We start from the raw sequence: 96,702 nt of genomic DNA on the forward strand, positions 1-96,702 counted from the left end.
ATGCTTGGGATGGTAAGCTAAACGGCGTACCATTGCCAGTAGGCACGTACTATTACATCATCAACCCAAAAAATGGTCGTGGTATACTGAGTGGTAGTGTCACGATTATTAGGTAACAACAATTAACTTAGCAGTTCATGAAGACTTTTTTATACCAACGATTGATTGTTTTGTTGCTGCTTTTTGCGGTAACAGGAACATTTGCGCAGCAAAGACCTTATTATACACAATATATACTAAACAATTATATTATAAATCCTGCTGTAGCAGGTATTGAAAACTATACCGATATTAAAGTGAGCCACCGAGCGCAGTGGGTGGGCTTGGAAGGTGCGCCAATAACTACCTATTTAACCATTCATGCGCCGTTATCTAAAAGTGCGTATGATGAACGTGAAAATCCAACTAGTTTTCACAGAGAGGGTGGCAACCCAAGAGGACAAGCCTATTGGGAAACCTATCAAAAGCCAGAACCGCATCACGGTGTTGGGTTTACCATTTTAAACGATAAGACGGGGCCTCTAAATCGTTTTGCAGCCTATGGTTCGTACGCTTACCATTTAAGCCTGAGCAGTAAAACGAACTTATCGTTTGGTGTGAGTGCAGGCATTACGCAAATGAGTATTGATAATTCGAAGGTGGATTTTGGAAACACTACGGTAGACCCTGCCGTAAATGTGAGTAGTTCTTTAAATACCATCAAACCGGATATAAGCGCAGGATTGTGGTTGTATAGTAAAAATTATTTTGTAGGTGTATCGGTACAACAAATAGTACCTCAAAATTTGGTATTTTCTGGTACTGCTGTGCAAGTAGATAATGGTAGATTAATACCACATATGTTTTTACAAGCAGGTATGCGTTTGTATTTAAGTGATGATTTAACGTTAGTGCCTAGTGTTATGGCTAGATACATCAATCCTTTACCGCTCGGGGTAGATGTAAATGCCAAATTGCAGTATCAAGATTTACTATGGGTAGGCGGTACTTTTAGATACCAAGACGGTTTTGCTGGAATGCTTGGTGTAAACTTGAGTAATAGTATTAATATTGGTTATTCATATGACATCAATACTTCTAATCTAAGGACGGTAAGTCAGGGTTCTCATGAAATATTAGTAGGATTTTTGATTGGTAATAAATATGGCGATTGGTGTCCTAAGAATTTGTTTTAGTTTTTTAGGATAGGAACGCTGATAACGCAGCGTTGAAGTATGCTAACGAATTTTACATTGTTTAGCATTAAGAAGTTCTCGCCAAATTAGAAAATTTTCAAAAAAACGCATTTACATTGCCAATGTATTTAAATACATTGGGATATTTTTGAACACATTGCCAATGTTAACTATCACAATGGCAATGTAATGTGTCGCAATGGCGATGTAATTATTAACAATGGCGTTGTAACGATTCACACAGCCATTGTTGTAAATAGAAGTAGCAAAAATGCCATTGTAATAGTAACTATTAGCGTTTCAAGGCTAATAGTATGCTTCAGTAATAACAGTTTCAATAAAGCCTATCTCAATTTTTAATTGTTCTACCACATTGTAAATAATAGGGCAGCGGTTATAGTGCATAAACGTGGTAAATATGCGCTTGGTAAAATTGGGTAAATGCAAGGCAGGAAACTCTCTACAACCGGCAAAGCGATAATCATAAACGGTGCATTTTTGGTTGCTTAAAAAATGACAAGGCATGGTATTTATCACCATCATGCTACCGCCTTTTTCTAAACAAGTACTGTCAAATTGAGCTCTCGTTTGTTGTAAATGTGTAGCTAAATTATCAGCCTCCTCTTCAGTAACATTAATCATTAAGGTTTTGCAACAGTTGCCACAAGTGGTACAATCTACTTTTGACGAAATGGTATTATTTAAAGAATAAACCAATGTATCAATTTGTTCAGGATGAGCAACAGATTGTAAAAAACTGCCGAAGGCCTCGTTTTCAGATTGTTTTTCTACAGCTAATACAGCAATAGTAGATAAGTTAGTTTCTATATGTATCACTCAACAATTAATTTATAATGATTGCCTAAAGAAGTAAATAAAATTTGTATAAAACCTATTGAGGCAATAAAGTGTGATACATTTTTTAGATGTGGCAAAAGTAGCAGAATTTATTATTGTGATGAAATGGTGTACAGTAAAAGGTTTATGCACAAAGTTTCGGTAGTTGTTAAAAAAATGATACTGTTGTTGTTAAAGAAATAGTGTTTCTTGCGAGGTTGGTGGTGATAGGAACACCGATGACACGGATTGAACTGATGAGCACAGATTTTTGAATCTAGATAATCAATAAAATCATGTTCCATCATGGTTCAGACAATGCTCAATAAAGTATCAAAGCGTACAAGTGAGCGACGCAACGATGCTTAATAGTAGCACAAAAGCTGGTAACATAATTAAATAAACAATGGTAAGTGGACCATTGACAATGGACTGAATATGGCAGAAATAGTAAAAGCAGCGAATTACGACGAGAGTGACATTAAAAGCCTCGACTGGCGTGAACATATACGTTTAAGGCCGGGTATGTATATTGGTAAATTGGGCGACGGATCGGCGGCTGATGATGGTATTTATGTGTTGATGAAAGAGGTGATGGACAACTGTATAGACGAACACATGATGGGTTTCGGTAGGCACGTAGATATTACTTTAAAGGAAAAAGTGGTGACGATTCGTGACTATGGCCGTGGTATTCCTTTGGGTAAAGTGGTAGATGTAGTGAGCAAAATAAATACTGGGGCCAAATATGACAGTAAGGCCTTCCAAAAAAGTGTGGGCCTGAATGGTGTGGGTACAAAAGCGGTAAATGCCTTGAGTAGTTATTTTAAAGTAACGGCTTACAGAGAAGGTAAGGCAAAAACGGCTGAATTTGAACGTGGCATTTTAACCAAAGAACATAACGAAGTACCTACTACAGAAGAAAATGGTACCGAGGTATTGTTTATTGCTGATGATACGGTTTTTAGAAATTATCACTATTTGCATGAATACATTGATAACCAACTTTGGAACTATTGTTACTTAAATGCTGGCTTGGTAATTACGTTTAACAACAAGCGCTATGTAAGTAAAAATGGCTTGTTAGATTTATTGAAACGCAAAACGCCTGAGGATGAATTGCGTTACCCAATTATTCACTTAAAAGGTGAGGATATTGAAGTAGCGGTGAGCCATAATGGTGACTATGGTGAAGATATATTTTCGTTTGTAAATGGTCAGTATACCACACAAGGTGGTACGCACCAACAAGCGTTTAGAGAGGCTTATGTAAAAACCATACGTGACTTTTTTAAGAAAGATTATGAAGCGGCTGATATAAGGCAAAGTATTGTTGCGGCAATAGCTGTAAGGGTTCAAGAGCCTGTGTTTGAGAGCCAAACCAAAACCAAATTAGGTTCTCAAAATGTGAGTGAAGGTGGTAAAAGCATGAAGAACTTTGTGCAGGAGTTTTTGAGCAAAGAGTTGGATAATTTTTTGCATAAGAATCCAACTACTGCTGATGCCATCAAGAAAAGAATTGAGCAAAGCGAACGGGAACGTAAAGAGTTGAGTGGCATAAGAAAACTAGCCAACGAACGTGCTAAAAAAGCTAATCTGCACAATAAAAAATTGCGTGATTGTCGTATTCATTTTAATGATGAACCGCCAGTAAAAAATAGAGAGGATTTTATTTTAAATCAAAAGAATACCACTGTATTTATTACCGAGGGTGATAGTGCGAGTGGTTCTATTACCAAGGCTAGAAATGTAGATACACAAGCGGTTTTTAGTTTGCGAGGTAAGCCTTTAAACTGCTTTGGATTAACCAAAAAAGTAGTATATGAAAATGAAGAGTTTAACTTGCTACAACATGCTTTAAACATCGAAGATGGTTTGGAAGGCTTGCGTTACAACAATGTTGTTATTGCAACCGATGCCGATGTGGATGGTATGCACATTCGCTTGTTGATTATGACCTTCTTTTTGCAGTTTTTCCCCGATTTAATTAAGCGTGGTCATGTATATATTTTAGAAACGCCGTTGTTTAGAGTACGTAATAAGCAAGAAACTATTTATTGTTATGACGAAGCAGAAAAACAAGCAGCTACTAAAAAGCTTGGCAATAAACCAGAAACCACACGCTTTAAAGGTTTGGGTGAAATTAGTCCTGGTGAATTTGAACGGTTTATTACTAGCGATATGCGATTACAACCAGTGATTCTAGAACAAGGTGACCATATTCAGCATTTGTTAGAATATTATATGGGTAAAAATACACCACAGCGTCAAGATTTTATCATAGATAATTTGAGGGTTGAGATGGATTTGGTGGAGGAAGTAAATTAATTAACAATTAGTAATTGGTAATTAATAATTCATAAACTTTAAAATTCCCCTTTAGGGGCTAGGGGCATGATTCATATAGTTTTTAACGAGGCGGATGTAGCTGTATTACAACAAGCAATTGCGTTAGATGGTAGTTTGGAAGGCGAAGTAGTACAGATAAAAGATGATTTTGCAGTAGGGCCAATTGCCAATATTTACGAGACAGAAGGCTATCAACAACGAAGAGATTGGTGGCAAAATGCATTACAATATTCGCCTTATACTGATCAGATTGATTTGGTAGATGATAAGATGACGGTGTTTAATCTTATCAAGCAATTGAATGAAGACGAAAGCCTTGAGGTATGGATTTGGATGGGGCAAAACCAACATGATGTATGTGGTTATTATTGGTTAATGCCACAGTTGAAAGATTTTCAAGGAAGGATACAAGTGTTGTATTTGAACAATTTGCCCTTTATTAATGAAAAGGGGGGTATTTTTTATCCAAGTTGGTTAAGTGAAATTCAGCCGAAAGAGTTTTTAAAAGCTAAAAAATTGGCAAGACCAATAACGCTGAGCGAATTTGAAATAGACCCCGATGAATGGTTGAAATTATGCAGGGAAAATAGTGGTGTAAGATTGCTTGAAGGTGGTAAAAAAATAGTCAGCAAAGGCTATGACTACTATGATGCTGAAATACTGACCATGATTTCTGCTGAACCGCAGAAGTTGAGCAAAATAATGGGCAATATTGCTAACAAAACGAAGATTAAAACAGGGGATGTATTCTTGGTTTGGCGAATAAGAAAGCTAGCAGAATTTGGTGATTTAGAAATTGGAGGTGATTGGGAAAAAGGATGGAAAGAAATTAGTGTAAAATTGAAACCAGTTATTTTAGAATGAAAATAAATAATATTCATCATATAGCTATTATCGTGGGTAATTATGAGCAAAGCAAACGCTTTTATTCTGAGCTGTTAGGCTTTACAATTATTAGAGAACTGTACAGGGCAGAAAGAGATTCGTACAAGTTGGACTTAGCTGTAAATGGCTTATACCAAATTGAGTTGTTTTCGTTTCCTGAAACTAAATCAAGAGCATCTTTTCCTGAAGCTAAAGGTTTACGGCATCTTGCTTTTGCAGTAGATAATGTGGCTGAATGGATAGATTATTTAAGAGCAAATAAAGTAGACGTACAAGATATAAGAATAGATGAAACAACAGGCAGAAGATTTGCATTTTTCAATGATCCTGATGGGCAGCCATTGGAGTTGTATGAAAACAGTTGATTGGTAAATAAGCAGTTGCAGTGTGCGACGCAACGATGTTTAATTAGAAGACAAAAGCTGGTCACAAAAATAGATTAATAACATAACACAATAATCCCCCTTTAGGGATTATGGACAAATATGGCAAAAGACAAAATTGATAATAAGGTTTACGAGAACGAAAGTGGTGTACAGGGGCAGTATAAAAATTGGTTTTTAGATTACGCATCGTACGTAATTCTAGAACGTGCCGTGCCTGCTATTGAGGATGGTTTAAAACCTGTGCAACGTCGTATTCTGCATGCCATGAAGGAAATGGATGATGGCAGATTTAATAAGGTAGCCAATATTATTGGTCAGGCAATGCAGTACCACCCACACGGTGATGCGAGTATTGGCGATGCTTTGGTAAATATGGGTCAGAAAGACTTGCTAATAGATACGCAAGGTAACTGGGGCGATATTAGAACAGGTGATGTGGCGGCTGCACCTAGGTATATTGAAGCTAGGCTAAGTAAGTTTGCCTTAGACGTGGCTTTTAACGCCAAAACTACCGAATGGCTGTTAAGCTATGATGGTAGAAAGCAAGAACCTGTAACGCTGCCTATGAAGTTTCCGTTGCTATTGGCACAAGGGGCAGATGGTATTGCGGTGGGTTTAAGCACCAAGATTTTACCACACAATTTTTACGAAGTCATTGAAGCTGCTATTAAATATCTAAAAGGCCGCAAGTTTGAACTCTATCCTGATTTTCAAACCGGCGGTATGGTAGATGTGAGCAACTATAACGAGGGCAAACGTGGTGGCAAGGTGAAAGTTCGTTGTATTATTGAAGAGCTAGATAAAAAGAGCTTGATTATCCGCGATGTGCCTTATGGGGTAACGGTTTCGCAATTGTGTGATAGTATTACCAAAGCCAACGATGCGGGTAAAATAAAGATTAAAAAGCTGACTGAGTTTACAGGTAAAAACGTAGAGGTACAGGTAGACCTTGCACCGGGTATTTCATCGGATATTACCATTGATGCCTTATATGCGTTTACCGATTGTGAGGTAAGTATTTCGCCCAATGCGTGTATTATTGAAAACCACAAACCTCGCTTTGTGGGCGTGCAAGAATTGCTAACCGTATCGGTAGATAATACCAAAGAGTTACTAAATCGTGAGCTTGAAATAAAGCTTGGCGAATTAAACGATAAGTGGCACACCACATCGCTTGAAAAAATCTTCTTCGAGCAAAAGATTTATAAAGAACTAGAACAAAAACACGAAAGTTGGGAGAAAGTGATTCAAGCAATTGAAGCGGCTTTTATACCTTTTCTGTCTATCTTAAAAAGACCCGTTACAAGAGAAGATGTGTTAAAGCTGACAGAAAAACCTGTGCGTCGTATTTACCGTTTGGATATTGATGATTTGATTAACCAAATTAAGGGTATTGAAGCTGATATTGCACAAGTTGAGTACGACTTAGCGCATCTAACAGAATTTGCCATTGCTTATTTTGAAAACTTGTTGAAGAAATATGGCAAGGGTAGAGAACGTAAAACTGAAATTAAGTTGTTTGATACCATTAGTGTGCAACAAGTAGCTATTGCTAACACTAAGCTATATGTAAACAGAGAAGACGGCTTTATAGGTACAAGTTTGAAGAAAGAGGAATTTTTGTTTGACTGTAGCGATATAGACGACATTATCATCTTTACCAAACGTGGTATCATGAAGGTGGTAAAAGTGGGCGACAAAGTGTTTGTAGGTAAGGATATTATTCATATTGCCATCTTTAAAAAGAACGATGAACGTACCACATACAACATGATTTACCTTGATGCTGCAAGCGGTGTAAGCTATGCGAAACGCTTTAATGTAACCGGTATTACACGTGATAAGGAGTACGACCTTACCAAGGGCAGCGATAAAAGCAAAGTGCATTATTTTAGTGCCAACCCTAATGGCGAAGCCGAAATAGTAAAAGTGGTACTAAGCCCTAACTGTACAGCAAGAATTAAAGAACTAGACTTTTACTTTGAAGAACTAGAAATTAAAGCAAGAAGTAGTCAGGGTAATATTGTAACTAAATACCCTGTAAAAAATATTAAATTTAAAGAAGCTGGAAGAAGCACTTTGGCTGATAGAAAACTGTGGTTTGATGAGCAGTTTGGCCGCTTGAATACAGATGAAAAAGGTAAATATTTAGGTACGTTTGAAGGTGACGATAAGGTGCTAGTAATGTATCACGATGGGCATTATGAAATTACCGATACAGAACTCACACAGCGCTTTGATGCAGAGAAAATACGACTAATAGAGCGCTTTAACCCCGACAACATATTTACAGCCGTGTACCTTGACAAAGCGAAAGAACAGTTTAACGTGAAACGCTTTAAAATAGAAGCCACTACTTTAAAAAACAAATACCTGTTTATAAAAGAAGGCGACGGCAATATGCTAATGGCAGCCACTTCTATACAAGAACCAATATTGATAGTGCAAACAGGCAAGGGGCAAACGCTAAATAAAGTGAAGTTTAAAATAGCAAGCATGATGGAGGTAACCGGCTGGAAAACAGTAGGTGCCAAATTAATGGGCTATTCTAAAACTGCTGAAATGACCTGGGAAGAATTGCCAAAAGAAGACAATGCGCAGCCTGAATTGTTTGGGTAATCGCTTGTCATTCTGAGGAACGAAGGATCTGATGATATTTTTTTAATACGTCTTGCATTACAAGGCTTATTATTGGATGAAAACTAGAAATTCCCAATTCGGGAACTTTTCTTACTTTTGTCAAAATTTCATAAGTGAGAGTAATTGCTAAGAAAATTTTAAGAGACTTTTGGGAAACGCATGCTGATAGTGAGCAACAACTGAAAGCTTGGTATCAAGAAGCTTCAAACGCTAATTGGAAAAACCCGAATGATATAAAGATAGATTACCCAAGTGCTAGTATTTTACCAGATAGTCGAGTAGTTTTTAACATCAAAGGCAATCATTACCGCTTAATAGTAAAAATTAATTATGATTATGAAATGGTGTGGATACGATTTGTTGGTACACATGCAGAATACGATAAAATAAATGCTAAAATAATTTAAACAATGACTATTAAACCAATAAAAACCGAAGCCGATTATCAAGAAGCATTACTGCGCCTTGAAATAATTTTTGATGCAAAACTTGGTTCTAACGAAGGTGATGAATTAGAAATTTTAGGTATCCTAATTGACACTTACGAAAAAGAACATTTTCCAATTGCCTTGCCTGATCCAGTTGAAGCCATTAAATTTAGGATGGAGCAACTAGATTATTCGCAATCTGACTTAGCCGCAATTTTTGGTGTAAAAAGTAGAGCGAGTGAGATTTTGAATAAAAAAAGAAAACTCTCACTTGAAATGATAAGACAATTACATAGCAAACTAAATATTCCTACAGAAGTTCTTATTCAAGCCTATTAATTTCTACTTCCCATAAAATTGCCAGCTAGTAACAAAGTCTTTGGTCAATGTTTGGTTTGTCAATATCGCTCTAAGCATTTCTATTGGCATGGCGTTTTCGTGTAGTATGGCATCGTGGTATTGCTGGTAGGTCATTTTACCAGTGTCTACCAGTTCTTTTTTCAAGGCCCAAAATTGAAAGGCGCCAATCATGTAACCTATTTGGTACAATGGTGGGTAACCACCTGTAAAAGAACGTCTCACTTCACCTTCTGCATTGGCGCGTTCGTGGCCTACACGGTCTACCAAAAAGTCGATGCATTGCTGCGGTGTCCATTTACCTAAATGATAATTCAGCGAGAAGATAATTCTTGCACAGCGGTGCATACGCCAAAACAACATGCCTATTTTATCTTCAGGCGATTGCGGAAAGTTTAAATCCCACAATAAAAATTCCCAATACACAGCATTACCTTCTGTCCAAAATGGTGTATCGAAGTTGCGGTAAGCTTTGTAGCGGTTGTTCATATAATACTGCAAGTGATGGCCTGCTACTAGCTCGTGGTGTACAGTTGCTCTAGAAAAATGTGGGTTGTTACCACGCATCGCCATAAGTCTATCTGCCTCTTTCATGGTATTAGTGGGGTAAGCCACTAGCAAGCTTTCGCCGCCTAGAAAGAAAGGTGCAAACTGCTGCCGTTCTGGCGACAGCATATTCATTGGCCAATCTTCTTCTGCTAATGGTGGAATGGTTACTAAATGGTGGTCTTTTAAAAAAGCTACCGATTCATTGTATAGCTTCATCACCGCTTGCGGTTGTTCGCCAGCAGGTACGTAGGTATTTTTTACTTTTTCTTGTGCGGCATGCCAATCGTTGCCATAGCCCATGGCTTGGCTAGCTTTTAATAGTTCTTTTTCACACCAAGCAAATTCTTTATTGGCAATTTCAATTAATTCCTCAGGTGTGTAAGGTATCATTTCGTAATGCAGTTGTTGCAATATTTCATCTCTACCTATTGGGTTGCCCACAATACCGCTACCATCATCTTTTTGTGCACTATTGGCTTTGCCTTTGATGGCTAGCATATTAGCGTAAATGTTTAGCAGGCTATCAGTGGCCTTGTAAGGCATCGGTATCCACCAAGTAAATTGAGGATCATAGCCATTGTAAAAGTCGAACACACTTTTTAAAGCACCTTGCAAAGCCCTTACGGTAGTACTAGCGCGGTTGCTTAAAGCGATGGTCATTGCTGTATCTTTTGATAGCTGTTTTAGCAGGGTATTTGTTTGCTGCTGAATATTTGAAAGGGTAAGTGCGAGTTGTTGAGCATTTACGGCAGCGCCGCGTCTGCGTGGCTTTTCTATGGCATAAATGGTATCTGCAAAAGGTATCCATTGGGCAATTTGCTGGTATTCTTTCGCCTCAATATCTAGTAGTCTAAGCTCGTTTCGTAGGTTTCTTTTAAAAAGAATATAATCTACGCGGCTGCCTACGGGTAATTTATCAAAATTAAGTTTGGCTAGTTCTGATAAATATTCGTTATGTAGTTGTTGTAAGCGTGTGCGCCTTTCAGGCGAATTTTTAATGGTGTAAAAGCGTGTAATGCTGTTCTTATCTGCATCATACTGTACCATTAAATTATTTACCTCACTTGTTTGCAGGTATAAAACCGATTCATTGTTTTGTGCATGGGCTTGTTGTATAAGTAATGCAAGGCATGCGACTATCGCAAGCAGTAAAAGAGTTGGTTTCATAAAAAACAGTGTTAGTATTGGTAAAGTAATCTAATTGAATGTGCACATAAATTCGCAATCAGGTGCTTATAATTTTATAAAAGGAAAAAAAAATTGGCGTTATGGCTTTTTCTTTCTTCTCAGTTTGATGGTAGCATTTCTATTAAGATCGCTCGTCATCATTATCTCGTGTCTTATTTTACCATCGTATAAAATTAAGGCGGCTGTATTCGGTGGTATTAAACCAAGATTATCGGCAAACATGCTTAGCTCGTTGTATTCTAGGCTGTCGCTAAGTGGCAAAGTAATGGTAATAGCACTGTGTTTAAGCATAGTAGAACCAAGTACCAATTTATCGTTAAGGTAAAGCGATACAGAATCGTAGTCTATTTCTCCATTATCATACAATTCTATACGAACACTACTGCTTTCAATATCAAGTTCTTGTGTATACACTTTTTGTCGATTGCTATATAATAGTTGTTTTGGATCAATTGCAGCTGGTGCTTTTTTTGTAACTACGGCAGTATCTGATTTTATTGCTATCGATGATGGGCGAGGAAGTATTACAGTTGCTTCTTTATTTTTTTTAGGTAATATAGTATAAGATTGTTTTTTTGGAGTAGGTGGTGGCGGTGCTATATCTTTAATTCGCTTAAAATTAAAGTTAATAACTGGGCAAGTAAATTGATGCTCATTATCGGCATATAACATGCCTTTTAGTACGCTTTCAACTCTTGAATTGCGTAAAGTCATTTGTGCATACATGGGACAATCTACACCAGTTTTAGTATCGTAAGAGCGATGAAAAATGATATTTTGTTTTGTTAGCAATAGTTGATTGCTCACCTTATCAAACTTTCCTTCTACTTTATTGGTAAATAAACTATCCCTAAAATAGTAGTTAAAAATACCAGTGACCTTACCATTTTTTTCATTCAAAATTAGTTCGCCAAGGTAATTATTTGTCTCGTTGGGCACTTCTGCAACGCCAATGCCATACCAGCTATCTTTAACAGATTGTGCGTTTAACGTTGCCGTAATACTTCCAACCATTATAATTGCTGTTAGCAATAATAAGTGCTTTTTCATAGAAGGTTTGTGTCTTTGCTATTATAGAATAAGTTATTGACTCAGCAATAGTTGTGCCCAAAAACAAGACATTCACATAAGGATGTAATATAACGCTCCGTTCATAATAAAAAAGCATTCTTTGCGAGCATTCGTTTATTTTTTAGATATTTTAGCCAAAACTTAATTGACGCTTATGAAGAAGATCTACGTATTGTTTTTGATAATGCTTGTTGCAAAAGGGCTTTTAGCACAAAAGAAACCTCTCGACCATTCAGTATATGATGGATGGCAAACCTTGGCAGAGAAATTAATTAGCAACGATGGTAAGTTGGTGGTGTACACAGTTACCCCGCAAGAAGGCGATGCCACTTTGGTGATTCAACTTACAAACGGTAAAAAACTATTTGAAGTAGAACGTGGCTATAATGCACGAATTACAGAAGATAATAAGTATGTAATATTTAAAATAAAGCCAACATTTACTCAAACTCGCGCAGCAAAAATTGCTAAAAAAGTGGCTGCTGATACGCCAAAAGATAGTTTGGCTATTGTAGACCTTACAACTTCTACAATAGAGAAAATACCAGCTGTAAAAAGCTATAAACTACCAGAAAAAGCCAGTAATGTATTGCTATATTTATTAGAAAAACCAACCGCTGATACGACTAAGCCAAAATTTACCGATAGTGTAAAAACTGAAGCGACGGCCGCTGCACCTAACCCTACTAGAAGAGGTGGAGCAAGAAGCGGTGCAGGCGCTAGTAACGATGGTGAAGAAGGAACGGAACTAGTGGTAAAATATTTAGCCGAAGGCCAAAAAACATCTTTGATGTTGGTAAATGATTATGTGATCAGCAAAACAGGTAATGTCGCAGTCATAAAAACGACCAAGAAAAATAGCGATGTCAACAATAAAGCATTTGTGTTGCAATTAAGTACCAATACTAAACAAATTGATACGGTATTAAAAGCTTTTAACGATGCCAAATCTTTTACGTTTGATGATGCAGGTAAGCAGCTTGCCTTTGTGGCAGAAAGAGATAGTGCTAAAAAAGAATCGCAGAAATTTTATAAATTATATTACTACAAAGCAGGTTTAGATAGTGCCAAATTATTAGCCGATAGAAGTACCAAAGGTGTGCCAGCAAAGCATACCATTAGCGAGTTTGCATCAATAGACTTTAGTAAAAGCGGTAAACGTTTGTTCATTGGTACATCGGTAATATTACCATCAAAAGATACAACATTGCCAGAATTTGAAAGGGCAGGGGTAGACGTATGGAATTATCATGATGATGATTTAATGACGGTGCAACTAAAAAATGTAGAAGCAGACACTCGAAAAAGCTATTTGGCCCGCTACGATTTTGAAAGTAATAGTATTGTGCCTTTGGCAGATGACAAGTTTCCGCGAGTACAACAAACTTTAGATGGCGACGGTGAGGTATTTTACACTAGCACAGATTTTGGTAGGCGAATTGCTCGCCAATGGCAGGGCAGCACGTTTAGCGATTTGTATAATGTTAACCCCATTACAGGAGAACGTAAATTGATTTTAGCCAATTTTAAAGGCAATGTGTATCCATCGTATACTGGTAAATTTCTATTGATATACGAGGATAAAAAGAAAGCATATACCATGTACAATAGCGCTACTCAAAAGTTATATGCAGTAGCTACCGATATAAAATATCCATTGTATGATGAGGAGAATGATGTACCAGATGATCCAAATCCTTATGGTATAGCCAAATGGATGGAAGGGGATAAATATGTATTGATTAACGACCATTACGATGTATGGAAAGTAGCTACAGAAGGTACTGAAAGAAGTATTCCTTTTACCTTCGGACGATATAATAAAATTGTACATCGCCATGCAAGTGTTGATGCAGATGAAAAGTTTATTAAAAACGATGGTTTGCTGCTGTTTAGATTATTTGATGAAAAAGATAAAAGTGCAGGCTTGGCACAGTTGAACCTAAAAAATAAAATTAGCCCAACCACTATTTTTAAAGAACCTGTAGCGCTTGGTACTGCTGGTTTTGGCGGTAACAGCGGCATTTTAAAAGCAAAAGATGCTAACCTTCTAGCTTTTACCAAAGAAACATTTGAAACTTCACCTAATTTGTATGTGCGTAAAATAAACGGTGCAGATGAAGTGAAATTATCTAATACCAATCCGCAGCAAGCCAATTACAATTGGGGTACATCAGAACTGTTTAAATGGAAAGCTTATACTGGCAAAGAAACTGAAGGTGTATTGTACAAACCAGAAGATTTTGACCCTAAGAAAAAGTACCCAATGATTGTGTACTTCTATGAGCGTAATAATGAAACCTTACACAATTACCGTTCGCCAGCACCTACTGCGTCTGCATTAAATATTCCATTTTTTGTAAGCCGTGGCTACATTGTTTTGGTGCCAGATATTTGGTACAAAATAGGCCATCCTGGTAAAAGCGCTTTTGACTATATCGTAAGTGGTACAAGAGCGGTAGTAAAAGCAGGCTTTGTAGATAGCACTAAAATTGGTATTCAAGGGCAAAGCTGGGGTGGCTATCAAACTGCTTATGTGATTACACAAACTAACTTATATGCAGCAGCTTGGGCAGGTGCACCAGTGGTAAATATGTTTAGTGCTTACGGTGGTATTAGATGGGAAAGCGGCGTTACACGTCAATTTCAATACGAGAAAACACAAAGCCGTATAGGTGCTACCATTTGGGAAAAACCAGAACTGTACATAGAAAACTCACCATTGTTCCATTTACCAAAAGTAAAAACACCTTTGGTAATTATGAGCAACGATGCAGATGGTGCAGTGCCTTGGTATCAAGGTATTGAGTACTTTACAGCTATGCGTAGATTGAACAAACCTGTATGGTTACTAGTGTATAATGGCGAAGCGCACAACCTAGTAGAAAGACGCAATCGTAAAGACTTGCAAATACGTGAACAGCAGTACTTTGATTGGCTATTAAAAGGCGAGAAACCTACCAAATGGCTAACAGAAGGCGTTCCTGCAGTGATGAAAGGTAGAGATTGGGGGCTAGGAAATTAATTTGATATTTACAATTTAAATTAAACAAATCGGACGTAGCAATTGCTACGTCCGATTTGTTTAACCAATATATTTTATCAACTAGATTAATGGTCGTAACTTACCACTTTGGTAATCTGCCATTGCCATTGGTTTCTTTCCAGATCATCAGAAATTTAAACGTGCCTATTTCAAGTTTGCCGTTTTCTATGTGTTCAAATTGGTGCGTACCTATTTCTATAGCGCCATAATCTTTAATAGGATGCACTTCTAAACTGCCTTCGATTAAAGTGCGTGTAAGCTTGTACGGCCTTGTATACATTTGGGCGAAATTTATGAATACGGTATCATAATTAATCAATCCGCCATTATCTTGAAACCATTCTAATGATGGGGAGAAAAAGGTTTTCATTAAAGCTAGGTGTTGTGCATTAAAAGCGGCAAAAAATAGGCTGTCTTGTGTACGAATGGTGTTGTACAATTGATTTGATGTAGGTGCTACTTTTTTTTCTTGTGCTTGTGTAGAAGCAGCTAAAAGTAATGTAAGTGATAATACGAATAGTTTCATAATAAGTTAGAAATTGGTTGCATGGCAAATAGTTAAAGCAATGAAAATAAGCAATATCAAATTGTTGACAGCATTTACACAATCACAATATCATAACTACTCAATAAGCCTGCAAGGCTAGCCGTAGCAAATTTTGCTTTTTTAATGCGATTGTTTGCAGGATTAATAGTAAAATTATAAGCGGTGGTGAAATCTGCTTTCTCAAGTATGGTATTACCAAATATGGCGCTGCTTAAATCGCAATTGTCAAATACTGCTTGGGTTAAATCTGCTTCTACAAAATCTACTTCTTGAAGGCTACAATTTCTGAATATAGTTTTTTTCATTTTGCATTTGTAGAATGAAGTAAGATTTAGTAAACAATTAGTAAACCCAACCGAGAAAATAAAATGATTGCAAGTATCAAAGCGTAAGCCTAAAAGCTTACAGTCATTAAGCCTTACAGCTCTAAATGCAGCTTGTTCTATTGATGCATTACTAAGGTTGCAATTCGTAAAAATACATTCAGAAAATTGTCGGTTATTTAAATTTATGCTTTCTAAATTGCAGTTTTCAAAGGTGCAATTATTGTATTCACCTTCAGGTAAGCCATTCTTCGTAAAGTCAATATTGGTATAGGTTTGGTCGTCAAAAGAACTATGTGACATGTGTTGGTTTCTGGTATTTATTTACATAGTAAAACTAGCTTTTATTTACAATAGTTCTAAACGTTAAGTTTACTCTTGGGGTTTGTATTTTGGTAGTTGGTGGTAAGCGGTGCAACCAATGTGTTTGTGTAGTGCCAGCCATTAACAATAAGCTACCGTGCTGGAGCATTATCGAAACCGTTTCCTGTGTTTGTTTATGTTTAAAGGCAAATTTTCTTTCGGCACCAAAACTTAACGATGCAATAGCTCCGTCTTTTTTTAAATCCGTTTCAGCATCACTGTGCCAAGCCATACCTTCCTCACCTGTATGATATAAATTTAATAGGCAAGAGTTATAAGTCTCACCAGTACTGAGCTCTGATAGTTGTTTAAGCGCTTTAAGTTCATCAGTCCAAGGCAATGCTTGCTTGGTCACATTTGAGTATTTATATTCAAAATCAGTATCGCCATACCAAGCCACTTTTCGTTTAGTGATAATACGTTTCCCAAACATGATAGCTTCATCATTGCGCCATTCAATAGTTGTTAATAATGCTTCTAAATAATCATTGGCTTCGTTTAGTGGCAGCAATTTGCCAAAATACTTTACAATGCCATCATAAGGTAAAAGGTTAGTATCTTGTTGTGGTAGTTGATTAAATAAATCCATTTTTCCAAAGTTGATAAGCTGCTTTAAGGCAATGACCGCAAGGTTTATAACCATTTTGTATTGCAGGATGTTCTGATACAAAAAATACACGATTGTTTCTTTTTAAACGCTTTCCCGATTTGCAATTTAGCTTGCCATATATTTTAAGTTGTTTATTACCGCCAAAGCAAATTTTTCTGCGCCTTATAAGTTGCCTTATAGTTACATCTGTTTGGTTACAATGTTCTACCATTACTGAAAAATTGTTGCTGCTTCCCAGCCAATGATGGCAGTTTTACGCGTTGTTCCCCACATATAACCACCAATATTACCAGTTGCTTGTATCACTCTATGGCAAGGAATTAAAAACGCTACAGGATTACTACCAATAGCCGTACCTACAGCTCTTGAAGCTTTTGGACTATTAATAGTATTGGCAATATCACCATACGTTATTAGCTGCCCCATCGGAATTTTAAGAAGGGCTTCCCAAACTTTAATTTGGAAATCGGTCCCTTTAAGATGTAATTTTATCTCTTGCAAATCGGTCCAATTTCGTGAAAAAATATGCAATGCTTGTTCTTGTAATTCGTTTTTTTGTTCTATAAAATTGGCTTTTGGAAAATGTGATTGCAAGTCAGTAAAACCAACAGCGTTATCTTCAATAAAAGCAATATAGCAAACACCTTTTTCTGTTGCGGCTATTATGATATCACCAAACATTGTGTTTGCAAAGCTGTATTTTATTTGCAAATGTTCGCCACCATTCTTGTATTCGCCGGGTGTCATGCCTTCTATATTCACAAATAAATCGTGCAATCTGCTACTGCTTGAAAAACCAGTCTCAGCAGCGGTGTCAAATAGGGTAGCAGTTGGCTTCTGTAATAAACTTTTGGCGTGTTGTATACTAATATATTGCAAAAACTTTTTGGGGCTTACACCTGCCCATTCAGTAAATAATCGTTGAAAATGAAAGGGACTTAAATGTACACTTGCCGCTATATCATCAAGGCTTGGTTGCGTTTGAAAATTTGTTTTGATATAATTAATAGCGTCTGCTATTTTGCTATATTGTAATGTCTTCGATTCTGTCATGAAAATTATTTATAGCACAAATGTAACTAGCCTATAAGCACCATAAAATCCGATTCTTGCGCATTTTATCCTAAACAAAACAGCCTCGCAATATTGCAAGGCTGTTTATAAAATACTAGACTTTTTAATGCTGTTGTTTCTTTAATTCGTCTACCATTTTCTTTGTGTCGTCTAGTTGTTTTTTTAAGTCAATCATATATAAAGTTAACTCTTCTACTTTTTTTAATAACAAACCATTCATTTTGCCTAAGTCAAGACCACTGGTTGTTACATCCTCTGTGGTAGGCATATCTGGTAAATGTTTGTATTTTTTAATGAAACCATCTAAGTCGTAAATATTCATGAGCTTATAGTTTGATTCAAATACGTTATCAAACCAATCTTCAGAATTTTTAATGGCAACTTTTACTTTTTCAGTTAAAATACCTTCTTCAACAAATAATTTATAACCATCATAATTGGTATTTACATCACCAATTTTTACTTTGCCATGATAACTGTCTATTGAAAATACTTCTTGATCCAAATCTATACCTGGGGCTTTATAACAAATTTTAAATGTTTGTGGCGATTTAATCGTGTTGTCGCCGGAAACTCTAGCGCCTACTGTCCAATAGCTTACATTTTTGGGATCGCTTAAGTCGCCATTAGAAAACATAACAGTAGGTTCGTTTTGACCATTTGGCGACCAACTGTTGCTTAATTGTAATAATATGTTTTTACGTCTCGTATCACCAGCATTGCGTTTAATTTCTAGTGCAGCTTGTGGTGTTTTTGTTCCAATACCAATATTGCCTACCATCGGAAATTGATTTTCACTATTGGGAAAAGCCGTATCAATGTACTGATACACCACATTTTTAGGCTCAGGATTAGTATTTGGAAATGTGGAAGGTGAAGTGACTGAATTACCAGTTGCTGGTGTTTTATAAGTTCTTGGTTTATAAGTTGTTAATACCTTTTTGGTTTTAGGTGCGGGCTTTTTTACCTGTGCGCTAGCAGCAAATGCTGATGCAATGAAGACTGTGAGGATTGCTATTTTTTTCATGAGTACAAAAAATTTTTTGGTTCAACTAAACCAACGGTTGAAATTACTTAAACATCTAACGAAATAAAGCCGCAAAAATTATTCTACTTGGTATTTATAACCAATTATTTATTCATGATATTTAATTTTCGTGCTATTGCAAATAAAAAGGCAGTCCTACAACTGCCTTTTTATAAAAAAATGTGATTGCTTTAACGGTGATAACCACTTCTGTCATCATTGTCTTGGTCTTTATCGTAAGCTTTGATAATAGCTTTAACCAATCTGTGTCTTACAACATCTTCACCATCTAATTCAATGTGTGCAATACCTTCAATATTTCGTAATATGCGAGAGGCTTTTTCCAAACCGCTTCGCTGGTTACGAGGTAAATCAATTTGCGTAGGATCCCCAGTAATAATGGCTTTCGCGTTAGGACCAATACGCGTTAAGAACATTTTTATTTGCAAATCATTGGTGTTCTGCGATTCATCAAGGATAATAAACGCATTATCCAAAGTTCTACCACGCATGTAGGCCAAAGGCGCAATTTCAATGGTTCTAGTACTCATATAATAACCCAACTTATCTGCAGGAATCATGTCGTCTAAGGCATCGTACAAAGGGCGTAAATACGGATCAATTTTTTCTTTCAAATCACCAGGTAAAAAGCCCAAACTTTCGCCTGCTTCCACAGCCGGCCTTGTAAGAATAATCTTTTTTACCACTTTATTTTTCAATGCTCTTACCGCTAATGCAACAGCAGTATAAGTTTTACCTGTACCGGCTGGGCCAATCGCAAAAACAATATCGTTGGTATCGCAAGCCTGAACCATTTTCTTTTGGTTAGCTGTTCTGGCTCTTACCGTTTTGCCATTAGGCCCAAAAACTAAGATATCGTTAGGATTACGTTCTACAAAATTGTCAATGGTTTCCACATCATCACCACCAAGAATTTGTTCGAAGTAATTCTCGCTTAAATGGCCGTTACGTTCAAGGTATTGAATAATTAAATCTATCTTTTCTTTGGCAGTATCTATCTGTTCTGGTGCGCCGCTAATTTTTATTTGCGTACCTCGCGATAAGATTTTGAGCAAAGGAAATTTCTTTTTTAGTTTGTCCAATTTGCCATTGTTCACACCAAAAAATTCTATCGGATTTACCGAATTAAGACTAATGATTGTTTCTGTCAATGCGCTAAATTTTAATGGTTACGAATTGTTGTTACAAGCTGCTTTTGCTTTTTATCAAATTTAATTTAATTCAATAGATACAAAAGTTTTTGATATGCACAGATTGTGGGTAATATTTTTAAACAGTGACCTTCTTGATCTATGCTTTCGTAAAATAATATTTCTACTGATTAATTTACAGAAAAAAATAAAGTCAATATAACAAATGGACTATTGACCAAAATCTAAACGATTTGTTATAACATAAAAACATATCTAATATATAAAAGTGCTTAAAGAAAAAAAGTAAGCAGGTTTATAGAAACAAAACAAAATAACTGCATTTGCTTATCGAGGAATAAATCATGGAAATCCTGATAAATCGTACGGGAATTCTGAAAAAAAATGTAAAAATTATACTAGGTAAGGTTACCTTTTTTATTATGCAGCATTAAATACAATTACTTGTCTATATTGCAACTATAATGGCACAAATGCACAAACAAATATTCTTGCTGGTACTTACACTAACGATTGCTAGTGTTATAAGCAAATCATTTGCGCAACGTAGCGTTTACGACACCATTAAATCTTATGCCGAAATTACACCTGAAGGGGATACTATCCCAATTGCTTGGTTGCCAACGGTTCAGGTAAACACTAAAATGCCTGAAAAATGGAAAAAATATTGGGCAGAATGGACGAGGTTAAGAAATGCGGTTTATATTACTTATCCTTATGCAAAAAGGGCGGGTAAAATAATGAATGAGATAAATGCAAAACTTGTAAATGTAACCGACAGAAAGCAGCGTAAAGCGATTATTAGAGAACGCGAAGCAGAACTGCGTAGAGAATTTACAAGTAAATTATCGCAGTTATCTGTATACCAAGGCAAGGTTCTAATGAAGCTCATTTTTAGAGAAACTGGCAGTAATTGTTACGAAATTGTGGATGAATACAAAGGTGGTTTTACGGCGATTGCTTATCAATCTGTTATGTTCTTTTTTGGAACAAGTCTTAAGCAAAATTACGACCCCAATGATAAGGATAAAGCGATGGAAGCCATTGTAAAAGATGTAGAAAAAATGTATGGCTACAAGAGTTAAATCAACTGTTCTAGCAGATGTACAAATTGCTGACGTAGTATCATTTTAGCGCCAAGGCTTTCTAAATGTTCTGTATATACTTGGCAGTCGATAAGCACAATACCTTCTCTTTTAAGTTGGTCTACAAAACTTATAAAAGCATACTTACTAGCGTTGCTTACCTTGCTAAACATGCTTTCGCCAAAAAATACTTTTCCAAGTTTAATACCATACAAACCACCCACTAATTGGTTATTTTGCCACGCTTCTACACTGTGTGCCATGCCTAGTTTATGTAAATGCGTATAAGCTTCTACTACTTCATTTTTTATCCAAGTCCCGTCTTGGCCTTTGCGTTCTGTGGCTTTGCAGGCATTTATTACTGCTTCAAAATTTGTATTAATCGTTATATCAAAAGCTTGTTTTTTAAACAAGGCTTTCATACTCTTACTTATTTTTAATTCCTCTGGAATTAATATAAAGCGAGGGTTAGGACACCACCATAAAGGTAAGTCACCATCATACCAAGGGAAAATGCCCTTTTTATAGGCGAGTAAAATGCGTTCAGGATGTAAATCACCTCCAATAGCAAGTAGGCCGTCTTCTAATGCCTCTTCAACATTGGGAAACCAAAATTTGTGGTCTAGAACTGCAAGTGGCATTACATTGAAATGTAAATAAAGGTGAGGGAAAGTAATATTGTATTAATGTTCTATAACCATTTCAATAGTTGCATTAATGCCTCTTTCGGTAATAGCTTCTTTCATCGGTTTTAAACTATCATAATGGCCATCTTTTACTGCATACTTACCTTTAAAGTGAATAATCATGGCACACTGCTCTGCTTGTTCAGCCGAATGACCACAGACTTCCATCAGCGTTTCAATAACCCATTCAAAACTATTTACATCGTCATTCCACACGATTAACTGATACGAGCTTGTTGTAGCCGTCAATACATCCGTATCAAATTCTTCCCAAGTTTTTGTAGCTGTATTTATAGTCACAATCATGATTACAAAAATAAAGCGTTCTAGTTAAAAATAGGTAGTTAGTAGTGTGCTAATTTTTTGTAGAATAATTGCAATAAAAAATATTTAGTGCTTTTTTTTGAATTTTATTTGGCAGTAACATAAAGGGTTCTATATTTGCAATCCAAAATCGGAAGGAAGAAAGAAAAAAAGGGAGTTTAGCTCAGTTGGTTTAGAGCATCTGCCTTACAAGCAGAGGGTCGGCGGTTCGACCCCGTCAACTCCCACGAAGCCTCGCATATGCGGGGTTTTTTTGTTGCCAATGCTTATCTATGTTGACTTCTATAAAATTTAATTCCTTTCTTCTTTCGCAATTGAACAAGTACTGATAAGCTTATTTTTGCAATCTTTAGATTGAGATTTGTACTCTAAAATTTATCTACAAAACACTATGGCGAAGATTTCTATAAATATTGCAACAGGTAGTTTACAACAAGAAGAAATGATTGTTGGTATCGATTTGGGTACAACCAATAGTTTGGTGGCTATCATTCATCCCGAAACTAAACAACCAGTAGCACTAAAGGAATTTAATACGAGTAGTTTAGTACCAAGCATTATTCACTTCGATGCTTTAGGAAATCCAACTGTTGGCGAACAAGCCAAATTATTTTTAGAAACAGAGCCTCAAAATACCATTTTCAGTGCTAAGCGTTTAATGGGCAAAAGTTTTAATGATGTAAAAAATAATGCTGATTTTTTTACCTATAAAATAATAGATGATAATACTGAGAGCTTGGTGAAAGTGCAAGTAGGTAATACATTTTATTCACCAATAGAATTGTCGTCATTTATTTTAAAAGAACTTAAACAAAGGGCTGAACATATTCTTAAGACACCGGTAACTAAAGCGGTTATTACGGTACCTGCTTATTTTAATGATGCACAACGTCAAGCTACAAGAGATGCGGGTAAGTTGGCAGGTTTGGATGTATTGAGAATTGTAAATGAACCAACCGCAGCCAGTTTAGCGTATGGTTTAGGATTAGCAAAAGACGAAGAGAAAACCATTGCAGTGTATGACTTAGGCGGTGGGACTTTTGACGTGTCTATACTAAGAATTACTAATGGTATTTTTGAAGTTTTAAGTACTAATGGCGATACCTATTTAGGTGGTGATGATTTTGATAGAATACTTGTACAGCATTGGTTACAGCAATTTGGTATTGCACAGGAAGCGTTACAACAAAACAAACAATTGGCCCAAACCCTTCGCTTAAAAGCAGAGGAAGCGAAAAAGCATTTAAGTAGTAATGATAGCTATACTGCTGAACTAAATGGAGATGTATTACATATTTCTAGATCTGAATTTGAAGCTTTAATTCAGCCATTAATAAATAAAACAATAGATAGTTGCAAAGGCGCTTTGAAAGATGCAGAACTAACCATCCAAGATATTGATACTATTGTAATGGTAGGTGGTAGTACCAGAGTACCTGTTGTAAAAAATGCGGTTGCAACGTTTTTTGGTAAGCCCGTAAATGATACGGTGAACCCTGATGAAGTTGTGGCTCTAGGTGCAGCCATTCAGGCTGATATTTTGGCAGGCAATAACAAAGATTTTCTGTTGTTGGATATAACGCCACTTAGCCTTGGCATTGAAACAATGGGTGGCTTAATGGATGTTTTAATACCCAGAAATTCTAAAATTCCCACAAAAGTTGGAAGGCAATATACCACCCATAAAGATGGTCAAAGTGGCATGCGTATTTCAGTATTCCAAGGCGAGAGAGATTTAGTAAAAGATAATCGATTGCTAGCTGAATTTAACTTAACAGGTATTCCAGGCATGCCAGCAGGTATGCCTAAAGTAGAAGTGAGTTTTTTAATCAATGCGGACGGTATTTTGGTTGTAAAAGCAAAAGAATTGAGAAGTGGGGTAGAGCAAAGTATTGAGGTAAAGTCTCAGTTTGGTATTGCCGATGAAGAGGTTGAAAAAATGTTACTAGATAGTATTACCAATGCAAAGGCGGATATTAAAATTCGTGCACTCGTAGAAGCTAGAACTGAAGGCGAACAAATATTGGAAGTAACTGAGAAGTTCTTAACTAAAAACGCTACTCTAATAAGTAAAGATGAAATAACCAATACTGCGCAAGCTATGCAAGCTTTGCAGTTGGCTTTAACGATGGACGATAAAAACTTAATTCAATCTAAAATTGAAGCACTGAATGAGATTACCAAACCGTTCGCTGAACGTGTTATGGATCAAGCTGTAAGTTTGGCTATGAAAGGGCGGAAGATTTAATGATAGTTATTATTAATCTTCATCATTATTGGCTTTCACCAAAATCTTATCTATGCGATGGCTATCCATATCCACAATTTCAAAGTCAAAGCCGCGCCAGCTAAGCGTATCACCCGTTTTGGGTATTTCTTTTAATTGGTCTAAAATAAAACCTGCAAGGGTATCAAATTCTTGATCACCATCATCTAACCATTCAGTTTTATCAAAATGTTTGAGGAAATCGTAAAACGAAATTTGCGCATCAATTAAAAAGCTGCCATCGGCGCGTTCTGTCATCTCATAAGGTTCTTCGTCTGGCTGACTCATATCACCAACAATGGCTTCTAAAATATCATTTAAGGTAATCAAACCTTCAATACTTCCATATTCGTTTACAATAAAACTATGGTGAATTTTAGAAGCCTTAAACTTTTCTAGAACTTGGTAGGCAGTATTGTTTTCAGGAACATACATTGGTTGTTTAATAATACTGCCAATAGCCACAGACTCATCTGCAGTAAATAATTCTTTAATAGAAACAAAGCCTTTTATTTTATCAATATTACCATCGCATACTGGGTAGATGGAGTGCATCGCTTCTTGTAACGACCTTTTAATGTCACCCACCGTTTTACTAGCATCTAACCACACAATATCCTTTCTATGTGTCATTAAGCTTGTAATATTTCTATCGCTTAAATGAAATACGCGTTCTATAATTTCTTGTTCGGCTTCTTCTATCGTACCTTGCTCTGTTCCCTCTGTGATAATGGCTTTAATTTCTTCTTCTGTGACCGCATTATCATTGCGTTGAATACCAAATAATTTTACTAAAAAATTGCTTGACATACTTAGCAGCCACACAAATGGGAAGGTAATGGTAGAAATTACTTTCATTGGGGAAGCTACAAATTTTGCGATGGCTTCTGGATTGCTCATACCAATTCTTTTTGGTATTAACTCACCCAAAACCAATGATATATAGGTGATTGTTATAAGCATTAGCATTTTAGACACAGTGTCTATATATGGCTTTACGAAAGCTACATTTTCTAGAAGGCTTTTGATGTGGTGTGTAATGCCCTCTTCGCCATAAATACCTAATAAAATACTTATTAATGTAATGCCTAGTTGAACTGTAGAAATAAATGTATCTGGATTGTTAGATAAGAGTAATGCTGCTTTGGCTTTTTTATCCCCTCTGCTGGCTTGTCCTTCTAATCTTGGTTTTCTTGCGGAAATTAAGGCAATTTCTGCCATTACAAAAAGGCCGTTGATAATTACCAAGCCTAAAATAATAAAAAGTTCAGTCATGAATTTATTCGATTATACAATATCGCATCTCTAGATCAATTAGCAATGATGTTACCATTGATTTTTTTTGAAGCAAATGTCAATAGCAACAAATCTAATGTTTAAGGGTATACGCTGTTCATTATTTATCAACCAACTTTCAATAATTTCGTTTTTAGTGTACGAAACTGGTAGACTTTTATTATTCTTGTGGTTTAACATATTTATATGAAGGAAAAATCCATTTTTATTATTATTTCTTTAATGATTAAGATTGTTACATTTAGTCAAATGATGCCGCAGCAAGGTATTTGGCAGGCAAAATTGTTACGAAAAGATAGCAACGCCATTGTTTTTAATTTTCAATGGCAGCAAATAAATGATAAACCTGTTTTATACGTTATTAATGGCGCAGAACGTATCAAGGTTGATAAAATTACTATCACAAAAGAGGATTCAATTATTTTTCAAATGCCTGTTTTTGAATCGCAGTTTAGAGCAAAAATGATAAGTAAAGCTAAACTTGAAGGTGTTTGGATAAAAAGTGGCGCCAAACAAAATCAAATAATGCCTTTTACTGCCGTAGCTAATACATCTGCAAGATTTGCTATACAATCTAAACCTAAAGCCAATATTTCTGGCAAATGGGCTATGATATTTGGCGAAAAAAATAATCCTGCAATCGGCATTTTTCAGCAAAATGGTGCCCTTGTAAATGGTTCAATTGTAACACCAACAGGTGATTATAGATATCTAAGTGGTGTGGTTAATGGCGATACTTTACGGTTATCTACATTTGATGGCAGCCATGCATTTAGTTTCTCCGCTATTATTCGAAATCCTACAACTATTTCTGATGGTATATTTTATGCAGGTGCTTTGGGTAAAGAAATGTTTACTGCTATGAAAAATGATACGGCAACTTTGCCAAATACCACGGCCATGTATTTAAATGACGAAGCAGATAGTAAGCTGCATTTCGCATTTAAAAACTTAGATGGGAAATTGGTTTCAATAGAAGATGAGCAATTTAAAAATAAGGTGGTGATTGTTCAATTAATGGGTTCTTGGTGTCCTAATTGTATGGATGAAACAGCTTTTTTGTCAGACTTTTACAATAAAAACAAAGAGCGTGGTATTGAAGTAATTGGTTTGGCTTATGAATTAACAGACAATTTTGAACGCAGTAAGAATAGCATATTAAAGTTTAAAGAACGCTTTGGTGTTCAATATCCATTATTGGTTACTGGTGTTACTGTAAGTGATGAAAAGCGAACCGAAAAAACGCTACCACAATTAACACCAATTAAAGTATTCCCATCCACAATAATTGTCGATAAAACGGGACGAGTGCACAGTATAGATACTGGCTTTTATGGCCCTGGCACAGGCGACTATTATAAAACTTTTAAGCATCGGTTTTATAGCATCATTGATGAATTGGTTAACCAATGATTATGCTTTGAAAGCAAAAAAGCCATCGATTTCGATGGCTTTTTTGATAACGCTTATAAAATTATTTTTTTGCTGCAATCACTTCACCATCAATTTTAAGAACTGTTGGCTCGGCTACGTTGGCAAATTTTACGGTAACATCTTTTACAAATGCGCCAAGATTAGCAGCATTGTATGTGACCTTGATCTTCTCTGTTTTACCAGCCGCAATCGGTTGTTTGGTATATTCTGGGGTAGTACAACCGCAACCTGCAGTTGCAGTTTCAATTACCAAAGGTTTAGTACCAGTGTTGGTAAATGAAAACTCGTAACTAACGGGTTTATTTTGTACAATTTTACCAAAAGCGTGTGTGGCAGTGGTAAATTTTACACTTGATTGTGCACTAACACTTGCGCCAACAAATAGGGCAAAAGCAAATAATAATTGTTTCATAATGTATGTAAGATTTATGGTTTTATCACTTGAGTACCAGTATTAGCAGGAGCTGGTGTAGCAGGTACTTGGTACGCATCGCCCTTAAAAGTTACTTGTTTTTGCATATCGCCGCTAAAATAAAGCGTTGCATATTTGCTAAAAGGACCATTTGCATTACCACTAAAACCAAGTGTGACTTTAATAGTTTCACCAGGACCGAAAGATTTGTCTTTTTCATATTCTGGCGTTGTGCAACCACAACCTACCTGAACATTTTTTAATGTTACAGCTTCTTTACTAATATTTTTAATGGTTAGTTCGTATTTGGTGGGTTTACCAGCAGGTATTTTACCAAAATCGAATGCATCATTTGTAAATTCTAAAGTTTTAGTTATGTCTTTAGGTACCGTAGGCGGTGCTGTAACGGTTGTTGATGTTGTTGTAGAGGTTGTTTGCGCTTGTGCAAAACCAATTGCCATTAATGCAATAGCTAATACAAAGGTTTTTTTCATAACTGAAGTTTATTTTTTGTAGGGTAAAGATATTTATAACGACGACATTTTAGCGAATATTATACCAAATTTTAAAAACACAATTTTTTACAAGAAAAGCAGGTTATTTTTTATCTCATATTCGTATATGAACAATGAATTTTGTTTATACAAGTGCCAAATGTTGATATTTTTTAGAGTGATAAAATTAGCTTCTTTAAGCATTTTATTTATCTTTCCGCACTGGTCTCAATTCATTGTTTTTTTGTGTGAAGATTAAATTATTTTTGAGGTATGGAACAAACTGTAAACATGGCTTACAAAGAGGATATGCTATCGTACGATGGTTTTAGAAACGAGGTTTTGAACGATTATCGTATTGCCTTAATTAGCCGCGAAGCTAGCTTGCTTGGCCGCCGTGAAGTACTTACTGGTAAAGCTAAATTTGGCATTTTCGGGGATGGTAAAGAGCTTGCACAAGTTGCAATGGCCAAGTTTTTTAAAGCAGGTGATTTTAGAGCTGGCTATTATCGCGACCAAACTTTCATGTTTGCAAGTGGTCTTGCTAGTGTTGAACAATTTTTCTCACAATTATACTCTGATCCAGATGTTAAAAATGATCCCTTCAGCGCTGGCAGGCAAATGGTATCGCATTTTTCAACAAAAAATGTAGATGAAAATGGCAATTGGCTCGACTTAGCCAATCGTAAAAATGTTACCAGCGATATGGCGCCAACGGCCTCGCAAATGCCACGAGCATTGGGCTTAGCATTTGCGTCTAAATGTTTTAGAAACTCGCCACATTTACACCGTTACGATAATTTAAGTCACAATGGTAACGAAGTGTGCTTTTGTACAATAGGCGATGCTAGTACAAGTGAAGGTCATTTTTGGGAAACAGTAAATGCTGCTGGTGTGCTACAAGTGCCATTGGCTATTTTTGTGTGGGATGATGGTTACGGCATTTCTGTTCCAAAATCTCATCAAACTACAAAAGGCTCTATTTCAACTGCGTTAAAAGGGTTTCAAAAAATAGACGGTACTAATGGCATTAATATTTACAAGGTAAAAGCTTGGGATTATGCTGGTCTTTGCGAAGTATTTGAAGAAGGATTAACCAAAACGCGTGAAACACACGTGCCGTGTGTATTTCACGTAGAAGATGTTACTCAACCACAAGGCCATAGCACAAGCGGTAGCCATGAGCGTTACAAGTCGCCGGAGCGTTTGCAGTGGGAGCGAGAATGGGATTGTATTAAAAAGATGAAAGAGTGGATGATTGAAAATGGAATTGCAAGTGAAGAGGAATTAAATGTGATTGCACATGAAGCAAAAGCTTCGGTAAGAGAAAGTAAAACAAACGCTTGGGAAAAATATTTAGCGCCAATTAAAGCGCAAGTAGCGCAAGTAATTGAGTTAGTAAAAAGTATGACCATTAATGATATGCAGGTTTATACTTATTTGCAAGAATTAATTACCAACTTGCAAAACAATCCTGAACATTTACGTAAAGATGTGATGAAAACTTTGGTGCTGGCAATGGATGCAGCCCCTAGTAGCCCTAATATTCCAGCATTAAAAGCTTATTATGACCAGCTTTTAACGATTAATAAAAAACTATACAATACATTCTTATATAATGAAGGCATAAAAAGTGCGTTGCGTGTAAGTGAAACGAAGCCTTTAACTGCTTTTGACGCACCTTCTGTAAATGGCTATGAAATTCTTAATAAATATTTTGACACGCTATTTTCTCACAATCCATTCGTTTTTGCTTTTGGGGAAGATGTGGGGATGATTGGTGATGTAAACCAAGGTTTTGCGGGCTTACAAGCTAAGCATGGTGAAAATAGAATTTTTGATACTGGTATTAGAGAATTAACCATCATGGGGCAAGCAATTGGTATGGCTTTAAGGGGATTGCGTCCAATTGCTGAGATTCAATATTTAGATTATCTTGTTTATGGTTTGCAGCCTTTAACAGACGACGTTGCAACATTACATTTTCGAACCGTTGGTCAGCAAAGTTGCCCAGTTATAATTCGTACACGAGGACATCGTTTAGAAGGCATCTGGCATAGTGGAAGCCCTATGGGGATGATTATCAATGCTTTGCGTGGTATGTATGTCTGTGTACCTCGGAATATGGTACAAGCGGTTGGTATGTACAATACTTTGTTGAAGAGCAATGATCCTGCTATCGTAATTGAATGTTTAAATGGCTATCGCTTAAAAGAAAAAATGCCATCTAATTTGTTAGACATTACAATACCATTAGGCGTACCAGAAATTATTAATGAAGGTGATGATATTACGATCGTATCTTATGGCTCAACTTTAAGAATTATTGAAGAAGCATCTTTGCGTCTAGAAAATGAAGGGATTAGTTGCGAAATTATTGATGTTCAGACCTTATTACCTTTTGATATTCATCATATTATATTAAAGTCGCTTAAAAAAACCAACCGAATTGTGTTTATAGATGAAGATGTACCAGGTGGCGCCGCTGCATTTATGTATAATAAAGTAATGGAGGAACAGGGTGGTTATCAATGGCTTGACGTACCTGCAAGAACCATCACAGGTATGGAACACAGACCAGGATATGGCAGTGATGGTGATTATTTTAGCAAGCCAAACGCTGAAATAATTACTGCTACTATTAGAGAAATGATTAATCAGTAACGTTTAACTGCCAATCAATTTTATTACTTCTTCAATCTTATCATTAATGATGGGTAATTGTGTGGCTTCATCGAATACTGCATAAAACCCATCGTTTTTTATAATCCGTGTAATGAAGTTGATATTTACTAGGTAGCTTCGGTGTATTCTCACAAAAGATTTATTTGTTTCAAACACACTTTCAAAGTACTTCAAGTTTTTACTCATTGTATACGAGATATTATTACTTAAGTAGATTTTAGTGTAACTTCCTTCTGCTTTTATATAAATAATATCTTTTACATTAAGTATTTCAAAACCTGTAGATACTGGGATAACAATCTTTTTAATGTTGGGGGTTTGGATATTTTGCGTAAGCGCACTCAAATTCTCATAAGATTTAACAATAGCTTGTTCCTTGTATTTATTAATGGCTTGTTTTAGCTTGTCTGGTTGGATTGGCTTTAAAACATAATCAATAGCACTCATTTCAAAAGCCTGTATTGCATGTTGATTGGAGGCCGTCGTAAAGATTATTTTAAAATTAATATCATCTTCATTAAAAAAATCTAATAGTTGTAAACCACTATAAACGGGCAATTCTACGTCTAAAAAAATCAATTCTGGCTCATATTTTTTAATACTTTTAACCCCTGATGATAAATCGTAACATTTATCCACAATCTCAATGCTAGCATCAATTTCTAGCAACATCTGTTGTAATAAATCAGATGCAATTTTTTCGTCTTCTATAATAATAACTTTCATGAAATATTGATTTTTAGATGCTATTTATAGGTATTGAAATTGTTACGTTGGTACCTGCTGCATTTTGTGAATTATCAACTTTATCGATAATGTCGATTTCTATTTTTCGATTAAGGTTTTGGTTAAGTAAATGAATGCGCCTCTCTATAGCAGAAATGGCGAAGCTTTCATGCTTTCTTCTTTGGGAATTTAATTGCTGACTCATTGCCCTTCCTATGCCATTGTCGTCTATGGTAATTTCTAAATAATTATCTCTCTGAGATTTCATAAATTTTATGACTAAATTTTTTTCTCCTTTTTTGTGAAAAAGACCATGAAAAATGGCATTTTCTATATATGGTTGAACTAATATTGGTGGAAGCATGATATTGGTTTTGTCTAACGACTCGTCAACAGTTAATGTGATATGCAAATCATCTTCAAAACGCATTTTTTCTAGTTCTAAATAAGTACTTAAATGGCTAATCTCTTCTTCTAAAGAAATGACTTCTTGGTTGCTATTTTTTAATATATCTCGTACTAATTCACTAAATTTTCCAATATACCTAGTAGAACTATTTTTATCATTTTTATAAATTAGCCCTTGAATGGTATTTAATGTATTGAATATAAAATGTGGATTCATTTGAGCAACTATAGTAGAAAGCTGGCTTTTTCTTAATTCGCTTGTAAGCGCAATTTTTTCTAAAACCGCACTATTTTTTCTATCGATCGCTTTAAGTCTTAGTGTAATAATATAGTAAAGCCCTGAAATGATACTTAAAAAAATGACTGTAATAAACCACCACTGCTGCCACCAAGGTTTTAAAATTGTAAACTGATAGCGTAAAGTTTTGCCACTTGTATTCTGAAAATTTACTGCGTATGCCTCAAAAGTATAATCACCTGGCTTTAAAGCAGCAAAGGAAATATTACTTTCATTGGAAGTAGTTTGCTGCCAAGTTGTGTCATTATTACCAAGTATTCTATATTTAAAGTAGGTATATTCTGGATAGATAAATGATGGGGATACCACCTTAAATTGAATATTATTTTGCGAATATGGTAGTTGTATTGGTTGTGTGGGTGAAAAAACTGAAGTATCGCTAGTTATAGTAAGTATGTAATTATCAGGAATTATTACATCATTTACATTTTTTATATTCAATTTATAAAGCCCTTTGTTAGAACTTAAATATATTAAACTATCCTCTTGCCACAGATCATAAATGACACTGGATTTTTCGGTTGGTAAAGCAATTGTTTTAATAATTTTTTCTGAATGAATATCAAATATTTGAATATTTTTTTGTTCAAGAATAAATAGTTGATTATTAATTTGTTTAATTTTTAAAATTTTATTAGACAATAAGCCATCTTCCATTGATTTTCTTCTAATTCCATTTTTATCAATAATAAAAAGGCCATTATTAAAAGTAGTCGCATATGTTTTATTGTAAATATATAAAAGTGAAGATGCTGTAATTACTTCTTTGTTGTACAAAACTGGTGTGAAAATAGAATCTTTAGTTAGTTCGTGAAGTCCGTTACTAAACGCCACAAATATTTGATTCGTGGCACTGTTTAGAGATAGTGAATAAGAACGTTTTATATTTAACACCTTTAATGAGCCACTCTCATTGATAAATGAATCTTTTGTGCCATAACGTATAATACAGTTAGTCTGTGCTATAAATATTTTTTATTTTTAATAATTATCCCCTTGATCGTTAAGAAATCTGAATTGATGGTAACAATTTTATTTTCTTCGGGTTTCAATAAATAACAACCTGTTGATGGCGCAATAATGATCTCATTTTCATTTAAGGTATAAATCTTTTCCACACTACCTGCTATAGAAGGTAGCTGGTAATTTTTATAAGTATTATTCTTTTTATTTTTAACGTATATACCGCCCTTTTGGGTACCATAAATTTTATATTCTTTGGTATTTGAACTTGAAACTATGTAATCGTTTTTTAGAATTTTTTTTGAATCATCTTTCGCCCAAAAATTATTGTTGTAAATGACTGAAAGACCATTTTCTAGACTACTAAACCACTGATTATTATTCTTATCTCTTATGATATCTGATAAATTTTTTTCGTAAATTATCTTTCTGCCATTTGTTGTGTGGCTTTCCTTTTTTGTATTAATCCATATCTCGTCATCACACTTTATAATCGTATTTAATTTATTTTTTTCTTGTTGTATTTGAAACATGTACAATGTGTCATTTTTTAAATACAACTTGCATATTTTATTATATTCGTATGTTGCGAATAATGTATCTGATTGCAAAGGCAAAATCTTAAGCGTTTTTATTCTTATATCTTGATCTTTTGTCTCGTTTTTGAACGGTAATGCTCTTAAACCTCTTGTAGTTGAGAAAAGATAAAATGTGTCCGAGTTGAACAAAATTTCATTATTACTGGTCAGAGTCAGTGAATTTTGTTTTTTTGAAAATCCATTAATTTTTAAATATTCACCAATAAGCGTTGTAGTGTTAAGTATAAATAAACCTTTATCTGATGTTATGAATAATTGATCACTCGATATTAACATTCTAGGATAGTAATATTCTTCTTTATACTTATAAGCTTCTAAAAGATGCATTTGCTCATTTTCAATATAAAATACTTGCCCATTAAAATTGTGGCACCAAATTCGTCCTTGTTTGTCTTCAACAATATCTGTAATACCAGCTCCTGTGGCTTGTGGATGGTTAAAATCTTTAAAGTTCATACCATCGTATCTGCTAATGCCTAGTGAATGTGCCGCCCAAATAAAACCTTTACTATCGGCTAATAAATCATAAACTTCGTCAGACGGTAATCCTTTAATCGATTGTAGGTTATTGAATTGAGCAGCAGACGGATAGCTTATTAGTAAAATTCCTATGCGCCAAAACCATATTCTCATGTAATAAAAATAATTATAAATTTAATTCCTTGGCTTTTTTCTACAAAGTCAATAGGCTGTTTTACAAAGTGATGCCTAGTACTTCACAAAATGAATTCTTACGGCGTAAAACGTTGTTGGTAAATTAGTGTTACAATCAATTTTAGAGAGATTTTATTGAAACTTATCAATATAAACTAGTTACTAAAGTGTTCTTACTTTTTTTGCAAAAATAATTGAAAGAGCATTTATTAGGGGGTAACATACAGGTTGTTGATTTCAATCTTTAACCGCTTTACAACCGTTGACGTTAGGTCAACGGTTTTTTTATGGCGTATCATTACATTTAGCATTATCATTTATCTCATCTATTTGATTTATGGGTTTAATATAATTATTACAATTTTTATTTATTATGTGATACCTCTTTTATAAATATACATAATTTAATATTTTAAAATATATTATGACTTCAAAAGATGTAATAAAAAAGCGAGACCAAGAAGGGCCTCGCTTTTTTATAGTTTATATTTATTTCATACTATTGAACCAAACTAATTAATTCAGTGATATTAGCCCCTTGTTTATATGCTTTTACAAAATTTCCTTGAGGCGTATAAACTGCAACAAAAGGTGTAAATTCTACTCTAAAAAACGACGGAATATAATATTTAGGATCTCTTCCCATTACAATGTTTGTGTATTTACCTAAATCATATTTATCGTAAAAGGCTTTAATTTTTTCCATAGGATGGTAGCTAACAAATACAAATGTTGCATTGTGTAAGCTGTCCATGTGCTTCTTAATTTCCTCCGTTTCATATTCACAGTGGCTACATTCTGGACTAAAATAAACAAATACTATTGGCTTATCTTTTGGCAGCGATTTATTATTTATCCAAACACTATCAGATTTATTGCTATTACAGTCTAATATCGCGAACTCTGGAATTTTTTTTGTTCTTAAATAAGGTGCCAATGTATCGTAATTGTTGCTTTGGCAAATACTTAGGAATGGAATGGCGATAAAAAGAATGGTGACTAGATGTTTCATGAGATAAAATTAAGTGAGATGAACGGCTTTTGCAAACCAATGCTGTTAAATTTATGACCGATTTAGTACTTCAACAATTTTTCAGCTTTTTTCCAATATGCAAAAAAACTCGGAAAATAGCCAGTTATGGTTGGACAAAGCCAATCTCTACTTTCTTTAAACCCTTGATAATGTTGCGTGGTTGGATGTTCTTTGTAATAAATGCCCACAACCTCTTGTAAAGATTCATATTCCGATTTGAGTGCTTCAAATTCGCCTACAAAAACTTGCAGGTTAGTAATATTTTCTTTCGCTAATTGCAACACAAAATCTAGTACTTTATTGCTTATAGGATATGCTTTAAAATGTGATGGTTCTAATAAAAGCACTTTATTGGTAGCTTCATCTTTATGCCAATTCGGATCTAAATTATAAGTATTATAAATCAGCAATGGTAATGCTGCATCCAACTGTATTGGTGTTGGTTCTGGTAAATTTGTTTGTAAATTTAAATCTGCAATAGGCTCTAATACAGTAGGTATAGGCATTGTAGCTATTTCTTCGTAACTAGTGGCTAGGTAACCGTTTTTCTGGTTGCTGTTGGTGTATTTGCTAATGTTTTCTTGATTGGCAAAGTATTTTTTACTACTGAAACTGCCAGCTACCCATTGCCAACTAAAATGATTGCTTGCTAAATCGCCATCCAATAAGTGATAGTACAACCATTTTGCAGGCTGCAACCAATGTGCTTGCGCAACATTGCAAGTAAGCATGGCTGTGTACATTCTGCAATGATTGTGCATGTAGCCAGTTTCGTACAATGTTTCAATGGCTGTGTCTAACCCATCAATTCGTGTTTTGGCTTCTAAAATGGCAGTGGGTACTTTATGGTGCGCTACATTTTGCTGTGCTTGTTTTACATCGGTAAATAATTTATCTCCATGAAACTGCCATTGCCTTTGAAAATATTCTCGCCAAGCTAATTCTTGCAGTAGTTTTTCACTTTCGTAGTATTTAAATTTATTGGCAATAATGTCTTTCACCTGCGGTAAACTAATAACGCCACGTGAAATGTATGGCGATAAATATGTGACTGCACCAGTTATAAAGTTCCTCGATTTTGCATATTTATTTGGGTTAATTTGATGTATCCTCTCTACAATCGCATCATAATCTGTTGGAAAATTAATGGTGCTAGTTGCTATATTTTCGGCTTCAAAAGAGCTACCCTGTTCAGGATGTTGGTGTGGTTTTAATTTGCTCATTGCTAGTGTAATGTGTTTAAAAATGTTGCTGCTTTTTGTAAATGTTGTTGTTGCTTTTCTGTACTCATTTTGTCAAATGTGCCTACTAGCATACCAAGCCTAGGGTTTTGTAAAAAAAAGCTGCGGTGCACATGCATAAACCGCCAAAAAAGTCCGTCCCATATTTCTTGCCAACTACCTTTTTCGTAGTCACTCATTTTCATCAAATAGTTGCTACCACTGATGTAGGGCTTAGTTGTCATTAGCCCGCCATCGGCAAATTGTGTCATACCATACACATTTGGCACCATTACCCAATCGTAAGCATCTACATACATTTCCATAAACCATCGGTGTACTTCATTCGGGTCAAATTCGCAGAGTAACATAAAATTCCCAAGTACCATCAAGCGTTCAATGTGATGATTGTAGCCAGATTGTAGCACTTTCTTTATCACATTATCTATTGGTACAATACCAGTAGTGCCAGTATAAAAACTTGCAGGAATTTTGCGTGTAAAGCCCCAATAGTTACGTGTACGTTGCTTGCTACCTTCACGTTCGTACACAATGCGTATAAATTCTCGCCAGCCCATTATTTGCCGTATAAAACCTTCGAGTGAATTAAGTGGCACATCATTTTTTGTTGCAAAATCTAGTGCTGCATCAATAATCTGTTGGGGTTGCAGCAAACCAATATTAAGCATTGGGGTTAAAACGCTATGATACAAAACAGGTGCGGCTGCAACCATAGCATCTTCATAAATACCAAACTTGCTAAAGCGCTCTTGTAAAAATTGATTCAGCCATTTTTCAGCTTCGCTAAAAGTGGTTGGGTAAAAGGCTATTGAACTGCTAAGTGTTGCATTGCAAGTACCGTAGTTGTCGGGAAAATATGTTGCAACATACACTTTTGCTTCCTGCACAAATGCGTTATCAACTGGCAAATCGTAGCTAGGTACAACTTCACCTTTAGGAAACTTACTTCTGTTATCTGCATCAAAAGTCCATTTACCACCCAAGGGCTTACCATTTGGTTCTAACAATATTTGCTGCTGCTTACGCTGATGTATGTAAAAATCTGTTTGAAAATAAGTACGCTTTTGGTCGAAGAAATCGCTTGTACCTTCAAGCGTATTGATAAAATTTGGCGATACATATTGCACCAATTCTATTTGATGTTTCTGCGCTGCTGATTGCAAACGCTTATGCAGCCAATTATCTATAACCTCTACAAAATGTATGGTTGAAATACCAGCCTTTGCTAAGTGTTCAATACATTTTCTAATATCGCAGTTGGTATCTATAGTTTCAATATAATGTACTTCAAACCCTTGCTGAATAAGGTATTGCTTATAAAACTGCATACTCGCTCTGTGCAATACAAGTTTCTGTTTATGAAAGCGATACTGCTTAAAATACAACCATTCTTCAATTAGATAAACTGACCTCTTTTTATCTAAAGCAGGATGCTGATGGTATAATTGATGCGGAAAAACAATACTTACTTCCATGAACGATAATTTGAAAAACAAAAGCTTGTAGCTTTTTTATGTGTCGTGCGATTAGAACAATTTCGTACTGTAAATGTTGTAATCAAGTAATCATTTTAATTTATAAAATATAGATATGGAAACCTTAAAGGGTAAAAATGTTTTGGTGGTTGGGGCATCAGGCGGTATTGGTGGCAAGCTTACCAAGCTATTAAATGGTAGTGGTGCAAATATGTACATTACTGGTAGAAGTGCTGAAAAATTAGCAGTTGTGGCACAAGAAAATAGCATTGGCTACGATAGGTTGTTTGTGATGGATATTGCTAATGAAGCAGCTGTAAATGAAACCGTAGCGGCTGTTCAAGCAGCTTGCGGCACTATTGATATTGTAGTAAATTCAGCAGGTATCGGTATTATCAAACCAATGGATACTTTATCAACAGCAGATTTTTTAGCAACTTTAAATACCAATTTAATAGGCTCTTTTTATTTGGTAAAAGCCATTTTGCCTAAAATGAAAGAAGTGAAAAAAGGGCTAATTATCAACATTCCTGGTGTGTTGGGTAAAGTGCCTATGGCTGGCGCTGCGGCTTACAGTGCTAGTAAGTATGGCTTAGTAGGTATGATGCAAAGCATTAGAGAAGAAATTAAACGCACCGATATACGCATCACCAATTTATTTTTAGGTGGTGTTGATAGTCCTTTTTGGGACACAATTGACTTGCGTGTACAACGTGATAAAATGGTAGTAGCCGAAGAAGCAGCCAAAGCTATTTGGTTTTTATGTCAGCAGCCTGTAAGTGGTGTTGTGAGCGAAATGGTTTTACAGCCGTTTAATCATCAAGCGATTTAAGAATTTGAGTAACCATATTTAATCAAAAGCGAGGCGTCATGTCTCGCTATTTTTATTGATTTTATTTTAAAGTTAGATTAGTATTTTTCTAACTGAAATGAATATTTTTTAAGATAATATCAAATGAGAATTTTAATATTGGCTAAAAAAAATGAAAAAATAAAACATAAGAATAGCAAGCCTTTCAGCGTTTTTTTGGTAACAAAAAAATAATATTTTAGAGTTTTATTTGGCCATTCAATGCCAGCACTATTATTTTGCACGCGGAGAGCTGGCAGAGTGGTCGATTGCGGCAGTCTTGAAAACTGTTGACTGTAACAGGTCCGGGGGTTCGAATCCCTCGCTCTCCGCTGAAAATCAGAACCCTTACAGTGTAAGGGTTTTATTATTTTAAACAGGTCTATAACTAAAAAATTGTAGACTAATTCATTTCTATCAACTGCATTCCTACAAAAGTTGAATGGATATGAATAAAAAAAATTTTGCCCCAACTTTATTCCCTCTCAATAGGGATATGCAAAAGACCTGGTTCGTCACTTACTACGATAAGGCAGGGCGAAAACTTAAAAAGTATGGAAGGCTCAACCATTTACAAACTTTAGAGGAACGATTAATTGAAGCTGAGCGACTAATTCAAGAAATTACTGCACCTGATAGGATAGAGAAGGAGCGCAAAATTGGACTTGCAGGGCAAATGAGTGACCTGTTAGAATACAAACGCCCTTTCATGCGTAAAAAAGGCTATCAAAGCTATAGCAGTGTGCTAAAAGGTTTTGCAAGATGGTATATATCTGAAGCATCGCTAAAAAAAGAGGTGGCACAAGGTGATTATATTAGGTATTTACACGAAATAGGATTGCACAAGAACACCATTAGAGGTAAAACGATGGTATTAAAGGGCCTGGTAAATCAATTGATTAAGAAGGGACTGCAAACTACAAACCCATTTGAAGAAGAACCGCTCCAAAAGAAGGTAAAAGCACAAAGCAAGTTGCCATTTACAGCTAATCAAGTGACCAGACTAAAAAGCTACATGCTTGAACACGATAGCCAACTATGGGATGCTGTAGAATTTTTGTATTACCTGTACCTAAGACCTAATGAACTAAGGCAGCTTAAAATTGAAGATATTATGTTTGAAGAGTGGAAAGTTTACTTGAATGGCAGTGTAGCTAAAGATGCTGACGTTATTTATAAAGCCATTCCAGTACCTATGCGAAGCCATATTTTAAAATATGCAAGCTATCCTGCCAATTATTACATTTTTAGTGAGGGTGGAAAGCCTGGTGCTACAATGCTCAGTCGAGACCATATTAGTAAACGCCATAAAAAAATAATGACGGCTTTAAATTTTGGTAGCCGATACAGCTTTTACAGTTGGGTACATACTGGAGTAAAAAATGCTGCTATGAGCAACATACCGATAAAGCAATTACAGCTACAGAAAGGGCATAGCGACCTTAAAATGTTCAACGAATACCTTAAAGATTTGCGTGTAGATGATTGCGAACAACTGATTGCTGACTTTCCTAGTATTTAAAGTATCGCATAAAATTTAGGTGTTGGCCAGTAACGAACTAAAAAGCGGTGTGAGATCAACAGAACAAAAAAGCCACTCAATTTGAGTGGCTTTTTTGTTCTAATAATATGAGTTTATTCTCCAAGAGGTACCTGTAGCATGAAGCGTTACGGAATGACCTGGTGTTAATGTAAATGAAGTGTTACTTCCACTATTACCAATTATTTGAGATGAAAGCGAATTGATTGTTATTGTACCGCTACCACTATTGGTAATTACATAGATATTTTTAAAAGTTGGGAAATATAAGTTGACTATAAATGTGCCATTGCAGTCTACTTCATAATCGTTATAGCCTAAATTAGTAGTAGATGTTACGTATCTGTAATTTAGTCCTAAACCTTTGCCTGTAAAAGAACCTCCTATATTTAAGTCGTATGGAACATATAGTTGTGAAGTGTTAGCCGTTAAAATTGGCACTCCACTGGCACTATCAGTTACTGCAAATGAGCCGTTTCCATAGGTTGAAACAATAGTTGCATAATTGCCTGTTGGCGCTGTTAGTTTTAAACTATCGCCCCTTTGAATAGGTGTTACTTTATTACTACTTCTTTGAAAATAGTTCGTACTATTCCCCGAAAATCTACTGTTTAACAACTGCTTTACCGCCGATTCCGTCATTACTTTAGAAGTGCTTTGGTTTGAAAGTGTGGTATCATTACTGACACCATTTACCTTGTAGCCATTAATAGTAATGCTGTTTACTAGTATGCTTTGTGCGTGTGCTGCCATTATTGAAAAAATGGCAAATAGTAAAATGACAAAAGTTTTTTTCATTGTATGATTATTTTTATAGTTACATGATTGTTTGCAGCTTCAACATTTTTAGTTTGCGTTCTACTTGCTGCATGTGTTGAACGTTTTTCTTACTGGTGCTTAAAAGATGTGTGTATCGGTGTTGGTACTTTGGCGAAGTATCTTCATTTAGTAAAAAATCTACCTTCTTGGCTTTACAGAAAAATGCAATAAACCATTGTTCAAATAGTAGCGGTTGACCATTTTTTAAATCATAATCAATTCCATCCCAGTTATATTGTTGATTTTTTAAAACATAATTCTTTGCAGTTTTATAGTATGTATCAATAATGCTTAAATCATTAAATCCAACTACTCCACAATTGTAAGCATAAGGTAAATTTTCAATAAGGATACTTTTGGGCAAAACATCACTATTTGTTTTTATTCTTTCTAGGTAATGTTTGTACATATCAAAATGCTCAACACCTTGGAAAAATGCATCTACTTTTTTAGGGTTAAAAAAATGTTTTGGTAGTCCATCCCATAAAAAAACGTCATTATCTATATGTACAAATGGCTCTTTGATTTTTGTAAAAACGTACAACTTGGAAAATGCCCAATTGTGAGGTTGTACCCAATTTAAACAATCTAAATCCACTACTATATCCTCATATAAATGAGCAAAGTCTTGAACCAATTTTGAACCTTCATTATCAGTATATAAGACTATCCTGCCAGTAGATTTTTTGAGTAAAATAGCTGACAATTGTATGCAGTTTTTTAAATCTTTAATAGAATTATAGCCGCAACAATTTGTATTTAACGTGGTAGTTGAAAGTGAATGAACGCCTAACATTTATTGGAATATTGCTTTAAAGAATAAAAATGATGGAGCGCCGTTACTAAAGTTTTCACGATAAACACGTATGGACATATCAGTATAATACACCTTATTTACTGTGTATGGGTTTTCGTTATTTCTTCCATTTGAAACATTAAATACATCAAGAATTACCTCGTTATAACTACTGTTCGTTTCAAATGCGATTACAGTTATCCTATCTAAGGGTTGATTTTTTGGAAACAAAATAATTGTAGAAAGTAATGTATATTGTGGTAATATAAACTCTTCCGTTGTTACGGCACCACCTGCGGGGGCTTGTAATGTATTTGAATAAAATCCTAATGAACTTAATTTTGAAGCTATTGTATCAATTTCAGACTGTAAACTTTCTAAACTAGGGTACAAAAAGCCGCTGCCAATACCATCGCCATAAGAGCCATAACCATAACCACTGCTTGCCTCTGTAACAAGCCAAACGCTGCCATCGGGTTTGTAATACAATTGCCCTACTGTTAACCCGCCTGCTATTGCTGAGATGTTATCGTTGTATGGTGGAATGTTTAATACCCCGTTTGCTTTTGTGGCTTGCCATATAGCGTGTAAATAGTCAATCTGTCTGCTATTATCGCCAAGACTAGGTGCTAATGCTGTTGTGTCTAAGCTTGGTAGTAATGCGTGAAGGATGGCATTAAAATAATCAAGCTGAATGCTGTTATAACCAATACTAGGCGGTGTTTCTACATCCATACTAATAAATTTTTTAAGAAAGGAACAATGCTTTTTCTTGTGAACGGCGCTTTACTAATCCTGGTATTTTCTTGCCATTACTATAAGCCCATTTATCAAATTCGTTCGCTACAATTTGCTTTGATATGCCTTGGTTTAGTAATCTCAATAAGGTACTCCCCTGTAATGCACCAGTACCAAGATTATAGGCAAAAGATGATAGTGCTAGTAATTGATTGTCGTTAATTGGTACTTTCACTAGACTTTGTACAGCACTTACTTTTTGGTTTGCCTCAATAAAAAACCACCTTACAGCAGTGTCTTTATTGATAACATCTCTTTGTTGTACTGCTCTATTTTCATCCCAATTGTAGATACTGCCAAAACCAATTGTATAAACACCAGGTGGGTCAATTTTGTCATGGTAAGCATGCGATGCGTACCCTTCAAAACCACTAATCAAGTTGAATATTTTTGCTTTAAAATTATCAGTCAGCATATCTACTTCATCATTAAAAGTTTTTGGAAAAAGTTGCCTTCTAAACATCACTACAATAGCAACAATTGTTACTATAATAGCCATGTAAATGAGGTATGTTTTGGTTTTTACTGTCATTATTCCATATTGAAATCAAAAGGGTCTGTATAGCCGCTATTGTATACATCGCTAGGGCTTATTACCGTTGCTTCTTCGTCTGCTTGCGCCTTTGTTTTAATGGTAGGTAAAATGGTGTTATCATTAAACAAATCAATAGTAAACGATGGGCTTTTAATATCCTTAATTGCTTGGTTTAATGGCTTCGGCACATTATTAAGTTGGTAAGACACGTACAGTATAATGCCTATGTAAATAGCAATCGGTATTAACACAATAGCTATTATTATGAGTGCTTTTTTCATGGGTTATACAATTTTGCCTGTTGTAGGGTACATTTTTTTCACCTTTTGCATAATCGGATTAATGGCATTAAAATAGTCTTGTGGGTCTTTAGGGGCTTCACAGTAGCCGCCGTTTGCAATAGCCATTAGTTGGGCTTCGGGTGTTGTTGCAGTGAATAGCCCTTTTTCTTTGTACCTATCGGCTGTAACAACTGCTACATGTCCTTTAAAATAGGCTTGTGGACTTGGATAGATGGCATATTTATTACTGTCAGCACTTGCACCAATTGCAAAAGGTACTCTGCCACTAAGATTTCTAATACCGCTAAAATTGTTATACTTTCTGGCTACGGGTGTTTCACCATAGCCGCTTTCTAAGCACATTTGTGCAACTACGACAGGAAAATAAAGCTGAGAACCTTTTATAGCAGTCAGCAAGTCTTCACCATACTTATCTACAAAGGCTTTTATTTTTTCTACACCAGTCATAAAAATTAGATTTTATTTAGCCTTACCAGTGAATTTTGCGACAGCCCAAATAACACCTGCCAATACAATGACACCACCCACAATACCTATAATAAGCCATGTTTTATTTTTTTGACTTGTTAACGTGGTAGACCCTAATACGGTATCGGTGCTAGCTGTACCAGTTTGTAATATTTGCGAGCCAGTTGGGCTAGGCATTTGTGTATAAACAGTGCTTTGCGCTATTGGTGTCGCTGCACCTGGTTGGTTTAACGGCGGTGGTGTGGTAGCGGTTGTTGTGATATTACCATAGTAAGCAGCAAATTGCGCCGCTTCATTTGGATAGCCTGCACGTCTAAATTTATCTACCAATTTGGCAGTAAACTGTGCTGCATTTAAGCCATATTGCTGTGAAGCTGCATCGTACACCTTTTGCACACCTTGCATTTTGGTACGCATATAACTGATGGCGTTCAATGCTTCATTTTGTACGTTGTCTCCATCGTGAATAACCCACCATGCAACACTTGTACCAGGTGGGCGATTGTTTTGGCTATCTTGAGCATCCCATCCTTGCCAGTCGTTAGGATTTGGTTTGCTCGCAAATAAACTGCCTAAGACACCTAAAATAGCACCACTGCCTGGTAGTGCGCTATTGGCAGCGGTTTGAACGGCACTATTTCCAGCCGAATCACTAATCCAATCCCTTTGAAATTTATTGATAAAACTTTTCATACTACTGCTTAATTGTTGTGTTTGATGAATTTGCGGCTTTAGCTTTTTCTATTTCTGCTAGTGACTTTATAGCACGGTATCTTAGAAAAAACCCTAGAATCATGGATAGAATAATTACAACACCTACCCACTGCCAAAATGATAATTTCATATTGCTACTTTTTATGTGCGTACTTAGAGATAACAATTAGGATTAACCCGATTAAGAAAGTTGCACCTGCAAGCTTTAAAATGCTATTGTTATCAACTTCAACTTGCACATTTACAGTTGGTAATTGCCCATTGTTAGTTACGCCCAATGCGTCTAAAATATTTGCCATAATTGATAAGTTTTACATCGCTGCGCTTGACAAGTCGAAGTATGCGTTTTGTTGTTTAGCTGCTTTAATTTTATTCACCAATGCATCCCTAGCTGCCTCATTGTATATGGCAAACTTGGTAGTAACGCCTACCCAATATTTACCTAGTTCATTCAATGATTTTGGGCCGAGATAACCATCTTGTGTAACACCCAAAGCCTCTTGAATAGGTTTTGCAGCTTCACTATATGTGTTATAAATAATTGGGTAATCTGAATTGCTAACAGGTGTAGTTGGCGTTACTGCAGCACCACTATTATTTGCGGTATTAGATCCTGTAGTGGCACCTGGTTGTAATACAGCTTTTTTAGCATCTGCATTCTTTTTAATAAAATACAGAATAATCCCACTTATTGCAAGTGCCACTAGCAACACGATTAAAATTACTTTTGGTTTCATCTATGTAAGTGCGTTTAAGATGGTTGATTTTATGTATTGGCTACGTGTAAATGTGAACGTATCTGTAGCGATTGATTTTAAACTAGTACCTGCTAACTGCCTAAAATATTCACTGGTAAGTACCGCCTCTGCAGGTGTAACTAAACGGTTCAATGCGTCTGAAAAATCTTGGCTACTTACCCAAAACAAAGCTTTGGTTAGCGGCCAAAAAGTAACGGCGGCACGGCAATCTGTTGCCACTTGCTTACATACTTTTTGTCTATTTACATCTACACCAGTTTCGGCGGCTGTTATAGCACCACTTGCAAGTTCACCCGCAGCATTACCCGCAGTTTGAGCAGCTTTGTAAACGCTGTACACCACATAAATCACTACAGTTGCTACTATTGCAATTAATATCCATTGTAATGTGCTTTTGTTACCATCTGCAGTTGCACTTTTAAATACACTTGCTGCCATTAGTTATGAGGTTTTAAAGCAAAAAATAATAATGTTGCTACCACTACCACACCGCCCACAATCCATAAGATTGTGGCGGTTTTTTTACCATTGTCGGCTGTTGGTGATGGTGTATTTGTAGCTAAACTGGAAGTATTAGCTGTAACTTGTTGATTGCTTTTGGTAGCCTGTATTACCGCATTCGCTACTGTGCCTATAGCCGTAACTATATCGTTTGTTTTAGAATTTGATGAAACCTGGTCGGTTACTTGGGGTATACTAGGATACATTTGCGGTGTATCTAAAGTTTTAGAAATTGGTTCAAAAACTGTTGTTTCAGGCACCAACTGAATACCCCAATAACCAGATACAGGCTGCACAAATTCCTTATCTAAACCATCCATAGGAATAATTTAAAATGAAAGAATTTGGTTACTGCACAACAGGTGTTTCAACAACTGGTACAGGTGGTACAACAGGTGTTTCTGCAACTGGTATAGTTGATACAACAGGTGTTTCAACAACTGGTATAGTTGATACAACAGGTGTTTCAACAACTGGTACAGGTGGTACAACAGGTGTTTCTGCAACTGGTATAGTTGGTACAACTGGTGTTTCTGCAACTGGTATAGTTGGTACAACAGGTGTTTCAACAACTGGTACAGGTGCTTCGGCTACAGGTGTGGGCTGCAATTCGCCATTAACGATAGTTTCATTAGGTAGTTTGTCTAAGACTTCTAAACTAGTACGTAGTTGAATTAATTTGGTTTCAATTAAGCCATTAATAATACTATCTTTTGGCATACTATCACCATTGGCAAGTACACTTTGTTTTACGAGGTTTCTAGCAATACCACGCAGCACATCCTGTCGCATTTCGGGTGAAAGGCTTTCAATGTATTTAATCGTTTTATAAACTTTTAACGTCCAATTTGGTTCGTTAGTAATATCAGCAGCGATATTCATTGCATCTATTGCTTTATGTAAAAAAGTCAATAAAAATTCTTTCAACTTGTCGTCAGCTTCACCTGGTATCAACGCTGTGATAATATTGGCTATAGGGCTTTCTAAAATTGCAATTAAACGCTTAGTTAGTTCAATTGATGGTACAACGTGGGTAGCTACAAATGCGTCAAAATTGTCAAAAATTGACTTGAAAAAAGCTACTATTCTGTTCAAAAATTTTTTCATTATTGGTTGTTTTTGTGCCATTCGTTTTTAATACGTATTACATTGTATAGTATCGTACTAAAGCCAACGGCGGTAAGTGTAATAAATGTAATGTCTGATTTGAAGGCTTCATTTAGCGTAAATGCTAATACAGTTGTTATACAGCCTCCAACGCTTTTACTATCGACCATTTGCTTAACGCTTTTTGGTGGTTCTTCTTTTTGTACCAGTTGCTTTCTTTGCAGGTTTACGCTTTGCGGCTGCCTTCTTTTTTGGTGCAGCTTTTTTTCGAGGTGCAGCCTTCTTTTTAGCGGCTTTGCGTTTCATGCTAGCACTACAAACATTACCTGCTTTGTCAATGAAATAAAGCTTGCCAGCTTCACGTTTGATGACATTTTTCTTTACAATTGTTGACATACTTTAAGAATTAAAAAAGGCAACAACAGCTAAATGTTGTTGCCTTTCAATTTTGAAATAGTTGTTTATAAATTAAAGTGCAATACCTGCTGCTTGAGCCAACAATAATTTTTGTTGCATGAAGTAGCTATCACGCATTGCAGCACCCATAAAGAATGAGAATGTAGTAGTACACTGTGCAGGAATTGTGATACTTAACTCAGTATCTTCAGTAGTCACCAATTTGTCAAACTTAATTGTTACAGCTTTGCCATCTTGCTGCGTACGTAACTCAGGTCTGTTAAGGCTAATGGTAGTTTTGGTACTGATTTGGTTATAAAAATCCCAACGTGAAATTTTCATATCTTGACGTACCTGCAACTGGTTAGTAGCAGTAATATCAACTTGCAAAACTACTTGCGGACTTTGTGCTAAATCGTACAACCAGTCTTCAATTAAAAAATCTTTTGGCGTACATACTAAATCAGTAGCACCCGCAGTGTACACAATTGCACCAGTGGCAATTAAGTTTGCTAGATTCGATTTTCTGTTAGCAAAAAACAAAATTTGTCTACTGGCAGTAGCATGGTTATTAGTAACATCAAAAGTTACTTTGCGACCTAGGGACAATTGAGACGCAAACGATAAGTCATACGCCTTGTTAGGCATATCCAAATTAATATCGTTTTTGCCTGTATAAACTTGATCCATTTTATTAAATTTAAAAGTTGGTTAATTTATTGAGGTGTATGGTACTATTTAACAGGCGCTACTGCTGTTGGGTCTGTAATGGTTGTGGTCTTCTTTTTGTGCTTATCAATAGCTTCCTTTATCACTAATGCAAGCAAAATCGAACCTGCAATAGCTACGCTGCCTATTACTAGGTTTACCCATTTGTTAGTTACTACGTTCATGTGGTTTTTGTTTTTTGTGAATGTTTTCGACTGTAAATCTGCATCACGTAAAAGTGGCTCAATTCCAATACCAGCTTATACTACAGTATACTTTTTACTAGCGAATAATACCCTCAAAAAGCGCCTTGTACATTGACATTTTTTCAAAAAAGAAGCCTTTGCAGAAATGCAAAGGCTATCATTAACTTAACCAATAAATTTTTAACTTTCTAGGGTTCGCCTAGCTTATCTTTAATAGCATCAATAATGCTAGATGGATAGATTTTCTTTTTGCCGTCTCTAAATGGCTGTACCATTGTTTTTAAATCCTCGTACTGGTCTATCATGGCATTAAGTACATCTAGTGAGAAGCCATACAGCTTTGCCAATTCTCCTAAAGTATTTGGTAGCCTATATTTTGCCATATATCGTGTTATTCATGTACAAAAATGGTTTCGCAATAGTGAGGGTCTTTATGCCTTTTAATCCGTTCGCCACACTTAATAATAGTTTCAGTATTTGCAAACTTTTTTAGGTCACTTTTAGTAAAATAATCTGTGGTTTTAAATAGCACAAGCATGTTGTACATATCCGCAATAAAAGGCGGTACATGCTTCAAACAATGGTATTGAAAAAATACATCACAACTACATTTTCTAAGGTCACTTATCAAGTCATTTAAACCACCTTTACCAATACTTTGAGGTATATAGCGTTTTGCATCTTCAAACACCACACTACTACCTTTTTTGTAGTGCATAATTGTCTCACAAACTTCATTCACTTGGTCTATATCAATTTGCACCACAACGTTATCGCCCTTAAAGGTTTTGAGTTGCTCAACTGTCACCTTTTGCCAGTTATCAAATCGTGGTGATAATTCGCCCTTATTTACTACAATAGTTCGTCTACCAATTAACTCGGTTTGCTGAAAGGTAAAAGTAGACTTGCCAACGTTTCTACCACCTGCTATTATTGCCAAAATGTATTCTCTTTCATCCATATTATAACATTTTAAACATAGCTAATCTAGTAACCGCTATTGAAGCCAATCCTGCAAAGAATAATTGCTCAGGACTTAGTTTTTTCTTTCGCTTTTTCACAATTAAAACCAATGGTTTCATTAACTTTCTTTTCTCTGCATCACTTAAATCAGTCTCATCCAAGAAATTTTCTACATCACTATGCAATTCAGACAGTAGTTTTTCTTCTTCTGTTAATTGGTCAATATTTATGACACCACCATTTTTCTTAGCCCGCTCGTTTGATTTCAACTTCTTAACAACGGCTTTCATTTTTTCAACGCCGTTTTCACCTGCTATTTCAACAGCTTTGTTATTGCGTTTGTACTTAGCTGCCACTGAAAATATTAGGTTTAAAACCATTTCAAGTAATACTAGATAGGTTTCAGCCTGGTCTTCTAAATCTTCATCGCTCAGAGGCTCTTCATATTCCGCTTCTTCTTTGTCAGTATTGGGCGGTGGTGGGGGTGGTGGTAACTCAGTTTTTACAGTTTCTATCACTTCATCAATGATAGTTTCGGCTGTGCTTTCAACTATTGGTGGTGTAGGTCGTTGCAAAAATTCACTTGCTTTCTGCACGCCACTAAAAAATTTATCTTTCATACCTACAGGTCTTTATATTTTTCAATTAATGGTGTAGCAGTTTCAGTGATGTTTTGTAGAAATGAATTGCTTTCACCGTCTATCGCAGACAATATGATGCCACCTACTTTTTTTGCAAGCTTGAACTTGTTTACTTTTTGAGGTTGTAATTGGTGGTTGACAATGCCAAACTCAACCAAAGTAGTTATTACTGCACCTTTAAGTTTTGTAACATCTTCCTTCATTTCAGCTATTTCAGCTTTTAAGCGTTGGTTTTCGTCTTGTAGTGCTTGTATTTCAGTGGGCGTTAATTCTATTAGCATATTGGTAGGTTTAGTTTGCTATCATTTTCATAATAGCCATTAGTAAATAATTTGGTTTCTACATCATCTGGAACTCCAAAAATGTAGGCATCACTAACATTTAGGTGAGCATGTACCAGTTGGCTATTGATGGCAAAATCAAACACCTTATCGTAAAACTGTTGTTTGGTTTTCCAGTATCCCTGTTCAATACCATTTTCTATAATTGCAGTTACTATTCTACCTTTTTCACCACTGAAATTCACCATGCCACTAAAACGACTGCTCGGTGGTGGCTTTTTTTCTTTTGGTTGCGTTTTGCTTTCAGCTACAGTGCTAGTTGTAGCAGGTTCTTTTACTTCTTTAACGTCTTTAAGTGTCTCGCTTTCAGTATTAGGCTGTGCGCTTTCTGTTGGTGTGTCGTTATTTTCCACAAAAGAAGTCTCAGCCTTCGGTGGTTCGTTGTTGGTTTCGCTGTTTGTGGTGTTATTTTCATCAATCATACAGGTAATTTTTAACTGTATGCAAGTTGTAAAATGATGTTGGCAGTGGCTTGCCAATTTTAAAAAGTAGCCGCTGCAAAATTTTCTGCAGAAAACAAAAAGGCAAAAAATCAGTAAACGACTTTTTTGTGTTACAAATGTTACAATGTTACAATGTTGATTATCAATAAGTTAGCTTGTAACATTTTGTAACAATTTTATAGTGTGTTACATTTTAATAACTATTGATTATCAATGATTTTTTCGTTAAATAAAATTTTATAAAGTTTATATTGTTCATTTTCAACGTTGTAACAATTTGTAACAATTATTTTATGCTTTGTTACACTTAATCCATTGATTTTCAACATTGTAACATTGTAACAATTTGTAACAGTAATTATTTGCAAGAAAAAAACAAGTTGAAAACGGCTATTTTTAAGCCTATGATTTTTGATGAAGTTTGCTTTAATGCTTTAAAGGGTAGTTTTCAAATAAAATACCAGGTACTTACTACACAAGATGTTACACCAACCTTTGTTTTCATTACTAATAAGGTGAAATACTTTGCTCTAGGTGCTGAAATAAAAGCCTGGTACCAGTTTGGTAAATGGTGGCTCAAGTGTGATTATTGGGAAGTAGAAAAAGAAGAGGAAAGAAGGTATTTTTTAAGAAATTGATTATGTATAGATAAAAAAATTACACCTCTTAGGAAGATGTAATTGAAATTTCGAGCAACTATTGTATTCAATTGAACAATTGAAAGAAGTAGTTATTATGCTCAAATGTTTATCTCAAAAGAAAAAACTTGCTTTATTTAAAGCTTGGATGATTATTAATATGCCAAGCTGCTCTCACTAATGTAAATTGTGGATGTTTACCACAATGATTGCAAGGTGGAAAGCGATTACCTTTAATACAAGTTACTTCATGGGGTTCAGTATGTACATTATCATGTACTACTTTGTAGATTCCAGAATTAGGAACCTCATCTCCTGGTTTGTAGATTTCTGCCATATTTATAGATGCCCTTATTTTATGAGCAATTAACTTATACTAAATAAATGCCAATATTTAAAGATGACAAAATGTATTATTAATATGCCAATATTGCATATAAAAAAACCGATGGTATTACAATCGATTTTTTAGAAAGTGAAAAGCTTTTTTCTACAAGTTCATTAAAATTTATTTGGCTTCAAAATCCAACAACGCTTGACCAGCCAGTAAACTCTCGTCTTGAGATGTCAAGTTTTTATTAACTGACTTAATCGCTTGTTCTAGTTCAATCATTCTTTTATAGTCAGCGTCTTCATTCATTTTTGCAAAATGTAGTTTTTGATATTCATCTTTCATTTGCTGCCTAGTTAATAAGTCGTGTTGACGCATATTAAGTGCATTATGAAAATGTCCATACAATACATCATAGCACTCTCTTTGAAATGCAATATGCTCTTCTGTTTTTGGTGTAAAAGAAAGTAGCCAACCATAAACAAACTTTTCAGGTAGACAAACCATTTTGTAAGATTTGCCATCGCTTCCAGTTGAGGTAATATTTACCTTAACTGACTTAAAAATTGGATGATTTTGAAGCCATTTTTTATGATTATCCCAATCAATATCTAACACTTCAATGATTGGTTTTAATGCAATGAAAAATTTGCCATCCTCATTTACAAGTGTGAGTTTTTTACCATTAAAATCAAGAAATTTTTCCGTTGTCATATTAATTATTTTAGAGAAATAAAAATACTATTTAGTTGCATTTGTTTTTATGTTGTATGTAAATACTTACACACATTTACTTTAAAACAAATCGTATAAAATTGATTTTAATTTCTATGCTTTCAAGTTGGGATTAATGGTTAAAAAATGAACGTACAATGCAGGTAACAGTTGCTGTAATTGTTCTAGCATGTACATCATGTTACCTCGCTCTAATGGGTTTAAGTCGCTCAGCTCACTTGCCATTGCGTGGCGAAATACCTGTACCAGGTCTTTTACATACTGGTCAGCAGGGCAAAAAGTAATAAAGTTGTGGATGGTTTCTACACTTTCTTCTAGTGTAGGAATGCTGCATAGATTATTGCATAATCTTGCTTGTGTTGCTTCATTTTTGTCTGTTGTCATAGCTTCAAAAATTGAAAGGTTAAAAAATAAAAATACCCAGTCGCTGACAACAGACTTTTGCGGAGCAAAAGAAGCTACGGACTTTCACCGATACGCTGGGCGTTATTTTAACCAATAAAAAGTGTAGGAATTTGCCCCTACTAAAAATCTGTTGTCGGGGCAAATGTAGGATTGTTTTTGATATAGCAAAAGAAAGTACACACTAAACCAAAGAAAACACATGTAAGTCAAAAGAAAATACACACTAAGTCAAAGAAAATTGTACGTAAGTCAAAGAAAAATACACGAAAAGTCAAAGAAAACTGTTGTTAAACAAAACAATTTCATATTTTTGTGTAGCAAAACTGGTAAGTAAAAATGCGTAACAAATTTGCTTCACAAATTTGTATAACGATTTCAAACATATTGCCGTTTAAGCGACAGGGTTATCTTCGCCGAAGGCAGAATAAAAAGGGTTACGATATTTCGTAGCCTTTTTTATTTCTTGCCACTATTGGTAGCATATTCCAAACTGCTTTCGTGCAGATCGTACTGTACTTTATTTCCTTGCAAAATCATACAACTAATTCTATAATCTTTCACTTTTCCATCAATGCGTACTTTGCATTTAAAGTTTACAAATTTCTTAAGTGATGGATATTTTAATAAATGCTTTGGTTTGGGGTCGCCAAAGTTGTTGTATGTCGCATTTTGCAATACAACAATAATATTCATTATTACAACTGTTGTTTCCTTGCTGTTATGCCTTTCGGCGGTTTTCATTCTACTATTTCTACCAAATTTTATACTCAATCCAGTATCAATATTTATGATTGATTTGCCTTGAATATTGTCTTTAAAGTATTTTATTAAAAAACTTTTCCGTTCATCTAAACCGTGTGGTATATCAATAGTTGAAAGTGATAATATTGCCATGTGTCTGTAAATATAAGAAGTAAGTAATTAGTTATACTGCTTGTGTATTGGGTTCATTAAAAAATTGTAATTGTACAGGCTTTTTGCGTTTTTTCTTTTTTCGTGTCGGTTCTCCGGCTTGCTTCTCAGATTTTTTAATGTCGCTATGTACCAGGTCTGAGTATTGCCAAATACTAAAAGGTAGGATGCAACTAATAGTAATTGAAGCCCAAAAATGAAAATCCCACACACCACCTTGCCAGTAATAAAGCAGGTTGATAAGGATAGCCACCACTGCGAAAAATGTGGCAATACGGCGTTTTTGACTGATGGTAAAAATGTAGGTACTCAGCTCTAAACTTGCAGCGAACATATAAGCGATACCAGTATCTAACATTGATTGTGTTTTACTGATATTCTCAAATACATAAGCAGCGTGGTTTACTTGGGTAAGCAGTGCCGAAATGATGGCAAAGCGTACTAAAAAGGTTCGGTTTAATTTTTTCATTATTTGCGTTTTAGTGATGTATTAATAAAGTCTAGGTTTTCAATTAGAATAAGTACCAGTAGTTGTTTATCCCAATCGATATTTTTACTGCTGTGCATGGTTTTAAATAGCTGTACCGTCTCAGCTTTGGTGTAGCCTGTATCTAGGTAGCAAGTCCATTCGGGTAACTCGTTTAGCTTGCAATAGCGTAGGTCTACAATTTTACCAGTGGTTAAAAATTCACCTTCAAGCGTTAATCTGTAAAATGCATCTACATGGGATTTGCTGTAGTTGCAAAGCCTTATTGTAGTGAGGTATTTACAGAAAAACTTACCATTCCAATTTTGGCTGAAAGCAATGTCGCCTTTGTAGTCGTATTGCTTTGTTTCGGGTGCAAAAAGTGTTTGTGTCATGTGTTTACATTAAGTCGTTTACGCCTTTATGTTTAGGTGGTGTGTTTGATATTGTTGGTATTGGCTCTAGTGTTGTTTCGTCGTCTAAAAAGTCCGAACGGTTAAATTCGTAGTATCTACCAACGCAGTTTTTCTTAAAAATTTTGTATTCTATTCTATTCTCGGTGTAGGCTTCTTGCATTACAGGAAAGTAAATATTGCGTTGTGCAGGTTGGGTTTTATAGCCCATTGTATTCAACACGTTTTTTACGTAGTTCTTATCTTTATCATTCATTTTGGCTAAATACTTCACCACATCATCTAAGCCCATTTTAATAGTATCGTAATCGCTTGCCTCAAACAATTGCGTTAAGTTGTGTATAATGATTTTCTCAACCGTTGGCTTGCTATTTTCTACAATTTTGGCTAGTGCCTCAGTTTTAAGCAATCGTGTATCAAACCAGTGTCTTTCTACTTGCTTGGTTAATATGCTGCGTTGGCTTAAATAGTGTAAAAAAGCGGGTATTTCGTCTAGCAAGTCTTCTAGTAGGTTTACATTTCTACCTTTAATTACAGGCACTTTTATTATCCAAAAGCGTATCTCCTCAGCATCAATAGAAGCGAAATTGTCTTCGTTGTTAGATAGCAATATGAATTTGCCGAAAAAATCCATGCTCACTTGGTCTACACCTTTGCCCTCTTTCATTATGCTACCTGCTGTAGATAAGCCTTTAATGCGCTCCATTACAACATGCTTTTCTATCTTGGTTTCATCACAACCAATTATCAACTTGGTAGCCCAATGGCTATTAAAATTGTTTTCAAAATCTTGGTTAGAAACAACCGCTAGATTTTCGGTAAAAATCATTTTCAGCCACTTTAAAAACGTGGTTTTACCAGTTTGCCGCTCCTTGCTCACAAGACATAGAATAGGCAATATTTGCTGTGGGTTCTTGTATAGGATAGTTAAATAGTCTAGTGCTAGTTCGTAGCGCTTTACTTTAAAGTCACCTGCAATACATTCATCTTCTCCAAAAATGTGTTTCAAAAAAGCAATGGTGTTATCAAAATTGCCTTCTTCGGGTTCATGGCTAAATGGATGGTAAGTATTGAAGCAATTGTGTATGATGCGTTGGTAATTCAAATGCTCAGGCACGTTGCAAAAAGCCCTGTATTTTGGTATGTGCTTAAAAATGTCCTTTCCATTATCATCTTTAATGGTCTCTTTACGGCGTTTGTGCTGTTGCTTGGTAATGTTGCCGTATTTGTCGGGTATTTCTACAAACTCAAAATAATCATCACCTACACGAAAGTAATTTGCTGCACTACTTGGTATTTTAACCAGGCACTTGTTTTCTTTCTCATCGTACTGGTATAGGGTACCATTAAAACGAAATTCTTTGTCTTTAAGGTCGGGGCGTTTCTCAATGTGGTATAGATAAAACTGGTCTACATCGTGCAAATAGAAATACCGCAAAACCTTTCCAATACCGTAGGTAATTTCAAAGCGTGTACTGTAGGTTAAAATCTCCTTCTTTTTAGAGAAGTCGTTAAACTCTTTAGCAATGTCCTTCACTTCGTCAGAAAATGCACATAATAAATCGTCTAAGCCTTTCGGGTTTCCATCTAGTTCATCCGTATTTATGTGTGCGAAATACCGTTGCACATTTTCTAGCTTACTGGTAAGGTCGTAAAAAGTGGCTACACTCCTAAAAAACTGATTAGGGCGGCGGTATAAGTCCAAACCGTCCTTAATATCCTTTGTAGTAAGGTTTCTACAGTCTCCATCGGTAAGCCACACAAGGCGCTTTACCTTACATTTAAGTATTAGCTTCTTAATGTCTTCGTGTAGTTCGCCAGTTTCACGGTCTTTAAGGCAGGTAATAGACGGCAAGCCCACACAATCTATTTTGTGTAGCGATGCCTTAAAGCTTTTAAAATAGCCCTCAGTTAAGTAAAGTGTATCTATGGTAGTTGTTGCATCGTACTTGGCTAATAGGGTAGGTGGGAAAAATGGTACAACAGGCTCACCCTTTGGCATTAGGTATTTAATCTCACTGCCATCTTTCTTTACAATTGGCTCAACCAGGCGTGTAATTTTATACGTTTGGTTTTTCCATCGGCTACCTTCTTTGCTGTAGGTGATTAGCAAGCGGTCTAACGTATATGCCAAAATATCAATTCCCTTATCACTTTGCGAAAACACGGCAAAATCTACCAACTCAGCTTTGTTGGTGGTAGCGTTGTTTTGCAAAAGCTTCACTGTATTATTTGCCTCGTTGATACCTAGCAATGCCATCCTACTAGTGTAGTATTCTTGTGGTGTAGGGATGGCATTTTCCATAGAAATAGTGGCAATTGGCGGCGTTGCTGGTTCGGCTGTATCGTCTGTTTGAATAAAAAGTTTCGCGGCTTTTGCCATGTGTAATCGTTAATGTTTAGGTGCAAAATGTTGTATCAACGGTTGAGATGAAAACGTCATTAACTCGACAATCTCTAATACCTTACTGCTATGTGCTAACACATTGTCGTGAAATGCTTTCATACTGCTATCCTGGTCTATTGCATTACAGTAATTGGCTATCGTTACTATGTCTTTATTAAAAGATGTAAGTGCAGCAGTTAGAATAGCTTTTGTAGGTTCGCTTAATTCTGCAATGGCTAATACTTCTTGTGGGTTAAGCATGTTTGAATGGATTTAAGTAGTAAAGCGTTCTTGTATAATCGTACACATCTACAGCAAGCACTGGTACAATACCAAAAAGTAAAACAGGCAGTTTACGGTCGTCACTATCACAAAAAATGTAGTCGTTTTGTGGTATTAGTTGGTCTACCTCGTCTTGTACCATTTTCATTATGTAGCTAGGTCTATTTTTTTGCTCCTCAACTTCAATAGTAGCAGTCCATCTGTCTACATTATCCCACTTATCAGCCCTGTACCATTTATGAAGTTTAATACCAGGAAACTTTTGCTTTAGATGTGTGAGTACCTTTTTAGCTATACGATGGCGCTGTAAAACGTAGATTTCTAATTGTACTTTAGGCATAGTGCTGTTTTTAAAAGGCATCATTCAATCTGCCATCAACAATGTTGTTTAAACTGTCTAAAAAGCCTTGTTGCTTTCTAGTGTAGCCTGTACCAGTCTTTTTTACATGAACGTGAACGGCTTTGTGTAAATGAACCATGTGCAGCATTGTATCAATCATTCTCATGTCTTTTACTGCTTCATCTATGTTACCGCCGTTATTCTCATAGGCTGCAAGCGTGAACAGCTCTACTTCATCATCTTTCATTATGGCAGTGTCGTATTTTTCAGATGCTATTCTTAGTGTCATGGTTATTACAGATTTGCGGTTGTGGCTAGTATTCTAGCTTTTACCTTAATTAATTGTGTGTTGAGGTTTAATTTTTTTTCACGATACTGTAGGCGGCGTTTATAGCCTGTAGCACGTTCCATTTTGTTGTCCATTGCTTGTATTTCACGCTCTAGGCGGTTCTTTTCTAGCAATAGTTCGTCTGTGGTAAGTTGTGGGTTCGTAGTCATGCTAGTGCGGTTTCAAATACAGCCTGTAGCGGCTCGTGAATGAATATTTTAAAGGCTGTAGCAATCACTTCATTTTCCCTATCGCTAAGCTTTTGCGGTTGGTTCATTTTACGGTAAAAGGTGCGTTCGCTCCAGTACAGGTTTTCAATGATGTATTGCTTCGCTTTTGCCCTTGCATCCATATAGCTTTGATTAATAGCTGCAAATGGGTTGGCTTTAGTTGTAATCATACTTTGTAGGTATTAAATCGTGATTAGATACGGGTGTACCACCTTCGTTATCGTCGTTATCGTCATCATGCAAAAACAATAGCCATGTGTATACATTGCCCATAAGCATGCCTGTAGCTATTTGGATAAGGTGTTTAATAAGGTTACTTGTTATGCCAAAAAACTGATAGATATGGCTAAACGGAATGCAGAAATAAAATAGCAAGAACACGATAAGTAGGGCGGTAGCCCATATAGTAAATGGCTTAAACATTTGTGGTGGTTTTTATAGTATGGCTTTCTCAATAGCTGCTTTAACCTGGTCGTAAACGGCTTGACATTCGGGTGTGCGTGTTGCATCGTAACCTGCTGTTAGATTAGCAGCTAAATTTTCATCGCTCAGCTTTATAGCAGCTTGCAAGGCTTCAAGCATATCGGGGGCGGCTGCAATTAGTTTGGCGTTGGCTAAAGCGTCTACTTCGTTGAACTCGTATTGAGCAATTATTTTGTAAGGGTACTTAGCAGCTTCGTTTATTACATGTACATAAATGCCATGTGTACCGTTAGTTAAAATCCATGGGCCTGGTGTGTGGTTACTCATAGGTTAGGCTTTTACTTGGTTTAACAATTCTTTGTGAGCGGCTGTAAACAGTTGGCTTTCGCTTTGCATATCAAAAAATTGCAACACTAAAGGCATCACAAAATGATTAATCTGCGTAGGCTCTCCGGCCTCTATCTTCATCCAGTCTATTACTGTTTGCTTACGCTTTATGCCGATGGCTTCGGCTAATGCCTCTACTCCATCTTTTACATTTAATTCGCCGTAAGTCATTCGCAATAGTTCTGCAATACGATACTTTGGCTCTAGTTTTCTTGGTACTTCATTCAGCCTCTTTAAGCGCTGAAAATGCGGTGTTGTGGTTACTTGTGACATGGTTAATTTTTAGAGGTGAAAAGATGTTTTAAGCCATTAAGGAAAGAAGATTTCCCAGTGCTAGTTGAACCTTGTATTACCAAAAAATCGTGATTTTTTACACATTGAAGCGTATTGGCTTTAGCGTATGGAACGTCAAGAAATTGATGCGCTTTAAAAGCTTTAGAAACTACCATGGTTGTTGGTCGAGGCGAATTGCCTAAAATGATGGTAAACTCATTTTGAATTTCTTTCATTGTATTCAGTTTTTTTGTACTTTACGGCGGTGTTGATTTTTACGCCTGTGTTAAATAGATTGACACCGTAAAAATTCTAATTATTTTTAGAACAAACAAATTTATTTTCTAAATATTTTAAGAAGTGGCAGAGACAGCAAAAGAAAGATTAGTGCAATTCATTGAAAATGAAGGCATTACTATTAATCAATTCTGCATAAAAAATAATTTCTCAAACAGCTTTTTTAACAATAAAAGTGCAATTGGAAGCGATAAGCTTCTAAATATTTTTAGAAATTATCCTGTATTGAACATGGATTGGGTTATTACTGGTCGTGGGGAGATGATTTTGAAAAATGGAACGGAAAACAATGAATGGAAGGAAAAATATTATGAATGTTTGGAAAAATACAATGCTTGCTTGGAGGGTAAAATTGGTACTGAATCATTGGGAAAAACCGCTTAACCGTGGTGTGGATTAATAATAACTAATAAAAAATAATCACAATGGCTACTGAATCAAAAGTTAAAAGAAAAATTCATTTTTACCAATTGGAATTTGATTATCACGAAGAAAATACACCTACCGATGGAGATAAATTCCGGGAATTTTTTAGTGCATTTTCTAAGCTAGGCAAATCGGGAGTTCGTTACCAACAGTATGGTAACAAAAGAATATTCATGCAAGAGGTCAAATTTAAAGCAGACAGGAAGCTTATTACTGGTAAGTTATTAAGTGTAAGAACTGATTTGTTTCCTGAATTTATCAACTTTACAACAGAAGAAATTAGTGGTATAGATGCTGAAGAGTTGAAAATTGACGGTATTGTGGATACTGTACACTTCGTAATTGATTATACAAAAGATATTCCTGTAGTTGCAGTCGAGTACAATGAATTTGGCGCTAGGTTTAATGACTTTCTTCAGTACGTTCATAAGGTTGGTACATTTAAGAAGTTAATAAATAAACTTAATTATAGACCTGTTGTAAAAAACACTTTGGAAACTATTCAAGAAAGAATTAAGAAATGTTCAGAGTTTATAGTTAAGGTACATAAAAGCAATATTGAGCAAATTAGAAGTGGCGATTTAAAAACGTATACTGCATTAAAAGCTGCTTTGGATGAATTTGATAGCGAGTATGCAACCATTGTTTTAAAATTTGATTATCAGCAAAGAGTAGAAACGTCAGAAGTTAATAAAAGTATTTTTAATCTAGTAAAATTCCTTAAAGATAATCCTGATAAAAATAGAAAATTATTTAATACACTACAGGTGAGGTCTGAAGACAAGAACAAAAATGAACTGCTAGAAGACTTTGACTTTCTGTTAGATAAAGAAGTTGCCGATATTAGTGTTTTAAAAAAGAAAAACTATAGAAGTGTTGTATCTGCAGATATTTTTGAAAAAATGCAGGGTCAAATACTTAAGAAAAATATACAATGAAAAGGTACGATACAAGAGCAGATAAATTAATAGAATTATACCTAAAGAGTCCAATTCTTGTTGACAGCTTTGTGTCAATTATATTTTTTGCTGTAAGTAGATATAAGCCATTATTTATTATTAAGAATATTGATAAAGTTAATCAATTAAATATCGTATCAACCTTAATAGGTACATGTGTATCACTTGCAGGATTTATACTAGCTGCACTAACAATCATTGTAACATTTAAAGCAAATATTGATTCAAAGAGAATTGAGACAAGATGCTCAAGCGATAATAATGAGCAATTAAAAGTCAATAATAATTTTCAAAGTGCCCTGCATTTACTTTTTTCATCTCAACGATACTATAATGGAATAGTAGAAGTTTTTAAAGGCGCACTAAAAGAATTTGTGCTTGTATTTGTAGTCCTATATCTAAGCTGGGTAAACTCAGATTCAATTAAAGCGGGTACTTTCTATGGTTTAACCCAAGTTGCAGTTCTTGCAGTTGCATTAACCATTACAAGAAGCCTAGGAATACTATTTTTAATTCTTAAAGCAGAAGACACCAAACGAGTCGAATAAATTATTGATTAACATGAGTTTAGAACTAGCAATCCAAAATTTAAAAAACGACAGTACACCGCTAGGCGAGTTATGCGAGAAAATACTATTAGATGCAAACTTTCCTAGAAATGACGATGACGAAACGATTTTAAACTATCTACTAGACTATAAAAACCGTTTCCCCGAAGTGGCACATTTAATTGATGAATTGATATAGATAAATATAAACCGCCTTACTTTTTAAAGATGAAAGAATTAAGAAAGCAAATTGAAATTCTTGGTGCAAGAATTTCACGTTTTGTTGTAACAATTACGGAAGAAGCTTTGCATCAATATCCTGATTTGTTTCAAAATTACCACTACTTCAAAAACACAATTGCAGATACAAATGGGAAAATTTTTGAACAAATTCATTTTTTGGAGTCTCAGCAAGAAAAATTAGTCCTATTCAATGAACAGATTGAAAATGTGATAAAGCGAGTTATACTCTGCGATAAAAATGTAGAAGAAGGATTTTCTATGTCACTAAATCAGAAGGTTAACTTTTTAAAGTACATATTAACTGAGCTGTATGAGATTAGTTATGCAATAGCAAATATTTCAAACCAGGTAGCGAATAGATTAGTTACAGAACAGCAAGCTCTTCTTGAAACTCTTAAAGAGAATGCTAGTAATCAAATATTCGAAATTCAGTCATCTCAAAAATTCCAAGAGGAAAAATTCAATGAATTAACTAAGGCACTTCAAGAGGAAATCAATTCAATTAAAGAAACAAATAGCACTCTTTTAGCTGAAAAGAAAATTGAAAAACAAAAAGTAGGTTTTGGCGATATTGCAGATGATGCAAAAAAAAGGTCTGAAAAATGGATAACTGCAACAATTGTAATTATTATATTACTGATAGGGTTTAGTATTTTCTTTTCCTGGTGTTTTGGGGATGATTTTAAGAAGGCATTTGATGCTTCAAAAGCTGATAATTTTTTATTATCGCAAGAGAAAGTACTATTTTATTTTGAATTAGCTAAAAGAACGCTTGTTAGGTTTCTTGTCATTACAATACTTCTAGTATTATTAAAATACTGTTTAAAAAATTACAACTCACTTATGCATTCCTATGCAGTAAATATGCATAAAGCTAGTTGTTTAGATTCAGCTTTAACCATAATGAGAGGTTTTGAAAATCCAAATACAAAAGAGCTAGTAATGACTCTTGCATCTAAAGAAATATTTACCATGGGTAAAACTGGATATTTAAAAAATGAGGAGACAAAGTTTGATTTAAAAGTTATGGATAAGATTGGGGCTTCAGGTAGTTCTAAAGAAAGTGAAGGGTAGTATAAAAAACAAAATTTGTCCGTAAAAGTGAACGGACTTTATAAGTGGTTGATAGGAGTGAATTAGTCTATAAGAAAATGTAGACCTTGTAAGTGATTGATTTTTAAAGAAGTGAAGGTTCTCCCTCGCTCTCCGCCAAGAAACCAAAACATTCAATCCCTCAAGGTAATCTTTGAGGGATTTTTATTTGCTAACCACAGATATTTACACCTCATTAAAACCACATCGTTGTGTTTTCATTACAAGAATTAAAACTTTACATGTTGCTGCTAGGTTGTCGCCCAAGTGGCCGATTTACTGAACAGCATGATATTCTATTTGCCATAGGGGAAAATCCAAAAGCATTGGTACCGCAAATCCTCGAGTTTTGGCCAGAAGCAAAAGGCATTATTCATGTAGATGCTTTTAGAACCGTAACCTTGGTAGATGGTTTTGAGATTTCGGTGGTAGAAAAATCAGAGGCAATTGCTGACCAAACCAACAAACTCTTCTTTATTAATTTAGGTGGTTACAAGCGTGGCGAATTTGACGAATTTCATTATAAAATGTTGGTAGTAGCTAGCGATAAAGATGCTGCTATTGCGCAAGCCAAGCAAACGGCTTTCTACAAGCACACAGGCTTTACAGGCGCACCGTCGCATGTTGATGATAAGTATGGTATTGATGTGGATGATGTGTTTGAGATTAAAGACATTTTGCCGAAGGCGCTAAAGAAAAAATACAGCCTTGCAATACAACCAACAGCCAACATCATAGCGGATGAATTGCATTTAGGCTACTATAAACTTGATAAATTGTAACGGATGAAAAAGGTAATAATTACTGGTGCGAATGGCATGATTGGTAGTTTAATTGTAGATATGTGTTTAAGTAGGGTAGATGTGGCACAAGTAACTTGCATTACTAGAAAGCCTTTAGCATTGCAGCACCCTAAGTTGGTAAATGTGGTGCATGATAATTTTACAGATTACACCACTATTACAGAACATTTGCAACAGCAAGATATTTGCTTTTACTGCATAGGTGTGTACACAGGTCAGGTGCCTGCTGCTGAGTTTAATGCCATAACGATAGATTATACCATTGCCTTTGCCAAAGCATTACGTGAACAAAATGCTAGCGCTTCGTTTTGCTTTTTAAGCGGTCAAGGGGCTGATAGCAGCGAGAAGAGTAAGATATTATTTGCTAAGGCAAAAGGCATAGCAGAGAATCAATTATTAGCATTACAATTTGCCCATACTTACATTTTTAGACCAGGTTATATTTACCCTGTAACCCCTCGTAAAGAGCCAAACAGTATGTATTTATGGATGCGCAGACTGTATAAACTAATGGTGAAAATTTACCCAAATGTGGGCGTAACATCGGTGCAACTTGCTGCTAAAATGGTAGCTATTGGCTTTGACGGGGGCACAAAAACCATTTACGAAAACGCTGATATAAGAGCCTAGCAACAGTTTAATAACCATGTTTCTGGTTTCCCGTAAGGCAAACACCACTATTTTACCCACTTATGATGATGCAGGCATTTAGGGCAACACTAAAAATTGCCATTCCTTTAATATTGGGTAATTTAACGCAGGTTGCTTATGGTTTAATAGACACTGCTATGATTGGCAGATTGGGTTATCGCGAGTTAGCGGCGGCTTCTTTGGTGTCTAATATAGTGGCTATTCCTTTAGTAATAGGTATGGGATTAATGATTGCCATAACCCCTTTGGTGGCTATTGCCAATGGTAAAAACGATTTTCAGAAATCATCGCACATATTATTTAATGGTTGGGTATTGAGTATAGTGGCAGGTACGGTATTGGCTGTAACGGTGCATTTGCTGTCCTTGTATGTACACCATATAGGGCAAGAACCTGCGGTGGCTACATTAGCAAAAAACTACCTCATTATTATGGGTTATAGTTTACTGCCTATGATGGTTTTTTTGGCTACCAAACAGTTTACCGATGCGTTACAATTTACCAAAACGGCCATGATTTTATCCGTTATTTCATTGCCAATTAATGCATTTTTATGCTGGGTATTTATTTATGGCAATTTGGGTATGACCGCTTTGGGTATTAATGGTGCAGGGTTAGCTACACTTATTTCTAGAATTTTATTGGCAATTGCTATGATGGTGGTAGTAATTAAACACCCATTATTTACACAATACATACAATTGCGCAAGCAAGCCTGGCAGGTAAAGCTGAGTACCCTACAAGAGATGCTAAAACTCGGTATACCGAGTAGCCTACAATATTGTATGGAAGCAGGTGCTTTTTCCATTTCTGGCATTATGGTGGGCTGGCTAGGTGCTGTTCAGCAGGCATCGCATCAAGTGACATTAAATTGTGCATCTACCACTTTTATGGCTTCGCTTGGGTTTTCTATGGCAGGCTCTATACGTGTGAGTGATGCGTATAGCCGTGGTAAAGCGGAAGCTATTGCTGCCATTGGCAAAAGCACCGCTATTGGTGGCTTGCTGTATGGTGCTTTTTCTGGATTATTGTTAATTGCTTTGGGTAAATACTTGCCTTATATTTTTACCCAAGATGCCGCCGTGGTTACTACTTCTACCATGTTACTGTTTTATGCGGCGGTTTTTCAAATATCTGATGCTACGCAAGCCATAGGTGTGGGCTTGTGCCGTGGTATTAAAGATGTGGTGCGACCAACCATCTACGTGGCAATTGCTTATTGGGTAATTGGTATTCCTGTTGGGTATATACTCGCCTTTACCTATCACATGGGGGCAGCCGGTATTTGGATTGGTTTAGTAGTTGGGTTGTCTGTTTCATCTATTTTGCTGAACTACCGCTTTTTTAAAAACATAAATAATAAGACTGTGTAAATTTTTTTTAATAAAAATAGTATTACACATTATTATGTGAACGGTATTAATTTATTAAAATAATATTTTTATAAATATTATTATTTTAATTTAAATTTTTAATTCAATTTAATACATTTAAAAAATTTAAATCTTATATCGGTCGGTAGCAAATTGTCTTTCAGTTATTATTATATAATATCAATTTAGGCTTATTGTTTAATTGTTTGTATGCATTTATTTTAAAAAGAAAAACATTATTAACTTATCTTCAGTATTTACACCTTCCCCTGAATACCAATCAAATAGTCAAACAGGCTCGTTTCTGATGGTAATTCTAGCTTCTTACGCAGTCTGTAGCGGCTTATTTCTACACCACGTACAGAAATATTCATTAATTGGGCTATTTCTTTGGTAGATAAATTCATGCGTAAGTAGGCACTTAGTTTAAGTTCATTTGGGGTAATGGTTGGGTGTTTTTCTTTTAGTTCTACCAAAAAATCGCTGTGTACTTTGTCAAAGTGCTTGCTAAAATGTTCCCATTCTTTGTCCATATTATCATCTTCACTTAGCGATTTGATGAGTTTTTTTATCTCAGCAATGGCTTGCGTATTATCAAGCCCTTTCATAATATGCGTGAGTTCACTTTTTATTTTGGTCAACAATTCGCCTTTTTTTACCAAATGCATAGCAGAAGAAGCCAATTCGGAGTTTTTAAAGTTGATGTCATCTTCTAATTTTTCGTTACGTAATGCTACTAAAGCACTTTCAGTTTTACTCAATTCTAATTCGCTTATATAAAGCTGGCGTTTTTGTTCTTCTTTTATGCTAGCTTGCTTTTTCTCAAAGCGCTTATGCTGCCATTGGTTAATATAGTACAAAGCTGTACCAAGCAGAATTAGATAAAATAATTTAGCCCAAATGCTCGCATACCAAGGCGGTAAAATGGTAAATGCATAAGCTGAAACAGCCGATTCGTTACCTAAATTACTGCGTACTTTTACTTCAAACGTGTACTTACCTTCGGGTAAATTAGTATATTCTTTCTCAGTTCTTTTTGTCCATTCGCTCCACGTATCGTCAAAACCCTTGAGCCGGTAGCTATATGTAAGGTTTGATTGGTAACCAAAAAGGGCCGCAGCAAATTCAAAATGAATGGTTTTCCAATTGCTTTTAATGCTCGGTATTGCGGTTGCATCTTGAATTTGTGCCTCGTTTACATCTTTAAAATATCCTCCAAAGATGAGGCTATCACGTTTATCTATAATTTTTACAGCCCTAATTTGTACCTGAAGCTTGGGCAAATTATTTTTATACTTTTCATAGTTGATATTAAAAAAACCATTTTCACCACCCAAAAAAATATTATTATCGTTCACAGGGTAAATAAATTCAAAACCGCTAAGCATTTTATTATTCAATTCTGGCAAGTAAATCAACATGGGTTCTTTGCCTGAAAAATCAATTACTCCCAGCGTTTTCTCGTGAATAAACCAAACATTACCCGATTGGTCTTCTTTTAAATAGCGAATACTTTGGTCGCCAAGTATTTTTTTATAAAATAATGAAGGTTCAAACGTATTTTTTGCGTAATTATAGTTGTAAACACCTTTTTCCGTGGCAATAACTACTTCGTTTTTTACTTTATACACATGATTATTCAATAAAGATGGCAAGCCTTGCTTTGTACCAAAACTGGTACTGGTAAATGAGCCGTTGGTATTTTTTATGATCTGATATACGCCATGATAAGGGTGGGATACCCAAATATGGTCATCTTTATCTATAGCGAAAAAACGAGAAGATTCATGAAAATCAGGTAATTGAAGCGTTTCTGTAAATTTTCCATTGTTGAAATCGAAAAATGAAATCCCTCGGTAATTACCTGCAATCATTTGCTTGGTAGGAAATGTAGCAGAAGTGGGGATAAAATTCCAAAAGCCGCTATTTGGCGAAATAGATTGTAGGCTATTATTAACAATGGTAAAAGCACCTTCATGATGACCAAGTAGCAATTGATTGTTGATTGATGCAAGCCCCCAAGTTTGCCCAAATGTGTTGCTGACCAATGAAAAATTTCCTTTGCTGAAACTAATATCTTTTATGTTATTTTCAAGAGGCACACTATATAAACCATTAGATGTACCAATGTATAATCTATTCTCATTGATAATAGCTGCGTAGCCTGACCCATTTTGTAAAGCTGGTGTAATATGTTTAATGGCACTGTTATAAGCTATCAAATCAATACCATTGTCTAGTCCTAGCCACAAATTACTTTGATTATCTAGAAAAATATTGAGCACATTGTTGTTTTGCAAGCCTTCTGTTTTAGAAAATCGCTGAATAATATTGCCTTTTAAATCAATAATATAGACACCATTATTATTGGTAGCCAAGGCGGTATACTGTTGCGTCACTTTTGTTGCTGCATAAATACGATCGTGTTTAAATAGTTGATCATTGCTCGAATTAAGCTTTGTCAATCGATTTTGTGCAAGTATGTACAAACCATTTTTAAGTGTTGTTATTAAAATACTATCGCCTGAAGCAGGTAAAATGGCTGTAATAGGATCGTTAGTAGCCAATATATTGGTGTTAAATAATGGTTGCCAAATATTATTAGTAAATGTCATAACACCCAGCTTATAATCTTGCGCAAACAATACATTATTGCAAATACCTAGATAAGCCCATTCGCTGGGTGCATTAAATGTTTCAAAGCTTTGACTGTTAAATTTGAATATTTTGTTTGCGGCGCGAAAAAAAATATTATTTTTTACAGTTACTATATCCCATACATCCCCAAACGTTCGGTCTTTTATGGGTATTAGTTGCGTTAAAGCTGTGTATTGTAGTAAGCCATTTTTTCCAGGTGAGAAATAACCTATTTCGTCCTGGCCACCCACATAAACTTTGTTATCGCTGCCAATGGCTACTGAACGTACATTTGTTTTATTGGGTAGGGGATAAATGTTCCAGTTTTTCCCATCAAAAGTGAGTAAGCCTTCGTTATTGGCGCAATATATATTACCGTTTTTGTCTTGCTGCATATCCCAGTTTTGCAAGCCCGCATTATACGTTTGTTTGGTATAATTAATAATATCTGGCAAGCCAATTGTATTTTGGCATAGAGCAGCAATGGGAAAGCACAAAGCTATTAGTAGTTGTTTCATTGCAATTACAATCGTTTGAAGTGTGAAAGTATAAAATTAAGCTTGATGTAGTTGTGAGGTAGCTAAAGTTGTACTGAAATTAGCTTTTTTAGCCTTTATTGATGTAGTAATGTTGTAGTAAAATATTAGTACATGGATGTAGATAACAATAGCTTTACAGAACAAATTATACGAAAATAATTGCGTAGTACGCTTTGCCTTTAAAACAAGACTGTTCTTTTCTCCCCATTATTTGAAGTTCCTACAATTGCCATTTTCTATTTCAATTTGATAGCTGTTACTAAAGTAATGGTTATGCTATCTTTTTACAAAAAAAACACAGCCACATGCTTAGCCAAAATGTTACCAAGTTTACCGCAAATATTTTGCGTTTATTATTTTGTTTGCTTTTAACCGTTTTTGGGTGGCAACATAGCCATGCACAAACGCTAGTATGGCAAGAAAATTTTGATTCATCAGGTATTAATCCCAATGTATGGACATACGATTTTGGTGATGGTAGTCAACGAGCTGCAGGTTTTGGTTGGGGTAATTCAGAGTTAGAATATTATACAAGTAGGTCTCAAAATGTATATACCGAAAACGGTAGCCTTGTTATTGCTGCGCTGAAAGAAAATTTTGTAAATAGTGCATTTACATCTGGAAGAATTAAAACTGAAGGTAGAATACATTTTAAATATGGCACCATTGAAGCTAGGATAAAATTGCCTAGTATGACAAATGGTCTTTGGCCAGCCTTCTGGACGCTAGGAACTGTTGGTGCTAGCTGGCCTTCAATTGGCGAAATTGATATGATGGAAGCCGGTTCTGCAGCTGCATTAGCTGCTGCCGTTGGTAACAAACGTATTAGTTCTGCTGCGCATTGGAGCGACGGAAGTGGTGCACATCAGTACAACGTATCTTATACAGATGCCGCTGTAGATTTATCGGCAGATTATCATTTGTATAAAATGGTGTGGACGAGTCAATACATTAAAATGTATTTAGATAATGTAGAGTATTATAGTTTCGATATTAGTTCAGATCCTAATTTAACAGAGTTTCATAACCCACATTTTTTATTAATGAATGTAGCAGTGGGCGGGCAATATGTAGGCATTTACTCGGCCTCAGGTATTACAGCCCCTTTGCCAGGTAAAATGTATGTAGATTATGTAAAGTTGTATCAAAACCCGGGCGATGAGTTATATGTGGGAAATAACAATGCAAAAAGCGGCAATTTTGGTGTATTAACAGAAACCACACCTGTAACGGATTCTCTTAATTATGCAACTAACGCTACCTTATATTATTGGAATAATTTAACCAATATACCCAATGCGGTGCCCTATGAGGGAAATCATTTACTGGCGGTTCATGCCAACAGCGGTGATTGGTTTGGTATGGGTGTGTCTAATAATTATGTGAACTTGAATGGTTTTGCAACTGGGTCTTTAAAGTTTCATTTTAAAACAAGTTATGCAGGGCAGTTTAAAATAGGCTTAAATACTGGTCATGGAGAAACATGGCTAAATTTTGCTGCAGGCACCACCAATTATGGCTTGGTAAGAGACGGTAATTGGCACGAGATAACGATACCTATTGCCGATTTTAATAATCCAAGTATTGGCGATAATATTGATTTGTTTTCGGTAAAAGGAGCGTTTATGTTTGCAGGAGATCCTGCAACAAGCGCAGCAGATTTTTATTTTGACAATATTTATTTTACGAGGGGAATTCTGCAAAATCCTGCGCCTACAGTGGCTATTACTTCGCCCACTACGAATACTATTTTTAATACACCTAGCAGTATTACAATTGCTGCTAATGCTTCTGCTAGCGGAAGTGTGAGCAAGGTAGACTTTTATAATGGCAGTACTTTAATAGGTACTGCTACTACAAGTCCATATACTTTTGTTTGGAATAATCCTGCAAACGGTGTAGATTCTTTAATTGCCAAAGTAACTGACAATACTGGTGCTGTTAATACGTCTGCTATAGTGGTTGTATTTGTGTCAAAAGCAAATAATATAGCGCCTTCTATAAACATTACTTCACCTGCCAATAATGCAAGTTTTTTAGCTCCAGCAACTGTTTCTATAGCTACAAATGCCACGGATACAGATGGTAGTATTTATAAAGTTGATTTTTACAACGGGTCTACTTTATTAGGCACATCTACAACTAGTCCATTCAGTTTTAGTTGGGCAAATGTTGTAGCAGGTAATTACGCAATTACTGCAATAGCTACAGATAATGGGGGGCTTACCACAACTTCATCTTTAGTAAATATTGTGGTTACAAACCCTATTAAGCCTACGGTAAGTATTACATCTCCTAGTAATAACGCCAATTTTGTACCACCTGCAACCATTGTTATTACTGCCACGGCTGCAGAGGTTAATGGTACAATTACGCAAGTGGCATTTTACAATGGTACTACATTGTTGGGTACTGCTACTTCAAGCCCTTATAGTTTTAATTGGGCCAATGTGCCAATTGGCAATTATAACATTACTGCAGTTGCTACCGATAATAATGGTAATACCACTACTTCAGATGCGATAACAATTACGGTCGCTAAAGTCCCATGTGTAGGAACTGCTGTAAGTGGCGATTATAGCTATGAGGTATATACTGATGCAGGTACTGTATATTTTAAATTTCATCCGTTAAGTCCGATTGCGGGTTGTACATCTGCTATTATTTATGTTCGTCCTGGTAGTAGTGGCGCTTATCCTGGGTATAATATGACGGCTTCTGGTAGCGACTTTATTTATAGCCAAGCGATAGCCAACGGTATTAACACAAGCTTTTATTTTTCGTATAATGTACCTGCAGGTGGTGAAAGAAATTCAAGTACAGACCCACATAGTTATGTAGTAGGCACCCAATGTGTTGCCGGTGCTCCTACGGTGTCTATTACTTCGCCAATTGATGCTACAAGTTTTACAGCACCTGCCAGTGTTGTTATAACCGCCGTAGCTAGTGCCGCTAGCAATAATACCATTAGTAAGGTCGATTTTTATAATGGAACAACATTATTAGGTAGTTCTGCTACTAGTCCATATACTCTTACTTGGAGTAATGTCGCTGCTGGCTCTTATCCATTAACTGCTAAAGCTACTGATAATAATGGGTTATCTACTACCTCTGCTATTGTAAATATTGTAGTAAATGCGCCTAATACAGACGGTTATTGCAGTACAGCTGCAAATGGTGATTATGAATATAAAGCTGTTACGGTAGGCAATGTGGTCACTTTTACAATGCATCCATTAACACCTATTGTTGGTTGCACGTATGCTTTAATTTATGTACGTGAAGGGTTAACGGGAGGTTATCCAGGTTATGCCATGTCAGCTTCTGGAAGCGATTTTATTTTTACCAAAACTATTACAAGTGGTACACCAGTTAGTTTTTATTTCACCTATCAAACACCGCCAGCTGGTGAGCGAAATTCTTCTGCAAGCCCACATAGTTATACGGTTGGTGCTAATTGTACTGGCATTACAGCTTCACCGCCTACTATTACTATTACATCGCCAGCAAATAATGCAACCTATACCGAACCTGCCAATATCACCATTACAGCCGATGCTGCAGATGCAACTGGTACTATTAGCAAGGTAGAATTTTATAATGGTGCCACATTAATTGGTACAGCTACTTCAAGTCCGTATACTTATAATTGGAACAGTGTTGCAGCAGGTAATTATAGCCTTACGGCAAAAGCAACAGATAATAATACTTTGTCCACTATTTCATCTGAGGTAAAAATTAGTGTTAGTCTAGATAATTCTACAGGATTTTGTGCCACTGCTGCCAATGGTGATTATAGTTATAAAGCTGAAACCAATAACGGTATGGTAACATTTACCTTTCATCCACTTACACGCATTTTGGGTAGTAGTAGTGCCTTAATTTATATTAGAGAAGGTGCTTCTGGCGGTTATCCAGGGTATAATATGACGGCTGTTGGACCTGATTTTAGATTTACCAAAGCCATCGCTAATGGTACAGTATGTAGTATTTACTTTACCTATGGCGTGCCTTCAGGTGGAGAGCGAAATTCTTCGGCAAGCCCACATAGCTATACGGTAGGTACCAATTGTTTAACCACATTACCAGTTGTTTTAAGCGATTACCATGTTGCGTTAATCAATCCATCCACAGTAGCTATTGATTGGGCTACAGCTACTGAAATCAATAATGATTATTTTACGGTAGAAAGAAGTATTGATGGTAGAAATTTTACCACAATAGCTACAATATTTGCCAATGGCAATTCAAGTAGTATTAAAAATTATCAAGTAAAAGATAATACACCAGCCATTGGTATTAATTATTATCGCTTAACACAAGTAGACAAAGATGGTAAAGCGACTGTATTTGATATCAAGTCGATTGTAGTAGGCGGTTCAACTACATCATTGCGCGTTTTTCCTAATCCAGTTATTAATAATCGCTTGCAAATTATGCTGAATGGTACTAATGCAAGTTTCCTAAAAGTACAAATGATGTCTATGGAAGGCAAAATATTACTCAGTAATACATTCCCTTCTTTAGGAGGTATTATCAATATTCAATTGCCAAGTACAATGGCCAATGGCCTATATTTACTGAAAGTTGACGGGTTTTCTCCAGTAAAAGTATTAGTGCAATAAAACGGCATGTATTTTTTCTTATTTAAAATCTCAGTTGCGAGCGCAACTGAGATTTTTTGTTTGTTACAACAATAAAAACTAATCAATAATGTAATTTTAAAAATTGCTTGATGTAGTATTGAGATACCTCTTGTAAGCTTAAGAAACCCTTTTTTCGGTTTAATGATGTAGTGTTGAAGTGGGTATAAATCTTAGCTGCTATTGATTGGGATGTAATTTTACCGATGTATTTCAGGTACAACATCTTTCTGAAAAAACGATTGCAAATGTATTGCCAATAGCTGTTGTTCAGTTAGGTGGATGACGTGATTATTATTTTTAATCATTTAATTCAAAACAGTTACAAATGAAAAAAAGTTATATCGCTGAACTCCAAATCTAAAAAAGATTTTAGAGCTACTTCCAAGCCATGATAATTTGTTTAATGATTACTGACTTAAATAATTGTTTCTATTTAAAAGTAAGAGTTTTATTAAGCTGCTTAATTCGTATTAGATGTTCCATCACTGAATATCAATTTGCTAACAAGTTTTTAGTTTTTCACTATTTGTCTATAAACAATTTATCGAGTATGTGACTAGTTTAGGGGAACATGTTTTCAGAATATCATGAATCTCTTAAAGTTGTTCACATTTGTGGGAGTACAAAATTCATTTTATGAGGTTTAATATAATTTCAAAAAGCTTTTCTATTTATTTAAATATTTCTTAATTCAAATCTAAATTTATGACAAAGTTTTATCTATCGGTGTTCGCCTTTTTTTTACTTTGCTGTCAAGTAAGTGGTCAGCAAGTAGTTTTTAACGGTAATTACGCTACAGGCGTAACTTTTATTGGTTTTGGTGGTTCAACAAATAGCGTTTCTATTGACAATTCAACTACTTACAATGGCATGGCATCACTTAAGTTTGTAATGCCAACTACAAACTATTCTGGTGGTGCATTAGTAGCATCTGCGCCTGTAGATGTTAGCGCATACAACGCAGTAACTTTTTGGGCTAAGGCAAGTCAAGCTTTAACTCTTGACAAAGCTGGATTTGGTAACAATACTTCGGATGCGAATTATTCTGTTGAATTTGCAGGTATTCCAATGACAACAACTTGGCAAAAATTTATTATTCCTATACCTGATGCTTCCAAGTTAACTGCACTTAGTGGTTTATGGCATATGGCTGATGGTGCTAATCATGGGGCTACTATGTGGTTTGCAGATATCCAATATGAAAACATTACAGGTGGTATTATTGGTACCCCAACAGCTTCGATAGCAACTGAAACACAGAACAAGGCTGTTGGCGGCACCTTCAAACCAAACGGTATTGCTATTACCTTTCCTGTTAACGGTTCTAATGAAGTATTGAGTGCATTAGCTCCATCTTATTTTACTTATTCAGCTACACCTGCTGGCATTGTATCTTTTGATGCTACAGGAATAGGGACAGCAATTGCAGCAGGTACAGCTACTGTTACAGCTAAACTTGGAAGTGTGAACGTATCGGGTGTTTTAACAGTAAATGTTTTGGGTCAATCTGCCCCTACAACCCTTGCCCCTAATCCAACATTGCCATCAGCAAATGTTTATTCACTTTTTAACAGTAGCCAAACATACACAGATAATACGGTTGATACTTGGAGAACTAGTTGGTGCAATGCAACTTTAACCGACCCTTATAAAATTGGTAATGTATCCATAAAAGAATATTCCAATTTAGTATATTCTGGTACCGAGTTTGTAGCGAAAGAAGTAGATGCTACTACCCGCAAATTTTTTCATGTGGACGTTTGGACGCCTGATATTACAACATTTGCTGTGAAGCTTGTTGATTTCGGCCCAACAGGCGTTTATGCTACTGGACCAGTTGTTCAAGATCTTAAAAACTTTACGCTTACTAAGGGTGCTTGGAATAGCCTTGAAGTAAACCTTGATAACTTGACAGCATTAACTACTAAAGGACATATAGCTCAATTATTATTTGTTGATTTAGACAATAGCGGTGCAGGCGGCGGTACAGTTTTCTTTGATAATGTTTATTTTAGTTCAGTAACCACTTTACCAGTAAACTTGGCAGCATTTAATGTTGTAAAAGTTGGTTCAACGGCTCAATTAAGCTGGAAAACATTATCTGAGATAAACAATAAAGGTTTCGCAGTAGAGCGCAGCGCAGATGGTATTACTTGGAATCAATTGCAATTTGTAAATGCTAGTACTAGCGGCAGTAATGGTGCATCTTACAGTGCTATAGATAATAGCCCTTTGAATGGTGTTAATTACTATCGTTTAAAGCAAGTTGACAACGATGGTAAATTTGTATACTCTAGCACCGCATCTGTAAATTTCGGTAATAACGATGCAGTAGGTTTTGCGTTTTATCCAAACCCTGTAAGAGCTAAAATTACGGTTGCGTTACAAACGATTCAATCTAGCAATGCTAGTTTAAGCTTGGTAAATGTGGATGGCAAAACTGTAAAAACAATCGCATTAACTAGCCAACAATCAAATAGTAATATCCAAATCTCTGTATCTGATATTGCAAAAGGCAACTATTTCTTAGTATTAAAAGATGGTAGCACTGTAAAATCAAGCAAAGTTTTGGTAGATTAATAACGATTTACGAAAAACAAGGCATACTTTAACTAAACCCTTCAAAGGCATAAAGCAATAAAAGCTTTATGCCTTTTTTATTGTTTTAAAATGCCTAGCTATAGTTATAAATATTGCGGGTGTGTCAAGAGTATTTTTATAGTCTTTTCTGTAGCAATTTGTAGCTCTACGATTTATAATAAATGTTAATTTATTTTCAAAACGAGACTTATAATTCAGTGAATACCTTTTTAACCTATTATTCATGCACACAACAGTTAATAATAGATTTTAAGAAGTCAGCTTACTTAGTTAGTCTTTGCAAAAATGTCTATTGATGTACTATTGATGTAGTAAAAAAGCCTAACTAGAACTCATTTTTCAAGAGATGATGTAGTATTGAAGGATATTCTTTTTATTGTGTTGTAGTAGCCATTAATAGCTTTGCTTTATTATTTTTTCTCCATTTAAAACGGTTGCATTATGAAATTGAAATTTGCATTGCTATGCGTTGCTATTATTTTGGCTGGATTTGTCCAACAAATTATGGCACAAACTTTATCTGTGACGGGTAAAGTCCTCAACAAATCCACTGGCGAGTCACTTGTAGGTGCTACAGTAAATGTACAAGGTACTACAAAGTCAGTTTTAACAGACGGAAACGGTATTTTTAAAATCACAGTAAATAAAGGTGCAACTTTGGTAGTAAGTTATGTTGGTCTAACAACCACCAAACAAATTGTTACCAATGCTGGTCCTCTAAATTTCTCCCTAACAGAAAATGCTGCTAATAATTTAAATGATGTGGTGGTAGTGGGTTATGGCACACAAAAAATTACCAATGTATCGGGTTCTATTGCTACCATAAAAGCAAGCGATATCCAAAAAATTAATGCAGTGCGTGTAGAAGATGCCATACAGGGTAGGGCATCGGGCGTAACTGTGGTTCAAAGCGGTTCGCCGGGATCTACACCAACGGTCTTTATCAGAGGTATTCCTTCATATGCTGGTTCTGATCCATTAGTTGTTATTGATGGTGTACAACAATCATTGGTAGATTTTAATTCTTTAAGTCCATCTGATATTGAATCGATTAATATTTTAAAAGATGCCGCTACCACTTCTATATATGGTGTAAAAGGTGGTAATGGTGTTATTGTAATAACTACTAAATCTGGTAAAAGAAATCAAAAAACACAGTTGTCTATTAATAGCTCTTACGGCTATCAAGAAGTTGCTAGAACTATTGGCGTACTAAATGCTACAGAATATGGTGCCATTGTAAATGAAGGAAGTACTTTATCTGGTGGGGGAGTTATTTTTCCTAATTTGGCGGCTTTGGGTGTTGGTACCAACTGGCAAGATCAAATTTTTAAACAAGCACCTTTCCAAAATCATTCTGTAACTGCTACGGGTGGTTCTGAAAAAACAACCTTTTTCTTATCAGCGTCTTATGCAGACCAGTCTGGTATTGTTGGTGGTCAATCCAAATCGGATTATTCAAGAGGAAATTTTACTGCCAATCTTAATTTTCAATTAACGCCTAAATTGAAATTTATATTAAATACAACAGCTGTTTTATTAAATTCAAAAGGTGTAGCTGAAAATTCATTTAATAGTGTTATTGGTTCAGCATTGAATTTCGATCCTACGGTTCCAGTGTATAACAATGTGCCTAACACTGTTGGTACCTATGGTTTTAGTAACTTAATTCTAGCCGAAGTACATAATCCATTAACGACACTTGATAATACGTACAATAAGAATACTGGGGCAAAATTGTATGGTAAATTTGAATTTCAATATGACATTATAAAAAATTTAAAACTTACTTCTCGTTTTGGCTATACCGATTATAACGACAATGGCAAATCATTTACGCCTTTGGTATTCTACGGTATTAATAATGTAGATAATACCATGAACGCAGATGGTTCTACAGTACTTGGTAAGCATAATTCTGTATCATCTACCAGAAATAGTAATTTTAATTACAGAATAGAATCTTTTGCTAATTATGCATTTGATATTAAACAAAAAAATCATTTTGAAGTAGTTGCTGGTATCAATTTTCTTAGAAACCATGGCAACCAAATTGGTGCGTCAAAGCAAGACGTACCTTTTAACTCGTGGACTTTTGCAGATCTAACCGCTGCTACTGGTACCAATACAGCAACAAATCCTAGTGCTAATTCGGGTTATTATTACGAGTATAAATCTAAAAATGTATCCACTTTTGCAAGGTTGAATTACGATTTTGAAGGTAGATATTTGGCGTCATTTAGCGCTAGAAGAGATGGTTCTTATTCTTTTGGTTTAGATAAACAATTTGGTAATTTCTTTTCTGGATCAGCAGGCTGGGTAGTATCAAAAGAAAAATTTTTCCAATCTAAATTTATTAACTTTTTAAAGCTTCGTGGTAGCTATGGTACTGTTGGTAGCGATGCTAATACCAACCCACAAAGCACCAATGTTGTTACCGGTGGGCCTTACAGCACTATTGGCAATAGTAATGGTTACAATTTTGGAAATATATTTTATCCTGGTACGTCTATATCATCACAGTCAAACCCATTATTAGGCTGGGAGAATCAAAAGCAAGGTAATATTGGTTTTGATATCACATTGCTAAACAATAAAATATCTATTACAGCCGATTATTTCCAAAAAAATGTTGATGGTTTGTTATTTACGCCTACCCAATCTTTGTATTTAGGTACGGTACCTGCACCTACAGCTAATATTGGTTCTACCAGTACAAAAGGTTTAGACGCAACGGTAACTTACAATACCATGATTGCTAGAAGTGTAAAATTAAATACCTCTGTTACTTTCACTACTTTCAAGAGTTTAGTAACAGCTACAAATACTGATAATAGTGCGCAAATTCCTGGTGGCTATTATTTTAACGGTCAGTCTCAATCGGCTACATTATTTGCTAAGGGTTATTCTCCAGGTATTTTTTGGGGTTATAAAACTGATGGATTGTTTCAAACGCAATCTGATATCGCAAAAGCAGCCAAACAATCTGGCGCACAACCTGGCGATATAAAATATGTAGATGTTAATAATGATGGTGTGATAGATAGTAAAGATTTAACGCAAATTGGTAATCCTTTTCCAAAGTTTACACTTGGCTGGAATATTAATCTTGAGTATAAAAACTTCGATATAACAGCATTTATTTATGCATCTGTCGGCAATGATATTTTTAGAGCTTATGAAAGAAATGCCAACTATACCAATAAATTTAGAAGTGTGTTAGGTAGATGGACCGGACCTGGTACTACTAATAATGCTGCTACACCTCGATATGTATTTACAGATGCGAATAATAACTCAAGGGTTTCAGATAGATATGTAGAAGATGGCTCTTTCGTAAAAATTAAAAATCTACAACTTGGTTACACAATGCCTAGCAAGTTGTTTAAGAATAGTTCTACACGTATAAGAGTTTATGCGCAGGCAAAAAATCTTTACACATTTACCAAATACTCTGGCTACGACCCTGAAATATCTGGTGGTATTTTATCAACTGGTGTAGATTATGGTGCTTACCCACAAGCTCGATCTTTCTTATTTGGTCTTGATGTTAAATTTTAATAAATAAAAAAAAACATATAATGAAAAATTATTTTAAAATATTTATAAGCATTGCATTGATTGCTGCTATTGCTTCATGCAAAAAGTTTATTGCATATAGCCCTAGTGATGCCTATTTAATTACTGCACAACAGTACTTAACATCTGCCTCCGATTATCAATCAATGGGTATCAGCGTTTATACACCTTTACAATGGCTAAACCAAGTGGTACCAATTGGCGATATCGCTTCTGATAATGCTGTGTCTGGTGGTGAAAGTGCTTCTGATGTATTAGATTTACAACAAATAGATGATTATACCTTAACACCTGTTAATGGTACCTTAGCCAATATTTGGCAATATGCTTACGAAGGTGTTAATCGTGCGAACTATTTAACACAATATAAAGATGCAAATCCTGCTGGTCAAAATATCAGTTTCACAGGTAAAGATGCCATGTATGGCGAAGTGTATTTTTTAAGAGCTTATTATTATTTTACACTTACAAAAATGTTTGGCGATGTACCATTGTTTACCGACAAACGTTTAGACTTTGCCAGTTCTGGAAAGCTTACAAGAACTTCACAAGCCTTGGTGTATACCCAAATAGAAAAAGACTTAAAAAGTGCGATAGCTGTGCTGCCAGCTGTACCTGTAGTAACTGCACAACCAGGCCGAATTACGAAATACGCCGCCCAAGGGTTATTGGGTAAAGTATATCTATACGAGAAAAAATACGATTCTGCAGCAGTGGTATTGCAAAGTATTATTTCTTCAGGTGCGTTTACGTTGGTTCCAAATTTTGCATCTATCTTTTTACAAAGTGGCGAAAATGGACCAGAATCACTTTTTGAAGTACAATATACCAATGCGTCACCTTATTATCAATGGTCAAATGTATTGCAAGGGCAAGGTAATTATGCAGTTCAACAGTGTGGCATTAGGGGATTGAACGGTACCAATGGTATGCCTTACGCACCAGGTTGGAGCACAAATTTACCAACACAAAGTCTGGCCAACGCATATACAGCAGGCGACCAACGCAAAGCCGTTACTTGTTTAGATATTGAAGCGTACAAAGCGGCAAATCCACAATATAATATTACGTATCAAATTGCGCCATATAAAAATACAGGACTATATAATCAAAAATATTTGCCACGACTTGGTGAAACGTCAGGCCAGCCAGAGTTGAACTACGATAATAATCAGCGAATTATTCGCTATGCAGATGTGTTATTAATGGCTGCAGAAGCTTTAAATAAAAGTACAACGCCAAACGATGCCTTGGCAGCAACTTATTTAAATCAAGTTCGTAGACGTGCTTTTAGCGTTTCGGATGCTAGTAAAGATGTAACGGCTACGGGTTCTGCTTTGTACACTGCTATTTTGAACGAAAGACGCTTAGAACTTGGTATGGAAGGTGAACGCTTTTTTGACCTAGTAAGAACTGGACAAGCCGCAACGGTACTTGGACCAAGCTTTAAAGCGGGCAAAAATGAATTATTTCCTATTCCGCTGCAAGAAGTTACTGTGTCAGGACTTACACAAAATCCTAATTATTAATGTAACACAAAAAGAAATACTATGTATAAGTTCAAATATTTAATAGCTATGTTACTAATACTTTCCGTAGCTGCATGTACAAAAAATAACTATAACGACACTTCGTTTATTGAGACGGCGGCCGTGCCAAGTAATATATCAACCATGTTTACCATTACTCAAGATAATACTGGTTTGGTAACCATTACACCCAATGGTACTGGTGCATCATCATACGATATATATTTTGGGGACAATGCTTCGCCTGTGAATATCCCAGCTGGTAAAAGTGTGAATCACACCTATGCCGAAGGCGTTTATACGGTAAAAGTGGTAGGATACAATGTAGCTGGCAAAACAGCAACTGCATCACAAACTTTAACTGTTTCGTACAGAATGCCACAAAATTTAAAGCTGAACGTATCAACCTCAGGTGTATCAGTTACTTTATCAGCAACGGCTTTATATGCTACTTATTTTAAAGTGTATTTTGGTGATTCATTAAATGTAAATCCATTGCCTGTTGCATCAGTTTTGGGTGGACAATCTATTACACACCAATATCCTTCTGCTGGCAAGTATGTAATTACAGTTATAGCACTTAGCGGTGGTGCAGCAACTGCTCAAATTACGGATACAATAAAAGTCGCAAACCAAATCAATTTACCAGTAACATTTGATGATCCAAGTGTTGATTATACCGTTTCTGACTTTGGTGGCAATGCTTCTGTTTTAACTAAAGACCCTACCAATGCTAATAACTGGGTGATGCAATCAACTAAAACTGGCGGCGCACAAACATGGGCTGGCACAACTGTAGGTACAGGATTAGGCTTTGCAACGAAAATACCTATTACTGCTACTAATAATAAAATGACAGTAATGGTTTATTCGCCCGCAGCAGGCTTAGATATTAAATTAAAATTAGACGACCACACAAGACCAAATGCTGGTTATTCTGTAGAAACAGATGTGTTAACCACTAAAGCCAATCAGTGGGAAACACTCACTTTTGACTTTTCAAAACCAGCTAGTGGTACTCCAGCGTGGAGTGCAGCCAATACCTACGATTTAGCATCTATCTTCTTCGATTTTAATACAGGAGGTTCTGGCAAAGTATTTTATTGGGATAATTTGCAGATGCAATCTGCACCGCCAGTATTATCGCAAATAAATTTGCCAGTCACATTTGAAAGTACAACAGTAGATTATACAATGTCTGACTTTGGTGGCAATGTTTCTACATTTACTACCGATCCTGTAAATGCCAATAACCACGTCATGAAGTCGATTAAAACCAGTGGCGCACAAACTTGGGCTGGAACTACTGTAGGTACTCCTCTCGGCTTTGCAACGCTAATACCAATTACTACCACTAAAAATAAAATGACTGTCATGGTGTACTCACCAGCGGCTGGTCTTGATATAAAACTAAAATTGGATGATCACACAAGGCCAAATGCAGGTTATTCTGTTGAAACCGATGCTTTAACAACAGTAGCCAATCAATGGGAAACATTAACATTCGATTTTAGTAAAAATTCATCTGGTACACCTGCATTTAGTAGCGCCAATAAGTACGACTTAGTGTCTATCTTTTTCGACTTCAATGTAGCAGGGTCTGGTAAAGTATTTTATTGGGACAATGTGATTTTATTATAAACTAATTAAATGTAATAGTATGAAAAAGTATATTAAATATCTGTCAATACTTGTTTTGGTAATAGTTACTTCTATTATTGGTTGTAAAAAAACTGAATATTCGTTTGGCAGTATTAAAACACCTACCAACCTCACAGTTACTACAGCTGTTCAAGGCGCAAGTACAAGTTCACCTAATGGCGACGGTTCTGGTATTGTAACCGTAACTGCTAATGCTACTGATGCGATACAGTATAAAATATTTTTTGGTAATGGTGATTCGGTATTAACACCTTACAACACTGCCAACTATAAATATACCAAATTAGATACAAATGTGTATAACATTACTGTAACAGCAATTGGCACTGGCGGTGCAAGTACCACAGCCACCAAACAAGTTAAAGTATTGTACACTTTTGCTATCCCTTCAAACATTGTAACTGGTTTAACCAACGGCACCAGTAAAGTATGGAAAATAGCAAAAGATACAGTTGGTCATTTTGGTGTTGGCCCACTTGCCACATTCACAGCCGATTATTACAAAGCTGGTCCAAACGAAAAGCCTGCATGTGCTTATGCAAGTACCATCACATTTACATCAGTAGGTAATGGTATTACTGTTAACGTTAATAATTTTGGTTCTTCATTTTTAATTAATGCAGCATTAGGCTTTTATGGTCAAGCTGGTGGTAGCGACGGCTGTTATCCAGTTGCTACTGGCGGTACACAAAATTTATCTTTTGGTAATGCTACTTCAGGTTCTAATACTAGTAATTCTACAGGTATTCAATTTTCAGTTCCAGGAAATGGTATTTTAAATTTTGGTACAGGTGGTACTACTTACGAAATATTATATTTAAGCAGTAGTGTTTTAATGTTAAGAAATGTAGGTATTGATGGCAATGCGTGGTATCAAATTTTTAAAGCTCAATAAAATAAAAAATGAAAAAAGTAAATATATTTCTGTTTATCGTGTTTTGCATCATTAGTGTTAGTTGTGCAAAAAATAATACCGATACAAGTGCACCTTCTAATTTGCAAGTAACGGCCAATGTAAGTGTTGACAGCAGTGGTAATGTCGCGTTTACTGCTACCGCCGATAATGCCACTTCTTATAGTTTTCAATTGGGTAATGGCACAACACTAACGTCAACCACTGGTTTATTAAGTTACACCTACCAAGTATTGGGTACCTATACTTATTCCGTAATTGTAACTGCTACAAGCAGTTCGGGGGCTACTATTTCTAAAACCGTATTTGTAACGGTTACCGTGGCTAAAACAGCTACTAATGTAACTGGTAGCTTGGTGTGGTCAGATGAATTTAATACAAATGGTGCGCCTGATCCTACAAAATGGAAATACGATTTAGGTGCTGGCGGCTGGGGCAACAATGAACTAGAGTATTATACCAATCGTTCAAGCAATGTAACCGTTTCTAACGGTACATTAAAAATAACCGCTATTAAAGAAAACTACAACGGTAGTAATTATACATCTGGTCGTATATTAACGAGTGGTTTATATAGTTTTAAATACGGTAGAATAGATATCAGTGCAAAACTGCCTGCAGGCGGTGGTGTTTGGCCAGCAATATGGTCATTGGGTAATAATTTCTCATCCGCAGGCTGGCCTACTTGTGGCGAAATGGATATTATGGAATATGTAGGTAATAATCCTAATACTATTTTCAGCACGTTCCATTATCCTGGTAATTCTGGTGGTAATGCAATTAGTAAAAATATAACCGTACAAAATTTAACCACGTCTTTCCATTTGTACACATTACAGTGGGGCGCTACTACCATCAGTATGTATGTAGATGGTAAATTGGTTAATTCAATTCCAAACAATCAATCTTTACCGTTTAATCAAAACTTTTTCTTAATCTTAAATGTGGCTATGGGCGGTAATTTTGGCGGTACTGTTGATCCTGCCTTTACAAGCGGAACAATGGAAATTGATTATATTAGAGTATATCAATAAGTCATATAATTGGATGGTACTTATTTTAAATAGCAATAACTGCAGGCCTATCGTCTGCGGTTATTGCTTCTTTGTTTATTTTCTTTAAATTTTGCTGTATGATCCCAAAAAAATGGTTCTTCACGTGTTTGCTTAGTGTATTTGCCTTTGCCAATATGGTACAAGCACAAGCTTATTCTTCTGTTACTAATATTGATAAAAGGGTAGATTCTGTATTGAAATTGATGACTTTAACCGAAAAAGTGGGTCAAATGAATCAATACAATGGCTTTTGGGAAATAACTGGGCCTGTACCTAAAGAAGGTAATGCCAAAATGAAATATGAGCATTTAAAAATGGGACTTGTAGGCGCTGTATTAAATGTTCAAGGTAGTGTTAATGTGCGCAAACTGCAAGAGATTGTGGTAAAAGAATCGCGCCTCGGTATTCCTTTAATGTTTGGCTTCGATGTCATTCATGGTCATAAAACCTTATCACCAATTCCTTTAGCCGAAGCGGCTAGCTGGGATTTAAAAGCCATCGAAAAATCTGCAAGAGTGGCTGCCATTGAAGCATCTGCCTTGGGTATCAACTGGACGTTTGCACCAATGGTAGATATTGCCCGTGATGCGCGTTGGGGCCGAGTAATGGAAGGCGCTGGCGAAGATGTGTATTTGGGTTCTAAAATTGGCGCAGCCCGTGTAAAAGGCTTTCAAGGCGATGATTTAGCTGCTAATAATACCATAGTGGCTTGCGCTAAACACTTTGCCGGTTACGCTTTTGCAGAAGGCGGTAGAGATTATAACACCGTAGATGTAGGTACTTCTACGTTATACAATGTTATTTTTCCACCTTTTCAGGCTACAGTAGATGCGGGTGTACGCACTTTTATGAATTCATTTAACGTATTAAATGGTATACCGGCTACGGCTAATAAATTTTTGCAAAGAGATATTTTGAAAGACAAATGGAAATTTAATGGTTTTGTAGTAAGCGATTGGGGTTCTGGTGGCGAAATGATTGACCATGGCTATGCTAAAGATTTAAAACAAGTAGCAGAACTAGCTGCCAACGCTGGTAGCGATATGGATATGGAATCTTATGCTTATGTGGGGCATCTGCAAAAATTAGTAGAAGAAGGCAAAGTAAGTATGGCTGTAATTGATGATGCGGTGAAGCGTATTCTACGTGTAAAATTTGAACTTGGATTATTCGATGATCCTTACAAATACTGTAGTGCTGAGCGTGAAAAAACAATGGTTTTTAATGCTGAAAATCAAGCCGCGGCGCTAGATATGGCTAAAAAATCAATTGTATTATTAAAAAATGATAACAACCTCTTGCCATTGAGTAAAACCCAAAAAAATATTGCCGTTATTGGTGCTTTGGCAAATGATAAAAACAGTCCGCTTGGTAGCTGGCGCATTGGTAGCGACGATAATACGGCCATTTCTGTAGTAGAAGGCTTGAAGCAATATACCAGCAATTTTACCTATGCTAAAGGTGCAGATGTTGTGATTGGTAAAACTTCTTTTATTGAAGAATTGAACATTAACGAAAAAGATACATCTGGTTTTGCAGAAGCGATAGCATTGGCTAAAAAGTCTTCTGTTGTGGTAATGGTTTTGGGCGAACATGGTTTTCAAAGTGGCGAAGGTAGAAGTAGAAGTAAGCTAGACTTACCTGGCGTGCAACAGCAATTACTTGAAGCCGTATATAAGGTTAATAAGAACATCGTTTTGGTACTAATGAATGGTCGTCCATTGGCTATTACTTGGGCTGATGAACATTTGCCTGCCATTGTTGAAGCTTGGCAGCTTGGTACACAAACTGGTAATGCGGTGGCGCAAGTATTATTTGGCGATTATAACCCTTCAGGTAAATTACCTATGACGTTTCCTAGAAGTGTAGGGCAGGAGCCACTGTATTATAGCCATTACAGTACAGGCCGTCCGGGGCCAAAAGATTTGGTATTTTGGTCGCATTATATGGATGAAAGTTACAAGCCTTTGTACCCATTTGGTTATGGTTTAAGCTATGCCAAATTTGCCTATAGCAATCTTGCGGTAAACGATGCCGACAAAGCGAATATTAAAGTAAGTGTTACCATTACCAATACCAGCAAGGTAGCGGGCGAAGAAGTAGCGCAATTATATATTCACGACAAATTTGCAAGTGTAGTAAGGCCTGTTAAAGAACTTAAAGGGTTTGAAAAATTGATGTTGAAAGCGGGCGAATCAAAAACCATTACGTTTACACTCACCAATAAAGAACTTGGTTTTTATAATAACGATGGTGTGTTTCTGGTAGAACCAGGCGAATTTGAAGTGATGGTAGGTACCAATTGTAGCGAAGGCTTATCGAGTAGTTTTGTGTTATAAAAAAATAACTTATGTGAAGATGTTTTGTTCAGAACAATTTTGCTAACTAAATTGTAAAACAAACGTCAAAATTTACAAATGAGTGTTAAACAAGACGCATTAGATTATCGAAATCGAAAAAATAATGTCGAGAGTCATTGTTGTAACATTAGTTGGTTTATTTTGCAACTGAATTATAAAACAAAAAATTAAACAAAACCTTTATGAAAAAAGTTTTCTTAGCCATCGCTCTAGTAGCTAGCACAGTAGGTATCTACTCATTTACTACTAAAGTTGCTGACACATTTGCAGTAAACACTGCTACAAGTAAAGTAGAATTTATTGGTTCAAAAAAAGCTGGTTACCACCCAGGTAATTTCTCATTAAAAAGCGGTTCTGTTACAGTAGAAGCTGGTAAAATCACTGGCGGTAGCTTTGTAATAGATTTAGCTTCTTTGAAAATAACTGACGAAGCTGGTGCTAAACTTGAAGGTCATTTAAAATCTCCAGATTTCTTCGATTTCAGTAAAGGTACAGAAGCCACTTATACTATTTCTAGCGTGAAATATACAAGTGCTGATAAAGCTGAAATTGAAGGTAATTTAACTTTAAAAGGTGTAACTGCACCAGTAAAATTTGTTGCTAGCATTCGTGGTATCGATGCAACTAAATTATTTGCAGAGGCAACTTTTAGTTTAGATAGAACTGCATTTGGTATTAACTACGGTGCAGGTATGGTAGCTAACGATGTTCAAGTAACCGTGCATTTATTTGCTGGTAAATAATCATACAGAATACCCCATTAAAAAGCCTTACCACTATTGTTGGTAAGGCTTTTTTGTTGCTTGCTAGTGCGATGCCTATTTTTGCGGCATGAATAGGCAAGCCTTAGTACAAGCAATCGCAGCAAAACAATCGTATTTGTGTGTAGGTTTAGATACCGACATTACCAAGCTTCCAAAGCACTTACAGCAACACCCCAATGCAGTGGTTGAATTCAACAAAGCCATTATTGACGCTACGAAAGATTACTGTGTAAGCTATAAAATGAATACCGCTTTTTACGAAGCTATGGGTTTAAAAGGCTGGGCAGCCATGGAAGAAACCCTCCATTATATTCCCGATACCCATTTTAAAATAGCCGACGCAAAGCGAGGCGATATAGGCAATACCTCTAGCCAATATGCCAAAACTTTTTTTGAAACATTGCCCTTTGATGCCGTTACTGTGGCGCCTTATATGGGCGAAGACAGTGTACGCCCTTTTTTAGAATACGACAATAAGTTTACCATTGTTTTGGGCTTAACGTCTAATAAAGGGGCGAATGATTTTCAAAAATTAATCGTTAGCAATACCTCAAACGATAACAACCTTGTACCAACCCTTTTACAGGGCAACACAGCCGAATATTTGTACAAAAAAGTATTAGCCACCATTGCACAATGGGGCACAAAAGACAACCTCATGTTTGTGGTAGGCGCTACACAAGCTAGCGATTTAACGGCTATTAGAGACATTGTGCCAGATCATTTCCTGTTGATACCAGGCGTAGGCACACAAGGCGGCAGCTTAGAAGATGTGAGCAAGTTTGGGTTAAATAAAGATGGTGGCTTACTCGTTAATGCTAGCCGAGCCATTATTTACGCTAGCGGTAAAGAAGATTTTGCCTCAGAAGCCGCTGAAATAGCGAAGCAATACCAAGTAGAAATGCGTGGTTATTTGCAATAATAGCTACTCTCTGCGCTATCGCTAATATGTGTACATATTATTGAAAATTAAGTATTACGTAAGCCAATAAGGGCGTAAGTCTTCGCAAGATGGTCTCATTGATTGTAGGGTATTTTGCAATGATAAGTCGCTTTTATTATTTAGACGACTGCAAATAATTCATTAAAATTTTTATTTTCTGCATTTTTTGCCAATATAAATACTTTTTAATAAAAAATATTTTCTTAGTTATAATTTTATCTCATATTTTAGTGTGATATAAAATTATAATTTATGTCAAAAGAAACATTAAAACGTAGCTACAGCGCCAAAGATGCTGTCATGCTTACCACGCTCTCTGTTATCCTACAAAATGCAGAAGACCACCTCCCCGAGCTAACCGCCGAAAATGAGAACTGGAATGCCAAATTAATTAGTACCCTAAAAGCTAGGGTAGACAAAGATTTTACAGACATTTTGGGTATCGACCCTAAAAAAGACCAACGCGAAGCCACCGCTATTGTTAGAGCCATTCAGGCAGAAGCTTTGCCAATATTATCAACCGTGCATTTACGATTAAACATGGCTGTAAAAGACGCCACAAGACGAAGTGAATTGCTTACCCAACTCGGTTTTGCAGCCTTTGGCAAAAAAGCACAGGCAAAAGACCAAATAGCTTTAATAGAACTATTATCACAGTTTAAAACCAACTTAACCGCCAAAGTAAAAGCAGAAATAACAGCTAGTAAAGATATTAAAGCCGAAATACTAGATACTTTATTAGGCTTTGCCGATACCTTTAGCAAACAGAATATTACCCAAGAAATCTATAAAGGTACTAGCAAAGAAATAACTACCGAAGGCGTTGCTGCCCTTAACGCCACTTATAAATCTGTAGTGACAGATTTTTCTAAACTAGTGCTAGACTTTTATAGAAAGCAGAAATCTGCCAAGAAAAGTTTGTTTAGCTTTTCTACCATTAAAAAAGCGGTACATAGCAGCGGACACTACCATACGCCACCACCGCCACCTACCACACCTAAATAGCTTGCTGTTTACGGGCTTTCAAAATGTGGGCGAGGGTTTCAAAGCTTTGTTACAGGTACTGTTTGTGATAACAGTACCTGTTTTTTATAAACCTTAACAGATGTATGCAAATAGATTGCAAAATGTATTTGTAGCTTTGTAAACACTACCACTTTAGCAACTGAATACCTACAAAGCCAACTGCCACAACCATGATATACCTCTCAATTATTAGCTTCTTCATCTTGTTTGTAATTATTGGCAATTTCTTTAACAATGGCATTAATACCATGACTGTTGCCATACAAACTAAATGGCTACGCATTACCCTTAAAGCCATTTTAAAAATTGTTACCCTTTGCGCTTTGGCAATTGGCTTTATTACTATGATAATTTTAACAGTAGTGGTGAACACAGATACGAGTGATAAGAAGAGAAAGTAACATTTATGATAGCGGGTATCTTTTGATTTTAAACTAATAACTAAAGCTATAATAATTATGACTTTATATCCATATCAAATAGATGTTGTAGATAATATATTTAGAGCTTTTGAAACAAATAAAAATGTTATGGTTCAAATGCCTACTGGGACAGGTAAAACTCACGTTTTCTGTGAAATTATAAAAAGAGAACGAGATTTATTTTTTACTAAAGGCACTGAACAAAGAAAGAAATTAGGAATTTTATTATTGGTACATAGGAAAGAATTACTGTCGCAGGCTCAACAAAGGCTCATACATTTTAAAATACCTTGTGGAAGAATAATAGGGGGTGAAATAAATAACAATGAAGCATGTTTTGTCCAAATTGCAATGGTTCAAACTCTAATTAGGAGAGCTACAAACGAATGGCCAAAAAATGTTTCTTTAATAATTGTTGATGAAGCCCATCATGTAAACGCTAAATCTTACAGAACGATAATACAATTTTATGAGAAACAAAATGCTAAACTTTTAGGTGTTACGGCTACACCCATTAGGTTAAATGGGGAAGGGTTTAGAAGTTCATTTCAGATTCTTGTAAAATCTTTAACAATCAAAGAGTTTATTAAAAACGGCGACCTTGCTAGCTATAAGCATCTCGCTACTTCGTCACCTGATTTAAGAAATGTAAGAATTGATAAAAAAACTCAAGACTATGATGAAAGCGAATTGACAAGCATAATGATTGATGAAAGAATTATGGCAGATTTAATTGAAAGCTATGAGAAATATGGCAACAACAAAAAGTCACTTGTGTTTGCTGTAAACATTAAACATGCAAATGAAATAGAAAGCCGGTTTAATGCAAAAAACATTAAAGCCAAAAGTATAAGCAGTAAAACAAACTTAGCAGAAAGGGAAGAAATAATTAAAGAATTTAAAAATGGGGAATTTAATATTCTAATCAATGTTCAAATATTCACTGAAGGTTTTGATTGCCCAGAAATCTCAATTGTGCAACTTGCTCGTCCAACTAAATCATTAGCCCTTTACATGCAAATGGTTGGAAGAGCAATAAGAAAAAAGCCTGATGGTTCATCTGCATTGATATTAGATAATGCAAAACTTTGGGAAACGCATGGTTTAGTTAGCCAAGACAGAGAATGGACGCTTGATGGTGTAATAGTAAGTAATAGAACTAAAACAATTATTGATGAAAAAAGCGGAGAAGTAAAAGAAGTTGAAACACCTATGGAATTAATAGGCTTAGGAATGAAAGAGGTGGATGAGCAAGTCACTAAGATAATAAAAGAGAAGAAAACTAAACATACAAGCAACATATATGATGGTGATGCTAACTTAAAAGTGAATTTTATTAAAAACTCAGTTAAAGAGAGAATCGATACATTGAAACTAAAAGATTATAATGAAATAGTTATTAATAAGTTACGAAAAGAAATACTAAGTCATTCGCTCTCTAACTTTTTTATAGAGTTTGAGTCTGAAGATTTTTTAATAAAATCCAATATAAATACTAGAAAAAAACGTTCAGAATGGAATCTTTCGAACTATAAGTACAGTATCATTCAAAATGGCTATGTTCTTTTTTCACACGATTTTTTAAAAACTAGCCTAGAACTTAATGAGTCACTAACTAATACAACATATTTGGATAATTATTTTAATCAAGAAGTTTCCATAGCAAACATTTTTGAGGACACTTTCAAAATGTTTTTTTCAATCTATTATAAGTTTTATCACCCTGATACTAACAATTTATTTAAATATAACTATCATAAAAATGGATTTACAAAAATAAAATCAGGAGTACCTTTTTTCCTGAGAATAGTCTCACCAGTCTATGAAATTAACTTTTCTGATTTTGATTTGAATATGATTTATAAAAGAACTTTTAATGCAAAAGTCGCTATCAATAATCAATCAGAATTTTTTAAGCATATTTCTGAAAATGAGCAAAAATTATTTCAATTCAAGCAAAAGGTAAAAGAAGTATTGCAATTCTTCAATTAATGCTATAGTTCAATATCTTAATATTCATAGTAAAAAATCAAATTATGCAACAGGAAACAATCATTAAAATTGAGGAAACAGAAGTGAAAAGAATTCAATCGTTGATTGGCATTCAACTATCAAACATATTTATAATAAAGAACTCTAGAAAGTTTAAATATGAAGATACAGTACAATTTCAATTTAATAATAGAGCGACAATTGATGTGAGATTAAATAACACAAACCAAATTAACTCTAACAACGCAGATATCTATTCAAAATTGATATGGAATAAAGCCTTTGAAGCTCATAAAGAAGAATTTGAAATGTATTTGAGCGAAAAAAACTTATCGGAAGTAAAAATTATTCCTTATGGAAACAAAGTACTAAAAATTGAATATCCTAACAATATTAATAAATATGTCACTTGCTATTTTGAAAATGATAGATGGAATTTTAAAGATTGCGAATAATTATTCTATTATTTTTTTTATTCTTTATAATGCCCCTAAACTTTCCTATTGGCAAAACTAGTAACGATACGTTAGTGGTAAAAGATGTAACGAGCTTACCGCATTTATTTGTATCGGTTAGTAATGCAAGGCAATTACAAATATTGTTACAACAAGTCATTCAGCAAATAGCGCATTGGCAACTAACCAATAAAGTTCAACTAGCTATTGCATTAAATAATACCAATAACACTATAGATAATGCCATAATAGCGCAAGCATTACACACCATGCTTTACAACCAAGAAGAAGCGCAAATGAGTAGCAGTAAAGATGCGTTTGTTACTGGGCTTTATAAAGAAATGCTAGACAGATTTAGGCAGCGGAAAAAGGCAAAAAACAAGTCTATTAACTTTCCTTACCTTATAGTGGTAATAGATGAATTGTTTCACTTAGTGCTTACCCGTAAAAAGCAAACGGGCTTGTATTTTTTGCAGTTATTAATTCTTGGTCACGAGGTAAACATCCACATCATAGCTGCATCTGCTAGCACTTACCGTAATTTATTAATACAACTTGTGCATTTGCACCCAGGTATTGAGCAGCAATTAAATAGCAACAAATTACTTGGCGGTAGAGCAATTATAAAACCACTTGGGGCAGAAATGGTAGTAACACCAGATAGCTTAATATTCTTTAAAACAATAGACACACCTATTTACGAGCGCTATTTTCCTATATTGTAGGATTATTGTTTTTCAAAGTAAAGTGTAGTGCTTTCAAAACACTGGCGAGTATTTCAAAATAAAAAAAAGTGCTTTCAAAATGCTGGCGAGCGTTTCGAAGGAAAGATCGGTGCTTTCAAAGCTTTAGCGAGCATTTCAAAGAAAAGATTTGTGCTTTCAAAAATCTGGCGAGTGTTTCAAAGGAAAGATTGATGCTTTCAAAATATTAGCGAGTATTTCAAAAGAAATAATTGTAGTTTTAAAGTTCTTGCAAGAGTTTTAAATAAAAGCATAAATTAAATCGAAATGGATGTAATTGAATTTTTAGATAATAGTGGAAGTGTATTAGTCAAAAGGATTCCAGATGACGGATACTTGGAGATAATTTGGGGGTCACAACTAACTGTCAGAGATACCCAAGAAGCTGTTTTTTTTAGAGATGGAAAAGTATTTGACATTTTCGGTGAGGGTTAGGCATATTTTAAAAACACAAAATATACCTCTAATCGGTAAGTGGATAACTTCTTTAGGTTATGGCAAGAATTCACCATTTAGAGCTGAAGTTGTTTTTGTTTGCAAACAATTATTCGTAAATCTCAAATGGGGAACACGAGAACCAATTTTGTTTCGTGACACAGAATTAGAAGTTGTTCGCTTGCGTTCATTTGGAAGTTATTCTATTCAAATAAATGACACAAGATTATTTGTAAAAAAGGTAGTTGGAACAAAAGGATTGTATACTAAAGAATCAATTGAAGAATACTTAAAAGGGATTATTGTTTCTAAACTCAACACTATTTTAGGCAATGTGTTAAAGTCTGTTTTTGACATTTCAAAAAGAATTAATGAATTAAATCTAATTTTACATACTGAATTGCAAATTGATTTTAAAGCCCTTGGTTTACAAATCCATGACTTCTATATTCAGTCAATCTCAGTTTCTGACGATGTTCAAAAAATGATTGATGCTCGAAGCGGGATGGAGGCAGTAGGTAATCTTGATCATTATATGAAGTTTAAAATTGCAAATGCATTCGGGAATGTCACAAATAACTATGATGAAATTGGTACATCATTAGGATTTAGTATGGGGCTTGGAATGGGAATAATGTTACCAAACTTAATAAATTCACTCCCTCAACAAGCAAGTAATGGTAGTATTTCAGATAAAATCAAGAAACTAAAAGAACTTCTCGATTTTGGTGCCATTACTCAAATAGAATTTGACAAAAAGAAAAACGAGCTTTTAAAGCAATTGTAACCTACCAAATAAGTTACTTAAAATTATTTAGTGATTAGATTTTAATACAACAAGTAAAATAATAGCACATGAAAGTAAACTGTTCAGCTTGCGGGGCACTAAATGAAACATTTGATAATAAGTGTCAATACTGTAGTAGCTCCTTGAAAATTGAAACTAACAGCTTTGAGAATAAAATTAAAGTGTTAAATCAACAAGGAAATAAATTTAAATTAGCTGAAATTGCTTTTGAAGGTGAAAATTACGATGAAGCAATAAGCTATTATAACGCTTGTCTAGAAATAGACCCCGATTTCTTTGAGGCTTGGTATAAAAAAGGACTATCTCAATTATTTTCGTCAACAGTTGGAAAGCTTAATTCAAACCAATGTGTTGCCACCTTAAAAAGAGCATTGAATTCAGCACCTAATAGAAAATCCATGTCAATGAGAATTTCTAAAGAAATAATTCCTTTTTTAAATAATTATACTAATATTATAATTAATCATTTCTCTAAATTTGGTCCGGAACATATTTCATTTATGGTAGATCGTAAAGCTCAATCAACGATTTTTTTAATTGATTTTTGTAATTTAAGCGAGAGTCAATTGAAATTTTTATTTGAAGACTATAAAAATCTACACAAAGGAATTAAAAAAGCAGCAATTTCTGGAATTGCAGCAAGAGGTGGGCGTGTTGATAAAAATAATAGTGTGGCAGTTTATAATCAGATGTATAAAGTAATCGAATCTCTAGGAGATAGCTTATTAAAGCATGTGATAAAATTCGATCCACAAGCAAAAAAAATTAGCAAGACGGAATGTTTTATTGCAACAGCTGTTATGGGGAAATACGACCACCCTGTAGTTCTTGACCTACGATTTTTTCGAGACGAATGGCTACTAAAGCGAAAGTGGGGGGCTGAATTCACAAGTTGGTATTATACCCATGGACCTGGCATAGCAGACTTAATTGAGAAGTCCAGTCTTTTAAAAAATATCACATTTATTTTTATAATTAAACCCCTTCATTTGGTTTCAAAATTTTTAACTAATTTTAAGATAAATCAAAATATTTGAAATTAAACTAATTTATATAAGGAAATAATATACTACAGATAATTAAACCTTTTGGAATAAGAATTAAGTTTTGGAACGTTAAACCTTCTATAGTTAAACAAAATAAACTTGAAAATGGAATCATTAAATAGCCTAAAAGGCATAATATCATCAAAAAATATCGAAGATCTATCCTCTAAAAAAGAAAAATTTGAAGAGGAAATAAATACGATGAAAGATAGATACATATCTTTCTTTCAACAAAAACCAAATGATCAGCCAGAATACATCAACCTCAAGTTTGTAGATAATCAAATGACTAATGAGGGAATTCTTAGTTCTGAATTTGAGGTAACTTTCTCAAATGAACTTCCAAATAATCTTATGAAAGATTTTATACAACTTGTTGCTCCATTGATTACAGTTTTTGGGAGATAGCCCTGCTCTACGAAACCCTGCTCTACGAAACTTGTAGTTTCGTAGTTGCATTGTATTGCCTTTGGCAATGATGTTTGTTGCTAAAAGCAACTAAATAGCTATTGCGAAACTGCTAGTTTCGCAGAGCGTTGCGATATTGTGTAAGCTCCCCTGAATCTCGCTCATTTAAAAGTTGACAAAAATGTTAACTTTAAATGACCGATATG

At 35.4% G+C, this 96,702-nt stretch carries 102 protein-coding genes and 2 tRNA genes; 44 read left to right on the forward strand and 60 right to left on the reverse strand.

All coding sequences use genetic code 11. The annotated features are described in order from the left end of the window. The first annotated feature begins 137 nt into the window (after positions 1–137). Positions 138–1,175, forward strand: a complete 1,038-nt coding sequence (locus ACFOW1_RS09280) for a PorP/SprF family type IX secretion system membrane protein (protein ID WP_379013798.1) — start codon at positions 138–140, stop codon at positions 1,173–1,175. 306 nt (positions 1,176–1,481) lie between these two features. Here ACFOW1_RS09280 and ACFOW1_RS09285 read toward each other — a convergent pair whose 3' ends face one another. Beyond that, positions 1,482–2,012, reverse strand: coding sequence for a YkgJ family cysteine cluster protein (locus ACFOW1_RS09285; protein ID WP_379013800.1), 531 nt, complete (start codon positions 2,010–2,012; stop codon positions 1,482–1,484). Between the two features lie 438 nt (positions 2,013–2,450). Here ACFOW1_RS09285 and ACFOW1_RS09290 point away from each other — a divergent pair, with 438 nt between their 5' ends. The 6 genes from ACFOW1_RS09290 (at position 2,451) to ACFOW1_RS09315 (ending at position 9,039) form a co-directional block, all read left to right on the forward strand. Continuing rightward, positions 2,451–4,340 carry a DNA topoisomerase IV subunit B gene (locus tag ACFOW1_RS09290; RefSeq protein WP_379013801.1) on the forward strand — a complete coding sequence of 630 codons (1,890 nt, stop codon included), beginning with the start codon at positions 2,451–2,453 and terminating at the stop codon, positions 4,338–4,340. A gap of 66 nt (positions 4,341–4,406) precedes the next feature. Continuing rightward, positions 4,407–5,225 (forward strand): DUF1835 domain-containing protein, encoded by an 819-nt coding sequence (locus ACFOW1_RS09295; protein WP_379013802.1) that lies wholly within the window; start codon positions 4,407–4,409, stop codon positions 5,223–5,225. Then, complete coding sequence (gene gloA2 / locus ACFOW1_RS09300; RefSeq protein WP_379013804.1) at positions 5,222–5,611, forward strand: SMU1112c/YaeR family gloxylase I-like metalloprotein; 390 nt, start codon at positions 5,222–5,224, stop codon at positions 5,609–5,611. The genes ACFOW1_RS09295 and gloA2 overlap by 4 nt, the downstream gene beginning before the upstream one ends. A gap of 120 nt (positions 5,612–5,731) precedes the next feature. Then, entirely contained in the window at positions 5,732–8,251 is a 2,520-nt protein-coding gene (locus ACFOW1_RS09305) for a DNA gyrase/topoisomerase IV subunit A (RefSeq protein WP_379013806.1), read from the forward strand. Positions 8,252–8,385: 134 nt separating this feature from the next. After that, on the forward strand, positions 8,386–8,679 hold the full coding sequence (locus tag ACFOW1_RS09310; protein ID WP_379013807.1) for a type II toxin-antitoxin system HigB family toxin: 294 nt from the start codon (positions 8,386–8,388) through the stop codon (positions 8,677–8,679). A gap of 3 nt (positions 8,680–8,682) precedes the next feature. Next, on the forward strand, positions 8,683–9,039 hold the full coding sequence (locus ACFOW1_RS09315) for a helix-turn-helix domain-containing protein (protein ID WP_379013808.1): 357 nt from the start codon (positions 8,683–8,685) through the stop codon (positions 9,037–9,039). Positions 9,040–9,042: 3 nt separating this feature from the next. On the opposite strand, the gene ACFOW1_RS09320 is transcribed toward ACFOW1_RS09315, so the two are convergent. Both ACFOW1_RS09320 and ACFOW1_RS09325 read right to left on the reverse strand, forming a co-directional pair. Continuing rightward, positions 9,043–10,773, reverse strand: coding sequence for a DUF885 family protein (locus ACFOW1_RS09320; RefSeq protein ID WP_379013809.1), 1,731 nt, complete (start codon positions 10,771–10,773; stop codon positions 9,043–9,045). A gap of 99 nt (positions 10,774–10,872) precedes the next feature. Next, positions 10,873–11,844, reverse strand: coding sequence for a hypothetical protein (locus ACFOW1_RS09325; RefSeq protein WP_379013810.1), 972 nt, complete (start codon positions 11,842–11,844; stop codon positions 10,873–10,875). 175 nt (positions 11,845–12,019) lie between these two features. Between ACFOW1_RS09325 and ACFOW1_RS09330 the strand changes: the two genes are divergently transcribed. Then, positions 12,020–14,890, forward strand: a complete 2,871-nt coding sequence (locus ACFOW1_RS09330) for an alpha/beta hydrolase family protein (RefSeq protein WP_379013811.1) — start codon at positions 12,020–12,022, stop codon at positions 14,888–14,890. Positions 14,891–14,990: 100 nt separating this feature from the next. Here ACFOW1_RS09330 and ACFOW1_RS09335 read toward each other — a convergent pair whose 3' ends face one another. The 7 genes from ACFOW1_RS09335 to ACFOW1_RS09365 form a co-directional block, all read right to left on the reverse strand. Continuing rightward, the gene (locus ACFOW1_RS09335) at positions 14,991–15,437 is read right to left on the reverse strand and encodes a nuclear transport factor 2 family protein (protein WP_379013813.1); all 447 of its coding nucleotides are present in this window, start codon (positions 15,435–15,437) and stop codon (positions 14,991–14,993) included. 74 nt (positions 15,438–15,511) lie between these two features. Beyond that, positions 15,512–16,084, reverse strand: coding sequence for a pentapeptide repeat-containing protein (locus tag ACFOW1_RS09340; protein WP_379013814.1), 573 nt, complete (start codon positions 16,082–16,084; stop codon positions 15,512–15,514). Positions 16,085–16,118: 34 nt separating this feature from the next. Then, positions 16,119–16,733: an alpha-ketoglutarate-dependent dioxygenase AlkB family protein gene (locus ACFOW1_RS09345; RefSeq protein ID WP_379013816.1), complete on the reverse strand. Its 615-nt coding sequence runs from the start codon at positions 16,731–16,733 to the stop codon at positions 16,119–16,121. Then, complete coding sequence (locus tag ACFOW1_RS09350) at positions 16,720–16,965, reverse strand: Ada metal-binding domain-containing protein (protein ID WP_379013818.1); 246 nt, start codon at positions 16,963–16,965, stop codon at positions 16,720–16,722. Before ACFOW1_RS09350 ends, ACFOW1_RS09345 begins: the two co-directional genes overlap by 14 nt. After that, entirely contained in the window at positions 16,965–17,807 is an 843-nt protein-coding gene (locus tag ACFOW1_RS09355) for a methylated-DNA--[protein]-cysteine S-methyltransferase (protein WP_379013819.1), read from the reverse strand. The genes ACFOW1_RS09350 and ACFOW1_RS09355 overlap by 1 nt, the downstream gene beginning before the upstream one ends. A 124-nt stretch (positions 17,808–17,931) precedes the next feature. Further along, complete coding sequence (locus ACFOW1_RS09360) at positions 17,932–18,855, reverse strand: hypothetical protein (RefSeq protein WP_379013821.1); 924 nt, start codon at positions 18,853–18,855, stop codon at positions 17,932–17,934. A 191-nt stretch (positions 18,856–19,046) separates the two neighbouring features. Beyond that, entirely contained in the window at positions 19,047–20,027 is a 981-nt protein-coding gene (locus tag ACFOW1_RS09365) for a PhoH family protein (protein WP_379013822.1), read from the reverse strand. A 473-nt stretch (positions 20,028–20,500) separates the two neighbouring features. Here ACFOW1_RS09365 and ACFOW1_RS09370 point away from each other — a divergent pair, with 473 nt between their 5' ends. Next, the gene (locus tag ACFOW1_RS09370) at positions 20,501–21,112 is read left to right on the forward strand and encodes a DUF4294 domain-containing protein (RefSeq protein WP_379013824.1); all 612 of its coding nucleotides are present in this window, start codon (positions 20,501–20,503) and stop codon (positions 21,110–21,112) included. Here ACFOW1_RS09370 and aat read toward each other — a convergent pair. Together aat and ACFOW1_RS09380 are read right to left on the reverse strand one after the other, a co-directional pair. Then, complete coding sequence (gene aat, locus ACFOW1_RS09375; protein ID WP_379013826.1) at positions 21,109–21,753, reverse strand: leucyl/phenylalanyl-tRNA--protein transferase; 645 nt, start codon at positions 21,751–21,753, stop codon at positions 21,109–21,111. The genes ACFOW1_RS09370 and aat overlap by 4 nt on opposite strands. A gap of 42 nt (positions 21,754–21,795) precedes the next feature. Next, entirely contained in the window at positions 21,796–22,104 is a 309-nt protein-coding gene (locus ACFOW1_RS09380) for an ATP-dependent Clp protease adaptor ClpS (protein ID WP_379013827.1), read from the reverse strand. 170 nt (positions 22,105–22,274) lie between these two features. Between ACFOW1_RS09380 and ACFOW1_RS09385 the strand changes: the two genes are divergently transcribed. Beyond that, a tRNA-Val gene (locus tag ACFOW1_RS09385) sits at positions 22,275–22,349 on the forward strand. Positions 22,350–22,513: 164 nt separating this feature from the next. Continuing rightward, complete coding sequence (hscA, locus tag ACFOW1_RS09390) at positions 22,514–24,370, forward strand: Fe-S protein assembly chaperone HscA (protein ID WP_379013828.1); 1,857 nt, start codon at positions 22,514–22,516, stop codon at positions 24,368–24,370. 12 nt (positions 24,371–24,382) lie between these two features. Here hscA and ACFOW1_RS09395 read toward each other — a convergent pair whose 3' ends face one another. After that, entirely contained in the window at positions 24,383–25,663 is a 1,281-nt protein-coding gene (locus tag ACFOW1_RS09395) for a hemolysin family protein (protein WP_379013830.1), read from the reverse strand. A gap of 207 nt (positions 25,664–25,870) precedes the next feature. Here ACFOW1_RS09395 and ACFOW1_RS09400 point away from each other — a divergent pair, with 207 nt between their 5' ends. Further along, a complete protein-coding gene (locus ACFOW1_RS09400; RefSeq protein ID WP_379013832.1) occupies positions 25,871–27,097 on the forward strand; it encodes a peroxiredoxin family protein in 1,227 nt (408 codons plus the stop codon). 61 nt (positions 27,098–27,158) lie between these two features. Here the strand turns inward: ACFOW1_RS09400 and ACFOW1_RS09405 are convergent, their stop codons facing one another. Together ACFOW1_RS09405 and ACFOW1_RS09410 are read right to left on the reverse strand one after the other, a co-directional pair. After that, on the reverse strand, positions 27,159–27,530 hold the full coding sequence (locus tag ACFOW1_RS09405; RefSeq protein WP_379013833.1) for a DUF1573 domain-containing protein: 372 nt from the start codon (positions 27,528–27,530) through the stop codon (positions 27,159–27,161). A gap of 14 nt (positions 27,531–27,544) precedes the next feature. Then, positions 27,545–28,024, reverse strand: a complete 480-nt coding sequence (locus ACFOW1_RS09410; protein ID WP_379013835.1) for a DUF1573 domain-containing protein — start codon at positions 28,022–28,024, stop codon at positions 27,545–27,547. A gap of 273 nt (positions 28,025–28,297) precedes the next feature. On the opposite strand from ACFOW1_RS09410, the gene ACFOW1_RS09415 reads away from it, so the two are divergent. Further along, the gene (locus ACFOW1_RS09415; RefSeq protein WP_379013837.1) at positions 28,298–30,688 is read left to right on the forward strand and encodes an alpha-ketoacid dehydrogenase subunit alpha/beta; all 2,391 of its coding nucleotides are present in this window, start codon (positions 28,298–28,300) and stop codon (positions 30,686–30,688) included. 3 nt (positions 30,689–30,691) lie between these two features. On the opposite strand, the gene ACFOW1_RS09420 is transcribed toward ACFOW1_RS09415, so the two are convergent. From ACFOW1_RS09420 to ACFOW1_RS09445, 6 genes are all read right to left on the reverse strand, one after another. Continuing rightward, positions 30,692–31,435, reverse strand: a complete 744-nt coding sequence (locus ACFOW1_RS09420) for a LytR/AlgR family response regulator transcription factor (protein WP_379013839.1) — start codon at positions 31,433–31,435, stop codon at positions 30,692–30,694. A 13-nt stretch (positions 31,436–31,448) separates the two neighbouring features. Further along, positions 31,449–32,975 carry a sensor histidine kinase gene (locus tag ACFOW1_RS09425; protein WP_379013841.1) on the reverse strand — a complete coding sequence of 509 codons (1,527 nt, stop codon included), beginning with the start codon at positions 32,973–32,975 and terminating at the stop codon, positions 31,449–31,451. A 128-nt stretch (positions 32,976–33,103) separates the two neighbouring features. Beyond that, on the reverse strand, positions 33,104–34,336 hold the full coding sequence (locus tag ACFOW1_RS09430) for a hypothetical protein (protein WP_379013842.1): 1,233 nt from the start codon (positions 34,334–34,336) through the stop codon (positions 33,104–33,106). Between the two features lie 520 nt (positions 34,337–34,856). Then, positions 34,857–35,369 carry a TlpA family protein disulfide reductase gene (locus ACFOW1_RS09435; protein WP_379013843.1) on the reverse strand — a complete coding sequence of 171 codons (513 nt, stop codon included), beginning with the start codon at positions 35,367–35,369 and terminating at the stop codon, positions 34,857–34,859. 62 nt (positions 35,370–35,431) lie between these two features. Beyond that, positions 35,432–36,613: an FAD-binding domain-containing protein gene (locus ACFOW1_RS09440; protein ID WP_379013845.1), complete on the reverse strand. Its 1,182-nt coding sequence runs from the start codon at positions 36,611–36,613 to the stop codon at positions 35,432–35,434. Between the two features lie 2 nt (positions 36,614–36,615). Next, positions 36,616–38,106 (reverse strand): cryptochrome/photolyase family protein, encoded by a 1,491-nt coding sequence (locus ACFOW1_RS09445; protein ID WP_379013846.1) that lies wholly within the window; start codon positions 38,104–38,106, stop codon positions 36,616–36,618. 115 nt (positions 38,107–38,221) lie between these two features. On the opposite strand from ACFOW1_RS09445, the gene ACFOW1_RS09450 reads away from it, so the two are divergent. The 3 genes from ACFOW1_RS09450 to ACFOW1_RS09460 all read left to right on the forward strand — a co-directional run bounded on the left by ACFOW1_RS09450 (position 38,222) and on the right by ACFOW1_RS09460 (position 40,478). Then, positions 38,222–38,938: an SDR family oxidoreductase gene (locus ACFOW1_RS09450; RefSeq protein WP_379013847.1), complete on the forward strand. Its 717-nt coding sequence runs from the start codon at positions 38,222–38,224 to the stop codon at positions 38,936–38,938. A 265-nt stretch (positions 38,939–39,203) separates the two neighbouring features. Further along, positions 39,204–39,288, forward strand: a tRNA-Ser gene (locus ACFOW1_RS09455). Between the two features lie 116 nt (positions 39,289–39,404). Next, positions 39,405–40,478: a tyrosine-type recombinase/integrase gene (locus tag ACFOW1_RS09460; protein ID WP_379013849.1), complete on the forward strand. Its 1,074-nt coding sequence runs from the start codon at positions 39,405–39,407 to the stop codon at positions 40,476–40,478. A gap of 99 nt (positions 40,479–40,577) precedes the next feature. Here ACFOW1_RS09460 and ACFOW1_RS09465 read toward each other — a convergent pair whose 3' ends face one another. The 22 genes from ACFOW1_RS09465 to ACFOW1_RS09570 all read right to left on the reverse strand — a co-directional run bounded on the left by ACFOW1_RS09465 (position 40,578) and on the right by ACFOW1_RS09570 (position 50,971). Continuing rightward, positions 40,578–41,294: a hypothetical protein gene (locus ACFOW1_RS09465; RefSeq protein ID WP_379013851.1), complete on the reverse strand. Its 717-nt coding sequence runs from the start codon at positions 41,292–41,294 to the stop codon at positions 40,578–40,580. A gap of 19 nt (positions 41,295–41,313) precedes the next feature. After that, complete coding sequence (locus tag ACFOW1_RS09470) at positions 41,314–42,111, reverse strand: DUF6734 family protein (RefSeq protein WP_379013852.1); 798 nt, start codon at positions 42,109–42,111, stop codon at positions 41,314–41,316. After that, positions 42,112–42,846: a hypothetical protein gene (locus ACFOW1_RS09475; RefSeq protein WP_379013853.1), complete on the reverse strand. Its 735-nt coding sequence runs from the start codon at positions 42,844–42,846 to the stop codon at positions 42,112–42,114. It abuts the gene before it with no gap. A gap of 13 nt (positions 42,847–42,859) precedes the next feature. Continuing rightward, entirely contained in the window at positions 42,860–43,441 is a 582-nt protein-coding gene (locus ACFOW1_RS09480; RefSeq protein ID WP_379013854.1) for a lysozyme, read from the reverse strand. Continuing rightward, the gene (locus tag ACFOW1_RS09485; protein WP_379013856.1) at positions 43,441–43,725 is read right to left on the reverse strand and encodes a hypothetical protein; all 285 of its coding nucleotides are present in this window, start codon (positions 43,723–43,725) and stop codon (positions 43,441–43,443) included. The genes ACFOW1_RS09480 and ACFOW1_RS09485 overlap by 1 nt, the downstream gene beginning before the upstream one ends. A 3-nt stretch (positions 43,726–43,728) precedes the next feature. Then, the gene (locus ACFOW1_RS09490; protein ID WP_379013858.1) at positions 43,729–44,193 is read right to left on the reverse strand and encodes a glucosaminidase domain-containing protein; all 465 of its coding nucleotides are present in this window, start codon (positions 44,191–44,193) and stop codon (positions 43,729–43,731) included. Between the two features lie 12 nt (positions 44,194–44,205). After that, a complete protein-coding gene (locus tag ACFOW1_RS09495) occupies positions 44,206–44,907 on the reverse strand; it encodes a hypothetical protein (RefSeq protein ID WP_379013859.1) in 702 nt (233 codons plus the stop codon). Between the two features lies 1 nt (position 44,908). After that, positions 44,909–45,058, reverse strand: coding sequence for a hypothetical protein (locus ACFOW1_RS09500; protein WP_379013860.1), 150 nt, complete (start codon positions 45,056–45,058; stop codon positions 44,909–44,911). A gap of 4 nt (positions 45,059–45,062) precedes the next feature. Beyond that, positions 45,063–45,227 carry a hypothetical protein gene (locus tag ACFOW1_RS09505; protein ID WP_379013861.1) on the reverse strand — a complete coding sequence of 55 codons (165 nt, stop codon included), beginning with the start codon at positions 45,225–45,227 and terminating at the stop codon, positions 45,063–45,065. 12 nt (positions 45,228–45,239) lie between these two features. Beyond that, positions 45,240–45,665 carry a hypothetical protein gene (locus ACFOW1_RS09510; RefSeq protein WP_379013862.1) on the reverse strand — a complete coding sequence of 142 codons (426 nt, stop codon included), beginning with the start codon at positions 45,663–45,665 and terminating at the stop codon, positions 45,240–45,242. Continuing rightward, a complete protein-coding gene (locus ACFOW1_RS09515; RefSeq protein ID WP_379013864.1) occupies positions 45,666–46,124 on the reverse strand; it encodes a hypothetical protein in 459 nt (152 codons plus the stop codon). Then, on the reverse strand, positions 46,124–46,507 hold the full coding sequence (locus ACFOW1_RS09520; protein ID WP_379013865.1) for a hypothetical protein: 384 nt from the start codon (positions 46,505–46,507) through the stop codon (positions 46,124–46,126). Before ACFOW1_RS09520 ends, ACFOW1_RS09515 begins: the two co-directional genes overlap by 1 nt. 28 nt (positions 46,508–46,535) lie before the next feature. After that, positions 46,536–47,294: a hypothetical protein gene (locus ACFOW1_RS09525; RefSeq protein WP_379013866.1), complete on the reverse strand. Its 759-nt coding sequence runs from the start codon at positions 47,292–47,294 to the stop codon at positions 46,536–46,538. Next, positions 47,294–47,464 carry a hypothetical protein gene (locus ACFOW1_RS09530; protein WP_379013868.1) on the reverse strand — a complete coding sequence of 57 codons (171 nt, stop codon included), beginning with the start codon at positions 47,462–47,464 and terminating at the stop codon, positions 47,294–47,296. Before ACFOW1_RS09530 ends, ACFOW1_RS09525 begins: the two co-directional genes overlap by 1 nt. 4 nt (positions 47,465–47,468) lie before the next feature. Continuing rightward, positions 47,469–47,690: a hypothetical protein gene (locus ACFOW1_RS09535; protein ID WP_379013870.1), complete on the reverse strand. Its 222-nt coding sequence runs from the start codon at positions 47,688–47,690 to the stop codon at positions 47,469–47,471. A gap of 72 nt (positions 47,691–47,762) precedes the next feature. After that, positions 47,763–48,380, reverse strand: coding sequence for a hypothetical protein (locus tag ACFOW1_RS09540; RefSeq protein ID WP_379013872.1), 618 nt, complete (start codon positions 48,378–48,380; stop codon positions 47,763–47,765). A gap of 44 nt (positions 48,381–48,424) precedes the next feature. After that, positions 48,425–48,583 carry a hypothetical protein gene (locus ACFOW1_RS09545; RefSeq protein ID WP_379013874.1) on the reverse strand — a complete coding sequence of 53 codons (159 nt, stop codon included), beginning with the start codon at positions 48,581–48,583 and terminating at the stop codon, positions 48,425–48,427. A gap of 209 nt (positions 48,584–48,792) precedes the next feature. After that, positions 48,793–48,987 carry a hypothetical protein gene (locus ACFOW1_RS09550; protein WP_379013875.1) on the reverse strand — a complete coding sequence of 65 codons (195 nt, stop codon included), beginning with the start codon at positions 48,985–48,987 and terminating at the stop codon, positions 48,793–48,795. Positions 48,988–48,995: 8 nt separating this feature from the next. After that, positions 48,996–49,565 (reverse strand): hypothetical protein, encoded by a 570-nt coding sequence (locus ACFOW1_RS09555; RefSeq protein ID WP_379013876.1) that lies wholly within the window; start codon positions 49,563–49,565, stop codon positions 48,996–48,998. 1 nt (position 49,566) lies between these two features. Next, positions 49,567–50,187 carry a hypothetical protein gene (locus tag ACFOW1_RS09560; RefSeq protein WP_379013878.1) on the reverse strand — a complete coding sequence of 207 codons (621 nt, stop codon included), beginning with the start codon at positions 50,185–50,187 and terminating at the stop codon, positions 49,567–49,569. Positions 50,188–50,189: 2 nt separating this feature from the next. Then, entirely contained in the window at positions 50,190–50,489 is a 300-nt protein-coding gene (locus tag ACFOW1_RS09565) for a hypothetical protein (RefSeq protein WP_379013880.1), read from the reverse strand. Further along, positions 50,483–50,971 carry a hypothetical protein gene (locus ACFOW1_RS09570; protein ID WP_379013881.1) on the reverse strand — a complete coding sequence of 163 codons (489 nt, stop codon included), beginning with the start codon at positions 50,969–50,971 and terminating at the stop codon, positions 50,483–50,485. The genes ACFOW1_RS09565 and ACFOW1_RS09570 overlap by 7 nt, the downstream gene beginning before the upstream one ends. 383 nt (positions 50,972–51,354) lie before the next feature. Here ACFOW1_RS09570 and ACFOW1_RS09575 point away from each other — a divergent pair, with 383 nt between their 5' ends. After that, complete coding sequence (locus ACFOW1_RS09575; protein ID WP_379013882.1) at positions 51,355–51,630, forward strand: hypothetical protein; 276 nt, start codon at positions 51,355–51,357, stop codon at positions 51,628–51,630. A gap of 133 nt (positions 51,631–51,763) precedes the next feature. Here ACFOW1_RS09575 and ACFOW1_RS09580 read toward each other — a convergent pair whose 3' ends face one another. The 16 genes from ACFOW1_RS09580 to ACFOW1_RS09655 form a co-directional block, all read right to left on the reverse strand. After that, complete coding sequence (locus ACFOW1_RS09580; protein ID WP_379013883.1) at positions 51,764–51,967, reverse strand: YjzC family protein; 204 nt, start codon at positions 51,965–51,967, stop codon at positions 51,764–51,766. Positions 51,968–52,138: 171 nt separating this feature from the next. Continuing rightward, on the reverse strand, positions 52,139–52,675 hold the full coding sequence (locus ACFOW1_RS09585) for a phage antirepressor N-terminal domain-containing protein (protein WP_379013884.1): 537 nt from the start codon (positions 52,673–52,675) through the stop codon (positions 52,139–52,141). A gap of 114 nt (positions 52,676–52,789) precedes the next feature. Next, positions 52,790–53,080, reverse strand: a complete 291-nt coding sequence (locus ACFOW1_RS09590) for a hypothetical protein (RefSeq protein ID WP_379013886.1) — start codon at positions 53,078–53,080, stop codon at positions 52,790–52,792. 477 nt (positions 53,081–53,557) lie between these two features. Next, entirely contained in the window at positions 53,558–53,995 is a 438-nt protein-coding gene (locus tag ACFOW1_RS09595; RefSeq protein WP_379013887.1) for an LPD3 domain-containing protein, read from the reverse strand. A gap of 31 nt (positions 53,996–54,026) precedes the next feature. Next, entirely contained in the window at positions 54,027–54,482 is a 456-nt protein-coding gene (locus ACFOW1_RS09600) for a hypothetical protein (protein ID WP_379013889.1), read from the reverse strand. Then, positions 54,482–54,874, reverse strand: coding sequence for a hypothetical protein (locus ACFOW1_RS09605; RefSeq protein WP_379013891.1), 393 nt, complete (start codon positions 54,872–54,874; stop codon positions 54,482–54,484). Before ACFOW1_RS09605 ends, ACFOW1_RS09600 begins: the two co-directional genes overlap by 1 nt. Before the next feature lie 4 nt (positions 54,875–54,878). Next, positions 54,879–57,275: a primase-helicase family protein gene (locus tag ACFOW1_RS09610; protein ID WP_379013893.1), complete on the reverse strand. Its 2,397-nt coding sequence runs from the start codon at positions 57,273–57,275 to the stop codon at positions 54,879–54,881. 9 nt (positions 57,276–57,284) lie between these two features. Beyond that, on the reverse strand, positions 57,285–57,539 hold the full coding sequence (locus ACFOW1_RS09615; RefSeq protein ID WP_379013894.1) for a hypothetical protein: 255 nt from the start codon (positions 57,537–57,539) through the stop codon (positions 57,285–57,287). After that, on the reverse strand, positions 57,532–57,900 hold the full coding sequence (locus ACFOW1_RS09620) for a hypothetical protein (protein WP_379013895.1): 369 nt from the start codon (positions 57,898–57,900) through the stop codon (positions 57,532–57,534). The genes ACFOW1_RS09615 and ACFOW1_RS09620 overlap by 8 nt, the downstream gene beginning before the upstream one ends. A gap of 10 nt (positions 57,901–57,910) precedes the next feature. Continuing rightward, positions 57,911–58,189 (reverse strand): hypothetical protein, encoded by a 279-nt coding sequence (locus ACFOW1_RS09625; protein WP_379013896.1) that lies wholly within the window; start codon positions 58,187–58,189, stop codon positions 57,911–57,913. A 5-nt stretch (positions 58,190–58,194) separates the two neighbouring features. Beyond that, positions 58,195–58,398, reverse strand: coding sequence for a hypothetical protein (locus ACFOW1_RS09630; protein WP_379013897.1), 204 nt, complete (start codon positions 58,396–58,398; stop codon positions 58,195–58,197). Further along, positions 58,395–58,628, reverse strand: a complete 234-nt coding sequence (locus tag ACFOW1_RS09635; protein ID WP_379013898.1) for a hypothetical protein — start codon at positions 58,626–58,628, stop codon at positions 58,395–58,397. The genes ACFOW1_RS09630 and ACFOW1_RS09635 overlap by 4 nt, the downstream gene beginning before the upstream one ends. Continuing rightward, entirely contained in the window at positions 58,615–58,881 is a 267-nt protein-coding gene (locus ACFOW1_RS09640) for a hypothetical protein (RefSeq protein ID WP_379013899.1), read from the reverse strand. Before ACFOW1_RS09640 ends, ACFOW1_RS09635 begins: the two co-directional genes overlap by 14 nt. A 12-nt stretch (positions 58,882–58,893) precedes the next feature. Next, entirely contained in the window at positions 58,894–59,208 is a 315-nt protein-coding gene (locus ACFOW1_RS09645; protein ID WP_379013901.1) for a hypothetical protein, read from the reverse strand. 3 nt (positions 59,209–59,211) lie between these two features. Then, positions 59,212–59,541 (reverse strand): hypothetical protein, encoded by a 330-nt coding sequence (locus ACFOW1_RS09650; protein WP_379013902.1) that lies wholly within the window; start codon positions 59,539–59,541, stop codon positions 59,212–59,214. Positions 59,542–59,543: 2 nt separating this feature from the next. Then, positions 59,544–59,777, reverse strand: coding sequence for a hypothetical protein (locus ACFOW1_RS09655; RefSeq protein WP_379013903.1), 234 nt, complete (start codon positions 59,775–59,777; stop codon positions 59,544–59,546). A 124-nt stretch (positions 59,778–59,901) separates the two neighbouring features. Here ACFOW1_RS09655 and ACFOW1_RS09660 point away from each other — a divergent pair, with 124 nt between their 5' ends. The 8 genes from ACFOW1_RS09660 (at position 59,902) to ACFOW1_RS09695 (ending at position 65,933) form a co-directional block, all read left to right on the forward strand. Continuing rightward, a complete protein-coding gene (locus ACFOW1_RS09660; RefSeq protein ID WP_379013905.1) occupies positions 59,902–60,222 on the forward strand; it encodes a hypothetical protein in 321 nt (106 codons plus the stop codon). Positions 60,223–60,263: 41 nt separating this feature from the next. After that, positions 60,264–61,202, forward strand: coding sequence for a hypothetical protein (locus ACFOW1_RS09665; protein ID WP_379013906.1), 939 nt, complete (start codon positions 60,264–60,266; stop codon positions 61,200–61,202). After that, complete coding sequence (locus tag ACFOW1_RS09670) at positions 61,199–61,771, forward strand: hypothetical protein (RefSeq protein ID WP_379013907.1); 573 nt, start codon at positions 61,199–61,201, stop codon at positions 61,769–61,771. Before ACFOW1_RS09665 ends, ACFOW1_RS09670 begins: the two co-directional genes overlap by 4 nt. 13 nt (positions 61,772–61,784) lie before the next feature. Then, positions 61,785–61,970 (forward strand): YozE family protein, encoded by a 186-nt coding sequence (locus ACFOW1_RS09675; protein WP_379013909.1) that lies wholly within the window; start codon positions 61,785–61,787, stop codon positions 61,968–61,970. A 29-nt stretch (positions 61,971–61,999) separates the two neighbouring features. After that, positions 62,000–63,088 carry a hypothetical protein gene (locus tag ACFOW1_RS09680; RefSeq protein ID WP_379013911.1) on the forward strand — a complete coding sequence of 363 codons (1,089 nt, stop codon included), beginning with the start codon at positions 62,000–62,002 and terminating at the stop codon, positions 63,086–63,088. 230 nt (positions 63,089–63,318) lie between these two features. After that, complete coding sequence (locus tag ACFOW1_RS09685; RefSeq protein WP_379013913.1) at positions 63,319–63,888, forward strand: DUF1543 domain-containing protein; 570 nt, start codon at positions 63,319–63,321, stop codon at positions 63,886–63,888. Positions 63,889–63,891: 3 nt separating this feature from the next. Then, positions 63,892–64,539: an NAD(P)H-binding protein gene (locus tag ACFOW1_RS09690; RefSeq protein ID WP_379013915.1), complete on the forward strand. Its 648-nt coding sequence runs from the start codon at positions 63,892–63,894 to the stop codon at positions 64,537–64,539. 62 nt (positions 64,540–64,601) lie between these two features. Continuing rightward, complete coding sequence (locus ACFOW1_RS09695; RefSeq protein WP_379013916.1) at positions 64,602–65,933, forward strand: MATE family efflux transporter; 1,332 nt, start codon at positions 64,602–64,604, stop codon at positions 65,931–65,933. Between the two features lie 257 nt (positions 65,934–66,190). Here ACFOW1_RS09695 and ACFOW1_RS09700 read toward each other — a convergent pair whose 3' ends face one another. Beyond that, positions 66,191–69,088 (reverse strand): ligand-binding sensor domain-containing protein, encoded by a 2,898-nt coding sequence (locus tag ACFOW1_RS09700; RefSeq protein WP_379013918.1) that lies wholly within the window; start codon positions 69,086–69,088, stop codon positions 66,191–66,193. A gap of 326 nt (positions 69,089–69,414) precedes the next feature. On the opposite strand from ACFOW1_RS09700, the gene ACFOW1_RS09705 reads away from it, so the two are divergent. The 19 genes from ACFOW1_RS09705 (at position 69,415) to ACFOW1_RS09795 (ending at position 96,496) form a co-directional block, all read left to right on the forward strand. Further along, entirely contained in the window at positions 69,415–73,734 is a 4,320-nt protein-coding gene (locus ACFOW1_RS09705; protein WP_379013919.1) for an Ig-like domain-containing protein, read from the forward strand. Between the two features lie 726 nt (positions 73,735–74,460). Next, positions 74,461–76,335, forward strand: coding sequence for a T9SS type A sorting domain-containing protein (locus tag ACFOW1_RS09710; RefSeq protein ID WP_379013920.1), 1,875 nt, complete (start codon positions 74,461–74,463; stop codon positions 76,333–76,335). Positions 76,336–76,797: 462 nt separating this feature from the next. Continuing rightward, positions 76,798–79,917, forward strand: coding sequence for a SusC/RagA family TonB-linked outer membrane protein (locus ACFOW1_RS09715; RefSeq protein ID WP_379013921.1), 3,120 nt, complete (start codon positions 76,798–76,800; stop codon positions 79,915–79,917). Between the two features lie 20 nt (positions 79,918–79,937). Beyond that, on the forward strand, positions 79,938–81,464 hold the full coding sequence (locus ACFOW1_RS09720) for a RagB/SusD family nutrient uptake outer membrane protein (protein WP_379013922.1): 1,527 nt from the start codon (positions 79,938–79,940) through the stop codon (positions 81,462–81,464). Positions 81,465–81,512: 48 nt separating this feature from the next. Then, the gene (locus ACFOW1_RS09725) at positions 81,513–83,105 is read left to right on the forward strand and encodes a hypothetical protein (protein WP_379013923.1); all 1,593 of its coding nucleotides are present in this window, start codon (positions 81,513–81,515) and stop codon (positions 83,103–83,105) included. Positions 83,106–83,124: 19 nt separating this feature from the next. Next, positions 83,125–84,021 (forward strand): PKD domain-containing protein, encoded by an 897-nt coding sequence (locus ACFOW1_RS09730; RefSeq protein ID WP_379013924.1) that lies wholly within the window; start codon positions 83,125–83,127, stop codon positions 84,019–84,021. A gap of 8 nt (positions 84,022–84,029) precedes the next feature. Further along, entirely contained in the window at positions 84,030–85,073 is a 1,044-nt protein-coding gene (locus ACFOW1_RS09735; protein ID WP_379013925.1) for a glycoside hydrolase family 16 protein, read from the forward strand. Positions 85,074–85,171: 98 nt separating this feature from the next. Then, a complete protein-coding gene (gene bglX / locus ACFOW1_RS09740; protein ID WP_379013927.1) occupies positions 85,172–87,433 on the forward strand; it encodes a beta-glucosidase BglX in 2,262 nt (753 codons plus the stop codon). 203 nt (positions 87,434–87,636) lie between these two features. Further along, entirely contained in the window at positions 87,637–88,197 is a 561-nt protein-coding gene (locus tag ACFOW1_RS09745) for a YceI family protein (protein ID WP_379013929.1), read from the forward strand. An 88-nt stretch (positions 88,198–88,285) separates the two neighbouring features. After that, complete coding sequence (gene pyrF / locus ACFOW1_RS09750; RefSeq protein ID WP_379013930.1) at positions 88,286–89,140, forward strand: orotidine-5'-phosphate decarboxylase; 855 nt, start codon at positions 88,286–88,288, stop codon at positions 89,138–89,140. A gap of 273 nt (positions 89,141–89,413) precedes the next feature. Then, complete coding sequence (locus ACFOW1_RS09755; RefSeq protein WP_379013932.1) at positions 89,414–90,166, forward strand: hypothetical protein; 753 nt, start codon at positions 89,414–89,416, stop codon at positions 90,164–90,166. Positions 90,167–90,357: 191 nt separating this feature from the next. Next, on the forward strand, positions 90,358–90,588 hold the full coding sequence (locus ACFOW1_RS09760; protein ID WP_379013933.1) for a hypothetical protein: 231 nt from the start codon (positions 90,358–90,360) through the stop codon (positions 90,586–90,588). Positions 90,589–90,645: 57 nt separating this feature from the next. Then, positions 90,646–92,601 carry a DEAD/DEAH box helicase gene (locus tag ACFOW1_RS09765; protein ID WP_379013934.1) on the forward strand — a complete coding sequence of 652 codons (1,956 nt, stop codon included), beginning with the start codon at positions 90,646–90,648 and terminating at the stop codon, positions 92,599–92,601. A 44-nt stretch (positions 92,602–92,645) separates the two neighbouring features. Next, on the forward strand, positions 92,646–93,056 hold the full coding sequence (locus ACFOW1_RS09770) for a hypothetical protein (protein WP_379013936.1): 411 nt from the start codon (positions 92,646–92,648) through the stop codon (positions 93,054–93,056). A 29-nt stretch (positions 93,057–93,085) separates the two neighbouring features. Beyond that, positions 93,086–93,781: a hypothetical protein gene (locus ACFOW1_RS09775; protein ID WP_379013938.1), complete on the forward strand. Its 696-nt coding sequence runs from the start codon at positions 93,086–93,088 to the stop codon at positions 93,779–93,781. 285 nt (positions 93,782–94,066) lie between these two features. Further along, positions 94,067–94,234, forward strand: a complete 168-nt coding sequence (locus ACFOW1_RS09780) for an SPFH domain-containing protein (RefSeq protein ID WP_379013939.1) — start codon at positions 94,067–94,069, stop codon at positions 94,232–94,234. Next, a complete protein-coding gene (locus tag ACFOW1_RS09785) occupies positions 94,200–95,021 on the forward strand; it encodes an SPFH domain-containing protein (protein WP_379013940.1) in 822 nt (273 codons plus the stop codon). Before ACFOW1_RS09780 ends, ACFOW1_RS09785 begins: the two co-directional genes overlap by 35 nt. 68 nt (positions 95,022–95,089) lie before the next feature. Next, the gene (locus tag ACFOW1_RS09790) at positions 95,090–96,079 is read left to right on the forward strand and encodes a tetratricopeptide repeat protein (RefSeq protein ID WP_379013941.1); all 990 of its coding nucleotides are present in this window, start codon (positions 95,090–95,092) and stop codon (positions 96,077–96,079) included. A 114-nt stretch (positions 96,080–96,193) separates the two neighbouring features. Continuing rightward, the gene (locus ACFOW1_RS09795) at positions 96,194–96,496 is read left to right on the forward strand and encodes a hypothetical protein (RefSeq protein WP_379013943.1); all 303 of its coding nucleotides are present in this window, start codon (positions 96,194–96,196) and stop codon (positions 96,494–96,496) included. The last annotated feature ends 206 nt before the right edge of the window (positions 96,497–96,702 follow it).

It is taken from the genome of Parasediminibacterium paludis, assembly GCF_042651445.1.
GTDB lineage: Bacteria > Bacteroidota > Bacteroidia > Chitinophagales > Chitinophagaceae > Parasediminibacterium > Parasediminibacterium paludis.

Coding starts and splice junctions, on each gene's coding strand:
- ACFOW1_RS09280 (WP_379013798.1), top strand. CDS start 138: ATGAAGACTTTTTTATACCAACGATTGATTGTTTTGTTGCTGCTTTTT.
- ACFOW1_RS09290 (WP_379013801.1), top strand. CDS start 2,451: ATGGCAGAAATAGTAAAAGCAGCGAATTACGACGAGAGTGACATTAAA.
- ACFOW1_RS09295 (WP_379013802.1), top strand. CDS start 4,407: ATGATTCATATAGTTTTTAACGAGGCGGATGTAGCTGTATTACAACAA.
- gloA2 (WP_379013804.1), top strand. CDS start 5,222: ATGAAAATAAATAATATTCATCATATAGCTATTATCGTGGGTAATTAT.
- ACFOW1_RS09305 (WP_379013806.1), top strand. CDS start 5,732: ATGGCAAAAGACAAAATTGATAATAAGGTTTACGAGAACGAAAGTGGT.
- ACFOW1_RS09315 (WP_379013808.1), top strand. CDS start 8,683: ATGACTATTAAACCAATAAAAACCGAAGCCGATTATCAAGAAGCATTA.
- ACFOW1_RS09320 (WP_379013809.1), bottom strand. CDS start 10,773: ATGAAACCAACTCTTTTACTGCTTGCGATAGTCGCATGCCTTGCATTA.
- ACFOW1_RS09325 (WP_379013810.1), bottom strand. CDS start 11,844: ATGAAAAAGCACTTATTATTGCTAACAGCAATTATAATGGTTGGAAGT.
- ACFOW1_RS09330 (WP_379013811.1), top strand. CDS start 12,020: ATGAAGAAGATCTACGTATTGTTTTTGATAATGCTTGTTGCAAAAGGG.
- ACFOW1_RS09335 (WP_379013813.1), bottom strand. CDS start 15,437: ATGAAACTATTCGTATTATCACTTACATTACTTTTAGCTGCTTCTACA.
- ACFOW1_RS09340 (WP_379013814.1), bottom strand. CDS start 16,084: ATGTCACATAGTTCTTTTGACGACCAAACCTATACCAATATTGACTTT.
- ACFOW1_RS09345 (WP_379013816.1), bottom strand. CDS start 16,733: ATGGATTTATTTAATCAACTACCACAACAAGATACTAACCTTTTACCT.
- ACFOW1_RS09350 (WP_379013818.1), bottom strand. CDS start 16,965: ATGGTAGAACATTGTAACCAAACAGATGTAACTATAAGGCAACTTATA.
- ACFOW1_RS09355 (WP_379013819.1), bottom strand. CDS start 17,807: ATGACAGAATCGAAGACATTACAATATAGCAAAATAGCAGACGCTATT.
- ACFOW1_RS09360 (WP_379013821.1), bottom strand. CDS start 18,855: ATGAAAAAAATAGCAATCCTCACAGTCTTCATTGCATCAGCATTTGCT.
- ACFOW1_RS09370 (WP_379013824.1), top strand. CDS start 20,501: ATGCACAAACAAATATTCTTGCTGGTACTTACACTAACGATTGCTAGT.
- aat (WP_379013826.1), bottom strand. CDS start 21,753: ATGCCACTTGCAGTTCTAGACCACAAATTTTGGTTTCCCAATGTTGAA.
- ACFOW1_RS09380 (WP_379013827.1), bottom strand. CDS start 22,104: ATGATTGTGACTATAAATACAGCTACAAAAACTTGGGAAGAATTTGAT.
- hscA (WP_379013828.1), top strand. CDS start 22,514: ATGGCGAAGATTTCTATAAATATTGCAACAGGTAGTTTACAACAAGAA.
- ACFOW1_RS09395 (WP_379013830.1), bottom strand. CDS start 25,663: ATGACTGAACTTTTTATTATTTTAGGCTTGGTAATTATCAACGGCCTT.
- ACFOW1_RS09400 (WP_379013832.1), top strand. CDS start 25,871: ATGAAGGAAAAATCCATTTTTATTATTATTTCTTTAATGATTAAGATT.
- ACFOW1_RS09405 (WP_379013833.1), bottom strand. CDS start 27,530: ATGAAACAATTATTATTTGCTTTTGCCCTATTTGTTGGCGCAAGTGTT.
- ACFOW1_RS09410 (WP_379013835.1), bottom strand. CDS start 28,024: ATGAAAAAAACCTTTGTATTAGCTATTGCATTAATGGCAATTGGTTTT.
- ACFOW1_RS09415 (WP_379013837.1), top strand. CDS start 28,298: ATGGAACAAACTGTAAACATGGCTTACAAAGAGGATATGCTATCGTAC.
- ACFOW1_RS09420 (WP_379013839.1), bottom strand. CDS start 31,435: ATGAAAGTTATTATTATAGAAGACGAAAAAATTGCATCTGATTTATTA.
- ACFOW1_RS09430 (WP_379013842.1), bottom strand. CDS start 34,336: ATGAGAATATGGTTTTGGCGCATAGGAATTTTACTAATAAGCTATCCG.
- ACFOW1_RS09435 (WP_379013843.1), bottom strand. CDS start 35,369: ATGAAACATCTAGTCACCATTCTTTTTATCGCCATTCCATTCCTAAGT.
- ACFOW1_RS09440 (WP_379013845.1), bottom strand. CDS start 36,613: ATGAGCAAATTAAAACCACACCAACATCCTGAACAGGGTAGCTCTTTT.
- ACFOW1_RS09445 (WP_379013846.1), bottom strand. CDS start 38,106: ATGGAAGTAAGTATTGTTTTTCCGCATCAATTATACCATCAGCATCCT.
- ACFOW1_RS09450 (WP_379013847.1), top strand. CDS start 38,222: ATGGAAACCTTAAAGGGTAAAAATGTTTTGGTGGTTGGGGCATCAGGC.
- ACFOW1_RS09460 (WP_379013849.1), top strand. CDS start 39,405: ATGAATAAAAAAAATTTTGCCCCAACTTTATTCCCTCTCAATAGGGAT.
- ACFOW1_RS09465 (WP_379013851.1), bottom strand. CDS start 41,294: ATGAAAAAAACTTTTGTCATTTTACTATTTGCCATTTTTTCAATAATG.
- ACFOW1_RS09470 (WP_379013852.1), bottom strand. CDS start 42,111: ATGTTAGGCGTTCATTCACTTTCAACTACCACGTTAAATACAAATTGT.
- ACFOW1_RS09475 (WP_379013853.1), bottom strand. CDS start 42,846: ATGGATGTAGAAACACCGCCTAGTATTGGTTATAACAGCATTCAGCTT.
- ACFOW1_RS09480 (WP_379013854.1), bottom strand. CDS start 43,441: ATGACAGTAAAAACCAAAACATACCTCATTTACATGGCTATTATAGTA.
- ACFOW1_RS09485 (WP_379013856.1), bottom strand. CDS start 43,725: ATGAAAAAAGCACTCATAATAATAGCTATTGTGTTAATACCGATTGCT.
- ACFOW1_RS09490 (WP_379013858.1), bottom strand. CDS start 44,193: ATGACTGGTGTAGAAAAAATAAAAGCCTTTGTAGATAAGTATGGTGAA.
- ACFOW1_RS09495 (WP_379013859.1), bottom strand. CDS start 44,907: ATGAAAAGTTTTATCAATAAATTTCAAAGGGATTGGATTAGTGATTCG.
- ACFOW1_RS09500 (WP_379013860.1), bottom strand. CDS start 45,058: ATGAAATTATCATTTTGGCAGTGGGTAGGTGTTGTAATTATTCTATCC.
- ACFOW1_RS09505 (WP_379013861.1), bottom strand. CDS start 45,227: ATGGCAAATATTTTAGACGCATTGGGCGTAACTAACAATGGGCAATTA.
- ACFOW1_RS09510 (WP_379013862.1), bottom strand. CDS start 45,665: ATGAAACCAAAAGTAATTTTAATCGTGTTGCTAGTGGCACTTGCAATA.
- ACFOW1_RS09515 (WP_379013864.1), bottom strand. CDS start 46,124: ATGGCAGCAAGTGTATTTAAAAGTGCAACTGCAGATGGTAACAAAAGC.
- ACFOW1_RS09520 (WP_379013865.1), bottom strand. CDS start 46,507: ATGGATGGTTTAGATAAGGAATTTGTGCAGCCTGTATCTGGTTATTGG.
- ACFOW1_RS09525 (WP_379013866.1), bottom strand. CDS start 47,294: ATGAAAAAATTTTTGAACAGAATAGTAGCTTTTTTCAAGTCAATTTTT.
- ACFOW1_RS09530 (WP_379013868.1), bottom strand. CDS start 47,464: ATGGTCGATAGTAAAAGCGTTGGAGGCTGTATAACAACTGTATTAGCA.
- ACFOW1_RS09535 (WP_379013870.1), bottom strand. CDS start 47,690: ATGTCAACAATTGTAAAGAAAAATGTCATCAAACGTGAAGCTGGCAAG.
- ACFOW1_RS09540 (WP_379013872.1), bottom strand. CDS start 48,380: ATGGATCAAGTTTATACAGGCAAAAACGATATTAATTTGGATATGCCT.
- ACFOW1_RS09545 (WP_379013874.1), bottom strand. CDS start 48,583: ATGAACGTAGTAACTAACAAATGGGTAAACCTAGTAATAGGCAGCGTA.
- ACFOW1_RS09550 (WP_379013875.1), bottom strand. CDS start 48,987: ATGGCAAAATATAGGCTACCAAATACTTTAGGAGAATTGGCAAAGCTG.
- ACFOW1_RS09555 (WP_379013876.1), bottom strand. CDS start 49,565: ATGGATGAAAGAGAATACATTTTGGCAATAATAGCAGGTGGTAGAAAC.
- ACFOW1_RS09560 (WP_379013878.1), bottom strand. CDS start 50,187: ATGAAAGATAAATTTTTTAGTGGCGTGCAGAAAGCAAGTGAATTTTTG.
- ACFOW1_RS09565 (WP_379013880.1), bottom strand. CDS start 50,489: ATGCTAATAGAATTAACGCCCACTGAAATACAAGCACTACAAGACGAA.
- ACFOW1_RS09570 (WP_379013881.1), bottom strand. CDS start 50,971: ATGATTGATGAAAATAACACCACAAACAGCGAAACCAACAACGAACCA.
- ACFOW1_RS09580 (WP_379013883.1), bottom strand. CDS start 51,967: ATGGCAGAAATCTACAAACCAGGAGATGAGGTTCCTAATTCTGGAATC.
- ACFOW1_RS09585 (WP_379013884.1), bottom strand. CDS start 52,675: ATGACAACGGAAAAATTTCTTGATTTTAATGGTAAAAAACTCACACTT.
- ACFOW1_RS09590 (WP_379013886.1), bottom strand. CDS start 53,080: ATGACAACAGACAAAAATGAAGCAACACAAGCAAGATTATGCAATAAT.
- ACFOW1_RS09595 (WP_379013887.1), bottom strand. CDS start 53,995: ATGGCAATATTATCACTTTCAACTATTGATATACCACACGGTTTAGAT.
- ACFOW1_RS09600 (WP_379013889.1), bottom strand. CDS start 54,482: ATGAAAAAATTAAACCGAACCTTTTTAGTACGCTTTGCCATCATTTCG.
- ACFOW1_RS09605 (WP_379013891.1), bottom strand. CDS start 54,874: ATGACACAAACACTTTTTGCACCCGAAACAAAGCAATACGACTACAAA.
- ACFOW1_RS09610 (WP_379013893.1), bottom strand. CDS start 57,275: ATGGCAAAAGCCGCGAAACTTTTTATTCAAACAGACGATACAGCCGAA.
- ACFOW1_RS09615 (WP_379013894.1), bottom strand. CDS start 57,539: ATGCTTAACCCACAAGAAGTATTAGCCATTGCAGAATTAAGCGAACCT.
- ACFOW1_RS09620 (WP_379013895.1), bottom strand. CDS start 57,900: ATGCCTAAAGTACAATTAGAAATCTACGTTTTACAGCGCCATCGTATA.
- ACFOW1_RS09625 (WP_379013896.1), bottom strand. CDS start 58,189: ATGACACTAAGAATAGCATCTGAAAAATACGACACTGCCATAATGAAA.
- ACFOW1_RS09630 (WP_379013897.1), bottom strand. CDS start 58,398: ATGACTACGAACCCACAACTTACCACAGACGAACTATTGCTAGAAAAG.
- ACFOW1_RS09635 (WP_379013898.1), bottom strand. CDS start 58,628: ATGATTACAACTAAAGCCAACCCATTTGCAGCTATTAATCAAAGCTAT.
- ACFOW1_RS09640 (WP_379013899.1), bottom strand. CDS start 58,881: ATGTTTAAGCCATTTACTATATGGGCTACCGCCCTACTTATCGTGTTC.
- ACFOW1_RS09645 (WP_379013901.1), bottom strand. CDS start 59,208: ATGAGTAACCACACACCAGGCCCATGGATTTTAACTAACGGTACACAT.
- ACFOW1_RS09650 (WP_379013902.1), bottom strand. CDS start 59,541: ATGTCACAAGTAACCACAACACCGCATTTTCAGCGCTTAAAGAGGCTG.
- ACFOW1_RS09655 (WP_379013903.1), bottom strand. CDS start 59,777: ATGAAAGAAATTCAAAATGAGTTTACCATCATTTTAGGCAATTCGCCT.
- ACFOW1_RS09665 (WP_379013906.1), top strand. CDS start 60,264: ATGGCTACTGAATCAAAAGTTAAAAGAAAAATTCATTTTTACCAATTG.
- ACFOW1_RS09670 (WP_379013907.1), top strand. CDS start 61,199: ATGAAAAGGTACGATACAAGAGCAGATAAATTAATAGAATTATACCTA.
- ACFOW1_RS09675 (WP_379013909.1), top strand. CDS start 61,785: ATGAGTTTAGAACTAGCAATCCAAAATTTAAAAAACGACAGTACACCG.
- ACFOW1_RS09680 (WP_379013911.1), top strand. CDS start 62,000: ATGAAAGAATTAAGAAAGCAAATTGAAATTCTTGGTGCAAGAATTTCA.
- ACFOW1_RS09690 (WP_379013915.1), top strand. CDS start 63,892: ATGAAAAAGGTAATAATTACTGGTGCGAATGGCATGATTGGTAGTTTA.
- ACFOW1_RS09695 (WP_379013916.1), top strand. CDS start 64,602: ATGATGATGCAGGCATTTAGGGCAACACTAAAAATTGCCATTCCTTTA.
- ACFOW1_RS09700 (WP_379013918.1), bottom strand. CDS start 69,088: ATGAAACAACTACTAATAGCTTTGTGCTTTCCCATTGCTGCTCTATGC.
- ACFOW1_RS09705 (WP_379013919.1), top strand. CDS start 69,415: ATGCTTAGCCAAAATGTTACCAAGTTTACCGCAAATATTTTGCGTTTA.
- ACFOW1_RS09710 (WP_379013920.1), top strand. CDS start 74,461: ATGACAAAGTTTTATCTATCGGTGTTCGCCTTTTTTTTACTTTGCTGT.
- ACFOW1_RS09715 (WP_379013921.1), top strand. CDS start 76,798: ATGAAATTGAAATTTGCATTGCTATGCGTTGCTATTATTTTGGCTGGA.
- ACFOW1_RS09720 (WP_379013922.1), top strand. CDS start 79,938: ATGAAAAATTATTTTAAAATATTTATAAGCATTGCATTGATTGCTGCT.
- ACFOW1_RS09725 (WP_379013923.1), top strand. CDS start 81,513: ATGTTACTAATACTTTCCGTAGCTGCATGTACAAAAAATAACTATAAC.
- ACFOW1_RS09730 (WP_379013924.1), top strand. CDS start 83,125: ATGAAAAAGTATATTAAATATCTGTCAATACTTGTTTTGGTAATAGTT.
- ACFOW1_RS09735 (WP_379013925.1), top strand. CDS start 84,030: ATGAAAAAAGTAAATATATTTCTGTTTATCGTGTTTTGCATCATTAGT.
- bglX (WP_379013927.1), top strand. CDS start 85,172: ATGATCCCAAAAAAATGGTTCTTCACGTGTTTGCTTAGTGTATTTGCC.
- ACFOW1_RS09745 (WP_379013929.1), top strand. CDS start 87,637: ATGAAAAAAGTTTTCTTAGCCATCGCTCTAGTAGCTAGCACAGTAGGT.
- pyrF (WP_379013930.1), top strand. CDS start 88,286: ATGAATAGGCAAGCCTTAGTACAAGCAATCGCAGCAAAACAATCGTAT.
- ACFOW1_RS09755 (WP_379013932.1), top strand. CDS start 89,414: ATGTCAAAAGAAACATTAAAACGTAGCTACAGCGCCAAAGATGCTGTC.
- ACFOW1_RS09760 (WP_379013933.1), top strand. CDS start 90,358: ATGATATACCTCTCAATTATTAGCTTCTTCATCTTGTTTGTAATTATT.
- ACFOW1_RS09765 (WP_379013934.1), top strand. CDS start 90,646: ATGACTTTATATCCATATCAAATAGATGTTGTAGATAATATATTTAGA.
- ACFOW1_RS09770 (WP_379013936.1), top strand. CDS start 92,646: ATGCAACAGGAAACAATCATTAAAATTGAGGAAACAGAAGTGAAAAGA.
- ACFOW1_RS09775 (WP_379013938.1), top strand. CDS start 93,086: ATGCCCCTAAACTTTCCTATTGGCAAAACTAGTAACGATACGTTAGTG.
- ACFOW1_RS09780 (WP_379013939.1), top strand. CDS start 94,067: ATGGATGTAATTGAATTTTTAGATAATAGTGGAAGTGTATTAGTCAAA.
- ACFOW1_RS09785 (WP_379013940.1), top strand. CDS start 94,200: ATGGAAAAGTATTTGACATTTTCGGTGAGGGTTAGGCATATTTTAAAA.
- ACFOW1_RS09790 (WP_379013941.1), top strand. CDS start 95,090: ATGAAAGTAAACTGTTCAGCTTGCGGGGCACTAAATGAAACATTTGAT.
- ACFOW1_RS09795 (WP_379013943.1), top strand. CDS start 96,194: ATGGAATCATTAAATAGCCTAAAAGGCATAATATCATCAAAAAATATC.